The following is a 115,108-nucleotide window of genomic DNA, read 5'->3' as shown; positions in this document are numbered from 1 at the left end:
TTGTGGAGGAAACAGATCGAAGGCGTCGCAGTTGGTGAACACGAGGCGGCTCACGAACCGCGGGTCCTCGTCGAGCGCGAACTGGGTGACCGCGCCACCGGTGTCATTGGCCACCAGCGTCGCCGACGACAGGTCGAAATGTCCGACGAACTCACGTGGCAGCCGGCCCGCCCCGCGCGGCGAACGATCGGCGTCCGGGCCCCACGGGATTCGATGTGAACCGAGAGGCATCAGCGGTACATGGCAACGGTGGCCGCGTTCGGCGAGGAGCTCGGCCACCGGCTCCCAGAGGCGGTGATCGACGACGGCCCCGTGCATGAAGACGATCGGCGGCAGGGCGGAGTCCTCGGGTCCGTACGTGGCGTACTCGATGACACCGGAGGGGAGTTCGACTGTCGGCAGCGTATTTGCCATGGCGAGGTCCGCTTCTCGTAGACTCGGATAACTTACGAACACTGAGTATGAAAGTTACGTGCAGACTGTATGAAAGTCAACCGTCGGACCCAGGCCGAACGCACCGCAGCGACCCGCGCGGCGCTCGTCGCCGCAGGTCGCAAGCTATTCGGGGAACGCGGCTTCGCCGAAGTCGGAACCCAGGAGATCGTCGACGAGGCGGGCGTGACCCGGGGCGCGCTCTACCACCAGTTCGACGACAAGAAGGGCCTGTTCACGGCCGTCTACGACGCGGTCGAACAGGACGTGGTCGCCCAGATCGCCGAGGCGGCCGGCGCGCTCGCCGCCGAGGACCCGATCGCCGCCCTGAAGTCGGGCATGCGACTGTTCCTCGAACTCTGCACCGAGCCCTCGGTGCATCGGATCACCCTCGTCGAAGCGCCGTCCGTCCTCGGCTGGGCGCAATGGCGTGCCCGCGGTGAGGAGTTCGGTTTCGCCCTGGTCGAAGGACTGATCCGGGCGGCGATCGCCGCCGGCCAGGCCGTCGACCAACCGACCCGGCCCCTCGCCCACGTCGCGATCGGCGCGCTCGACGAGGCGGCGCTGTACGTCGCCGCGGCAGAGGACCGAGAAGCGGCGACCGCGGAGGTCGCCGCGGTTCTCGACCGCATCGTCGACGCCTTCCGGACCTAGCGGCCGACCGCCCGCGGTGTCACCTGTCCGCGGTGTCAACTGTCGGCGGCGACCATCTCCGCGCACCGTTCCCCGACGAGCATCACGGTGATGTTCGGGTTCACCGTGGTGTGTTCGGGGAAGACCGACGCATCGGCGACGCGTAGTCCGGCGACACCCTTGACCCGCAGTTCGGGGTCGAGCGGCGACATCTCGTCGTCGGGCGGTCCCATCCGTACCGTGCCCACCGGGTGGTAGACGGTGTTGTGGGTGCGTCGGATGTAATCGGCGAGCTCGTCGTCGCTGGTGGTGTCCGGTCCCGGATAGAGTTCGCGCGCAACCCATTCCTGCAGCGGTGCGGCGGACGCGATCTCCCGTGCCTTGCGCAGGCCCGCCATCATGATCCGCATGTCGTAACCCTCGTCATCGGTGAAATACCGTGGGTCGACACGCGGCTTGTCGCGGAAGTCGCGGGAGCGCAGCTTCACCGTGCCGCGCGACCGTGCGTGGGTGACGTTGGGGGTGAGGCAGAACGTATTGTCACTCGTCGGGTATCCCTGGCGCAGCGTGTGCATGTCGAAAGGCACGCTGCCGTAATGCATCATCAGGTCCGGCCGGTCGAGTCCGTCATCGACGGTGGTGAAGATCCCGGCCTCCCACCATTGCGTCGACTCCTGCGTCATCGGCTTCTTCGTCTCGAACCCGATGACACCCTCCGGGTGATCCTGGAGGTGTTCGCCGACGCCGGGGGAGTCGACGAGGAGGTCGAGTTCGTGCTCACGCAGATCATCGGCAGGCCCGATCCCGGAGAGCATCAACAGCTTCGGGGTGTCGATGGCGCCCGCGGACACGATCACCTCGCGTCCGGCGCCGATCCTGGTGGTGCGACCGAAGGCGTTGTCGGTGATGTCGACGCCGACGGCCCGCAGCTCGCCGTCGACCTTCTCGATGACGATGCGCTTGGCCCAGGAGCCGGTGCGGATCGTGAGGTTCGGGCGCTCGAGGTGCGGGTGCAGGTAACTCACCGACGACGACGCGCGGACCCCGTCGGGGCGGCGGTTGATCTGGAAGAAGTTGGCGCCGTTGACGACCGTCTTGCCGCTGTTGAACTCCGTTCGCGGGATGCCGACCGCCTCGCAGGCGTCGAGTACGGCGACACCGCACGGGTCGTTCGGCGGCACCGTCATGATGTGGACGGGTCCGCTGCGGCCGTGATGATCGCCGGGGGCGTCGTTGGTCTCGATCTGCGGGTAGAGGCGGTACAACTCCTCCGAACCCCAGCCCGCGCAACCGAAATCGCGCTCCCAGGAATCGAGGTCCTCCCGCGGCGCCCAGAAGGCGATGCAGCTGTTGTGGGAGCTGCAGCCGCCCAGCACTTTCGCACGCGCGTGCCGCATGAAGTCGTTGCCGTTCGCCTGCGGCTCGATGGGATAGTCCCAGTCGTAACCGGATTCGAGCAGCTCCATCCAGCGGTCGAGCCGCAGGATCGCGTCGTCCCCGACGTCGGAGGGGCCGGCTTCCAGCAGGCACACCGTGACCGACGGGTCCTCGGACAACCGGGACGCCACGGCCGCGCCCGCCGAACCGCCTCCGACCACCACATAGTCGTAGGTCTCGGTACCGGTCTCGCTCACTGCTGCCCCTTCCGATCTTCGAACCAGCCGGTCACGCCCGGCCGGAGATTTTCGTAGACGTGTTTGGCCTCGCGGTATTCGGCCAGGCCCGACGGCCCGAGCTCGCGACCGAAGCCGGACTGGCCGTAGCCGCCCCACTCGGCCTCGGGCAGGTAGGGCCCGAAGTCGTTGACCCACACCGTGCCTGCGCGGATGCGGCCGGCGATGCGACGTGCGCGGGCGGCGTCGGCCGACCACACCGCTCCGGCGAGCCCGTAGACGGTGTCGTTGGCCAGGGTCACCGCCTCGTCCTCGGTGGTGAAGGTCTCGACCGTGACGGTGGGACCGAAGGCCTCGTCGTGCACGCAGGCCATCGAACGGTCGGCGCGGTCGATGACGGTGGGCAGATAGAACCAGCCGTCGTCGAGCTTCCCCGATCCCCGGTCGCCGGTGGCGAAGGCTCCTCCGGTGCGGATCACGGCGCCGTCGGCACGCGCCTGTTCGACGTAGGCGTGCACCTTGTCGCGGTGGGCTTCGGAGATCAGCGGTCCGGTCTCGGTGCCCTCGGAGTACGGCAGTCCGAGCCGGATCTCCTCGGCGCGTCGGACCAGTTCGTCGACGAACCGGTCGTGTGCCGACTCCTCGACGATGAGCCGTGCGCCGGCCGAACAGACCTGGCCCGAATGCAGGAACGCCGCGTTGAGTGCGTTGTCCACCGCGGCCGCGAGCAGATCCTCGGTGGCGCAGGCGTCGGCGAACACCACGTTGGGGTTCTTGCCGCCGAGTTCGAGGGCCACCTTCTTCACCGTCGCCGCGGCCTCGCGGGCGATGACGCGTCCGGTCACCAGTCCGCCGGTGAACGACACCAGGTCGACGTCGGGATGCGACGACAGCGGCGCCCCGGCGTCTGCTCCGGCGCCGAGCACGAGGTTCGCGACCCCTGCCGGGAGGTCCAGTCCGTCAAGGACTTCCAGGAGAAGGATCGAGGTGTGCGGCGTCAGTTCGGCCGGTTTGAGGACGAAGGTGTTGCCGGCGGCGAGGGCGGGCGCCACCTTCCACGCCGCCTGCAGCAGCGGGTAGTTCCACGGCGTGATGAGGCCGCAGACGCCGACCGGTTCGTAGACGATGCGCGAGTCGGCATCGGGCGATCCGGTGTCGACGACCCGGCCCGCATCCTGCGCGGCGAGTTTGCCGAAATAGCGGAAGCAGTTGGCGATGTCGGTCATGTCGATGTCGGACTCGTAGGGCCGCTTGCCGGTGTCGAGGGTCTCGGCGCGGACGAATTCGTCTCGGCGGGCATCGATGTCGTCGGCGACGCGCAGGAGCAGATCTCCGCGCTCGGCGGCGGGTGTCGCACTCCAGCGGCCGTCGTCGAACGCCCGGCGCGCCGCGGCGATGGCCGCCTCGGTGTCCTCCGCGGAGGCCTCGGCTACCACGCCCACCACCGAATTGTCTGCGGGGCAGCGTATCTCGCGGGTCTTTCCGGAACCCGCGGCACACCACTTGCCGTCGATGTACAGAGTATTGCTCATGGAGCAGGCGCCCCTTCCGGGTCGGTGTCGGGTATGTCCGCCTCTGCGACAGTACCGACGTCGTCGGACACGGAGGTGGTGTCGCCGGTGAAGTCGCTGCTGTCGGTGTGGTCGTGGTGATCGGCGGCCGAGTCACGCAGATGGAGGTAGCCCAGATGCCGTTCGTACTGGTCGAGGATGTCGCCGATGATCTGTTCGCGGTTGTACCCCGACAGCGAATATCCCTGCGAGCCCTCGGTCAGGTACACCTCGCACCGGAAGTACCGGTCGTCGGAGCGCTGCGAGCGGACCGCGTAGGTGGGCGTCGGCGCGGAGACCGGCCACACGCAGTACTCGAAGGCCGGGACGTCGGCCAGTTGGACGATGAGGCGCGGTGACGGCAGACCCTCGTTGGCGGCCGACTCGTCGACCGTCGCCGAGATGCCTTCCCGGCCGAACTGCTCGGCGACCTCGTGCATCGCCGGGAGAACCGTCGCGGTGATGTACCTGCGGGTCGCGACACGACCGGGGAAGCGGAGGGTTCCCACCAGGCGTTGTCGCCAGCTGGCCTGCTCGGTGGGACCGCGGCCGACCGCGATGACCTTCGGCAGGGTGTGGCGGAAGCTGTCGAGCTTGTACGACTCGTTGCGCACCGCGCGCAGCAGCGACACCCCGATCAGGCCGAGGACGAACGAGAACGGCAGGCCCATGATGACGGTCGCCGCCTGCAGGGTCAGGATCGACCCGTCGCCGCCGCCGGCGAACAACATCGACAGTGTCAGGAGGCCGATGGCCACCGACCAGAAGATACGAAGGGAGCGTTGGCAATCGGCCATCGGATCGGCGAGGCGGCTGGTGAAGTTGCCCATCACCAGCGAACCCGAGTCGGCGCTCGTCACGTAGAACAGCAGGCCGGTGATGGTCGCGATCCCGATCAGCAGCGTCGCGCCCGGATACTGCTCGAGCAACGAGTAGAAGCCGGCTTCCGGTGTGGACGCGGTGGTCTCGGCGAATTCCTGGTCACCGCGGGCGACGGCCAGGGCGCTGTTCCCGAAGATCGAGATCCACACCAGGATGAAGCTGAACGGGACCACGAGGACGCCGAAGACGAACTGCCGCAACGTCCGTCCGCGAGAGATGCGGGCCAGGAACAGGCCGACGAACGGTGCCCAGGCGACCCACCACGCCCAGAAGAACAGCGTCCAGCCGTCGACGAAGGCGCGGGCGTCGTTGCCGGGCGGCGGATTCACCTGATCCCACGCGAAGGTGTCGAGGGTGCGGTCGGCGAACGTGGACACGTAGTCGCCCGCATTCTGGACCAGGCCGTTGAGCAGGAAGTCGGCGTCCTTGGCGACCGTGATGTAGATGAGCATCGCGATCGCGAGGATCACGTTGATCTCCGAGAGCCGGCGAATTCCCTTGTCCACACCGGATGTCGCCGACGCGGTGGCGATGACCACCGACAGTGCGATCAGACCGATCTGGGCCGCCTTGCCCTGTTCGATGCCGAAGATCTCGTTGAGCCCGAAGTTCAACTGCACCACGCCGATTCCCAGCGATGTCGCGATGCCGAAGATCGTGCCGAGCACGGCGGCGACGTCGATCGCGTCGCCCCACCGTCCCTCGACCCGCTTGCCGAAGATCGGGTACAGCGCCGCGCGGATGGTCAGCGGCAGATTGTGCCGGAACGCGAAATAGGCCAGGGCACCGCCCATCAGGGCGTACATCGCCCAGCCGGTGATGCCGTAGTGGAAGACGGTCCAGGTCACGGCCTCACGTGCGGCGGCGTTGGTCTCCGCCGCACCAGTCGGCGGGTTGAGGAAGTGGGTGACCGGTTCGGCGACCGAGAAGAACATCAGGTCGATGCCGATGCCGGCCGCGAACAACATCGACGTCCACGTGAACAGGCTGTACTCGGGACGGGACTCCTCCGGACCCAGCCGGTAGCGGCCGTACTTGCTCACCCCGAGGAAGACGACGAGGCCGACGATCGCGGTGGCGAGGATGAAGTACCACCAGCCGAACCAGCGGGTGATGAAGTCGCGGACCTCGCTGATCACCGTCTCCGCCGCTTCCGGCGCGGCGAGCGCCCAGATCGCGAAGGCGAGCACGATGGCGGCCGACGCGACGAAGACGGTCAGGTTGACCGAACTCGTGCGTCGTGGCGGCTCCCCGGTGCCCGCGGTCGCTGGAGTGGACGGGCCTTGTGGACTTTCGTCGGCACTCATGACGTTCGACGCTAGCCTTTCCACTTCGAGTGATCGGGTGAATTGCCCGACTCGGGTGCTGACCGATGAATTCGTCGTCCCCACCCGGTCTGGATTGGTATGGCTACTGCAACGATCGGCTCACTGCTCTTGTCCAGCGACGACCCCGCACGCCTCGCGCACTGGTACGCGTCGGCGTTCGAGGCGAAGGTCGAGACCACCGGCGACGACGGAACCGGCTATCAGGTCGTCAACCTCGACGGCTTCTATCTCATGTTCGACAAACGCGACGATGTGTCCGGCCCCAACGGCGACGGCGCTCGCACGATCCCGAACATCGAGGTCGATGACCCGCGGGCGACGGCGGCGCGGCTCGACACCCTCGGCGCCGAGTGGATCAGCCCTCTCGAGGAGCGGGACGGCAACTTCTTCGGGACGGCAACCGACCCCGACGGCAACTGGTTCCAGATCATCTGGATCTCCGACGCCGAGGAGATCCGGATGGGGCCGCCGGCGTCGACGTGCAGCGGCTTCGCGGTCCGCGACCTCGACGAGGCCGAGCGCTTCTACCGCGATGTCCTCGGGATGCGGGTCCTGCGCTATCCGATGGGCATCGCCGGCGTCCGCGTCACCCGTCAGACGACGGTGATGGTGTACCCGAAGGACGATCATCGGCCGGCGACGTTCACCGTGCTCAACATCGCCGTGGACGACCTCGGGAAAACGGTCGTCGACCTCGTCGGCAAGGGCGTCGAGATCCTGCGCTACGACGCCTTCACCCACGACGAGCGGGGCATCGTCCGCGGTGGCGAGGGGGAGCCGGACATCGCATGGTTCACCGACCCGTCGGGCAACATCTTGTCGATACTGTCCGCCTGAGCCCGGTTCCTTCCGCATTTCCGGTGGTCGGACGGCCCGTTCGCTCTCGGCGTAGCGGGCCGGGAACACCGCCCCGGCCTGCGCAGTTGTACTGTGCACATCCCCGCCGTCGCGGTCGATCCGTGCACTCTGCACGGGCGTTAACTGCAGGTGCACCCAGGGCGACCTCTAGAGTAGAAGCAGGCTGGTCGTCGCCCATCCGCCCCGAGTGTCTCCCCAGGGCACACGAGGTGGTTCTCGCGGCGGCCGGGGCGCTAGCAATGTGAGGGAGAACAATGTTCGAACGGTTCACCGACCGCGCGCGACGGGTTGTGGTTCTGGCCCAAGAAGAAGCGCGGATGCTCAACCACAACTACATCGGAACCGAGCACATCCTCCTCGGCCTCATCCACGAGGGCGAGGGCGTGGCCGCCAAGGCGCTCGAGTCGCTCGGGATCTCCCTGGAAGGGGTGCGCAGCCAGGTCGAGGAAATCATCGGCCAGGGCCAGCAGGCGCCGTCGGGACACATCCCGTTCACCCCGCGCGCCAAGAAGGTGCTGGAGCTCTCGCTGCGCGAGGCCCTGCAGCTCGGCCACAACTACATCGGCACCGAGCACATCCTGCTCGGCCTCATCCGCGAGGGTGAAGGCGTTGCCGCGCAGGTCCTGGTCAAGCTCGGCGCCGACCTCAACCGGGTCCGCCAGCAGGTCATCCAGCTTTTGAGCGGTTACCAGGGCAAGGAGCCGCAGGAGGCGGGCACCGGCGGTCGCAGCAGCGAGACCGGCACCCCGTCGACCTCGCTGGTCCTCGACCAGTTCGGTCGTAACCTGACCGCCGCGGCCGCCGAGGGCAAACTCGACCCGGTCATCGGCCGGGAGAAGGAAATCGAGCGGGTCATGCAGGTCCTGAGCCGCCGCACCAAGAACAACCCGGTGCTGATCGGCGAGCCGGGCGTCGGCAAGACCGCCGTCGTCGAGGGTCTGGCGCAGGCCATCGTCAACGGCCAGGTCCCCGAGACGCTCAAGGACAAGCAGCTCTACACCCTCGACCTCGGTTCGCTGGTCGCGGGCAGCCGCTACCGCGGTGACTTCGAGGAACGCCTGAAGAAGGTCCTCAAGGAGATCAACACCCGCGGCGACATCATCCTGTTCATCGACGAGCTGCACACGCTCGTCGGCGCAGGTGCCGCCGAGGGTGCGATCGACGCCGCCAGCATCCTCAAGCCGAAGCTGGCCCGTGGCGAGCTGCAGACCATCGGTGCGACGACCCTCGACGAGTACCGCAAGTACATCGAGAAGGACGCCGCTCTCGAGCGTCGTTTCCAGCCGGTCCAGGTCGGCGAGCCGTCGGTCGAGCACACCATCGAGATCCTCAAGGGTCTGCGTGATCGCTACGAGTCGCACCACCGCGTCTCGATCACCGACGGTGCACTCGTCGCTGCCGCGACGCTGGCCGATCGCTACATCAACGACCGGTTCCTGCCGGACAAGGCGATCGACCTCATCGACGAGGCCGGTGCGCGCATGCGCATCCGCCGGATGACCGCGCCGCCAGACCTGCGCGAGTTCGACGACCGCATCGCCGACGCGCGCAAGGAGAAGGAAAGCGCCATCGACGCGCAGGACTTCGAGAAGGCCGCCAGCCTCCGCGACAAGGAGAAGCAGCTGGTCGCCGAGCGGGCCGAGCGCGAAAAGCAGTGGCGCAGTGGTGACATGGACGTCGTGGCCGAGGTCGACGACGAGCAGATCGCCGAGGTCCTGGGCAACTGGACCGGCATCCCGGTGTTCAAGCTCACCGAGGAGGAGACCACCCGTCTGCTCCGGATGGAGGAGGAGCTGCACAAGCGGATCATCGGCCAGGAGGACGCCGTCAAGGCCGTCTCGAAGGCGATCCGCCGTACCCGTGCCGGCCTGAAGGATCCGAAGCGTCCGTCGGGCTCGTTCATCTTCGCCGGCCCGTCCGGTGTCGGAAAGACCGAGCTCTCCAAGGCGCTCGCCAACTTCCTGTTCGGCGAGGACGACGCGCTCATCCAGATCGACATGGGCGAGTTCCACGACCGCTTCACCGCGTCGCGTCTGTTCGGTGCCCCTCCCGGTTACGTCGGCTACGAAGAGGGCGGCCAGCTCACCGAGAAGGTGCGCCGCAAGCCGTTCTCGGTGGTGCTGTTCGACGAGATCGAGAAGGCTCACTCGGAGATCTACAACACCCTGCTGCAGGTCCTCGAGGACGGTCGTCTCACCGACGGTCAGGGTCGTACGGTCGACTTCAAGAACACCGTGCTGATCTTCACCTCGAACCTCGGAACGAGCGACATCTCCAAGGCCGTGGGCATGGGCTTCTCGTCGAGCGATGACTCCAAGTCCGGCTACGAGCGGATGAAGCAGAAGGTCAACGACGAGCTGAAGAAGCACTTCCGGCCGGAGTTCCTCAACCGCATCGACGACATCGTCGTGTTCCACCAGCTCACCAAGGACGAGATCATCCAGATGGTCGATCTCATGCTGACCCGCGTGGAGAGTGCGCTGAAGAACAAGGACATGTCGCTCGAGGTCACCGACCGCGCGAAGGCGCTGCTGGCGAAGCGCGGATTCGATCCGGTGCTGGGTGCGCGTCCGTTGCGTCGCACCATCCAGCGCGAGATCGAGGATCAGCTCTCGGAGAAGATCCTGTTCGGCGACATCGCTCCCGGACAGATCGTCCTCGTCGACGTCGAGGGCTGGGACGGTGAAGACAACGGCGAGGACGCCAAGTTCACCTTCGTCGGTTCGGAGAAGCCGCGCATGGTTCCGGACGCACCGGTCGAGCTGTCCAAGGCAGGCGACGGCAGTTCGGGCGTGAGCTGACCTGAGTCTGATCTGACACACAAAGCGGCGGCGTCACCCGAGAGGGTGGCGCCGCCGCTTTTGTGTGGGCCCGACCAGGGTGGTGCGCTGACAGAGCGTTCGCTCGGGAGATTCGCCTCCTGCCCGTACGGGCTGTGATGGCGATCGATAACATCGATCCTTGTGACGAGTGAAACATCAGAGGTTGGCCGTAAGGCCAAGCAGGCCGAGCCCACCATCACCGTCGAGCGGGACGGCGAGATCGCCATCTTCCGGCTGAATCGCCCCGACCGTCTCAATGCATTCACCGTGCAGATGGGTGACGAGCTGCGGGCGGCATTCGACGAGACCGACGCCGACGACTCGGTGCGCGCCGTGGTGCTCACCGGTACCGGCCGGGCGTTCTGCGCCGGCGCCGACCTCGAAGCCGGCGGGTCGACGTTCGACGCATCGTCGGTGGCCGCGGGCGACGAGGTCCCGGCGGACGAGGGCGGCAAGCTGACACTGCGCATGTTCGCCTCGCTCAAGCCGATCATCGCCGCGATCAACGGTCCGTCGGCCGGCGTCGGCGTCACGATGACCCTTCCGGCCGACGTCAGGATCGCCTCCGAGGATGCGAAGTTCGGCTTCGTGTTCGCAGCCCGCGGCCTCGTTCCCGAGGCGGCGTCGAGCTGGTTCCTCCCACGGCTCGTCGGCCTGCCGACCGCGCTGCAGTGGACGATCGGCGCCAAGATGGTGCAGGTCGACGAGGCTCACGAGCGCGGACTGATCCAGCAGGTCGTGCCGAAGGACAAGGTCCTCGAGACCGCGATCGCCGTGGCCCGCGAGATGACCGCGAACAGCGCACCGGTCTCGGCGGCGTTGACCCGCCAACTGTTGTGGCGGATGGCCGGGGCACCCAGCCCGCTCGACGCCCATCACGCCGATTCGAAGGCGATCTTCTACCGCGGCCAGTCCGGCGACGTCTACGAGGGCGTCATGTCGTTCCTGGAGAAGCGGCCGGCGACGTACCCGAACACGGTGTCGGAGGATCTTCCCGAGATCTTCTGAGTTCGATCCGACCGCCCGGCCCCGTCAGCTGACAGCTGACGGGGCCGGGCGCGTTTCGGCCGCGAACACTCTGTGTTCGGCACGTGAACATCGGCGAACACGCGGCTTAAACGGTGGCAGGGTCCGCTGACCGCGGTTATCGTGGCGAACAGCAGACCAGAGAGAGCTGAAAGGAGGTGGCGCAGATGTCGATCGGTATGGCGGTGTTCGTTCGCGAGTGGTGGAAGACCGACCCCGGCAGCCGGTGCGGGCTACCAGCCCGAACCCGGTCCGGACCAATCACATCCAGCGTCACCAGTTCCTGAGGTCGTGAACCTCGATGGTCGGCGCGCTCACTCGCCCACGCATCGAGGAGTATCCATGACCATCTTCGTCACGAATGCGGGATTGCAGATCCTCGCGCGCGTCACCTGGCGTCGTGCGGCCGTCCTGCTGACCACCGAGGTCGCACGCAACGTCGAGGGCACGCCTTTGGTGCGCGTCGTCCATTCGCCGACGGTGTCCCTGCCCATCCACAAGGTGGTGGCGATCAAACGGGACGCCTACCGTCCGTACGCGGGCAAGACGATGGATTCCTACGCCTCCAATGCGATGATCCTCCGTCGAGACCAATGGATCTGCGCCTACTGCGACGGTCCCGCCGACACCGTGGACCACATCCTGCCGGTATCACAGGGCGGCCCCAGCACATTCGGCAATCAGGTCGCGGCGTGCAAGTCCTGCAATGGTTTCAAGGCCAACCGGACCCCGCGTAAAGCAGGTATGGCGTTGCGGCATGCGCCGTTCGTCTACGACCCGTGGGCCGCGGACCAGAAAGAGGTCTGGGAGATGTTCATGCTGCATCCCAAGACCGCCTGAGGTCAGGTCGGCAGGGGCTCGGCGCCACGTTCTTTCAGGAGCATCGACATCTGACCGATCTCGTTGCCCTGGTCTCCGAGCATGTTCAGTGCGAGTTGCTTTGTCACCGAGCCGGAGCGGTCGTCGTTGTATGCCGCCTGTGCCATCTCGAGGCCGCCGCGATGGTGCCGGATCATCAACTGCAGGAACAGTTTCTCGGCCTCGTCGCCGCGAAGTGTGGCGAGCAGGCCGAGTTCGTCGGTGCTCGCCATGCCCGGCATGAGTGGGGTGTCGGGCATGGCCCCCGACGAATGGCCGTGCGCATGCGGATCATCGTCGGACATCCAGGACATCGGTGAGTCCGAGGTCAGCGGCAGCTCGAAGAACTGCAGCCAGCCGCGCATGGTCGCGCTCTCCGCGGACTGGGCGACGACGAGCTGGTCGGCCAGTCCGCGGATCGTCGGGTCCACGTCGGGGGCGGCCAGGATCGTCCGAGCCATCAGGAGTGCCTGATCGTGGTGTGTCGACATGTCCTGCGCGAAGCCGATATCGGTGGCGCTCATCGCCTTGACGTCGTCCCGTGATCCCGGTGACCACGCCGAACCCGCGACGACGCCGATCGCCACGAGCAGGACGGCCAGCGAGGCCAGTCCGGCGATCGGCAGCCAGGCCGGCCGTTGTCCTGCGTCGTGCCGGTCGGTCATCCGAGGATGGAATCCTGGTCCGGCGGCGGGGTGTAGACCCGGCTGCTCAACTCGAGTGCGTAGAAGCCGCCGTCGGAGCAGGTGGTGAAGATCTTGTTGCCGTGGAACTCCGGTGGCGAGAAGCACCAGTCGGTCGCCATGTCGCCGCCCACGACCATGCCGATACGCGGACCGGCCATCTCGTTCAGCTTGGCTCGTCCGTTGACGAGAGACATTCCGAGACTGAGGAACTCGATCCCCGGTGCGCCGATGATAGACCCCAGCACATGAGGGGAGTTGGGCCGGGTCAGTGCGGTGGCCCCCTTCTGTGCCGGCGGGTTGTAGTAGGCGATCTCGGAGATGCCGGACAGATCCCGGATGTCGAAGACACGGATGCCGGAGGACTCCCAGGCGCAGGCCAGGGCCGTCGGGTCGTTCTGCCGGTCGACCGCGCAGTAGTGCGGGTTGCTGCCGAACAACGAACCGCCCATGGACGAGCGGAACTGGGTGTCCAGGTGCTCGGGCAGATTGATCTCGAGCTTGAGCTGCGCGGCGTACCGCGGTTTGTCGACCCGGGAGACGTCGAAGATCTTGACGCCTCCGGAGCCGCCCTCGTCGGCGGTGATGATGTGGGGGGTGCCGCGATAGGTGATCGGGATCGAGTGCTGGTTGAGCTGTCCGTCGGGCCACAGGTAGGCGGCCAGATGGGGGACCTGCGGATACGGCGCACGACGCTGTACCGCGCTGATGTCGAGGACGGTGACACCGGCCATGTTCGACAGATACATGCGGTTGCCGTCGGGGGTGATGCCGAATCCGTGACCGAGGAAGCTGTGCAGTCCTTGCCAGATCACCCGCGGGTTGCGGGGATCGGCGACGTCGATCGCGCTGAGATGTCCCGGCGAGAGACCCGACGCCCAGTAAGTGCGTCCGTCGGGCGACCAGCCGCCCTCGTGTGAGGTGAACGGGACGGGGTAGGCGATCCCGCCGCCGTGCCGGTTGAGCAGCTTGGGGCGGGTGCAGTCGGAGATGTCGTACACCGCGAAGAAGCCCGCACCCCACAGGAGTGGAACCCCGGTCGCGGCGAGCAGCTTTCGCTTCTTGTTGACCTTCAACGTCTCCCAGGTGCCGCCGCGCATCGCGGTGTCGGTGAGTGAGCCGACCACCCGCGGCTTCCGGGGATCGGAGGCGTCGATGACCTGGACGCCCGGCTGGGACAGGAAGTTGTTGCCGGGGAACAGGCTTCCGGTGTAGCTGCAGTGTTCGAAGGACGCCGAGACGATCCCGCCGCCCGCACCCGTCACGTTGCCGAGTTTCGTCAGGTTGCAGTGGTAGCCCCGCATACTGCGGCCGGACAATCGGTCCTCGGCGCTGACGTCACCCTGCAGGCCCGGCTCGGGTCGCGAACCCGGTCCGCAGTCGGCCTTGGGCACGGAGGTCTCGGAGATGTCGGGGAACCAGTGGTTCGCGGCGTTCGTCGGCGCGGACACCAGCATCGTCGACGTCAGGACGGCCCCGGCGACGAGGCAGGTGATGGCGCGTAGCCGCCGCCGCAGTGCGGACAAATCCCATCGATCTGGCGTCATCGCCCCTCCGATCGTGACCTGAGTCACGCTAACCCGGCGCGATGAGACGACGGGCCGGATTCGTCGAAAGACGCACGTCGGTCCCACGCGGTGGGGAGGCGTCGACCGACCGACTCCGGGGCGGCCGGGAACATTCCCGGTCGGCGACCGCTCCAAGTATTCGAACGCAGCGAACAGCCCCGCACCGGCGGGCACCACGAAAGGAACATCCCATGAGCACCCAGATCACCGCGGACGCAGTCCTGGTCGACACCGACGGCGACGGCTACGTCGACGCCGCGCTCGCCGACATCGACGGCGACGGCACCACCGACGCCGTCCTCGACACCGACGGCGACGGCTCGGCCGATTCGATCGCCTACGACACCAACGCCGACGGCGCGATCGACCTGATCGAGGCCGACAGCGACGGCGACGGCTACACCGACATCGCGGTCGCCGACACCGACTGCGACGGCACCTTCGACACCGCCGTCGACGACCAGGGCAACGTCTCGGTCGGCGACTTCGGCGGTGTCGACGGAAGCGGCGCGGTCTGAGCCACCTCCCCCCTGAACCCCCGCACGCAGCCGGTCGGCACAGCCGGCCGGTTACGAGGCGTTTCGGACTCAGTCGGTGGCGGTTCCGTCGACGGCCGGTTCGGGCGCCAGGCGCGAGCGGCTCCGACGGTCCGCGATGAAGGCGAGGAGTGCGGCTGCCAGACACGCCGCCGCGCCGACGCCCAGGCCGACACGTGCATCGGTGGCCTCGATGATCGCGCCGATGAGCGGACCGCCGATCGGCGTCGATCCCATGAACGCAACCGACCACAGCGCCATGACGCGTCCCCGCATCTGGGGTTCGGCGTTGAGTTGCAGGGTGGCGTTGCCGGTCGACATGAACGTCACGCTGAGCCAACCCACGAGGAACAGCGCGCAGATGACGGTGATCAGATCCGGTGCCAGTGCCGCTGCGGCGATCGTGATGCCGAAACCGAACGCAGCCAGCGTGAGCGGTCGCAGGCCGATGGTGCCGCGCGCCGCGACGACGAGACCGCCGACCACCGCCCCGACCCCCATCGCCGACGTCATGAAGCCGAGAGCCTGCGGCCCGCCGTCGAAGACGAAGTCGGCGGCGGCTGTGAGGGTGACCGGGAAGTTGTAGGCCAGGGTGCCGACCAGGGCCATGGTGGCGAGCGGAATCCACAGCGACGGGATTCCGCGCACGTAGCGAATACCCTCGCGTAGCTGCCCTTTGGCGCGTGGGACCGGGGTTTCGCGGGTGATCTTCGTGCCGTCGAGTGCGATCAGTGAGGCGACCACCGCGATGAAACTGACCGCGTTGATCGCGAAACACCACCCCGCGCCGACGAGTGTGAGGATCACGCCGGCGACGGCCGGGCCGACTGCGCGCGCGGCGTTGACCATCACCGAGTTCAGCGTGACGGCGTTGCGGATCAGCGACTTCCCGACGATCTGATGGATGAACGCCTGCCGCGCGGGTTGTTCGAAGGCGTGTCCGAGTCCGAGTAGCACCGCGAGGATCGCCACATGCCACACCGCCACGACCCCGGCGAGGGTGAGTGCGGCCAGCACTGCCGCGAGCAGGCCCATCATCGCCTGGAGGATCGTCAGCAGTCGGCGGCGGTCGACGCGGTCGGCGATGACGCCCGCGTATGGCCCGATCAGGAGAACGGGCAGCGCCTGCAGCGCCACGATCAGGCCGAGGACCGACGCCGACCCGCTCAACGTCAACACCAGCCAGGCCTGGGCGGTCGCCTGCATCCAGGAACCGGTCATCGACACGGACATGCCGGCGAAGAAGATCCGGTAATTGGAGATGTGCAGCGAGGCGAAAACGCTGTCGCGTGAATCAGATGAGTCCGACGAGCCGCGGTCGCTGATCTCGGGAGCGCGGTCGTCGGTCATCGAGATCCATGCTAGGCCCGAAGGAAGTCGTCGATGGCATCCATCAGTGCGAGGGGCTGTTCGAGTGGGATGTGATGGCCGGCCCCGGCGAGTTCGACGACGCGCGCCGGTTCGTCGAGGCCGGCGGTGACGATGTCGATCATCGCGGGGGTCACGACCCCGTGCTCCCCGTAGACGACGCCGAGTCGGCAGTCGCTCGGCGGGTGCGGCGGGAGATCGGTCAGTTCGTCGGCGAAAGCGCGATCGAACTTCCATCGCCATCCGTCGTCGTCGCGGACCGCCGACTGCCGGGCGACGTGGTCCCTGGCGTAGTCGAGGCTCGCGTGATCGGGCACGAGACGGAACCGTTCGAGTGCCGCCTCGAGTGACGGATAGTGCTTGCTGCGTCGCGGGATGCCCTCCTCGGGCTGGTTGCGCTGGATCTCGTCGAGCATCTCGGCGTCGAGGATGCGGGAATCGACCAGCATGAGGTCGGTGACGAGGTCGGGGTGGGCGATCGCCGTCCGGATGCCGACGGGCCCGCCGAGGCTGTGCCCCACGAGGACCGCGTGGTCGTCGGCCTGTGCGGCCGCGGCGACCGCGGTGATCTCGTCGGCCCAGGTGGCCAGGCTGTAGGTGTCGCGCCAGTCGCTGTCGCCGTGGCCGGACAGATCCAGGGCGACGACTCGACGATCCCGCGCGTAGCGCGGCGCGATGTGGTCCCACCATCCGGCGTGGGCCGCACCGCCGTGGACCAGCAGCAGCCCGGGCGAGCCGGGTTCACCCCAGCAGCGATAGGTGATCCGTGCGCCGTGGACCGTGATCGACGAGTGCTAGGGCTCCGTCCCGACGGCCGTGCGGAACCACTCCGGAGCGTCGGCAGTGACGTTCGTGCTCATGGGCACAGCCTTTCACGCCTCGACCCGACCGGGCGGAAACCCCATAGGGTGAGATGAATGCACACATTCAGACAACACAGTAGTGTCGCCGGTGTTGGATTCAGACAACACAGTAGTGTCGCCGGTGTTGGATTGTGTGCGAGAGAACGGACGGATTCTGCGATGGCGCAAACGGTGATCGTGTCGGGCGGTACGGGCGGATTGGGTTCCGCGGTCACGAAGAAACTGCTCGACGACGGTTGGCGTGTGGTGGTGCCCTGGGTCGTCGAGTCCGAGCTGTCGCGTCTTCCCGAATCCGATCGGCTCGTCACTCTTGCGGCCGATCTGTTCGACGAGGCGTCGGTGGCCGAGGTCGTCGGCGCCGCGGCGAGTGATTCGTCGGCCCCGGTGAAAGCAGTGGTCAACCTGGTGGGCGGGTTCGCGATGGGGGAACGCGTGGACGCGACCCCCGTCGACGAGTTCGAGCGGCTCCTCCGGCTCAACCTGCGACCGCTGTATCTGCTGTCCGCGGCGGCGATCCCGAAGCTGATCGAGGCGGGCGGTGGGTCGATCGTGGGGGTGTCGGCGAAGGCCGCGTTCGCACCGTTCTCCGGTGCCGCCGGCTACATCACGTCCAAGGCCGCGGTGTGGGCGTTCATCAGCGCTCTGGCCACCGAGTACAAGGACGACGCCATCCGGGCCAATGCGATCCTGCCGTCGGTGATCGACACCCCGGGTAACCGTGAGAGCCAACCGGATTCCGCCCGAAAGGGCTGGGTGTCACCGGAGATGATCGCCGAAACCGTCGCCTTTCTGGTCTCCGACGCCTCCGCCGCGGTCACCGGAGCGCAGGTCCCCGTGCCGGGCGTCGGCTGACGGCCTGACCGCTACTCGCGTCGGTACGCGATGTGTCCTCGGATCATCGTGTGGCGCACGGCTTCCGACCCATTCTGCAGTGCTGAGTCGAGAGTGCCGTCGAGGAGCACGAGGTCGGCGGGTTCGCCGGGGCGGACGGTTCGTGCGGCTGCTCCGGGAGTGCTCAATGGTGCGAGGTAATGCTCCAGAGCCGTTCTGCGGCTGACCCTCTCGTCGATGCCCACGATGCGGCCATCGGGTGCGAGACGGGTTGCGGCAGCGGCGATCGCCGTCCAGGGATCGACGGGTCCGTATGGTGCGTCGCTGGACAGCGCGACCGGCACATCAGCTTCGACGAGACTCGCGCACCGGTACAGGTCGGCGACCTCCGAGGCGTCGAGACGATCCAGGTAGTCGTCGCCACGTGCGGCGATGAAACCGGGCTGCGTGACGACGGCAATACGCCTGCGGCCCAGCTCCTTGACGGTATCGGCGGCGATGATCGCGCCGTGCTCGATCCGGTCGTCCGGATGCGGGCCGGCCTCGTCGAAGGCGGCGAGGAGCAACAACAGGGCCTCTCGCGTGACGCAGTGCGCAGCGACGCCGCGTCCCCGCGAATGCGCGCTGTGGATCCGCTCGCACAGGGCGGGGAAGTCGGGCAGGTCGGAGTCGGCGAGGACGATCTTGTACGGGCCGGCGGTCACCGTCGGCGGGAGGTCGGGCGTCGCGTCGAGCGGGACCCCCAGCAGGTGGAGGCGTTGTGGCACTGCGCCGTTCGCATGCGACGAGACGAGCGCGTCGAGCGACTCCTCGGACAGGTCGGGCGTCGCGTCGGTGATGCCGGTGATGCCGAGCCGGGTCAGTTCGACGCCGACGCTTGTCAGATCCGGTGGCCGGGAAGACCCGATCCGCTCGCGAAGCCAGTCGTCGGCACGCCAGACCCGTCCGGTCGGTGCGCCGGAGTCGTCGCGCTCGACGCCGGGGTGGTCGGCGGTCGGCAACCCGACGGCTTCGGCGGCCGCCGTGTTGAGGAACCACACCGCACCGCTGCGGTGCTGAATGCGGACCGGTCGGCGGGCATGCAGCGTGTCGAGGTCGGCGGAATCCAGAAGTCCGGCAACGGTCTCCACGTACCCGACGCCGCGGATCCAGCCGGAGCTGTCGAGGTCGGGGGCGCGGTCCAGGGCGGCGGCGAGATCGTCGGGGGTCGTCACCACGGGCGGGCCGCACTGCACCGAAGCCGAGGCCGCCGCCAGCGCGTGGAGGTGGATGTGGTGGTCGTGGAGCCCCGGGATGAGTGCCCCGCCGTGGCCGTCGATGATCTCGAATCCCGTTACCTCGCGGCTTTCGAGATCCGCGCCGACCGCCGTGATCACGCCGTCGTCGACGACCACATCGCGGATTCCCTCGGGTAGGGACACACCGCGGAACAGTGTTCCGCTCACCGGGTTGTCCCCGAATCGGATTCGTCCGGCCGTATACGGGGCGGATCGAGCGGCACGGTGCCGGAACCGGTGTCCACCACCCACCGATCACCGTCGCGACGTGGGAGCGGCGGGGGTGGCCCGCCGAGGGTCGAGGCGATCGTGGCGCGCATCGAGATGTCCCACAGGACGCCGTGGCGGGGGTCGGGGACTGGGCCCGGATCGGGTTCGGACATCGCGAGTGCGGCGGCGGTGAGGCCGGACAGCGGGTCGGCGATGGCGTCGCCCACGAACATCAGGCCGGCGTCGTCGGAGGTGACCAATCCCGCCGACGCGGCGATGTCGTCGCCGAAGCCGATCCGGTCGGAGTCGCGCCCGGCGGCGGTGATGGAGATCCAGGTGGTTCCCGACGCGACGAAATCCTCGGCGCGCAGCCCGAATCCGCGCAGGGCCCGGGGCCGGGACGCCTCGATCACGATGTCGGCGTCGGCGACGAGTCGTTCCAGCGCGGTCCGTTCGGTCGGGATCGTCGGGTCGAGGACGACCGACTCGTGCCCTGCGTGGAGCAGTCGGTAGAAGTCGGGGTTTCCGCGTCGTGCGCCGTCCGGACGTTGCGGCGTCTCGACTTTCACCACGCGCGCTCCGGCGAGACCCAGTAGGTGCGCGCACAGCGGTCCGGCCCACAGGGCGCTGAAGTCGACGACGAGCAGGCCGTCGACCGAACGCGGAATCCCGCTCGGGCGCAAAGCGTCACGTGCAGCGTCGGCGATCTCGCCGTCGCGTGCGACACCTCCGCCGGCGATGCCCAACAGTGCGGCGCGCTCGTCGAACTCGGCTCTCGTGTGCTGGGCCAGCCAGTCGGCGACCTGCGGCCAGAGATGGTCCTCGGCCACCTCGCGTTCGATGAGCGCACCGAGCAGCATCGGGTCGTCGGGACGCGCGCAACTCACCGCGACCCAGCCGTCGGAGGCGGGAAGGAGACGCCCCGATCCACCGGGTGTGAGGTCGCCTCGGCGGCGGTGTCCGGTCAGCGCGGCCCGCTCGGCCAGCACGGCGGAACCGTCGATGTCGACCGTGCCGTTGCTCGCCCGTCCGATCCAGTCACCGAGCTGACGCGCAAGGGTTGCGGCGTGTCCCGGCGGGATGAGGGGCGGACCGTCGGATCTGCCGGTGAGATGCGGGATACCGCTGGCGGCCCAGTCGCGCACCGGATCATGGGACGCATGGCTGGACACGGGCAGAATGCTACCGTCCGCACGTAAACCTCAGGAGGTTCACCGCCATGCAGACCCGACGTCTCTCGATCGCCGATCTGGCCGCCGCCCCGGTCATCGGGGGTGGAGACCTGCTCGGGGACGGTGCCGCCATCGCGTCGCCGGTCGTGCTGGTGGATCTCGACACGGCGTCGGACGTGCCGGCCGACGGCCTGGCGCTGGCGGCCGTCCGTGCCTCTGCGTCGGACGTCATCCTGGTGGGGACGTCGACGGGCCCGATCGGCGACGCGCTCGGCCCGCTGCTGGAGGCCGTGGACCTCACGTATGCCCCGTCCGGGGCCGGCCATCGTGCGGTGGTGGGCGCCGACGAGGTGGATGTGGCGGTGGCGGCTTTCATCGATGCCGTGTCGCGCTGCCCGCAGGCGTCACTCGTCGCCGCGCAGGTGGTGCGCGCCGCCGAGCCGCTCGACCCCGTCCCGGCCATCGACGTCGAATCCCTGGGGTACTCGACGCTGCAGGGCGGCGACGAGTTCGGCCGATGGTTGGAGGAGCGTCGTGCGAAGGGCCGCCCGCTGCCGCCGCCCGCGGTCGACCCGGTGCTGCTCGACCGTCAGGGCGACACTCTGCGGATCACCCTCAATCGTCCGGAACGCCGCAACGCCTACGGGACCGCACTGCGCGACGCATTCGTCGACGCGTTGCGCCTGGCAGTACTCGACGACTCGATCGACCACGTCGTGGTCGACGGGGCGGGCAGCGCGTTCTGCGCCGGCGGCGACCTCGACGAGTTCGGGCACATGCCCGACGCATCCACGGCCCACCTGATCCGAACCCGCGGGGGAGCCGGGCGGCTCGTGGCCGTGCTCGCCGACCGCGTCGAGGTCCGTCTGCACGGTCCCTGCGTTGGTGCCGGAATCGAGATCCCCGCCTTTGCCAGGCGAGTCGTCGCCGCCCCGGACACCCGGATACGGCTGCCCGAAGTGTCGATGGGCCTCATCCCGGGAGCCGGCGGCACCGTCAGCGTGCCCCGGCGCATCGGACGATGGCGGGCATTGCACCTGTTCGTGACCGGCGTCGAGATCGACGCCGCACAGGCCCTCGACTGGGGGTTGGTCGACGAGATCGGTTCCTGAGGTCCCGCGCAAATCCACCACTTATCGGCATTTCCACCACCCCTCGAGGTGGTGGAAATGCCGAAAAAGGGTGGATTTGCGGCTGAGTTCGATCGACCTGCGTCAGGCCACCTCGGGCGACACTTGTCTAACTCAGTTCGTTCATTTTGCCCATTGGTCGGCTCTTTCTGATTACGATCACTCGTGAGCTGCGGCCGACGTCGCCCGATGTCGCGTGAGTGCGTCCGCAGCGATCGTCGAATTCGGTGAGGGGTCGCACGACACATGTCCGACGCAGTTCTCGTGGAGCGCCGGGGGCGCATCCTCGTCATCACGATCAATCGGCCGCAGGCACGCAACGCGATCAATCATGAGGTGAGTCAGTCGCTCGCCGACGCGATGGACGAGCTCGACGACAGTCCGGAACTGTCGGTCGCCATCCTGACCGGAGCGGGCGGCAACTTCTGTGCCGGAATGGATCTGAAGGCCTTCGCCGCGGGAGAGTCGGTGGCCATCGCGGGTCGCGGTCTGGGCTTCACGCAGAAGCCGCCGGCCAAGCCGGTCATCGCGGCCGTCGAAGGGTTCGCCCTCGCGGGCGGAACCGAACTGGTTCTCGCCACCGACCTCGTCGTCGCGTCGAAGTCGGCGAAGTTCGGCATCCCCGAGGTCAAGCGCGGCCTCGTCGCCGGGGCCGGCGGGCTCCTGCGCCTGCCCAAGAAGATTCCGTACCAGAAGGCGCTTGAACTGGCGCTGACCGGCGACAACTTCACCGCCGAGCAGGCCGCGGACTGGGGCTTCGTCAACATCCTCACCGACGAGGGCGGCGCGCTCGACGGTGCTCTCGCACTTGCCGAGCGCATCACCGAGAACGGCCCGCTGGCCGTTGCCGTCACCAAGCGGATCATCGCCGAGTCGGAATCGTGGGGCGACGACGAGAAATGGGACCGCCAGGGCGAATTGCTCGCGCCGGTCTTCACCTCGAAGGACGCGATCGAGGGTGCCCGCGCATTCGCGGAGAAGCGCAAGCCGGAGTGGACCGGCGCCTGAGCCCCGTCTGACTACCAAGCTGTACATGAATTCGATTCGAGGAGAACAGATGTCGTTTGAGGGTGAAGTCGCGCTCGTCACCGGCGGCGCGGGCGGACTCGGCGCGGCGACCGTGCGTCGTCTGCATGCGGCGGGTGCGTCGGTCGTGATCGCCGACCTGGCCGACCAGCCGGCGAAGGAGCTCGCGGAAGAGTTGGGGGAGCGGGCGATCTACGCGCGTACCGACGTCCTCGACGACGACTCGGTGAACGCCGCACTCGAGCAGGCGAGTGAGCTCGGTGATCTGCGCTACGCGGTCATCGCGCACGGCGGATTCGGTGTGGCACAGAAGATCGTCGGCCGCGACGGCTCGCCCGCGGACATGAAGGGTTTCGTCAAGACCCTCAATCTCTATCTCACGGGCACCTACAACGTCCTGCGCCTCACCGCGGCCAAGCTCGCGGCCGGCGAGCCCAAGGAGTCCGGGGAGCGCGGTGCGATCGTGATGACCAGTTCGATCGCCGGCTACGAGGGGCAGATCGGGCAGACCGCCTACGCCGCCGCCAAGGCCGGCGTCATGGGTCTCACCCTGTCGGGAGCTCGGGATCAGGGCTCGGTTGCGGTGCGCCTGAACACCATCGCTCCCGGCACCATGCGGACGCCGATCATGGAATCGATGGGGGAGGAAGCGCTCACCAAGTTCGCCGCCGGCGTGCCCTATCCCAAGCGGCTCGGTCTTCCCGACGAGTTCGCGGCGCTGGCGCAGCATCTGCTGGAGAACAGCTACATCAACGGTGAGATCGTCCGCCTCGACGGCGCGCAGCGGTTCCAGCCGCGCTGATCACAAACGCACAACGACGACCGTCTCGGCTTGGGACGTCCCGCCAATCTCGGTTACCTTTGTTACGTCTGAGAACAATGTTAACCAAAGGGGCTATTGGTGCGTTTCTCCTGGAAGAGGCGGCTGAGTGTTGTCGCGTGTGCCGTCGCAGTGGCGGCGACCGGATGGGCACCGGCGGCTCTCGCTGCACCGGCCCCCGACCCGAATCGCGCCCGGATCGACACCGTCATCCACGATTCGGCTCAGCAGACGACGTTGATCGTCTACTCCGCTGCCATGCGTCGGCTGGTTCCGGTCAACGTCCTGCGCCCCAAGAACCTGACCAAGCCGCGTCCCACGCTCTATCTCCTCAACGGTGCGGGTGGCGGCGAGGATTCGGCGACCTGGGCGGCGAAGACGCAGTACGTGAACTTCTTCCGCGACAAGCAGGTCAACGTGGTGACGCCCATCGGCGGCGCGTTCTCCTATTACACCGATTGGCAGCGTGACGACCCGGTGCTCGGCCGCAACAAGTGGACGACGTTCCTCACCAAGGAACTCCCGCCGTTGGTGGACGAGGAGTTCAACACCACCCGGAAGAACGCGATCGCCGGCATCTCGATGGCCGGCACCTCGGTGCTGAATCTCGCCATCGCAGCACCGAAGCTCTACAAGTCGGTCGCCGCGTACAGCGGTTGCGCCCGCACCAGTGATGCGCTGGGCCAGGCGTACATTCGGATGGTCGTCGCCGACCGGGGCATGGGCAACGTCGACAACATGTGGGGCCCGGTCAACTCGTCGGGCTGGCGCAAGAACGATCCGTACGTCAACGCCGCGAAGCTGCGCGGCACCAAGGTCTACATGACGAGCGGCACCGGCCTGCCCGGCTGGTACGACCGTCTCGAGGCGCCGCTGGTCGCCGGTGATCCCTTCACGCTTGCCAACCAGGTGGTCGTCGGTGGGGTCATCGAAGCCGCGGTCAACGAGTGCACCAAGCAGATGGCGCAGCGCATGCGTGCGTTGAAGGTTCCGCACAAGGTCCTCCTCCGGCCCGACGGCACACATTCCTGGAGCTACTGGGAGCGCGATCTCAAGACCACCTGGCCGATGATCGCCAAAGACCTCAAGTGAGCGAAGCCGACCGACTGTGGGCAGATGATCTCGAGGCCGGGCAGGTCTACCGGTTCGGCACGCACCACGTGACCGAAGAGGAACTGCTCGACTTCGCGCGAACCTGGGACCCGCAGGACTTCCACACGGACAAGGCAGCCGCCGAGGCCGGTGCCTACGGCGGGCTCATCGCCAGCGGCCTGCACACGATGTCGATCTACCAAAAACTGGCCGTCACCGGTGTCCTGTACCGCTGGAAGGTCATCGCGGGCAAGCGACTTGCCGATGTTGTGTTCCTCCGACCGGTTCGTCCCGGCGACACGTTGACCGGATCGTTGACGATCGACGCCGTCGACTTCGACGACCGCAACCGGGCGCTTGTCACGTCCACGTCCGAGGTGGTCAACGACGCCGGAAAACCGGTGATGCGGACCGTCGTCGAGGCCTATGTGCACGCTCGACCAAAGGGCGAGGACTGACCTCGATACGGTCCTCGGCCAGCGCCTCGGACCTACTCGGCCGGCAGATATCGCCGGCCGGCACCCCTCCGCCGACCGACCGTGGCGAGTGCTCGGCTCAGTTGGCGCGGTCCTTGAGCAGCAGTTTGACCGTCAGTTCGAGGCGGTTGGTGACGTCGGTGGCCGACGCGCGTCGGGTCAGCCACTGCACGAGGTTCGACATCCACACGTCGGAGAGCACGCGAGCGATCGCGAGGTCCTCTTCGGTCGGCTCACCCTCTTCGACGATGGCGCCGGCGAGGAGTCGATCGATGATGCCGGCGACCTGATCGACCTCGGCGGTCGCCGACGCGTCGGCGAACATGAATGCGCGGGTCATCGCCTCGGTGAGCAGCGGGTCGCGCTGCATTGCGAACGTGATCATGTCCAGGACATGGCGCAGACGGTCGATTGCGGTGTCGCCCCGCAATTGTGAGCGGTCGACCTTCGATTCGACGCGCTCGAACTCACGCGCCAGCGCGGTCACCAGCAGGTGGACCTTGGACGGGAAGTAGCGGTAGAGCGTGCCGACCGCGACGTCGGCCTTGTCGGCGACGGTGCGCATCTGGACGGCGTCGTAACCGCCTTTGGAGGCGAGGGCCAGCGTCGCGTCGAGGATGCGGCGGCGGCGTTCGCGCTGCGCGGTGGAACCGGCTTCGGGCGCCGCGGCGGGAGTCGAGGTCCCGGCCGGGGTGTCGACCGCGGCGTTGCCTGGTGCAGAGCGGGCCATGTGCTTTCGAACATCCTCACGTGATCAGTGATCGGGTGGCGGGGGATCTCGGGTGGCTACCCGATCAGGAACCACCCATGGCATATTAGAACAGGTTCTAATTATTCCTCACAACTCGACATACAGAGGATCACTCGTGACAATCGCCACGTCTTCCGAGCAAATTGCGGTGTGCCACAGCATCGAGTCCTGGGCCCGCGCCGCGAAGGTGACCGAACTGGTCCGCTCCGACATCGACAAACCGCGTGATCAGTGGACGCAGCTGTTCGGCCGGCTGGCGGAGTTCGGGGTGTTCGCGGCCGCGGTGCCGGAGGCTTCCGGCGGACTCGGTGCGGGCTTCGTCGACGTGGCGGCAATGGTCGAGCAGTGCGGAATCGAACTGGTCCCGGGGCCCGTCGCGCCGACGGTGACCACGGCGATCACGCTCTCCACTAGCACGGATGCGCGGGCGCAGGAACTCCTCGACCATGTTCTCGAAGGTGCGGTTCCGGTGGTGACGCCGGTCGTCAGCCACGCCGGCGGCCCGGCCGTGCCGCTGTCCGACACCCTCGACCTCGGGCTCGTCGGCGGCTACGTCGAGGGCGCCGCGGTCCTGGCGGCGCTCGACGTCGCGGGTCGGGACGGGCGCTGGTGGGTGATCCCGCCGAATGTCGGCAGCGCCGACATCGCCCCGGAGGCACCGCTCGACGGCACCACCTCGGTGTCCCGCGTGCAACTGTCCGGCGTCACGGTCGACGACCTCGTCGAACTTCCCGACGCGCCGCTCGTCGAGGGGCTGCTGTCGGCGACGCTCGCGGCCTATCAGAGTGGGGTCACCCGCTGGGCCCTCGACACCGCCGTCGACTACGCCAAGGTCCGTACGCAGTTCGGTGTGCCGATCGGCTCGTTCCAGGCGATCAAGCACATCTGCGCCGAGATGCTCTGCCGCAGTGAAGAGGTCACCGCGGTCGCCTGGGACGTGGCCAGCGCCGTCGACGACGTACTCGGCGCCTCCTCGGATGAGCTCGATTCTGCGCGTGAGCAACTCGAGATCAGCCGGCTCGCGGCCGACGTCGTCGTGGCCGAGGCCCCCGTCGCCACTGCCAAGGACTGCATCCAGATACTCGGCGGCATCGGCTTCACCTTCGAACACGACGCGCACCTCTACCTCCGGTCCGCACTCGCCGCACAAGCCGCGCTGGATCACGCGCACACTGCTGCCACGACACTCGCCGATCGGGGTCTCGCGGGCACGCGCCGACGATTCGCCCTCGACCTCTCGGAGGTCGAGGACCGCCGCGACGAGGTCCGTGCCACCGTGGCCCGCATCGCCGACGCCGACCCCGACGACAAACGGGGCGTCCTCGCGGAGACGGGATACCTCACCCCGCACTGGCCGGCGCCGTACGGACTAGGCGCCGACGCCGCTCTGCAGCTGCTCATCGACACCGAACTCGACGCCGCCGGCATCGTCCGGCCCGATCTCGTCATCGGCGCCTGGGCGATCCCGACGATCCTGTCCCACGGCACCGACGCGCAGCGTGAGCGCTTCGTCGCGCCGACCCTCGCCGGCGAGATCGTCTGGTGTCAGCTGTTCAGCGAGCCCGAGGCGGGTTCTGACCTCGCGGCGCTGCGCACGCGAGCGGAACGCATCGACGGCGGCTGGAAGCTGTCCGGTCAGAAGATCTGGACCTCGCAGGCGCACAATGCGCAGTGGGCCATCTGCCTGGCCCGCACCGACGCCGAGGCGCCCAAGAACAAGGGGATCACCTACTTCCTCGTCGACATGTCCTCGCCGGGCATCGACATCCGTCCGCTGCGCGAGCTGACCGGACGCGCCAACTTCAACGAGGTCTTCCTCGACGACGTCGTCGTGCCCGACGACTGCGTGGTCGGCGAGGTGAACAACGGCTGGCGGCTGGCCCGTACCACCCTCGCGAACGAGCGCGTGGCGATGGGCGGGTCGGGTCTCGGCAAGGAGATGGAGTCGCTGCTCCGGCAGGTGCAGTCGATGACGCGTGAGCTCTCCGAAGGGGAGCGCGCCGCACTCGGCAGACAGTTCGCCGACGCACACGTCGGCCGGGTCCTCGACGCCCGTGCCGCGACGCAGCAACTCGCCGGTCTCGACCCGGGTGCGCTGTCCAGCGTCCGCAAACTCATCGGTGTGGAGCACCGGCAGTCGGTGCCCGATCTCGCCCTGCGGCTCGTCGGCGTGCAGGGTCTGGCGGCCACCGAGGCGTCCGACGCCGTGCTCCAGAATCGCTGCCTGTCGATCGCCGGTGGAACCACCCAGATCCTCAAGACCGCGGCTGCGGAACGCATTCTCGGTTTGCCTCGCGGCTGACCGGCCTCTTCCGCGCGAAACCGCAGATTAAACCCGATCTCTACCCCGGATGCACCGACTCTGATACAACTAGAACAAGTTCTAGTTCTGTAGTTCGCGCATGGTGAGGAGACGCGGGTGGACTTTGCCCTGGACGGCACGGCGGTCGCGGTTCGCGACGTCGCGGAGGACGTGTTCGCACGACGGCAACCCGACTGGGAGTCGACCTTCGGGAGGCGGGATTCCGGTGACTCGGGTGCAGGCGATCAGGTCGGCGGCTTCGACGCCGAGACCTGGCAGGCACTCGTCGACGCCGGGCTCCTCGCGCTGCCGTTGCCGGCCGACCACGACGGTGACGAGATCGACGAGGCGGGACTCCTCCCGCTGTTCCGTCGTATGGGGCGCGCCGCCGCGGTGACCCCTGCACTGGGAACCCTCACCGCAGCGCTCGTCTTCGCCGAGGTCTCCGGGTCGGATGCGGACGTGTGGTCCCGGTGGGGTGAGGCCCTGACGGGTGGCCGCTGGGCCGCCATCGCGATCGGCGAACACGGCGACAACCTGACGCCGACCCCGCAGACCGGTGTCCGCGGCGGACGCCTCAACGGCACGAAGGTCGGGGTCCTGCACGCCGAGGGTGCCTCGGTCCTGCTCGTCACATCCGATGCCGGCGTCGTGGCCGTCTCGCCGACGGCCGACGGCGTCACGCTCACACGTACCCCGGCGTCGAGTGGCTGGGGCGAGTACACCGTGACCTTCGACGACGTCCCCGTCGACGACGCCGACGTCATCAGCCGCGAGCTCTCCGTCCTGCGTGACCGGTACCGGCTGGCACTGTGCGCCTACGCCGACGGACTCGTCGCCGGCGCGACCCGGCTCACCGCCGACCACGTCTCGACCCGCGAGCAGTTCGGCAAGCCCATCGCGCTGTTCCAGGCCGTCGGTCAGCAGCTCGCCGACATCTACGTGGTCGGACGGTCGATGGACCTGTCGACCACCGCCGCGGCCTGGCGGCTCTCCGAAGGCCTCGACGCGGCGACCGATCTCGGCGTCGCCGCCTACTGGCTGGCGGAGGAGATCCCGCCGACCCTGCGGACGATGACGCACCTGCACGGCGGCATCGGCGTGGACATCACCTATCCGTTGCACCGGTACTTCTCCATCGCCAAGGATCTCGCCCGCCTCGTGGGTGGTGCCGCCGTGCGACTGGACGAACTCGCCGACATCACCGAGGGCGCAGCCCCGGCCGACCGAGCACAGGGGTGAGCACGATGTTCATCGATCTGACGCCCGAACAGCGCGCGCTGCGCGAAGAACTCCGGGCATACTTCGCCGACCTCGTGACTCCGGAAGAAGCGGAGATCATGCTGACCGAGCGGCACGGACCGACGTACCGCAAGGTCATCAAGCGCATGGGCGACGACGGCCGCCTCGGTGTGGGCTGGCCGAAGGAGTTCGGCGGCAAGGGATTTGGTGAGATCGAACAGCAGATCTTCACCAACGAGGCCGTCCGCGCCGATGTCCCGCTGCCGTCGGTCACGCTCCAGACGGTCGGTCCGACCCTCCAGGTCCACGGCACCGAGGAGCAGAAGCGCAAGTTCCTGCCCGCGATCCTCGCCGGCGACGTGCATTTCGCCATCGGTTACACCGAACCCGAGGCCGGTACCGACCTGGCGTCGCTGTCCACGACGGCCGTGCTCGACGGCGACCACTATGTCGTCAACGGCCAGAAGATCTTCACCACCGGTGGCCACGACGCCGACTACATCTGGCTGGCCGTGCGGACCGACAAGGATGCGCCGAAGCACAAGGGCATCTCGATTCTCATCGTGGACACCAAGGATCCCGGATTCAGCTGGACGCCGATCATCACCGCCGACGGTGCCCATCACGTGAACGCCACCTACTACCAGGACGTGAAGGTCCCGGTCTCGATGCGCGTGGGTGAGGAGGGCGGCGGTTGGAAGCTGATCACCACCCAGCTCAACCACGAGCGGGTCATGCTCGGACCGGCCGGACGCATCGACGGCCTGGCGGCGCGGCTGTGCGCCTGGGCGCAGCGTCCGGGACCCGACGGCACCGTCATCGCCAAGCATCCCGACGTGCGTCGGGCACTGGCGACCATCGACGCCTACGGCCGGATCAACGAACTGCTCAACTGGCAGGTGGCCTCCACCGGTGAGGCGATCTCGATGGCCGATGCCGCGGCGACCAAGGTGTTCTCCACCGAGCGCATCCAGGCGGTGTGCCGCATGGCCAACGAGATCATCGGACGCTACGGCGATTTCACCGACCCCGAGACCGCTGCCCTCGTCGACTGGCTCGACGTGCAGCAGAAGCGTCATGTGGTCATCACCTTCGGCGGCGGTGTCAACGAGGTCATGCGCGACATGATCGCCACGGCCGGGCTCGGACTCCCGCGGGCCAAGCGATGAGCGCACCGGAGCTGACCCCCGAAGGGTTGGATGCAGACGAGGCCATTCGCGCTGCGGCGCAGGCGATCATGGACGACGGAGCGAGTGCCCCGGTGCGCGGGCGCGATCCCATCAACCAGCCGATGATCAACAACTGGGTCGAGGCGATGGGCGATGAGAACCCCATCTACGTCGACGACGCCGCGGCGCGTGCCGCCGGGCATCCGGGCGTCGTGGCGCCGCCGGCCATGGCCCAGGTGTGGACGATGCGCGGGCTCAACGGAACCCGCACGGCCGACGACCCGCTCGGGCGCGCGACGCAACTCTTCGACGACGCGGGCTTCACCTCGGTCGTCGCGACCAACTGCGACACCGTGTACCACCGCTACACCCGACCGGGGGAAGAGGTGTCGCTGTCGGCCGAACTCGTCGAGGTCGTCGGACCCAAGAACACCGCACTCGGCGAGGGCTGGTTCTTCACCACCCGCAATGTGTGGTCGGTGCCCGACGAGAACGGTGCAGCCGAGGTCGTCGCCGAGATGCGTTTCCGCATCCTGAAGTTCCGTCCGGCCGCAAAGAACTCTGCACCCGAACCGGTTTCGTCGGCACCTGATGATCTCGACCCGGCGAAGCTGCTCAAGCCGAGCGTCTCGCGTGACACGGCCTTCTTCTGGGAGGGTGTGGCCGCACATGAACTGCGCATCCAGCGAGACGGTGAGGGCGCTCTGCGCCATCCGCCGGTGCCGGCGACCTGGAAGCCGCGTGAGGCCGACGGGTCGGTGCCGGTCACCGATTACATCGTGGCGTCGGGCGCCGGGACCGTCTACAGCTATGTGGTCCACCGGGCGCCGAAGGTCCCCGGGCGGCAACTGCCGTTCGTCGTCGCGCTCGTGGAGCTCGACGAAGGCGTGCGGATGCTGGGTGAACTGCGGGGCGTCGCACCGGAGGAGGTCGAGATCGGGATGCCCGTGCGGGTGACCTTCCTGGACTTTCCCGCGCGTGACGAGGCGGGGACGCCGGCGTGGACCCTGTACGCGTGGGAACCGGCGAATCGAGAAGGAGAATCGTGACCAGCGTTGCCTCTCCGGCGATCAGCGTCGGAACCACATTGCCGCCCTTGGTCATCGACGCGACCCCGACCTTCGTCGTCGCGACGGCGGTCGCCACCCGCGACTTCCAGGACGTGCACCACGACCGCGACCTGGCGCAGGCAAAGGGGTCGAAGGACATCTTCGTCAACATCCTGACCGACACCGGTCTGGTGGAACGGTTCGTCACCGACTGGGCCGGTCCCACCGCCCGAATCCGGTCGATCGCACTGAAACTCGGTGTGCCGTGGTACGCCTACGATTCGGTCACCTTCACCGGTGAGGTCACCGAGGTGGCCGACGACGGCGTGCTGACGGTCGCTGTCACGGGAACCAATTCACTGGGCAAACATGTCATCTCGACCGTGACCCTCACCGTCGGTGAGGGTGCCTCGGATGCGACGCAGGGAGAGGGACGCTGATGGGCGGGCTGTCCGGACAGGCGGCGATCGCCGGGATCGGGGCCACCGAGTTCTCCAAGGATTCCGGTCGCAGCGAGCTGAGGCTCGCGGCCGAGGCGGTGTCGGCGGCGATCGCCGACGCGGGTCTCACCCCGTCCGACGTCGACGGCCTCGTCACGTTCACCATGGACACCAACAGCGAGATCTCGGTGGCCCGGGCCGTCGGAATCCCTGAGCTGACCTACTTCTCGCGGATCCACTACGGAGGCGGTGCCGCGTGTGCGACCGTGCAGCAGGCCGCGATGGCGGTGGCGACCGGGGTCGCCGACGTCGTCGTCGCCTACCGCGCGTTCAACGAACGATCGGGACTGCGCTTCGGACAGGTGAATTCGGCGGTCGCGAACCAGGAGAACTCCTCGGGCACCGAGAACGCGTTCAGCTACCCGCACGGCTTGTCGACGCCGGCCGCGTTCGTCGCGATGATCGCCCAGCGATACATGCACGACTACGGCGCCACCAGTGCGGATTTCGGCCGGATCGCGGTCGTCGACCGCAAACACGCCGCGGTCAATCCCGACGCCTTCTTCTACGAGAAGCCGATCACTCTCGAGGATCATCAGAACTCGCGGTACATCGCCGAGCCGTTGCATCTGCTCGACTGCTGCCAGGAGTCCGATGGCGGTGTCGCACTGGTGATCGTGTCGGCCGAGCGTGCCAAGGATCTGCCGAACCGGCCCGCCGTGATCTCCGCGGCGGCGGCCGGCTCCGCGGCGGACCAATACATCATGACCAGTTACTACCGCGACGAGCTGGCGTCGTTGCCCGAGATGGGTCTCGTCGGACGCCAGCTCTGGTCGCAGTCCGGCCTCCGTCCCGAGGACATGGACATGGCCGTCCTCTACGACCACTTCACGCCGTACACGCTGCTCCAGCTCGAAGAGCTGGGCTTCTGCGGACGCGGTGAGGCCAAGGACCTCGTTCGGGAGCCCGGGGCCCTGGAGGTGGGTGGCCGGCTGCCGCTCAACACCCACGGCGGCCAGCTCGGCGAGGCCTACATCCACGGCATGAACGGCATCGCCGAAGCCGTCCGCCAGCTCCGGGGCACCTCGGTCAATCAGGTCCACGGTGCCGAGAAGGTCGTCGTCACCGCCGGAACCGGAGTCCCCACAAGTGGATTGGTGCTGACCGCATGAGCGCCGATCCGAGCACCGAATCACGACTACTTCCGCAACAAGGAGCGCGCACGATGAAGTTCAACCTCGCCGATGTCTTCGAGACGGTCGCCGATTCGGTGCCCGAGCGGATCGCGCTCAGCTACCAGGGTCGCCAGATCAGCTACGGCGAACTCGACCGGCTCTCCAACCAGGTGGCACACCTGTTCGCGGGCGCCGGGATCGGCGCCTTCGACAATGTGGCCCTGTTCCTCAAGAACAGCGTCGAGCACGTCACCAGCCTGCTCGGTCTGCTGAAGGTCCGCGCCGTGCCGGTCAACATCAACTACCGGTACACCAACGCCGAACTCCAGTACATCTTCGACAACTCCGATTCGCGTGCGATCGTCGTCGAACTCCCCGAACATCAGCGCAGCGTCGCCGCGCTGCTCGCGGAGACCCCGACTGTCCGAACGGTGTTCGTGATCGGTGACGTTCTCGACGAACTGACCGCGGCCGCCGCCGACCTGCCCGACGGCCGCACGGTGGAGATCGTGTCCTTCGCCGACGCGGAGTCCAAGCCGGACAACCGTGACTTCGAACCGCGCAACGGCGAAGAGCTGTACCTGCTCTACACCGGTGGCACCACGGGCTACCCCAAGGGGGTCATGTGGCAGCACGACGACTTCTTCCGCAAGCCGCTCTCCGGTGGCAATCCCTACGGTGATCCCCGCAAGGACCTGGAGGAGATCGGCACGGCGGTCAAGGATTTCCCGTCCATCGCCTTCCTGCTGGCGGCCCCGCTCATGCACGGTGCGGCGTCGTACTCGCTGTTCACGTTCTTCACCCTCGGCGGTCGCCTGGTCATCCAGCGCGACTTCGACCCGGCGGCCATCGTCACCGAGGTCGAGAAGGAGAAGGTCAACATCGTCCTCATCGTGGGTGACGCCATGGGCATGCCGCTCGTGGAAGAACTGGAGAAGCGCAAGGACGACGTGGACCTGTCGTCGATGTTCTCCATCACCTCCGGTGGCGCCATCTGGTCGCAGCACGTGCGCGACCGCATGCTCGCCGTGAAGCCGGATCTGGTGCTGCGCGACAACTTCGGTGCGTCGGAGTCGGGCAACGACGGCGAGATCATGATGGACGACAACGGCAACCTGAAGGTGCCGCCGACCGATCGCATGATGGTCGTCGACGAGCGGCTCAACAAGATCGAGCCGGGGTCGGGCGACGTCGGGTACATCGCGCGCATCGGCAACGTGCCCCTCGGCTACTACAAGGACGACGAGAAGACCGCGAAGACCTTCCCGACACTGCCGGATGGCACCCGGATCTCGATCCTGGGGGACATGGGAACCGTCGAGGCCGACGGCTCGATCGTCTTCCTCGGCCGCGGCTCGCAGTGCATCAACACCGGTGGCGAGAAGGTCTACGCCGAAGAGGTCGAGGCCACGCTGCACGCGCATCCGGCGATCGCCGACGCGCTCGTGGTCCCGGTTCCCGACGAGAAGTACGGCCAGCGGGTCGCCGCGGTGATCGCGCTCGCGGAGGGTGCCGAAGAACCGTCGCTCGAGGCGATCCAGGATCACTGCCGCGAAACCCTCGCCCGCTACAAGGTCCCGCGCACCGTGGTCTTCGTCGACGAGGTCAAGCGCACGCCGGCCGGCAAGGCCGACTACCGCTGGGCCAAGGCGGAGGCGGCCAAGGAGAGCACCCCGGTCTGACCCGCTCCGCAAACCCACCCTTTTTCGGCAAACGCACCCCCTGATCAGGGGGTGCGTTTGCCGAAAAAGGGTGGGTTTGCGTGAGTTCATGTCATTTCACTTCAATCCCGCCTGGTCGAACTCGGCCTGCAGTCGCGGACGGTTACGGTTCTCCGTGCGTAGACGGTCGATCAGTTCGCTCACGGTGTTCGCAGCTGTGGTGCCTGCGGCGATGCGCCGCATGCGGGTGAGTACCCGGGTGGCCTGGCGGTAGTTGTGCGGGTGGGCGGTCGCCAGTCGTTTCTCGACGATGCTCTGCAGCGGACCGAGCACGGCGACCGGATCGATCGTCTCGTACGCGTTGACCAGCTCCAGCCAGACCTCCTCGTCGCCAAGCTTCGATGAATGGGCTTGCTGCCAAGCGGATTCCACGTTGCCGAGCGTTCGCAGGAGGAACAGGATCAGCTCGCGCGGTCGGTCGGCGAGTTTGGTGAGGACGTCGTCGGCGAGGTCGGGCCACTCGTCGCCGGCTGCCTCGTGCAGGTCTGTCGCAGTTGCGAAGGATGGCCAGCGGGCGAAGGTGTCGAGTCGGGTGGACAGCAATTCGGTGGGTCGGTGTTCGGATATCAGCTCCGACAGGTACCCCGCGGCGGCCTGGGATTGGAATCCAGAACCCAGATCGCTTGTTTTGCGCGCGTATTCGATGGCCAGGTCGATCTCGCCGATCTCGGCCAGCGCGATGGCCGTGTCCTGCAGGAATGCGGCGTTCGGTTGGTGGCGCGCGTGGGTGTCGATGATCTTGTCGACGTCACGATCGAGTACGGCCAGTCGCCTGTCGTTATGTGCGAGCGCGAACCTCGAGCGCCCGAATTCAGCCGCCCAGGGTCGCTCGGGATCGATCACCGGCGGCCCGAGCTCCTCGCGAATTTCCTCGAGCTCGGCCCGGTAGGCGGCGATCCCGCGCTCGCCCAATGCCGGCGCGTAGGCGACCGGGTCGATGGTGAAGAAGTCGCATTCGTTGTGGAACTGGAAGTCGACCATCCATTTGACCAGTTTCGACGGCGTGGGCCTCGCGTCGACGGCGACCTGCGGATGCAGCGCCAGCAGCCCCCGGATGGCGTCTCCCATGTAGCCGCTCGAATCGTCGGCGCGCATAATCAGCGTCGTTGCCGACGCGATCGCCTTCTGCGTCACCAACAGCACGTCCCGCGGGTCGGTGCCGGAGGCGGCGGCGGCCGCCAGTCGGTCGACAGCGACGGACATCTGCTTGCCGTGCGCGGTCGAGCCGCGTCGGTGAAGATCAGCCCGCGTGCGGATGAGCGGGAGGACATTGTCGGCGAGCTCGGACATACCCCATTGTGGCACCGCGGCCAGACGGGGTCGGAGCCGTCGTCTCCCCCCCCGGGTCCCAGCAGCGATGCTGTCATCGACTCTCTTCGCTGTCAGCGGTCGGTCGGTTTGGGGTAGGCGGTGCTGGCTCTGATCCACGGCGTGTGCCGGGCCTCGCGGCCGGCGGTGCGACACGATCACCCCGCTTGGTCGGGCTCACAGGCTCGGCGCGGGTGCCGCCTTGGTCTGGCCCGCTCTGCAAACCCACCCTTTTTCGGCAAACGCACCCCCTGATCAGGGGGTGGGTCTGCCGAAAAAGGGTGGGTTTGCAGGACTTCAGGTGAGTTGCAGGCTGACCCACAGCGCGAGCACCGCGACACCGAGTGTCGCCGGGACAGTGAGCGCGCCGAGCCGCAGGTACTCCCGCGAGGTCGGCGCCGCGACGTCGCGGTGCATGATGTCGCGCCACAGCAGGTTGGCCAGTGACCCGAAGTAGGCGAGGTTCGGGCCGATGTTAACGCCGAGCAGCATCGCCAGGACCAGGCCGGGATCGTGGGCGACCAGTGGGATCAGCAGCAGCGTCGCCGGGAGATTGTTGACCAGGTTCGCCAGCACCGCGGCGAGCACGGCCACAATCAGGATGCCGAGCAGTGTCGACGACGACGGGATGAGTCCGCCGATCCAGTCGCCGAGTGGACCGTTGCGGACCGGCAGGATGACGACGCCGAGCGTGGCGACGAAGCCCAGGAACGGGATGTTCACCGCGGTGATCGTGTTGCGCAGGGTGGGGACCGGGGAACGGAACAGTTCGGGCAGCGTGAACAGGACCGCCCCGACACCGGCGACCGCGGCGAGCGGCACACCGAACGGTTCGGCGACGACGAAGGCGACGAGCAGCACGGCCAGCGCGACCAGCAACAGTGTCGGTCGGTGAGCGTCCGGCCGGGGCTCGGCGTCCGCCTCCACCGGTGCGGACGTTCGCAGCTCATCGGCGAAATACCACCGGAAGATCAGGTATTCGACGACGATCGCGGCGACCCACGGCGCGAGCATCACGCCGGCGAATTGGATGAACCCGAGGCCGGCGGCGGAGAAGGCCAGCAGGTTCGTCAGGTTGGAGACCGGCAGCAGCGTCGACGCGGTGTTGGCCAGATGCGCATTGGCGAAGGCGATCGGCGTCACCCGCGCGCCGATGTGCCTCGCGGTGGCGACGGCGACGGGCGTCAGCAGGACGATCGTGGTGTCGAGGCTGAGGACGGCCGTGGTCACCGCCGCGGCGACGAACACGATGCGCAGCAGGCGATGCGGTGAGGATCGGCTCCAGTCGGCGAGCACCGTCCCGATCCAGGTGAACACGCCTTCGCGGGCGCACACGTCGGCGACGACCAGCATCGCGGCGAGGAAACCGATGGTCGGGGCCATGGTGGCGACCTCGTCGGCGGCCGCGTCGAAGTCGGTGAGTCCCAGCAGGATCAGGAGTCCGGCGACGGGTGCCGCCACCGCGACCGCCGGGACACGCTGCGCGCCAAGCGTTGCGATGATCACCACGACGAGGGCAGCAACGCTGACGATGCAGCCGGTGATGCTGTCCACGGTGAGCACCGCAAAAAGGGTACGCGCAGACAGGTTACGCGTCAGTCGCGGGCGAAGGTGTCGTCGCGGTCCGGATCGGGATCGTGGTCGCCGGTGCGGCTGGTGATGACGGGACCTTCGACGACGCGTCGCGGTGTGAGCCAGAGCAGCACCGCGGCGCTCACGAGCATGATGCCGCCGAGGATCAGTGACGCCTGTTCGAACGGGGCATCGAAGGCTGACTTGCTGCCCTCGGCGATCTTCTCGGCGAGCTCCGCGGACTGAGTGGAGAGTCTGTCGACGACGACGGTCGCCTCGGCGAGAGAACGCTCGATCAGCGTCCCGGCCTGTTCGGCCTGGGCGATGGTGGCCTGACCGCCCGTCGGGTCGCCCGCGGCGATCTGCTGTTGGCCGGCCGCGGTGAGCTGCTCGCGGGCGAGCTGTGCGGTGGGGCCGATCCGCGAGTTGTATCCGGCGGCGACGAGACTGCCGGCGATCGCGATGCCGATCGCGGCACCGATCTCGCGGGCGGTGTCGTTGATCGCCGATCCGACTCCCTGATTGTCCAGCGGGGTGTTGGACATGATCGCGGTGGTGGCCGGGGCCGAGGCCAGGCCGATGCCGATCGCGATGATCGCGAGCACGGCCGCCAGCGTCCAGTAGGTGTCCACATTGATCGAACCGAGCAGGACCAGTCCGACACCCGAGAGGAGTGCGCCACCGGCGATCACGAATTTCAGTGAATCGAGACGCACCGCCAGCCAGTTCGACACCAGCGAGAACACGCCGACGCCGGCGACGAAAGGCATGAGGGCCACCGCCGACTGCAGTGGCGAGTACCCGAAGACCAGCTGGAGGAGCTGAAGCACCAGATAGAACATGCCGAACGAGGCGAGGAACTGCACCGCGACCGACAGCGAACCCGACCCGAATGCCCGGTTGCCGAGTAGTCGCACATCGAAGAGCGGTGAGGCCGAACGCAGTTCGACGACCACGAACAGGGCGGCGAGGAGGATGCCGCCCACCAGGCAGGCGAGGACGAGAGGATCGGCCCATCCGCGGTGCGGAGCCTCCAGGAGGCCGAACACGACACCGGCGATCGCCAGCACCGAGCACGCCGTGCCGGGGAAGTCGAAGCGTCCGGGGTCGGTGTCCTTCGACGTCCCGATCGTGAAGCAGAGCGCCGCGGCGACCGCTGACGAGGCCGCGAACGTGATGAAGATCGAATGCCAGGAGAAGAACTCGAGGAGCAGTCCGGTCACGAGGAAACCGGCGATCGCGCCGCCGCCGGCGATGGCCGACCAGATGCTGATCCCGATGGCCCGTTGCCCGTCGGGCATGCCGGAGGTGATGAGCGACAACGTCGTCGGCATGATCAGCGCGGCCGCCGCACCGGCGAGACAGCGGGTGATGATCAGCTGCGTCGGCCCGTCGACCCAGATCGCGGCGAGGGAGGCGAGACCGAAGAGGATGAGCCCCACGATGAGGACCTCACGCCGGCCGAACCGGTCACCGATCGCTCCGGCGGGCAACAACAGCGCGGCGAGCGCGAGCGTGTAGCCGTCGACGATCCAGGTCATCTCGCCCGAGTCGGCGCCGGTGTCGATCGCGATGTCGGGCAGCGCGGTGTTCAGGGCCGCCATGGCGGCGACGACCATGCTCACCGACAGACAGGCGACGAGTACGAGCCAGGCGGAGCGGGCATCCATCCGGATGCCGTTCAGCAGTTTCATGTTTCGCCCCCGATTTCGTTGTCTGGCTCGTAGGATCGCAGGGTTGCCGACCGCCGTGTTGCGGTTTCGTTATCGCGACACGCGTGGGGGGAACCACCGCAACGTGGGTAACTTATGACACATTTATCACTGCAGTACCAGAACCGGACGACTCTCTTCCGGTCGGTGAACCGCAGACCGTACTGGTCGATGTTGGCCCCGGATAATCGAAAGTGGTGACAGGTCATGGCCTCACCCCACATCGCGTCGAACCCCGTCGCGTCCGCCACTGCAGTACCCAGTACCGGCGCGACCCCGATCGCTTCCACGAACAGCGCCGATGTCCCGCCTGCGCGCCTGCACATCTGGCGTGTGCTGTCGATGCTGGCGGCGCTCATCGGCGTCATCGTGACGCTCGTCGTCATCGCGTCGTCGGCGGTGTGACCGCCGACGACGCGAGACCGGCTGACTACCGGACGTGCTTCTCGATGGCAGCGCCGAGTCGCGGCAGAGCCGCGACCACATAGTTCTTGGCCTTCCCGCGCAGCGAGTTGTAAGCCTTCGCGAGCGCGGGCCTGGCCGAATCGGCCTGCCCGTCGGTGACTGCCAGCAGTGCCTCGGCAGCGGCGTCGCCGTTGGCCGAGAGATGATCGCCGAAAGCGACTCCGGCGGGCTTCGAATCCCAGAACGGCGCGAGGGCCGTCAGGAAGTCCTCGGCCAGCTGGTCCGTGGCGCTGCGGACAACACCCGGCTTCACCTTCTGCACCGCCGAGTAGGCGGCCTTCACAGCGGCGCCGCTCAGACCCGACTGGTCGGCCACCTCGGCATCGATGACACCGACCAGGTCGGTCACCAGTGCGCTGCGGTTGTCGGCGAGTAGGGGCGTCAGCGAATCGCTCATGCGGTCTCCTTGGGGATATGCGACGTAGTACACGCGGACCGGCTCCCGGTCCGAGTTCGTAGCGTACTGGCCCCCGGTGACCGCCGGGTGAGTCAGTTACGGGTGCACACCACATTGGCGAGGGCCTTCGCGCCCTCTCGCTCGACGACGGAGGCGGTGGCCAGCAGGCGGGCGCCGTCGTCCCACACGGCGACCTCGAGGGTCTCGCCGGGGAAGACGACGCCGGCGAACGACGCGGAGAACTCCGCGACGGCGGCGACGTCACCACCGAGCAGTTCGTCGGCGATCGCCCGGGCGACCGTGCCGTAGGTGCACAGGCCGTGCAGGATCGGACGCGGGAAACCTGCGCGCGAGGCGAATTCGGGATCCGAGTGCAAGGGATTGCGGTCGCCGCACAGACGGTAGATCAGCGCCTGGTTGGGTAGCGTCGGGATGCGCAGGCGGTGGTCGGGTTCTCGGTCGGGGTACTCGACCTTCTCGGACTGCCCGCGCTCACCGCCGAAGCCGCCCTCATCCTTGGCGAAGATCGACGACCGTGCGGTCCACAGCGTCTGCCCGGCGTCGTCGGTGGTCACCGACTCCTGGATGATGACGGCGGCCGAACCCTTGTCCTGGACCTCGGCGATGCGGGTACGGGTGGTCGCCTTGCCGCTCGGAGGAAGCGGACGGTGCGCGGTGACCTTCTGACTTCCGTGGACGACCTTCGCGAGGTCGATGTCGACGCCCGGGAAGGAGACCTTCGGCGGTTCGGTGGTGTGGAAACCGGCGGCGACGGTCGCGAAGGTCGGCAGGACCTTGGGCGCCGAATCATGGACATAGGCCAGCGATTCGGTGTTCATCGGGTCGGTCGCGGCCCCCACGGCGAGGTGGTAGAGCGCGATATCCGATGCCGACCACTCGAACGAGACCTCGGGCAGTTCCGCTCCGACGGCGACGGCGGGATCGATCGGCATGGTTCAGGCTCCTGTCTGGGACGTCGGGGTGGTGGCCGAGGCCTTGGCGGCGATGTCGCTGGCGGCGAGGTAGCCGAAGACGATCGCGGGGCCGATGGTGGCGCCGGGACCGGCGTAGGTGTGGCCCATCACCGGGGCGCTGGTGTTGCCGGCGGCGTACAGGCCCTCGATGACCGACCCGTCGGCGCGGAGTGCGCGACCCGCGGCGTCGGCGTTGATGCCGCCCTTGGTGCCGAGGTCACCGGGAACCATCTTGACCGCGTAGAACGGGCCCTTGCTGACCTCGCCGAGGCTCGGGTTGGGCTTGTTGGTGATGTCTCCGTAGTAGTGGTCGTAACCGCTTGCGCCACGGCCGAAGTCCTCGTCGACGCCGTTGCGGGCGAAGCCGTTGAAGCGTTCGGTGGTCTCGACGAGCGACTCGGCGGGGACACCGATCTTCTCGGCGAGCGCGGAGATGCTGTCCGCCTTCACGACGACGCCCGACTCGTACCACTTCTTCGGAAGCGGCTGGCGCGCAGTGATACCGGCGAAGAGGTAGCGGTTGCGGCACCGCTGGTCGAAGATCAGCCACGACGGCACGTTCTCGCCCGGGCCCTCGCCGTGACCGAACTCGCCGCCGTACATCTGGTGCACCGCTTCGACATACGGCAGCGACTCGTTCATGTAGCGCTTGCCGCGGGTGTTGACGATGAAGGTGCCGGGCACCGACCGTTCCGACAGCGCGAACCACGGTCCGCGCGGCAGCGGGATCGTAGGGCCCCACCAGGCGTCGTCCATCAGCGAGACGGCGGCACCGATCTTGAGCCCGGCGTTGATGCCGTCGCCGGTGTTGCTCGGTGCGCCGGTGGTCCAGTCGGCACCGATCGGCTCGCGCTGGTACTTCTTGCGCATCTCCTCGTTGTGCTCGAAACCGCCGCAGGCGAGGATCACGCCGTGGCACGCGCGGATCTCGAATCGCTTGCCCTCGGACTCCGCGATCACGCCGACGACCCGGCCGTCCTCGGTGATGAGGTCGGCGAGGCCCGTGTTGAGGCGCAGCGGGACCCCGGCCTCGCGCACGCCGATGAGGAGTTCGGCGGCCAGCGCCGCACCCATCGCGATGAGCTTCTTGCCACGGCTGCGAGCCCAGAAGAACCGGCTGCCGACCTTGGCCATGCGCAACGGTCCCCGCCAGTGCCGCAGGCCGGTGTTGAGCCAGCGGTAGTCGGACTGCAGCACGACCATGTTCAGCGGCGCCTTGGTGTACTGCGGGTGCAGCGTCTTCAGGTCGTCGCCGAGGCGGCGCGCGTCGAACGGCCGCGGCTCGATCGACCGGCCGCCGAGGCGTCCGCCGGGGGCCTCGGGGTAGTAGTCCGAGTAGTTCTTCACCCACTCGAGGTCGAGGGGTGCGTGCTCGAGGAGGAAGTCGAGGGCCTCGGGTCCGCGATCGATGTAGGCGTCGATGCGGTCGGCCGGTGCGTGCTCGCCGATGATCGCGTGCACGTACTCGCGCGCCTTCTCGGGCGTATCGCTGACGCCGTCGCGTTTGAGCACGGAGTTGTTGGGGATCCAGACGCCGCCGCCGGACCGGGAGGTCGAACCGCCCCAGTAGGGCGACTTCTCGATCAGGACCGTGTTCAGGCCCTTGCGGGCCGCGGTGATCGCGGCGCTCAGGCCCGCACCACCTGCGCCGACGACGACCACGTCGTAGGTCTCGGGTTCGGTGCTGGTCTGTTGTGGATCGGACGAGCCGGCCATGGGGTCCCCTTCGTGCGCGCAGCTGGAACGTGTTCTACCTGAATTAGAACACGTTACAGAAATGGGGCGCCAGGGGTGGGCGGGTGCAACCGGCGGTCACCATGCGTAAACGGTGCGGAAACGAGTAGTCCGGTACTCGTGTCGACGTGGTGGGGGAGGCGGACCCTGGGATTCACAGACCACTTCCTCCAGGAGAGGCGAGGCTGCCGTGACCATCGACGACAGGACCACCCCCGCGCGCACGCGTGCCGCGGTACAGAGCCCACCGGTCCCGACAACCACCCGCAAGGTGCTGCGCGTCGCCCTGGCGATGCGTGGCGGGGTCAGCATGGCTGTCTGGATCGGAGGGGCGGTCGCCGAACTCGATCTCCTACGGCGCGTGAGCCTGGGCAAGGAACGATGTGCCTGCGACCGCTGGCCGCCGCGGTCGTCGGAGTGCGATCGCTCGGCGACACCTCGGCAGAAGCGGGCGCACCTGTACCGGCGGAGGCTCACGGCCGCGGGATACACCGAGGTGGAGTTCGACATCCTCGCCGGAGCCAGCGCTGGCGGCCTCAACGCGGTGCTGTTCGCACTCACGCAGAGCTTCGGTTACTCCACTGATCACATCGTCAGCAAGACCTGGCGCACCGACGGTGATCTGTGGGACCTCGTCCGTGAGCCGGGTCGGGGCGCGGTCCCGTCGATCCTGATGGGTGACGGCCGGCTTCTCCAGGTGGCGGAGAAGGCGGCGACCGAGATCGCCCATGGGCCGACCGACAAGACCAGGGGTGCTGCCGGGGAGTGGGCCGCGGCCGAGTCGGTGACAGTCGAACTCGCCGCGACCCTGCTCACCGAAGAGGAGCAGCCGGAGATCGGAAACCGCGCGTCCTTCACCTTCGCGCGACGCCCCGGCGGCCTGGCCTCGCGATACTCGACGATTCCCGGCAACCGGGACGGCGAGGCAGCGCCGAGTCCCGGACTCGAGCTCGGCCGGATGGCGCTGGCGGCCCGCGCGACCTCGTCCTTCCCCGGTGCCTTCGAGCCCGCGGCCATCCACTCGGTGACCGGCGCGCCGGAATCGATTCCGGAGGAGCCGGACCGGGTGAGCGCATCGGCGAAGACCGCCCCGACGAAGACGGCATGGTGGGCGAGGATCTGGGAGAAGCTGACGCGGAAAACGTCGACAGCCGTTGAATCGGAGCCGCCGCCGGTCCTCAACATGGCCGACGTCTTTCCGTTCGCCCGCGGGCCCGGGACGCCGGACCGTCTCGGCCAACCCGATGCGGCGTTCCGTGTGATCGACGGCGGCGTCTTCGACAACATCCCGATCGATCGGGCCCTTCGTGCGGTCCAACGCGCGTCCGCCGCCAGTTCTTCACGCCGCGTCCTGCTCTATCTCGATCCGCAACCTCCGCGGAAATCGCTGTCGCGCATGGAAGCTCACATGAAGTCGGACGGCAAGAAAGGCGGCGGCAAGCCGGGCTCGTCGAACTCCTCTGACACCTCCGACGCCGGTACGGGCTGGCTTGCGGTCATCCGCAGCGCCGGCGCCCTGCAGAAGCGTGTGGAGAGTGCCGACGACGAGATCGACGAGATCCGCTGTCACAACGAAGGTGTGCTCGGATCGACGTCGCGACAGCGCGAACTCGCCGCAACACTGAAAGCGGTCCTCGAAGCCGGGCGGGAGGTGAGGGATGTACCGGTGAAGGACTACTTCCTGGCCCGCGCGGGTGCGGACGTCGACCGGCTCAGCGAACTGATCGTCGACCCGGCCCGATCGATGAGCCAGCCTCCGCACACTTCGCGGCCGTACCCGCACGTCGACCGGGTTACCGCGCTCGAGCTCGGACAGACGGTCAGGACCGCGTACGAGCAGATCGCGACGAGCGCCGATTCCGCTACCGCGCTGGTGCTTTCGCAGGGTGACGTCGGTGCGGCCATCGGGGGAGTCCGTCTCCTCATCGCCTGGGTCCAGAATCTGCAGGCACTCGAAGTCTGTGCCCGGAAGCCGGAAGCAATTCCTCTCCGGACTCTCAAGCGGGGCCTCTACAGATGTCTGACCGTCCTGATCGAGGCGCGTCGAATCACCGTCGACGACCTACTCGTCTCCGGTGCGCCCGGTGACAGGGTTGATTGCCGAGGTATTTTGGAGCGAATCGTCGGTGGCATCGTGAACCAGTCGACATTGGCGTTGAGTCCGGACGTGGACCGCGCGATCACTCCGGACGGCTCGGCAGCGGTGAAGGAAGAGGACTTCTACGCGTATCTCGCGCCGGCGAACACCGGCGACGACGGGCGGGGTGTGCGGCTGGACGCGAGCAATCGCGGACTCGCGAAGATCTGGGACGCACTCAACGGGTACCGAGATCGAATCCTCGAGTGGTCGGTTCCGGAACCGCAGCCCGGTCCGGACGCGGAACGCTGGTCCGGCTCGATCTATCCGCTGCTACACACCGGACTGGTGGTCGACGAGGGCAATCCGGTCTACGGATTGGTCCGACGAGTCGGTACCGCGGCGATCCCGGGCACGACCTCGACCATCGGCTTCCTCCGGATCACCGGGGACACCCGGTCAGGCATCCTCGACGAAACGCTCAAGCGGGAAGGGCGCGAGGTCGAGTACGAGCAGCTGGCCGAAATCCGTTCCACCGCAAACGCTGCCCAGCTGCAGCAATGGATCCGCGGCGACACCGACCCGGCCGACCTCCCGGAGGACGGACTGCGTGACGTGGTCGAGGAGACGTCGACGCTCGCTCGCGCCGACACCCGGCTCCAGGGGACAGGACTTGCCCGCTTCGCCGGCTTCCTGAGTGGCAACTGGCGTGAAAACGACTGGCATTGGGGAAGGCTCGACGCATCCGCCGGCATCGTGAACATGCTCGCCGAGATTCCCGAGGCAACCGACATGCCACTGGATCACACCGACCCGGATCTCGTCGCCACGCTGCAAAGCGAGGTCATGCGCGAACCGGCGGGGGACAAGTCGCAGACGAGTGTGGGTGAGCGCCTGCGTGAGACGGGTGGCCAGACGCTGGCGAACCTGCCGATCCTCTACCGGTTCGGGCTCGTGTCGCGGGTGCTTCCGATGGTCCTGCGTGCCCTCTGGCCGTCGGGGACATCGAGCGCATCCGTCACGGGTGTCCTCACCAGGATCGGTCTGGTCGCGGTCCGGCCGATGCTACCGATCGCGGCGCTCGCGGTGGACGCCGTGCGTCTGGTGACCGCCCTGGTCCTCGTGGTTCTGGCATCGGCGCTGTTGGGTACGGGGCGCACCGTGGTCGGTGTGCAGATCGCCGTCATCGCCGTCATCGCGGGACTCGGTGCTTTCCTGATCTACCGTGCGAGCACCGCGCTACGGAGGTGGCGTCAGGTTGACGACTTCTTCCGCGACAGGGGTAACCCACGTGGCACCGAGGATGACGAGGCCGGGCGGACAACGGACGCGAAAGCCGTTGGGAAAGAGACAGAGAAGGCCGGGGTCGGGTTTGCCGACGAGCGATGCAAGCTCTGGTCGGACACCCTGGCGGCCAGCCGGAAACCCGCCCGCCGGTTCATCCACCTCGCGATGTTCGCCGGGGTCCTGGCGCTGAGCGTGGCGGTGGTGTGGGCCGTGTGGTCGATCGTCGACGGGGTACCTGCCCTCGGTGTGGAATCGCTCGTGCTGTCGGTGGCGCTTTTCGCGGGCCTGGTGTGGTGGTGCAATCGCGGGGCGCAGACGGTCCGAACGAAGCCGCTGCGGCCCAACGGGGTGCGAGGCACTCTGATCTGCGCGTCGGTGGCCGGCTATGCCGCGGTTTTTGTCCTGACCTGGTTCTCGGTCCGTGACGACGGTAGTTCGATGATGACGGATTCGGCGGCTTCGGAATGGTTGCGACGGCCGGGCGTCGCCGGGATCGTCGCTGCCGCCACGGTGCTCCTGCTGACGTTGCTGTCCCTGTGGGGCTGGGCAAGGTGGCCACACATCATCGGCTGGGCAGCGGTGTGGGCGGTCGTGGCCGGGGTTGCGCAGGCGGGACTCGAGTCCAGGTGGCAGTCGCCCCTGCTCGATCTCCTACCCGTGGTGGTGTGGGCCGTCGGCGTGGGTGCGGTCCTGCAGTGGGTGGAACCCGAGGAGCTCGAGGAGGTCCTCGAGCGGTCCAGATTCCAGCAGGTTCGGTCATGAGTCCTGTGCGACGATCACGTCCCACGGGTCGGCGCCGCCGTCGAGGATCTCTCCGGCCAACGATGCAGCCCAATCCTGTTCGGTGCCATACCTATCCGTCCAGGTCCACAGCGCCGAGGTGAACCGTCCCAGGCTGTGCTCCGAGGTGAAGCCGATCGCGCCGTGGATCTGGTGTCCTGCGGATGCGACCTCGGTGGCGTAGCGCGAGGTCACGATCTTGGCTGCGGCAATCGCGGTGCGGGCTGCGGCCGGGTCACCCGACGCCGCTTCGGTGGCGGCTCGTGCGGCCGTCTCCATGAGCGTGGTCTGGGCGGCCATCTCGGCCAGCCGCTGCTGGATGGCCTGGAACTTCGCCAGGGGCCGCCCGAACTGCGTGCGTTCGGAGGCGTAGCGGACCGTGCGCTCGCGGACCTCGCGAGCGGCCGCGGCGAGGGCGACGGCATAGGCGAGTGCACCGCGTCGACGCAGGTCCTCGATCCCGACCGGGGATGGCGCGGAGAACGACGCCTCGGCATCACGAAAGACGATGTCGCCGTATGAGACTCCTTGCATGTCTGTCGCGACCTCGACCTCGACGCCTGGTGCCTCGAGTGTGACGACTGCGACCAGCGGACCGTCAGGGGTCGTCGTCAGGGCCACGACGATGTCCGCCCCGTCGATGTGTGGAATTCCGGTGGCGTTGCCCGACAGCAGGATTCGATCTCCGTCGGTGCGGATGGTCCCATCGTCGATCAGGGCAACCGTCGCCGTGGTGCCTTCGAGTGAATGTCCGACGCTGCCCGCCAGCCACGACGCGAGCAGTGCGTGTTCGAGGTACGGGGTGACGGCCCCGGCCTCGGTGAGGGAATCCAGAACGGCGAGTGCATCGCCGAGTTCGCCACCGTGTCCGCCGGCCTCCTCGGGAACGTCGACGCCGGTGAACCCGGCGTCGACGACGGCGTCCCACACGGCGGCGTCGGGTGCGGTGATCGGTGTCTGCGTGTCGACCGGGATGCGGGCGAGCATCGCGGTGACGGTCGCTCGGAGTTCGGCGGCGATGTCGGTCATCGTATCCCCAGTCCGCGCGCGACGATACCGCGCAGGATCTCGTTGGTTCCGCCGCGAAGCGTGAACGCCGGTGTGTGCAGAACGGATTGGGCCAGGAGGCGTTCGAGATGTGTGCCGCCTTCGCGGCGCGGCACGATGCCGGAGGCGTCGCGGACGGCCGTCACCAGGTCTCCCTCGAATGTCGAACCGAGATCCTTGACCATCGCGGCGAGCACATCGGGTTGTCCTCCGGCCGAGAGCTCACGCGCCACCTGCAGCGACATCTGACGCAAGGCCCACGCCTGCGCCGTCAACCGACCCAGGGTCACCCGCTGGTTCGCAGTGGCTCCCTGCTCGCGGAGATGCCCGGTCCAGGCGCGCAGGAGCGGCAGCGTGGTGAGATAGCGCTCCGGTCCCGAACGTTCGAAGGCCAACTCGCTCATCACCTGCTGCCACCCGTGGCCGCGGCGACCGAGCAGCGCCGACGAGTCGACGACCGCGTCGTGGAAGACGACCTCGTTGAAGTGGGCCTGCCCGTCGATGCTCCGGATCGGCCGGATCTCGATGTCGGGATGGGGGAGGTCGACGACGAACTGCGAAAGTCCCTGCTGCCGATCGTCGGCGGTGCCGTCGGTGCGGGCGAGCAGCACCATCGCGTGGGCGATGTGGGCACCGGTCGTCCACACTTTGGTGCCGCTGATCGTCCACGAGTCGCCGTTGTCGGTGGCCCGGGTCCGGACCCCGGCCAGGTCGGAGCCCGCGTCGGGTTCGCTCATGCCGATCGCGAAGTAGACCGTGCCCGCGGAGACCCGGGGATGTAGCGGCGTCGCTGCTCCTCGGTCCCGTTGGCCAGGATGCCCGGTGCCATCTGCCGGTCGGCGATCCAGTGCGCGGCGACCGGCGCACCGTGCGCGAGCATCTCCTCGGTGATTACGAACCGCTCGACCGGGGTTCGTCCTCGTCCGCCGTATTCGGTCGGCATCGTCATGCCGAGCCAGCCGCGTTCGCCGAGCCGACGGCTGAACGCGGGGTTGAAACCCGTCATCCAGCTGTCGACGTCGGGAGTGAAGGCACCCGAATCGATTTCGGCGCGGAGGAACTCGCGGACCTCGGCGCGCAGCGTCGCGAGCTGATCGTCGGTCACGAGCGGCCGGGTCCCCGCGACGACCAGTTCTGGCCCTTGCGGGCCATCGACCACATCTGGGTACCGCGTTCGATCTCGATCGCCGAATCCCAGGTCACCGCGGGCGGACCGAGCTCGAGGCGCACGCTCGACATGACCTTGCGGGTCAGCTCGGGGTCGCGGGCGGCGGGACCGGTGAGGCCGTCGACGATCGCGGGGATCTCCTCGGCCGGGGCCGCGGTGTACGCGAGTCCCCGGACGACCGCTTCGTCGCCGGTGAGCGACTGTCCGCAGGCGGCGAGCGCGATCGTGTTGGCGCGCCCGACAACGCGGTTCAGCAGCGTCAGGTGACCGCCGCCGGGATGGATGCCACGGGCGAGGAAGCCGCTGTCCAGAACCGCGTCCGGGGTGGTGACGAGCAGGTCGACGGCCAGGGCGAGGTTGAGACCGGCGCCGACGGCCCCGCCCACCACGACGCCGATGGTGGGAACCGGGAGGGAACCGACACGGACGAACGCCGCGTACACGGCCGACAGTTGCTTCACCGACTCCGGCGCCGCGGGATCCGCTGACGCACCGGCGAGGATGCGGGTGTCGGCACCGCTGCAGAAGTAGGAACCGGCGGCGTCGACGACCACCGCGCCGATGGTCTCGTCCGCGTCCACCTCGTCGCAGAACCGTTCGATCGCGGCGGCCATCTCGAGTGTGATCGCGTTCTTGCGGCGCGGATTGTTGAGCGTCAGCCTGCCGACGCCGCCGTCGAACGAGGTGAGGACGGCATCGCCGGCGTCGGAGACTTCGTGGTTGGGGGCGTCGGTGCTCATGAAGAGAACGGTAGTCGCCCGCAGGTTGCTCACGGCGGTGCCACGCGAATTGCGCACGGGGCTCCTCCGAGACTGGAACATGTTCTAAACTAGAACAGGTTCACTTTCGGAAGGTGAGGACGAGATGGCGGTTGACCAGCAGGTTCGCGAGCAGATCGCGGCGCAGCTGTGGACGGCGGAAACGTCGGCGACGGCCATCGACCGTCCCACGGACTCACATCCCGACCTCGACGTGGTCGACGCCTACGAGATCCAGCTGATCAACATCCGCAAGCGGCTCGATGCCGGGGCGAAGGTCGCCGGGCACAAGGTCGGCCTGGCATCCGAGGCGATGCAGAAGATGATGGGCGTCGACGAGCCCGATTACGGCCACCTCCTCGACGAGATGCAGTACTTCGAGGAGACCCCCATCGACGCGAAGAAGCTGTGCTTCCCGCGTGTCGAGGTGGAGGTCGGGTTCATCCTGGGCGAGGACCTGCCCGGCGAGGGATGTACCAACGAGGACGTGATCGCGGCGGTCGAGTGGGTGGTCCCTCGATCGAACTCATCGACTCGCGGATCAAGGACTGGAAGATCACGCTGTGCGACACCATCGCCGACAACGCCTCGTCGTGCGGCTGGATTCTCGGGCAGCAGCGAGTGCCGATCAGCGAGATCGACACCGGGGACATCGACGCGGTGCTGCATCGTAATGGGGAGATCGTGGCGAAGGGCAATTCGTCTGCGGTGCTTGGACATCCGCTGAACGCGGTGTCGTGGCTGGCGCGCAAGGTCGACAGCTTCGGCGTCCGGCTCCGCAAGGGCGACATCATCCTGCCCGGCACGGCGACACGAGCCATCGACATCTCATCAGGTGATCACTTCGTGGCCGAGTTCGCCGGTCTCGGCTCGGTCACCCTGGATTTCACCTGACCGGTCTTCACCTGACAACCAACAGACTTCACGAGCATGAGGAGGTTCACGTGGCGGCAAAGCTGACCGCGGCGATCATCGGATCGGGCAACATCGGCACCGATCTGATGTACAAGCTGGAGCGTTCGGAGGTCATCGAACCTCGGTGGATGGTCGGCATCGACGCCGACTCCGAGGGTATGAAACGTGCCGCCGATCATGGGTTGATCACGATGAGCGGCGGGGCCGACGAGTTGCTGTCCTCGCAGGAGAAACCGGACTTCGTCTTCGAGGCGACATCGGCGTACGTGCACCGCGAGTACGCACCGAAGTACGAGGCCGCCGGTATCACCGCGGTGGACCTCACCCCGGCGGCCGTCGGACCCGCTGTGGTCCCGCCGGCCAACCTGCGCGAACACCTCGACGCCCCGAACACCAACATGATCACCTGCGGTGGGCAGGCGACGATCCCAATGGTGCATGCGGTTTCATCGGTCGTCCCGGTCCCGTACGCGGAGATCGTCGCATCGGTCGCCTCGGTGTCGGCCGGCCCGGGCACCCGCGCCAACATCGACGAGTTCACCCGGACCACCTCGGCCGGCGTGGAGACGATCGGCGGTGCGCAGCGCGGCAAGGCGATCATCATCCTCAACCCGGCCGACCCGCCGATGATCATGCGCGACACCATCTTCTGTGCGATCCCGGAGGATGCCGACACCGACGCCATCGCGGAATCGATCCACCGGCGCGAGAAGGAGATCCAGCAGTACGTTCCGGGTTACCGCCTGCTGCAGGATCCGCAGTTCGACCCGCCGAGCGTCCTGAACGGCGGCTTCGCGCGGGTGTCGATCTTCGTGGAGGTCGAGGGCGCGGGCGACTACCTGCCGCCGTACGCCGGAAACCTGGACATCATGACCGCCGCCGCGACCAAGGTCGGCGAGGAAATCGCAAAGCAGAAGTTGGGAGTTCCCGCATGAGCACCAATGTGGTCACCACACCGCGCGACCCGAAGCTGATGGCGAACGCGCGCAAGTTCTCCGACACCCTCGACATCCGCATCACCGATTCCTCGCTCCGTGACGGCAGCCACCACAAGCGGCACCAGTTCACCGAGGAGGAGGTGCGCGCGATCGTCGGCGGCCTCGACGACGCGGGCGTGCCGGTCATCGAGGTGACCCACGGCGACGGCCTCGGTGGCTCGTCGTTCAACTACGGGTTCTCCAAAACCCCTGAGCAACAGCTCATCAAGGCAGCGGCCGAGACCGCCAAGCGCGCCAAGATCGCCTTTCTGATGCTGCCCGGTCTGGGCACCAAGGACGACATCCGCGCCGCGCAGGACAACGGCGGCCAGATCTGCCGCATCGCCACCCACTGCACCGAGGCCGACGTCTCCATTCAGCACTTCGGTCTCGCCCGCGATCTCGGACTCGAGACCGTCGGCTTCCTGATGATGAGCCACAGCCAGCCGCCGGAGGTCATCGCCAAGCAGGCCCGCATCATGGCCGACGCCGGCTGCCAGTGCGTCTACGTCGTCGACTCCGCGGGTGCGCTCGTCCTCGAGGACGTCACCGTCCGCGTCGAGGCTCTGGTTGCCGAACTCGGCAACGACGCGCAGGTCGGGTTCCACGGCCACGAGAACCTCGACATCGCGGTTGCCAACTCGGTCAACGCGATTCGTGCGGGTGCCCAGCAGATCGACGGTTCCATCCGACGCTTCGGCGCCGGTGCGGGCAACACACCCACCGAGGCGTTCGTCGGTGTGTGCGACAAGCTCGGGATCACCACCGGCGTCGACTTCATGAAGATCGCCGACGTCGCACAAGACGTCGTGCGGCCGGCGATGCCGTCGGAATGCCTGGTCGACCGCTCGGCGATGATGATGGGCTACGCCGGTTGCTACAGCTCGTTCCTCAAGCACGCCGAAGGGCATGCCGAACGGTACGGCGTCTCGGCTGCCGAGATCCTGCTCGAGGCCGGCAGCCGCAAGTTGGTCGGCGGACAAGAGGACCAGCTGATCGACATCGCGCTGGAGCTGAAGAAGAAGCAGGACGCGAACGCCGGTGTCTGAGCATCCGGAGGGTTCCGGTTCCGGTTTCGACGCAACGAGATACGGGCCGTGGGCGGTGATCGCCGGCGGTTCGGAGGGTGTGGGTGCCTCGTTCGCCCACCAGCTCGCCGACGCCGGGATCAACGTCGTCCTGATCGCACGTAAGTCCGGACCGTTGGAGGAGACGGCCGACCAGGTCAGGGCTCGCGGCGCGCAGGCGCGGACCGTGTCGGTCGATCTCACCGATCCCTCGGCCATCGACGAGATCATCTCCGTCACCGAAGATCTCGATGTCGGCCTGCTCGTCTACAACGCCGGCGCCAACACCTACGGCAGCGCATTCGTGGAAGGCGACCTCGAGAAGTTCCAGGGCGTCATCGATCTCAACATCACCGCGCAGCTCGCGCTCGTGCATCACTTCGGTGCTCGGCTGAGCTCGCGGGGGAGCGGCGGTCTGCTGCTCGTCGGTTCGATGAGCGGTTACCTGGGCGGCAAACATCTCTCGATCTACGGTGCGGTGAAGGCCTTCGGCCGCGTGTTCGCCGAATCCCTCTGGCTCGAGCTGCGCGACCACGGCGTCGATGTCCTCGAACTCGTTCTGGGAGTGACCCGTACGCCCGCGATGGAACGGGCCGGGATGAATCTCGGTGGGCCGCTGAACGCGAGCGAACCCGACGACGTCGCCCGCGAGGGTCTCGAGCACCTCGCCGACGGTCCGATCTGGGTGGCCGGCGGCAATGCCCGTCGGGCAGAGAAGATCAACGGTCCCGACCGGCGCAAGCTCATCCTCGCCCAACACGAGGCGATGCTGAAACTGTTCCCCCAGAGGGCGTCTTCTGCTCGCTGAGGTGCGAGGAGCGCAAGCGACCGGCTCCCCGCTCCCTGAGGTGTGAGGAGCGCATGCGACCGGCTCCCCGCTCCCTGAGGTGTGAGGAGCGCATGCGACCGGCTCCCCGCTCCCTGAGGTGTGAGGAGCGCATGCGGCCGGCTCCCTGCTCCCTGAGGTGTGAGGAGCGCATGCGACGGCTCCCTGCTCCCTGAGGTGTGAGGAGCGCATGCGGCCGGCTCCCCGCTCCCTGAGGTGCGAGGAGCGCATGCGGCCGGCTCCCGGCTCCCTGAGGTGCGAGGAGCGCAAGCGACGAGCCTCGAAGGGCTGGTGAGATGACCACATGACGGATCACTATCGCCTCGGCGTCACCAGCCCCATCGTCACGCGCCTGCCCGGCGTCGCGGCCGAGTGGGAGGCGACCGCGGGCATCGCCGAACTCGCCGACATCGCCTCCGCGGCGGACGAACTGGGCTTCGAGTACCTCACCTGCAGCGAGCACGTCGCCGTGCCCACCGAGATCGCGGCACAGCGTGGCGGCACCTACTGGGACCCGCTGCCCACCTTCGGATTCCTCGCCGCGCGCACACGAGCGATTCGATTCCTCACGCAGGTACTCGTCCTCGGCTATCACCACCCCCTCGCCATCGCCAAACGCTACGGGACCCTCGACGCCATCAGCGCGGGACGCGTCACGCTCGGCGTCGGAGTCGGTTCCCTACGTGAGGAATTCGACCTCCTGGGCGTCGAGTTCGAAGGGCGGGGCGATCGCGCCGACGACGCCCTGCGCGCTCTTCGGGCGTCGCTGTCGGAATCCGAGCCGGAGTACGAAGGCGCCCACTATCGGTTCGCCGGATCGATCGTCGAACCGTGCGCGGTGCAGGAACGGCTCCCCATCTGGGTCGGCGGCCGGACTCCGCGCTCCCTCCGTCGCGCGGTGGAACTCGGCGACGGATGGGTTCCGTTCGGGCTGAGCCGCGCCCGACTCCGGGACATGCTCGATTCGGTCGAGGTCCCGGACGGCTTCGAGATCGTGCTCGGCGCCGGACCGCTCGATCCCGAGGATGCCGACCGCACGGCCGCCGAACTGGAGCGGACCCGGGCCGCCGGAGCGACGATCATCGGCGTGACGATTCGCGCGTCGTCGGCCGACCACTACATGAGCCAGCTGCGAGGACTCGCCGAAACAGCCGGTCTGAAAGGGCGAACACGATGACGATCGAACAGCGACTGGCGCAGCTCGAGGACACCGTCCGGCTCCTCGCCGACGAACGGGAGATCACCCGCCTCGTCACCGCCTACGGGCCGCTCGTGGACAGCGGCGACGCCGAAGCGGTCGCGGCGCTGTGGACACCTGACGGCACCTACGACGTCGACGGCCTCTTCATGCACGGCCGCGACGACATCGTCGCGATGGTCCGCTCCGACGCCCACCAGGGACTCATCGCCCGTGGATGCACGCACCTCCAGGGCGCGGTGCATGCGAATGTCCACGGCGACGAGGCCATCGCCGCGAGCCACTCACTCCTGGTGGTTGCCGGTGACAAGGGGTTCCGCGTGATCCGCGCGACCGCCCACCACTGGCGGTTCGTCCGGACCGATGCCGGCTGGAAGGTCGCCCGGCGCACCAGTCGCGCCCTCGACGGGAATCCCGACGCGCACCACTTGCTCAACGCCGGCGCGCACGGGACCGACATCGGCGACCGACGTCTACCCTGAGGCGTTCAGGACCGGCCGATGTGTGCCAGGAAGTCCCGCGCCGCACCGGCATTGGGCTGCGGACCCGACAGCCACACCGCGCGCAACGGGCGTTCGAGGTCGAGGTCGTCGATCGGGATACGAATCAGGCGCCGGTCGAGATCGTCGGCGACCGAAAGGTTGCTGAGCACCGCGGGACCTGCACCCGCGATGACCGCGGCGCGGACCGACGCCGTCGTCGACAGTTCCAGCACAGCTGCGGTGACCTCGCGGGACGGGCCCAGCGTCCGCGTCAGTGCGCGTTCGAAGAACTCGCGTGTGCCCGAACCCTCTTCGCGGGTCACCAATGCGGTGCCGGCGAGATCGGCGGCCACGATGCGGCGGCGGCTGCGCGTCCACGGATGATCGGGCGGCACGACGACGACCAGCTCGTCACGCGCGATCGTCCGGCTTCGAAGTCCGGGTGCCACCCGAGATCCCTCGACGAACCCTAGTTCGACCTCGCCGTCGCGCACGAGCGTGCAGACCTGATCGGAATTGGCGGCGGTGAACGACACCTTCGGGGCGGGGTCGTGTCGGACTGCGAACGACACGAGCCAGCGGGGGAGGAGATGCTCGGCGACGGTGAGACTCGCGGCCAGCCGCAGCTGATCCCGTCGTTCCAGGCGCAGCGCGGACAGCCCGGCATCGAATTCGCCCGCCAACGTGAGCAATCGGTCCGCCCACTCGGCGACGAGCCGGCCGGACTGAGTCGGAACCGATCCGCGCGGCGTTCGTGTCAGAAGTCCGACGCCGAGCTGGGTCTCCATCGCGCGGATACGCGCCGATACCGCCTGCTGGGTGACACCGAGCTCCGCCGCAGCAGCATTGAGACTGCCCGTGTCGACGACCGCCTGCAGGGTCTCCAACGACGCGAGGTCGGGCATTCGTGGACTGAGGACCATCGCCCGAGGGTACAACCGTCGTTGGTACCCCGGCTACAAATGATATTTGTACCCATCCAACGATTCGGCTCCTACCGGCCGCCGGGGATCCACGCGATCGTGGTGGACATGACCACGATGACCGTTCGTCCGACCGGAGTGCGCGTCCGTCCCGCCTACTTCCCGCCCAACTGGTTCGCGGCGGTGATGGGCACGGGGATCATCGCGATCGCCGCACACGGTCTGCCGTGGCAGCCGGCCGGTATGAGCGTTGTGGCCGTCGGGTTCTGGCTGCTGGCCTGCATCGTCTTCGTGAGCGTGGTCGCGGCCACGGCCGTCCACTGGATGGCCGACCCGGAAACTGCCCGCGGCCACCACGCCCACCACGTCGTCGCGCACTTCTACGGTGCGGTTCCGATGGCGATCATGACGGTGGGGACCAGCACTCTCGTGGTCGGCGCCGGGATCGTCGGCCGGGACCTGGCACTCGGCGTCGACGTCGTGTGCTGGATCGTCGGCACACTCGGTGGTGTGGTCACCGCGCTGGTCATCCCGTATCAGCACCTGATCGTCGGGCGCGCCCGCGTCGACGACGCGTTCGGTGGCTGGTTGATGCCGGTCGTACCGCCGATGGTGTCGGCGTCGGCCGCGGCGATCCTCTCGGGTCAGCTCGGTGCCGGATGGGCGCGCGACCTGGTTCTCGGCGTCGGGTGCGTGATGTTCGGTCTGGCGGTGCTCGCCGCGGCACCCATCCTGGTCGCGCTCGCGCGGCGATTCCGGACCGGGGAACACGGCGCCGCCCACATGATGCCCACCTGGTGGATCGTGCTGGGCCCTCTCGGCCAGTCGGTCACGGCGGCCTGCCTGCTCGCGCACGTGGTGCCGCACGCGGCGTCAGCGCCGGTCGCAGGTGCTGTGTACGAGTTCGCGGTCGCCTACGGGCTCGTCGTGTGGGCGGTCGCCACACTCTGGATCGGCGTCGCCGCCCGGATCACTCTCCGCACGGCGCGCGCGGGGATGCCGTTCGCGATGACCTGGTGGTCGTTCACCTTCCCGGTCGGTACCTACGTGACCGGCTCTTCCGCCCTGATGCTCACCCTGAGCTGGCCGGTGTTCGAGGTCGCGGCGATCGCCGGGTTCTCGGTGCTGGTGGCCGCCTGGCTCGTCGTCGCCGTCCGGACCGCCCGAGGCGTCGTCTCCGGCGAACTCCTCCGCCTGCCGGCATAGTCCCGCGATCCGGGCGCTGTGTTGGGAGGGCGGTTGACGGCTGCCGGGTACGACAGGATCATCGGAGACGCACCACCGGAAGGTCGCGCCCGGACACACCTGTGCCGAGCACCCAGCTACCGGAAGGAGTCCCCATGGCAGCCGCACAACCGTGGACCGAAGGAGAAGCGAACGACGCCGACGTCGTCGAGCAGACGATGCCGGCCGAGCCCGTCGACGAGGAGGCTCCCGCCGACTTCGAGTCCGAGTCCCGGTCCGAAGGGCCGGACATCGCCCTGGAAGCCAACGCCGCGGACGTCGTGGAACAAGCCACCGACATCGGCCCCGACGACTCCGACGAGTACCCGCCGGGCGATCGGTAGAGAACACACGCCCATGGCGCGCATGACTTCTACCGATCGCGGGGGTGTCACATCCCGGCCGGCGGGTGTCCCAAGCAGATCAGCGCGCCCATCGGGTCCTTGATCGCCGCGAGCGTCCCGTACGGGGTGTCCTCACCGGGCATCAGGATCTCACCGCCGAGGGATTCGACCTGCTTGACCGTCGCCGCCACGTCGTCGACGGTGATGTAGACCTGCCAGAACGACGGCACCTCCTCGGGAAACAGCTTGGCGGCGTCCATGATCCCGGCGTACGAGAGGTCGCCGTAGAAGATCTGCCCGTAGTGGTCGGGACCCACAGCGTCGGGGTCACCGCCGGTACCGACCTCTTCGATCCGCGCACCGAGCACGGTCCGGTAGAAGTCGAGCGACTTGGCGTAGTCCTTGGACTGGCACTCGAACCAGTACGGGGTTCCGTGGTCGCCGTACTCGGAGTAACCCTTGTGCTGGTTCGGCTGCCAGAAACCGATGACCGCGCCGGCGGGGTCGACCGCGACCATCATCGTGCCTTCCTCGCCGACCGCCATCGGCGGCACCATGATGCTGCCGCCGGCCGATTCGACCGCGTTGACGGTGGCGTTCGCGTCCTCGGCGTGCAGGTAGACCGACCAGATGTTCGGCGGTCCGGCCTCCTCCATCGCGGGGCTCAGGCCGGCGACCCGTTTCCCGTTCTTGGTGAAGTTCCGGTACCCGCCGAACTCCTCGTTGGGCTCCTCGACCTCCCACCCGAAGATCTCCCCGTAGAACTGCTCGGCCTTCCCCGTGTCGCTGCTCATGAGGTCGAACCAGATCGGAGCCCCCGACGGGGCTGCGTACTCGGCCATGTTCTCGTGTCCCTTCGTTGCCATGCGGAGTGTTGCTGAACGACTGAGGTGGAGACTCTCAGCGTCGCGCAAACTCATCGCTGCGACAGCGGGTTCGGTCGCCGACGGGAGATCGATACCGGGGCGTGATTTCGACACGGCTCCTCGCTGCGCTCGGTGCCGGCTCAATCACCGGGGGAACGGCTCCTCGCTGCGCTCGGTGCCGGCTCAATCAGCGGGGGAACGGCTCCTCTGCCGGCTCCTCGCCTACCCGATCAGCGGGTGGACACGGCTTTTCTGCCGGCCGAGTAGCGTCGACCGAGCGGAGCGAGGACGCCGCGTATCGAGGTCCGCTCGGTGCCGGCTCAATCAGCGGGTGGGGCACGGCTCTTCTGCCGGCCGAGTAGCGTCGACCGAGCGGAGCGAGGACGCCGCGTATCGAGGTCCGCTCGTCGCAGGCTCCTCGTCTACCCGATCAGCGGGGCGGGGGAGATGGCAACCTGGTGGCATGACGACAGAACCGGGCATCGTCGACAGACTTCGTGCACTGGTGTGGCCTGCCGCCCTCGTCGGTGGACTCCTCCTGGTGCTGTTGGCACAGGTGGAGTGGGGAAGCACCGACGAGGGCGTGCAACCGTCCATCACCGGCCTCGGACGGGTGACCGTCCCGGGGGCGAGCGATGAGGACGTGGCCTTCTTCTTCGAGGACAACACCGACCGGCCCGGTCTGAGCGTCGTGGTCCTCGGCGCGGTCATCGCGGTGGTCGCCGCGTTGGCGTGGTGGCGCATGCGTCTCCGTCCGGCGGCGATCGGGCTGATCGGCCTGGCCTCGATCATCGCCTTGGCCATCGGGATCCGGACGTTGAGCGATCCGGCCGCGCACCTGTTCTCGGACCGGGTCAGCGAGGCCCTCGACCTCGAACTCCCGACGATGCAACCCGGTTACGGGCTGATCGGCACGGTTGTCGTCGCGGTGCTGTTGCTCGTCGTCGTGGGGTTCGCGGTCGTGACCTCGGTGTGGCCCGGGCGGTCGGTAGACCCTGCCGAGGTCAGCCGAACCGACGAATCGTCTTAATCGGACCCATGTCCTTGACCTTCGTGAAGCCGATGGGTTTGCCGGTCGTGTAGGCGTTGAACAGGCGGCCGCCGCCGGCATAGATGCCGACGTGACCGGCGTCGCGGCCGAAGATGATGATGTCGCCGGGGGCCAGCGCGCTGAGCGGGATCGCATTGCCGACCCTCGCCTGCTGCTGGCTGGTCCGGGGCAGTTTGACGCCTGCGGTGTAGAAAGCCCACTGCATCAGACCGGAGCAGTCCCAGGAGTGCGGTCCGGTGCCACCCCACCGGTACGGCTTGCCGATCTGGGTCATTGCCGCGGCGAGGGCGGACAGACCGGTCGGGGTGGGTATGGGGAGGTAGATCGGCACCGAGCCCGTCGAGTCGCTGGAACCGGAGCTCGAACCGGCCGCGGCGGCGCGGCCGGCATCGGCAAAAGGAGAACCCACAAACGGCGCCGCGACGGACAAAGCGGCGGAAATGGCAACAGCGCGAGTGACCCGCGTACAGCGGGTTCGCAAATCGGACATGACGATCAGATTGGCCGACCGAATGGCCGCGTGTCGCCATTAGTTCTCGACGTGTGATGAAGGTGTGACCGTTGTGATGCGTGAGGCTAATGTCAATTAACGTTGCTGATAATGCTCAAATCGACACTCACCAATAACCGTCGGGATCGGTGGCCGGCGATTCCGCGGGAATGATTCCCTCGGCGACGCCGTGGTCGATGCTCGCCGACAATCGGACGCAGGTCGGCATCATCGCGCCCGGAAGCAGGGGTCCGTTTCCGTCCTCGCCGCCGGCACGCATCTGCTCGAGACCATGGCATCGGCGCCGGGCGTCGGCGTTCCACTGCACGCTCGTGTGGAACGAACTGGTCTTCTTGACCAGCACGCACGCGTGGCACGCGCGGCATTCGATCTCTCGCATGCCGCCCTGTAGGTAGTGCTCGCGGTCGCGCTGGGTCGACGCGTGGACCCGGGCCGCCCGGTCGGGATCGTCACCGAAGTCGGGCGCCTTGGCCCAGTGTGCGCGTGCGGCGGCCCGGGTCATCGTCAGACCTGCGCCTTCTCCGTCGAGTCCGCTGTGCCGTCGGCCGGTGCCTTCTCGGCCTCCTGGCGGCGGAGGTTCTCCTGGATCTCGGCGTTCCAGCTCTCCAGCGCCTTGGAGGTGTCGATCTCGTACTCGAAGCGGCCGGTCATCTCGTCGGTGACCTCGGCCTTGTCGACGTAGAACTGCTCGTACCAGCGTCGGAGCTGATACACCGGTCCGTCCTCTTCGACGAGGAGCGGATTGTCGATGCGGGTCTTGTTCTTCCAGATCTCGACGTCCTGCAGGAATCCGACCTCGACGCCCGAACTGATCTTGGTGGCCATCTTCGACGCCTGCTCGGCGGTGAGGCCGTCGGGAACCTTCGCCATCACGCCGTACATCAGGACGAACGAGTTCTCGTCGATCGGATAGTGGCAGTTGGTCAGAATGGTCTCGACCGCGAAACCGCCGTAATACTGGACCATCGGGTTCAGCATGTAGGACGGGCCGTAATAGGCGGCGATCGATTCGAGGCGACTGTCGCCGTAGTTGGTGCCCAGCGTGACGTCAGGGCGCCCATGCGAATTCATGTACTGCGCCGCGATCTCGCCTTCGAAGACATTCTTGAAGTAGTCGGGCAGGGCGAAATGCACATAGTAGAAATGCGCCATGTCGACGACGTTGTCGATGATCTCGCGGCAGTTGGAACCCTCGATGACGATGCGATTCCACGTCCAGGGCGTCCACTCCTCGGAGCCGACCTCGGCCAGTTCCGGGATGACACAGTCCTCCGGCGGCGGATTGCCCTCGGGGTCGTTGTAGACGAAGACCTGGCCGTTGCGGACCATCGACGGCCACGACCGGGTCTTGGCCAGCTTGGGGTTGCGCTTGGCGTACGGCACGCCTCCGCAGCGTCCGTTGCCCTTCCACAGCCAGCCGTGGAACGGGCAGGCGACGTTGTCGCCGGAGAGCTTGCCCTGGGAGAGGTCGCCGCCCATGTGGCGGCAGTAGGCGTCGAGGACGTTCAGTTCGCCCTTGGTGTCGATCCACACGACGAGCTTGGTGCCGAAGATCTGCACGGAGTGCGGTTTGCCGTCGTCGAACTCGCTTCGAAGTCCGAGGCAATGCCACCCGCGGGCGAACCGGGTGGGCGGCGCGCCGGTGTCGATCTCCCGGATGCCGACCTCGGCGTCGTCGGCCGAGCCGTGGCTGTTCGGGGTCATCGTGTCGGGTGCGGGTGACATATGCCCTCTCCTGTCTGTGACTGGTGTCGCATCGGAACTCTGCTCCCAATACTAGAACACGTTGCAAATCTTATGGGTGGATCGTCCTCTGGACAGGCGATCGGTGCTGTACATGGGCATAAAGTCCCGGTGCTCGACAGAAATGAGAACGTGTTCTAATCTCGAACTCGAAGAGTAAGCGGTCGGTGTGTCCGGCCGAGGGAGAGACAGGTAGGAGCAGGCGAGATGCCAGCACAACGGAGCGAAGCCGCCGAGCAGGTCCTGGAGAAGATCAACGCGCTGCTCCCAGAGATCGAACAGCGTGCGCAGGCCACCGAAGATCTGCGTCGAATCCCCGAGGAGACCGTGTCCAGCCTCGAGACGGCGGGCTTCTTCAGGCTGATGCAGCCGGAGCAGTGGGGTGGATACCAGGTCGATCCGGTCACCTTCTACGAGGCCGTACGACGCATCGCCTCGGCATGCGGGTCCACGGGTTGGGTGTCGGGCATCATCGGCATCCACAACTGGCATCTGGCTCTCTTCGACCAGCAGGCGCAGGAAGATGTCTGGGGCAAGGACACCAACGTGCGCATCTCGTCGTCGTACGCACCGATGGGCATGGGTGAGGTCGTCGACGGCGGCTACAAGGTCAACGGTTCGTGGGCCTGGTCGTCGGGCTGTGACACCGCCGACTGGGTGTTCGTCGGCGGTCCGGTCATCAAGAACGGCAAGCCGGTCGACTTCGTCAGCTTCCTGATCCCGCGCGAGGACTACACGATCAAGGACGTGTGGAACGTCGTCGGCCTGCGCGGCACCGGCTCCAACACCATCGAGGTCAAGGACGTCTTCGTGCCCCGCCACCGCATGCTGAGCATGCGCACCATGTCGATGGGACAGAGCCCGGGCCTCGAGCAGAACACCGCTCCGGTCTACAAGATGCCCTGGGGCACAATTCATCCCAGCACCATCGCGACGCCGATCGTCGGCATGGCCTACGGCGCCTACCATGCTCACGTCGAGCACCAGGGCAAGCGCGTCCGCGCCGCCTACGCGGGTGAGAAGGCCAAGGACGATCCGTTCGCCAAGGTCCGGATCGCCGAGGCCGCCAGCGACATCGACGCCGCCTGGCGTCAGCTGTCGGGCAACCTGCAGGCCGAGTACGACCTGATCCTCGCCGGCGAGGAGATCCCCATGGAACTGCGTCTGTCGGCCCGTCGCGACCAGGTGCGCGCCACCGGTCGTGCGATCTCCGCCATCGACCGTCTCTTCGAGAACTCGGGCGCCCATGCGCTGGAGAACGGGACCCCGATCCAGCGGTTCTGGCGCGACGCCCACGCCGGCCGCGTCCACGCCGCCAACGATCCGGAACGTGCCTACGTCGCGTACGGCAACGGCGAGTTCGGGATTCCCATCGGCGACACGATGGTGTGAGCGCCCCCAACCGCTCCCTGAGGAGCCCGGAGCTTGCGGAGGGCGTCACGAAGGGCGCTCGATGCACAACGACAAGGAGTCGAGGAAATGAGTGACAGTCCGATCCGCTCATTGGGATACATGAGGATCGAGGCCACCGACATCGAGGCGTGGCGCACCTACGGTCTCAAGGTCCTCGGCATGATCGAGGGCTCCGGACTCACCGAGGGTGCGCTCTACCTGCGGATGGACGATTTCCCCGCCCGCCTGGTCATCGTGCCGTCGGAGCACGACCGATTGGCCTGTGCGGGCTGGGAGGTAGCGAATGCCGCTGCCCTGCAGGAGGTTCGTGACAGCCTGGCGGCCGCGCACGTGGTCTTCCGCGAGGGCAAGGACGAAGAGCTCGCCGACCGTCGCGTCGCCGAGATGATCGTCTTCGACGATCCCGCGGGCAACACTCTCGAGGTGTTCCACGGGGCCGCGCTCGAGCATCGTCGCATCGTCAGCCCGTACGGCCACCGCTTCGTCACCGAGGAGCAGGGGCTCGGACACGTCGTGCTCACCTGCTCCGACGACAAGGCCGCGCTCGAATTCTACCGGGATGTCCTCGGATTCAAACTCCGCGACTCGATGCGCCTGCCCCCGCAGGTCGTCGGACGCGAAGAGGGCGACGAGGTCCCGTGGCTGCGATTCCTCGGCTGCAACCCGCGTCACCATTCGCTGGCGTTCCTGCCGATCCCCAACAGCACGGGCATCGTCCACTTGATGGTGGAGGTCGAGAACTCCGACGACGTCGGGCTGTGTCTCGACCGTGCGTTGCGCAAGAAGGTGCCGATGTCGGCGACCCTCGGCCGGCACGTCAACGACCTGATGCTCTCCTTCTACATGAAGACGCCCGGCGGCTTCGACGTCGAGTTCGGTTGTGAGGGACGAACGGTCAAGGACGACGAGTGGATCGCCCGTGAGAGCACCGCGGTCAGTCTGTGGGGGCATGACTTCAGCGTCGGGTTCAAGAACTGACATGGCCCAGACGCCATACGGGTCGGCGGAGTTCGACTCCCGGCAGTTCCGTACCGCGATGGGGCAGTTCTGCACGGGCGTCACGGTCATCACGACCCTCGACGACGACGGGAAACCCGTCGGGTTCGCGTGCCAGTCCTTCGCCGCGCTCTCCCTCGACCCGCCACTCGTCCTGTTCTGCCCGATGAAGACCTCCCGGAGCTGGAAGGTCATCGAACGGACCGGCAAGTTCTGCGTCAACGTCCTGTCCAACCGGCAGCAGGACGTGAGCGCGGCCTTCGGTGCGCCCGGTGACGACAAGTTCGCCAACATCACCTGGGACCCGTCGCCGGCCGGTCTGCCGGTCATCCGCCACGGGCTGACCTGGGTCGAATGCGACGTCGAGCGGGTGACCGACGGCGGCGACCACCACATCGTCATCGGTCGGGCACTCACACTCGGAGAGGTGTTGCAGGACAAGCCGTTGCTCTTCTACCGCGGCGGCTATCTGTCGACGGAGCACCCGCGGGTGACGCCGGCGCAGGCCGAACTCGAGAACTTCCTCACCTGGACGGGCGGAGACACCTGGCTATGAGCTCGCAAGAGATCGCGGTACCGAAGGACATCACCAAGCCCCTCACCGATGCGATCGCCGAGGCCGAGAGACTGGTCGCCTCAGCCGAGTTCGCGGAGACCGAGCAGGATCTCGCCGAGGGTTACGACTATCTCGCGGGCAGCATCGCCGCGATCATCCAGCTGGTCCGCGGCCGGTCGCTGTCGCATCCGAATTTCGTGACCTCGACCGGGCCGTCGACCAAGATGGGCCTGGACAACCCGGACACGCTCTACTATCACGCGGACGTCGAACCGACCGGAACCTATGTGGTCCGCGGACGGCGCGGCACCACAACGGATCTCAGCTTCCAGGTGCTGCGGGGCGACTACACGCCGTCCGCCGTGCCCGGCGGCGAGGACGCCTTCGACGACCGTCGCCTCACCATCGCCGACGACGGGACGTTCGAGCTGACCTTCGGCCCGGCGATCCCGGACCCGCCCGAGAACTACTTCGCCCTCGGTGAAGGGGCGTCGATGCTGGCGGTCCGGGAGGTGTACTCGGACTGGACCGAACGCAAGGGCTCGATCACGATCGAACGCGTCGACACCGTCGGGACCGCACCGGAGGAAGCCGACCTCGCCCGTGTCGCACGCCGATACGCGACCGCGGGCAAGATGCTGACCGCACGCATCAACACCTGGTTCAACTTTCCCAAGTGGTTCTACCTCGACGAACCGGTCAACACCTTCACCCCGCCCCGCCAGACCCCGGGCGGGTTGAGCACCCAGTTCTCCTCGGTGGGCCACTACCGGTTGGGTCCCGACGAGGCGATGGTCATCACCATCCCGAAATCCGATGCGCCCTATCAGGGATTCCAGCTCGGGAGTATGTGGTACATCTCGCTCGACTACGTGAACCACCAGACCAGCCTGAATTCGGCCCAGGCGCAGGTGGACCCGGACGGCATGATCCGGATGGTCGTGTCCCACCGCGATCCCGGGGTCGCCAACTGGATCGAGACGACCGGCCGGCAGCAGGGCATCCTCCAGTTCCGCTGGCAGCGAAGCGATTCGCCGATCGGTCCGGAACTCGGTCCGACGGCGACGGTCGTCGGCATCGACGACGTGGCCGCGCACCTCCCGCACCTCGCACACAACAAGATCGACGACGCCGGCTGGTCCGAACGGATCGCAGCGCGGCAGCGCGCCTTCGCCGAGAGGATGCTGGGATGACAGTGGGATCAGGACTCCTCGACGACAAGGTGGTCGTCGTCTCGGGTGTGGGTCCCGGGTTGGGGCGCTCGATCTGCCTTCGCGCGGCCGCCGAGGGCGCTCGGGTGGTCCTCGCCGCCCGAACCGAGTCACGGCTGAAAGAGGTTGCCGCGGAGATCGATGCCGCCGGTGGGACGAGCCTCGTCGTACCGACCGACATCACCGACGACGCCGCCGTCGACAACCTGGTGTCCACCACGCTCGCCGAGTTCGGGCGGGCCGACGTCCTGGTCAACAACGCTTTCGCGCTGCCGTCGATGAAGCCGCTGGGCCGCACCGATTTCGACCAGATCACGAACAGCATCGAGGTCACCGTGGTCGGGACGCTGCGGGTCATCAAGTCGTTCACCGATGCGCTCGCCGACGCTGACGGCTCCGTCGTCAACATCAACTCGATGGTCATCCGGCACTCCGAGCCGCGGTACGGCAGCTACAAGATCGCCAAGTCGGCGCTGCTCGCGATGTCGCAGACCCTGGCGTCGGAGCTGGGGGAGCGGGGCATCCGCATCAATTCCGTGGCACCGGGCCACATCTGGGACGACCAGCTGAAGTGGTACTTCGGCGAGGTCGCCAAGAAGTACGGGATCACGCCGGAGCAGGTGTACGAGCAGACCGCGTCGAAGTCCGATCTCAAACGCCTACCGGAGCCGGACGAGATCGCCGACGCGGTGGTCTTTCTCGCCTCGCCGATGGCCCGGGCGATCACCGGGCACACCCTGGACGTGAATTGCGGTGAATACCATGACTAGTGCGGCGCGGACCGACGTCGGGACGATCGAGGACCTGCATGCCTCGGCCACTCGTGCGACAGGTTTCGACGACTTCGGCGACACCGAGTACCTCGAGCCGCTGGGAATCTTGCTCGACTCCTACCGTTCCGAAGCCGGGCTGACCGAGCTGGGCAGCAAGATGTTCCGGTTCTTCCTCAAGGGAGCGCTGGTCGCACGACTGCTGAGCGAGGCGTCGTGGAAGGCGAACCCGGGACACGCCGACGTCGAGATCACCAGGCCGATCTTCGTGACCGGCCTGCCCCGCACGGGAACGACCGCGCTGCATCGGCTTCTGGCCGCCGATCCGGCTCATCAGGGTCTCGAGATGTGGCTGGCGGAGTTCCCGCAGCCGCGACCACCCCGCGACACCTGGGCCGACAACCCGGTGTACCAGCAGATCCAGGCCGGCTTCGAGCAGCACCACGTCGAGAACCCGGAGTTCATGGGTCTGCACTACATGGACGCCGGCGAGGTCGAGGAATGCTGGCAGCTGTTGCGGCAGAGCGTTACGTCGATCTCCTACGAATCGCTCGCCCACATCCCGACCTACTCGCGGTGGCTCGCCCAGCAGGACTGGACGCCCGCGTACCTGCGGCACCGCAAGAACCTGCAGCTGATCGGCCTCAACGATCCGGGCAAGCGGTGGGTGCTCAAGAACCCGAGCCACCTGTTCGCGCTCGATGCCCTGATGGCCGCCTATCCGGATGCGCTGGTGATCCAGACGCATCGCGCGCCGTCGACGATCATCGCGTCGATGTGCAGCCTCGCCGAGCACGCCACCCCTGGCTGGTCGACGACCTTCACCGGCGACCAGATCGGACAGGACCAGCTGGAGCTGTGGTCCCGCGGGCTTCGTGAGTTCTCGCGCGCCCGCGAGAAGTACGACCCCGCACAGTTCCTCGACATCGACTTCGCCGACCTCCGCTCGGACCCGATGGGCACCGTCGAGCGCGTCTACACGGCCCTCGACACCCCCATGTCCGACGCGGCGCGCGCTGCGGTGACGGTACTCGACGAGGAGAGCCGGTCCGGCGCGCGGAAACCGCAGCACCGCTACCAGCTCGCCGACTACGGGCTCGACGAGGCGATGGTGGAGGCGGCGTTCGGCGAGTAGCTCGCCTTCCCGCGGGCGTGTTTCCTTCCCGCCCGCGTGTCTCCCTGCCGCTGGTCAGATCCAATAAGCGGAAAGGAAGTCGCCACGCGGGAACGTCGCCCGACACGGTGCCGTCGTCCACGATTGGCACGCGCGGGTGACGGACCCGTTCTACCATGCGATTCATGGCAGAACCCGCGAATCGGCGCTCGGAGGAGGGGCTGAGCCGGTTGATCGCGTTCGCGGACGCGGTCGTGGCAATCGCGCTGACGCTGCTGGTGCTTCCTCTGGTCGACATCGCGAACGATCTCCGTGAGGAGTCCTCGGTCGCCGAGGTGGTGTCCGACCACTCGCTCGAGCTGACCAGCTTCGTCGTGAGTTTCGTGGTCATCTGGGTTCTCTGGCGGCAACACCACCAGACGATGGAGTACTTCCGTTCGTACGACTCGGTTCTGATCAACCTCAACTTCGTCTGGTTGCTGACCATCGTGGTGCTGCCGTTCGCCACGGCGATGGTCGACGACAGCCGGGTGAAGTGGGCCAACGTCCTCTACATCGGTGTGCTCGCGTTGTCGGTGGCCTCGCTCGTCGGGATCGCGCAGTGGGGACAGCGGCATCGGGACCTGCTGGTCGACGACGACGCCACCGATCGCTGGACGAAGTCGTCGGGTGGCTGGGGAACCCTGCTGGCCCTGGCGGTCGCCCTGATCATCGCGTTGATCTACCCGAAGAGCGGGAACTGGCCGCTCCTGTTGCTGCTCTTCACCGACCCCATCGAGCGGCTCATCACGCGCCTGCGCAACCCCGGGTGAGCTCTGTCATCGCAGGCGCGCTGCGGCCTCGGCGACCGCGAGATGCGGGGCGCCCAGCAACTGCGACGAGGCCTGTGCGCGTTTGAAGTAGAGCTGGATGTCGTGCTCCCACGTGATGCCGATACCGCCGTGCAGCTGGATGGCCTCGCCGGCGATGGAACGGTAGGCATCAGAGCAGTACACGTGGGCGGCGAGTGCGAGCTCGGCCGCCTCGGGATCGTCGACGGCGACCGCGGCGACGGCCGCACGCGAGATCGAACGTGCGGTCTCGACGAGCACGTACATGTCGGCCATACGGTGCTTGAGTGCCTGGAACGAACCGATCGTGCGCCCGAACTGCTTGCGGGACTTGGTGTACTCGACGGTGAGGTCGAGTGCGCGCTGTGCGCCGCCCACCTGCTCGGCGGAGAGCAGGGCCCAGCCGAGGGTCCGCAGGCGTGCGGCCAGGTCGGCCGGCGCGGGGATCGCGGTCGAGGCGACCTCGTCGAACCGCACCGAGGCCAACGCGCGCGTCGGATCGAGGAGTGGCAACGGCGACACCGTGACACCGGCCGCATCGGCCGCCACGGAATGCAGCGTGACGTGTTCGCCCGGCCCCGACGCCAGCACGAGGAGAGTGTCGGCGGATTCGGCGTCGATGACGAAGTGTGCGGTGCCCGACAACAATCCGGCGTCGGCCTGTACGCCCGGGGTGTCCCATCCGCGTTCGCCGGCCCAGCACAGGGCGGCCGTCTGCTCACCGGATGCGAGGGCGGGAAGAAGTTGCGAGGCGACCTCGTCGTCCTGCGCGAACAGGATCGCCCCGGTTGCCAGCACCGACGACCCGAAGGCGGGTACCGGAATCAGAGCCGCGCCGAGTTCCTCGAGCACGGCCGCGAGTTCGGCCCACGACGCCCCGGCGCCGCCGTCGTCCTCCGGGATGGGAAGTGCAGCCACCCCGATCTCGGTGCACAGTGTCTGCCACAGACCCTCGTCGATGCGTCCGGTCGAGGACATCGCGGTCCGGACCGAGGCCGAGTCGCCGCGGCGCCGGAGCAGGTCCCGCACGGCCTCGGCGAGGGCTTCGCGCTCCTCGGTGGAGATGGTGAACGCATCGGACGAGAGCGTCGCGGTTCCGGTGTCGTTCACAGGGTCTCCAGGATGCGTCGACGATGGACTGCGGGCGAACCCCAGGCGGACAGGAGCGCGCGCGTCTTGGTGATGTACAGCGAGATGTCGTGTTCGGCGGTGTATCCGATCGCGCCGAGCACCTGCAGGGAGCGTCGCGCCGACAGATGGGCGGCATCGGCAGCCGCGACCTTGGCCGCCGACACATCCCGCGACACATTCGTGTTCTCGGGTACCTGACCGTCGATGCCCAGTGCTGCGCCGTGAACCAGGGGACGGGCCATCTCGAGGGCGATGGCCACATCGGCCAGATGGTGCTTGACCGCCTGGAAGGAGCCGATGGGCCGGCCGAACTGCTTGCGGGACTGCGCGTATTCGCTGGCGAGCGTGAGCATCGCCTGGCCGAGTCCGAGGAGTTCGGCGGCGGTGGCCAGTGCTCCCGCGTCGACCGCGTCGGACGGGTCGATCCCGGACGCCAGGGTCTTGTCCGGTGCCACCCGCGACAGGGTGCGGGTGGTGTCCACGGACGGATCGGTACTCAGCACGGTGGCCGTCGACAGGACACCGTCTTCGACGATGTAGACGTCGGCGGACTCGGCGTCGGGCGCGAGTGGCTGCAACGGGGCGATGGCGCAGGTCGCCAGCCGTCCCTCGGCGAGATCCTGGAGGGGGCCGGTCACGTCCGCGTCGCGCAGCAGGATCGGCAGGACGGCAACGCTTTCCACGATCGGTCCGGGAGCGCAGTGGCGTCCGAGCTGCTCCACCGCGACGACCATCTCGACGGCGCCGGCACTGCTGCCGCCGTGCGATTCGTCGATGAGCAGGCCGCTGATCCCGGCGTCGGCGAGCTGTGAGTAGACCTTGGTGACCGCCCTGCGGTCACCGGCCGCCCAGGCGCGCGCAGCGGCGGGCATGTCGGCCTTGCCGAGCATGGCGTCGACGGTGGCGGCCAGGTCGGTGTGGATGTCGGAGAGTTGGAAGTCCATGAGGTATCAGCGATCTCCGCGAGGAAGGCCGAGGAGTCGCTCGGCGATGACATTGCGTTGGATCTCGTTGGTGCCGGCATAGATCGGGCCGGACAGGGAGAACAGATAACCGTCCATCCAGGCGTCGTCGAGTTCGGCGTCCGGTCCCTGCAGATCGAGTGCGGTCTCGTGGGCGGCGATGTCCCACTGCGACCAGAACACCTTGTTGATCGAGGACTCCATGCCGAGTTGTCCGCCGGCGGCGAGGCGACTCACGGTCTGCCAGGTGGACAACTCGTAGGCCCGGGAGCCGATCCAGGCGTCGGCGACGCGAGCGTCGGTGTTGGCCGTCGAGGGCACCTCGTCGCGATTCGACCGCCACAGTTCGACGAGCCGGTCGGTGGTGGCGAGGAAGCGGCCCGGCGCGCGGAGGGAGAGTCCACGCTCGTTGGCCGCGGTGCTCATCGCCACCCGCCAGCCGTTGTCGACCTCGCCGATGACCCCGGAATCTCTGGGATTCGCCGGGTCGTCGGGGACGAAGACGTTCTCCAGGAACAGTTCTGCGAAACCGGCTTCTCCGTCGAGCTGTGCGATCGGGCGGACGGTGACGCCCTCGGCGCGCAGATCGAACATGAAGTAGGTGAGGCCCTTGTGCCGCTGGGCCTCCTTGTCGGTGCGGAACAGGCCGAAGGCGCGGTCGGCGAAACTCGACCGTGAACTCCAGGTCTTCTGTCCGTTGAGCAGCCAGCCGCCGTCGGTGCGCACGGCCGTCGAACGGAGCGAGGCGAGGTCGCTGCCCGCCTCCGGTTCGCTCCACGCCTGGCCCCAGATGTCGTCGGCGCGGGCCATCCTCGGCATTATGCGTTCCAGCTGAGCGGGACTCGCGTGCTCGAAGAGTGTCGGGGCGAGCAGGAAGATGCCGTTCTGGCTGACCCGTCCCGGCGCACCCGACCGGTAGTACTCCTCCTCGAAGATCACCCAGTGGAGGAGGGGCGCGTCTCGGCCGCCGTGTTCCTCGGGCCAGCTGACGACCGACATGCGATCGGCGGCCATCGTGCGTTCCCATTCGCGGTGGGCCTCGAACCCCTCCGCGGTGTCCATGGACGGAAGCGGCTCGCGCGGTACGTGTTCGGCCAGCCAGTCGCGGATCTCGGCCCGGAACCGCTGTGCCGCATCGTCGAAGAGGAGGTCCATGTCAGCTACCCGATCCCGAACCGGTGTTGACCGTCGATCCCGCGGCCTTCATCGACTTGGCGTCCATCCCGCCGAGCGAATCGCCGCCGGACGCCTCGGCATTGGCCGAGTGGGCGAAGTGGTGCCATCCGAAGACCGAGTCCATCGAATTGCGCAGTCCCATCTGGTCCTCGCAGATGTTGACGGCCTTCTTGCTGAGGAACAGCCCCTGCATGGGCATCGCGACCGCCTTCTCGGCGATCTCGTTCACCTTGGTCTCGAGCTGCTCTCGCGGCACGACGTGGTTGACCATGCCCCAGTCGGCGGCCTGCGTGGCGGTGAAACGCTCACCGGTGAACAGGATCTCCTTGGCGCGGCGGGTGCCGAGGGCGTATGCGTGCGCGAAGTACTCGACGCCGGGGATGCCCATGCGTGCCACCGGGTCGGAGAAGAACGCGTCGTCGGAGGCGATGATGAAGTCGCAGATCCAGGCCAGCATCAGACCGCCGGCGATGCACGCACCGTGGACCTGGGCGATGAGCGGCTTGGGGATGTCGCGCCAGCGGCGGCACATCCCCATGTACACCTCCATCTCGCGGGCGAGACGCTGATCGGCGCCGGTCTTGTCGGTGTGATCCCAGTGCAGGACGGCGGCGTTCTCGTAGTAGGTGTCGAAGTCGCGCTCCGGGGTGCCGATGTCGTGTCCGGCGGAGAAGTGCTTGCCGTTGGCGCGCAGGACGATGACCTTCACGGAGGCGTCCTCGACGGCCTTCCGGAAGGCGGCGTCGAGCGAGTAGGTCATCACCGAGTTCTGGGCATTCCGGAACTCGGGGCGGTTCAGCGTCACGTACGCGACAGCACCATCGGGCCCGCCGACCTCATAGGCGACCGGAGTGGTGTCCGGGCCGAGATCGTCGGGTCCGAGTACGGGCGGGATGGCGGCATCACTCATGCCAACGAGCGTAACCTAGCAAGTGCTTGGTTGGTAGTCGTGCCTCCGGTGAGCGGCGTCAGGGAATGACGATCGTTCCGCTGCAACTCGTCGACGGCACGCTCCACAGCGCATTGCGGTTCACGGCGCCGAAGGTGACGTTGACCCGGCCCTTGCCGATCTGGTTGACCGGGATGACGAAGTTGTGGACGCCCTGGTAGGGCGGGCGCACCTGGGTGTTGCTGATCTTCGAGCCCCGCTTCCCGGTGGACGGGTTGTGCCAGTCCATCCGCAACGACGACTGGTAGCCGCCGGGGAAGTAGCTCGGGAAGTCCGCGGCGATGTAGGCGTTGCCGGCATAGGTGCCGACGATGGCTCGCCGGACCATGAACGGGAGGTCGACGATGTTCGGGCTCGGGCCGATGCAGTTGGAAACCGGGAACTCGCGTGACGCCTCGGCCTGTCCGGTGCCGGCGAGGCCGAGCCCCGCGGCGGCGGCAATCGACAGCGCGGCGGCGGCCGATCTGGTGAACGTCTTCGTCCTGGCCATGTTCGATCTCCTCACGTCGTGATGGCGGTCGGTGGTCGGTCCGACTCCCGGCGATTGTCGCGTCTGCCGACCGGTTTCGTCACCGACTACGCCGAATCCGTGTCGGTCAAACGGTGGAGTTCCGGCCGGTAAGGAGGTAGACCCTCCGTGGCAGCCGAACTCATCGCAGATGCGACGAGATCTCGTCGGCGGCGGTACGGGTGGCGTCGGCGATCGAGTGCAGGTCGGCGACGTCCAGCGTCGTGTTCGGGCACGCGACCATCGCGGCGATGACGCGCCCCGCGTCGTCGAAGATCGGCGCACCGATGGTCACGACCGGGACCCCTTCGCCGGCCTCCTCGTCGAGCTCATCCGGCAGGTAGTCGATCACCGACAGCTCGGTCAGCAGGTCGCCGACCCTGGTCCGCAGCGTCTCCGGCATCGCGTCGAGGGAGTTCAGCGCTTCGATGATCGCCGCATGGTCGTCGGTCATCCGCTCGATCGAGTACCCGCGGTCGGCGATCACGTCGAGGACGATGCGCAACCGGGTCCGGGTGGGTTCGGCGGCCTGGGAGATCCAGGCGTCGCGGGCGTCCGACGGGTCCCAGGCGATGAACTCGCGGCAGATCGGTGGACGGATCCGGATGCGGTTGCCGTTGCGAAACCACGGATGCGGTTCGGAGTCGGCGGCGAGATGAGGGGGAAAGGCGTGCGCGGCGAGCGTGACGAAGTCCGTCGAGGATCGACGCGCGACGAAGAACGGGATCGCGAAGCGGTCGCAGAGCGTGTGGGCCGCGGCGCCGGCCCATCGGTCCAGGTGATCGGCGTCGCCCGCGGTCCGTGCGAGGGCGAGGAATCCGGGGCCGATTCCGTATCGTCCGGTGGCGGGATCGCGGCTCAGCCAGCCGTGCTCGGTCAGTTCCGCGACGATCGCGTGTGCGGTGGCGCGCGAGAGCGCGGTCTGGCGGACAATTTCGGCAAGGGTCAGCGCCGGCTGATCCGCACCGGCCAGCAGTTCGACGATGTGGACGACCCGCGAGGTGGGTGGCGACGCGGCGCGCGCCGGTTGACGCGCATCGGAAGAGTCGCCTACGGTCGGTGTCACATTGTCAACACTTAGTGTCGAATATTCGACATGTCAAGGGGGTTGCGCACGGTGACGAGCACGACCGATGCGGATGGCCGGGGCACCGGCGACCGGCACGCACACCTGTCCGGCAGGCGCGGATACGAGTTGTCGCACCTAGCGGCCCTCGAGGCCGAGTCGGTGCACATCTTCCGCGAGGTCGCGGCGACCTTCGAACGACCGGGGCTGCTGTTCTCGGGCGGCAAGGACTCGGTGGTCATGTTCCACCTCGCGCGCAAGGCGTTCTGGCCCGCGCCGATCCCGTTCCCGCTGATGCACGTCGACACCGGGCACAACTTCGACGAGGTGATCGAATATCGCGACCGGGTGGTCGCCGAGACCGGCGTCCGCCTGATCGTGAGCTCCGTGCAGGACGACATCGACGCCGGACGGGTCGTCGAGCAGACCGGGCCCGGTGCGAGCCGCAACCGTCTCCAGACCACGGCGCTGCTACGCGGGATCACCGAGAACCGCTTCGACGCGGTGTTCGGCGGTGCGCGGCGCGACGAGGAGAAGGCGCGCGCGAAGGAGCGGGTCTTCAGCTTCCGGGACGAGTTCGGCGCGTGGAACCCGCGCGACCAGCGCCCCGAACTGTGGCGGTTGTACAACGGGCGCCATTCCAAGGGGGAGCACATCCGGGTGTTCCCGCTGTCGAACTGGACCGAACTCGACATCTGGCAGTACATCGCGGAGGAGAGCATCGACCTGCCGTCGATCTACTACGCCCATCAGCGCCAGGTGATCCCCCGCGACGGCATGTTGCTCGCGAAAACGCGTTTCCTGCAAGAACTCCCGGGTGAGGAAGTGCGAACCGAGACGGTGCGCTTCCGTACCGTCGGCGACGCCACCTGCACCGGGTGTGTGCTGTCGGCGGCCGATGATGTCCGCAAGGTGATCGAGGAGATCGAGGTGACCCGGGTGACCGAACGCGGGGCCACGCGCGCCGACGACCGGATCTCGGAGTCGGGCATGGAAGATCGCAAGAAGGAGGGGTACTTCTGATGAGCGGGTCCAGCGCCGTCGGGGGCGCCACCGAGATGTTGCGCCTCGCCACCGCGGGGTCCGTCGACGACGGAAAGTCGACGCTGATCGGCCGGTTGCTGTACGACTCCAAGGCGATCTTTACCGACCAGCTCGAGTCGATCGAGCGGACCAGTGCGGAGCGGGGCGACGAGTACGCCAACCTCGCGCTCCTGACCGACGGTTTGCGGGCCGAACGCGAGCAGGGCATCACGATCGACGTCGCGTACCGTTACTTCGCCACTCCCAGGCGGAAATTCATCATCGCCGACACCCCCGGGCATGTGCAGTACACCCGCAACATGGTGACCGGCGCGTCGACCGCAGACCTGGCCATGATCCTCGTCGACGCCCGCAAGGGTGTGCTGGAACAGACCCGGCGACACGCGTTCCTCTCGTCGTTGCTCGGGATCCCGCACCTGACGGTGTGCGTCAACAAGATGGATCTCGTCGACTGGTCGCAGGAGCGCTTCGACGAGATCTGCGCCGAGTTCATCGATTTCGCGACCAAACTGAACGTCGTCGACCTGACTTTCATACCGGTGTCGGCGCTGCGTGGCGACAACGTCGTCGAGCAGTCCGCCGCGATGCCGTGGTACGAGGGCCGTCCGCTCCTCAACCACCTCGAGCACGTCTACATCGCGTCGGATCGCAACCTCATCGATGCCCGCCTGCCGGTGCAGTACGTGATCCGTCCACAGCGCAGCGACGGTGCGGACCATCGCGCGTACGCCGGCACGGTGGCGGGTGGTGTTTTCGCCAAGGGCGACGAGGTCGTCGTGTTGCCAAGCGGTTTCAGCACCACGATCACCGAGATCTGGGCTCCCGGCGGAGTCGGCGTCGACGAGGCGTTCGCATCGATGGCGGTGTCGGTGGAACTCGCCGACGAGATCGACATCGTGCGCGGCGACGTGCTCGCGCGGCCCAACAACCGGCCGTACGTCGGACGCGACATCGACGCGATGGTGTGCTGGTTCGCCGAGGACGCGGAACTGCGCTCGCACAACCGATATCAACTCCTGTGCGGCACCCGGTTGACCCGTGCGCAGATCACCGGCCTCAACTACCGGCTGGACGTCAACTCGTTGCACCGCGACGAGAACGCCGAGGCGTTGTCGCTCAACGAGATCGGCCGGGTGACCGTGCACACCCAGGAGCCGGTCATGTTCGACTCGTACCGGCGCAACCGCGACACCGGGAGCTTCATCCTCATCGACGAGGCCACCAACCGCACCGTGGGCGCGGGCATGATCACCGCGCCGGTCAGCCACGACAGTCACATCGTCTGGCAGGCCAGCAAGGTCTCCCGCGAACATCGCGCACATCGAGGTGCCACCATCTGGCTGACCGGTCTCTCGGGTTCGGGGAAGTCGTCCCTGGCCGTCGAACTCGAGCGGCGTTTCGTGGCCGAGGGGAGGCCCGCCTATCTGATGGACGGTGACAACCTGCGACACGGCCTGAACTCCGATCTGGGCTTCTCTGACGACGACCGGCGCGAGAACATCCGCCGGACCAGCGAGGTCGCGGCGCTGTTCGCCGACTCGGGTGCGGTCGCGATCGTGTCGCTGATCAGCCCGTTCGCCGAGGAGCGGCAACGCGCCCGCGAGATCCACGCCCAGCGGGGTCTCGCGTTCTATGAGATCTTCGTCGACACGCCGATCGAGGAGTGCGAGCGTCGGGACCCGAAGGGCCTGTACGGCAAGGCCCGCAGGGGAGAGATCAGTCAGTTCACCGGCATCGACTCGCCGTATGAACGGCCGGCCGATGCAGAACTCGTCATCACCCCCGCCGATGGAGCGCCCGCCGACGTCGCCGACATGGTTCTCCGTAACCTGGGACTGTGACCGGCAGACCGCCAGAAAGGGGACACCCGTGACCGACGATCGAGCACTCGCAGGCGAACTGGCCACCGCGGCAGGAGAGCTCCTCCTGGACATCCGCCGGACCAGCGGCCTGACCGGCAAGGAACTGGGCAACGCCGGCGACCGGCAGTCCGACGACTTCCTCCTACGGCGCCTCGCCGAGGAGCGACCCGACGACGCGGTGCTGTCGGAGGAGTCGGCCGACGACAAGTCGAGGCTGCAGGCCGAGCGTGTGTGGATCGTCGATCCCGTCGACGGCACGCGCGAGTACGGGACATACGAGCCCGGCGCAGGCCGCGCCGACTGGGCCGTCCACGTGGCGTTGTGGTCGGCGACCGGCGGCTTGATCGCCGGTGCGGTGGCGCTTCCGGCGCTCGGCGTGACCTACCTCGACGACGAGACGGTCGTCGAACCCACGGAGGGACTGGCGTCGCGGCCGCGCACCGGCGTGCCCCGTGTCGTCGTCAGCTCCTCGCGGCCACCGGCTTTCGCCGACGAGGTCGCGGCCGCCGTCGGCGGTGAACTGCTGCCGATGGGTTCGGCGGGGGCCAAGGCGATGGCGGTGGTCCGGGGTGAGGCGGATGCCTATGTACACGCCGGGGGCCAGTACGAATGGGATTCGGCCGCCCCGGTGGCCGTCGCACAGGCAAAAGGCCTGTGGTGCGGGCGGATCGACGGTTCGCCGCTGGTCTACAACAACGACGACACCTACCTGCCCGACCTCGTCATCTGCCGACCCGAGTACGTCGAGGCGATCCTCACCGTGACGACCGAGGGTGCCGGCGCCTGACGCACGCCGAGGCCACGTCCGAGGACTTCGCGGGGCGGCTCAGCGCGGCGGATTGTGTATCAGGTCGTAGATGGTCGCGTCCGGTGTGGCGCGACAGGTGATGCTGAACAAGGTGGCGACCACTTCGAAGTTCCGGGTCGCACCGACGCCCTTGAGCACCGCGATCTGGTGGGACTTGTCCATCGTCAGGAACTCCCGACAGGTGATGCTTGTGGAGTCGGGTGGCGGCGGAACGTCCGAGATCGGCGGTTCGGTCGAGGTCGTGCGCGGAACCGTCGTCGACGTCGGGCTGCGGTAGTCGTAGTCGTCGTCGTTCGACGCGGTGCTCGTCGGCGGGGCGCTCAGATCCGATGGTGAGGCGAGCGGAGTGCCGTCCGTGGTACAGGCGCTGAAACCAACAGCCGCCGCGGTGACGAGTAGCGTCGCCGCGAGCGTGCGAATGTGCAATCTGGTCACCAGGTCCCCCGAGTCGTCAGGTGAAATCGCATAATCCGTTCGCGGGCGATGATATCCGACCAGTCTGCTCATCAAGGATCGGCGATTCACAGCGAATGCCGTGCACTGGGTCAGTGCGTCAGCACGACCTTGATCACGACGATGACGGTCGCCACCACGGTGACCGCCGTCGCACCGATCAACGTTGCGCGATTTGGTCTTTCGTTGTTCAGTCGATCGATGACGAAGACCGTTCCGCCGATACGCAGCAGGATCACGATCTCGGCGGCCAACTGGGCGGTGCGGGGTTCGATCCAGCCGACCCACGCCATCGCCAGGATGAGACACGGCACCGATGCCGAGGACAGGATCGGCACCGAGTCCCGAAGATGGTGCAGCACTGTCGTCTTCGTCGGATGGATCGCGCCCTCGTGCACGCGTCGTCCCACCGCCTCGGCGAAGACATGCGCGACGAAGGTCGACGCCGCCGTGCCCAGCAGGATCAGGATGCCCACGAAGTCGTCGGTGAGGTGCAACGGGATCAGCGCGGCGAGGATCAGGATGTTGCCGTAGATGTAGGCGCTGATGCGCGGTGCTGCGTGTTCGCGGTCAAGCGGATTGCTGCGCGAGAACAAGGGGCCGTGCAGCACTGTCCACGGGCGGGCGTTCATGGATAACGAAAGTATCAGCGAGTGGGCACGAGTTCACCGACAACGTCGGCGACCTTGTCGTCGAGACGACCGAGGCAGGCCGTCGCCGCCACGGTGGCGACCTGATCGGCGTTCGACTTGACCCCGAGCGCCGCCACGGCAGCCGCACGGCCCTCGTCCTCGAGCGCCCGGAAGTCGCGGCAGCTCAGGGCCTTGGGGTCGCCGGCATCCGCGGAGCTCCCCGCCGTCTGCCGGGCGCTCGTCTGGGGCCGGGCCGTGGAGTTCGGCGCCGCCGACGTGCTCTGCTCCGCGGGGGTCTGCGGCGCGGTGGTCTGTTCGGTGACGGTCGCGGACGGTGCCGGTTCGGAGTCGTCGGACGAGCAGCCGGCGAGCGACAGCGACAGCACCACTGCGCCGGCGAGCAGGCCGGAACCGAGCAGACGGGTGCGGGGCAGACGGGTGCGGGGCATACGGGTGCGAGGGACGGGCATGGGGAACCTCTCTGGGAATGCGAGAACGGTGATGCTGTGGTGGAAGACCGTCAGCGTCTCAAACCCGACAGCACACCGGAGATGGCGGACCGGACATCGGCGAGTTCGATGCGCATCAGATCGTCGGCGGACAACGAGGCGAGGTCGCCGGCCGAGCTGAGCCGGAACTCGCGTTCCTCCTCGGCGGCCTCGACGATGTTGCGGATGAAGCGACCGTTGCCGGCCAGATCGGTGGCACGACGCGTACCGCCGTCGTGTTCACGGACGTCGTGGTAGAGCGGCGCGCACGCCTGCTCGAGTTCGGCGGCCGCCTCCGGGGTGAGGACCGAATCGCGTTTGCGTGCGATGAACTCGCCGATCTGCGCGAGTTCCTGCGGTGTGTACGACTCGAATCGGACGCGTCGTGCGAAACGCGACGCGAGGCCGTCGTTGGCGGACAGGAACCGGTCGATCTCCGAGTCGTAGCCGGCGATGATCACGACGAGACGATCGCGGTCGTCTTCCATCCGGGCCAGCAGGGTGTCGACGGCCTCGCGGCCGAACGCGTCGCCTCCCGACAGGCCCTTCTGGATCAGGGTGTACGCCTCGTCGATGAACAGCACACCGTCCATGGCCGAGTCGATGAGCGCCGACGTCTTGATGGCGGTGGAACCGAGATGCTCTCCGACCAGGTCGCGGCGGGTCGCCTCCACGACCTTGTCGGACTTGATGAAGCCGAGCCCGCAGTAGATCTTGGCGACGATCCGGGCGACCGTCGTCTTACCGGTTCCGGGCGGCCCGGTGAAGGCCAGGTGCAGGCTGCGCGCCGACGTCGAGAGTCCGCGGTCGGCCCGAACCCGGGCGAGGGTGGCCGCCGACTGCAACTTGGCGACCTGCTGTTTGACCGACTCCAGTCCGATCTGTTCGTCCAGCTCGCGCTGGGCCGCGGTCACCAGCTCGTTCTCGGGGGCGCCGTCGGCTCCGTCCGGCGACACCAGGGTCTGATTCCGGTCCGGCACCGAGGCCGGGTCCCAGGGGTTGCTGCGTTCGGCGATCTGCTCGGGCGTCGTGAGGGCGAGGCGGAAGGACGGGGACTGTATGGCCTGCGCCGCGGCGGTGTATTCCGGATTGCGTGCGTAGACCTGCTCGAGCATGGCCTTCGCCTTCTCCTCATGCCCCTGTTCGCGGAGTGCGAGGGCATAGGCGAACATCGCCGCCGTCGAGCATGCGGCGATCGGGCCGTCGATGGCGTTCTGCAGGCGACGCATGCCCTCGCCGAGCATCCCCAGGCTCACGCAGGCTGTTCCGGCCATGTAGTCGGCCACGGCCTGCATGACCGTGTCCCCCCACCGGTCCGAGCGGGTCAGCGCGGCCAGCACGTCGGGCCACCGTTTGGTCGCGAAGTGCAGGTGGGCGCGGATGAACTCGACGATCGGCAGGCGGTGTGCGGGCGGGATCTCGTCGAGCACCTCCTCGGCACCGGCGTAGTCGGCGCCACGGATGAGGCTGGAGGCATAGGCGGCCGTCGCGTCGATCGCGGTCATCGCCGGATAGTCGATGTGCATCCCGGTGTACCAGCGACCGGCGATCGTCCCCGGGGGAAGCCCGAGGCGCCGCTGTTCCGCACCGATGGACGCGCGAGCCCGGTACAGCCCCAGCAGGACCTCGTCGCTCTTGTCGCCGCAGGCCAGGCGCCCGATCCAGGCGTCGCCGAGCGAGGGGTCCCACTCGGTCGCGCGGGTGAACGCCTTGGTGGCCTGCGCGGGATTGTTGATCGGTTCCTGGCCGTCGACCGGGATGTTCAAGGACAGGACGCCCAGCTCGAAGAGTGCCCTCGCCTTCCGGACATCGGCCATCTCATCCCCCTGTGTCAACGTCGTGCCCGACGCGGCGTCGGCGTGTGGCACCCCCGCGCACGTCCCGCGCACTGCGCGGCTCGAGTGAACAGACTATCCCGAGATCGGGCCCGTCCCGGGAACAGATGTCCCAGGGGAGGGCCGCCGAAGGCCTGATGGTCCGCCCCGCCGCCTCCGACGGGCCGGGCCCGCCTAGACTTGTCAGCGTGAGTGCCCAGGTGGATACCGTCTCAGCTGCTTCCTCGACCCCGGATCATCCGCAACCGTTCCGCGAACTCGGTCTCAAGGACGACGAGTACGCCCGGATCCGCGAGATACTGGGCCGTCGACCCACCGACGCCGAGCTCGCCATGTACTCGGTGATGTGGTCCGAGCACTGCAGCTACAAGTCGTCGAAGGTCCATCTCCGCTACTTCGGAGAGACCACCACCGAGGAGATGCGGGCCGGCATGCTCGCCGGTATCGGCGAGAACGCCGGCGTCGTCGACATCGGCGACGGCTGGGCGGTGACCTTCAAGGTCGAGTCGCACAACCATCCCAGCTACGTGGAGCCCTACCAGGGTGCCGCGACCGGTGTCGGTGGCATCGTCCGCGACATCATGGCGATGGGCGCGCGGCCGATCGCGGTCATGGATCAGCTGCGCTTCGGCCCGGCCGACGCTCCCGACACCCGACGCGTCGTCGACGGTGTGGTGCGCGGTGTGGGCGGCTATGGCAACTCGCTCGGACTGCCCAACATCGGCGGCGAGACCGTCTTCGACGCCAGCTACGCGGGCAACCCGTTGGTCAACGCCCTGTGCGCGGGGGTGCTGCGGACCGAGGACCTGCACCTGGCGTTCGCGTCGGGCACCGGCAACAAGATCATCCTGTTCGGCGCGCGCACCGGCCTCGACGGCATCGGTGGCGTGTCCGTGCTGGCGTCGGAGACCTTCGACGACGACGGTGAGAGCTCCGGCCCGAGCCGTAAGAAGCTCCCGAGTGTTCAGGTCGGCGACCCGTTCACCGAGAAGGTGCTCATCGAGTGCTGTCTCGAGCTGTACCACGCTGGACTCGTGGTGGGTATCCAGGATCTCGGCGGTGCCGGATTGTCCTGCGCCACCAGCGAACTCGCGGCGGCCGGGGACGGCGGCATGCACATCGACCTGGAGAAGGTGCCGATGCGCGCCGAGGGCATGACCCCGGCCGAGGTGCTCTCCAGCGAGTCGCAGGAACGCATGTGCGCCGTCGTCGCGCCGGAGAACGTCGACGCCTTCCTCGAGGTCTGCAAGAAGTGGGACGTGCTCGCCACGGTGATCGGCGAGGTCACCGACGGCGACCACCTGGTCATCACCTGGAACGGCGAGACCGTCGTCGACGTGCCGCCGCGCACCGTCGCCCATGACGGCCCGGTCTACGAGCGCCCGGTGGCGCGTCCGGACTGGCAGGACACCGTGATCGCCTCGACCACCGAACCGCTGAAGCGTCCGAGCACGCCGGATCAGCTGCGTGAGACGCTGCTGGCGATGCTCGCCAGCCCGGCGCTGTGCAGCCGCAAGTTCATCACCGACCAGTACGACCGCTACGTCCGCGGCAACACCGTCCTGGCCGAGCACGCCGACTCCGGCATGATCCGCATCGACGAGAAGACCGGACGCGGAATCGCGCTGGCGACCGACGCGTCGGGCCGCTACACCTTCCTCGACCCGTACCGCGGCGCGCAGCTGGCGCTGGCCGAGGCCTACCGCAACGTCGCCGTCTCGGGCGCGACGCCCAAGGCCGTCACCAACTGCCTCAACTTCGGTTCGCCCGAGGACCCGGCGGTGATGTGGCAGTTCCAGCAGGCGGTCCGCGGCCTCGCCGACGGCTGTGCGCAGCTGGGCATCCCGGTCACCGGCGGCAACGTGAGCTTCTACAACCAGACCGGTGCGACGGCGATCCTCCCGACCCCGGTGATCGGTGTTCTCGGAGTGATCGATGACGTCCATCGCCGCATCCCGACGGGCTTCGGCACCGAACCGGGCGAGACGCTGATCCTCCTCGGCGAGACGCGCGACGAGTTCGACGGCTCGATCTGGGCGCAGGTCGCCTACGACCACCTCGGTGGTGTGCCCCCGCAGGTCGACCTCGAACGCGAGCGCCTGCTGTCGGAGATCCTGACCGCGTCGTCGCGCGACGGATTGATCTCGGCCGCACACGATCTCAGTGAGGGCGGACTCGTCCAGACCGTCGTCGAGGCGGCGCTGGCCGGCGAGACCGGCTGCCGGATCCTGCTGCCCGAGGACGCCGACCCCTTCGTCTGGCTGTTCTCCGAATCGGCCGGACGCGTGCTGGTCGCCGTGCCGCGCACCGAGGAGTCGCGCTTCACCGCGATGCTCGACGCCCGCGAGATGCCGTGGACCCGCATCGGCGTGGTGGATCAGGGCAGCGACGAGGTCGAGATCCAGGACTACTTCTCCGTGCCGCTCACCGAGCTGCGCGAGGTGCGCGAGGCGACGCTGCCGCGTCTCTTCGGCGACACCGCGTAGATCCGTCTCGTTGTAGCGCGCAACGTTCTCGCCTGCGGGAACGTTGCGCGTATACCGTTGGAAGCAATCTGATTTCCCGATCCGCCGAACACGGTGCGGGTCGGTTACGCTCCTGGAGTTCTCAGCGAGAATCGAAAGGGCGCAGATGAGCTATCCCTATGATCCGAACCAGCAGCCGAACTACGGTGCGCCTGGATACGGACAGCAACCGTATGGTTCATATCCGGGTGGCGTGGCGCCCGGTCCGGAGCCGGACAACAACCTCGTGTGGGCGATCCTGACGACCGTCCTGTGCTGCCTGCCTCTGGGGATCGTCGCGATCGTCAAGTCCACCTCGGTCAGCAAGCTGTGGGCCGCCGGAGATTTCGCAGGAGCCCAGAAAGCGGCCGACGACGCCAAGAAGTGGGCGATGTGGGGCGCGATCATCGGTGTCGTCGGATCGATCCTCATCGTCGTCGCCTACTTCGTCATCGCGGTCTTGATCATCGGTGCAAGCGCCACCACGTCCACGTACTGAGCGGTTCGAGAAGGCCGTCCTCGGACGGGCGTCGGCCCTCTCCGGCCATCGGATCCTGGGTCCGGCGACAGTGGTCGTCGGAGCCGGGATCTGCTGTGCCGCAGTGCTGCTGGGTGACCCCACCACCCCGGGTGGTGTTCTCCCGGTATGTCCCACCAAACTTCTCCTCGACGTGACCTGTCCCGGCTGCGGATCGCAGCGTGCGCTCTACTCGCTCCTGCACGGCGACCTCCCGGCGGCCCTCCATTACAACGCGGTCGGTGTGCTGGCGATCGGGTTGCTGCTCTTCGCATTCGGCGCCTATTGCCTGCGGCTGTGGACCGGCCGGCGGATTCGCGGCTGGCAGAACATGCGCTGGTCGGCGGTCGTCGTACTCGTCGTCGTGCTGGGCTGGTTCGTCGTCCGGAACGTCCCGGTGGAACCGTTCTGGTCGCTACACGTCTGACCGGCCGGCACCCGCGGTGCGCCGGACCCAGCGGACCAGTCGTTCCCCTCTGCTCGACGGGGTGCGCTCGAGATCGAGTGCGGCGAGCCCCTCCGGATCGTCGGTGGTGATCTGATCCACCCGCAATTGCAGGAGCCGCTTGATCTCCGGGACCGCGTCCGGTCCGATGCGGGTGACGGTGTAGCCGTCGACGAGCCGGTCGTGCCGGTGGAACGCGCCGACCAGGTCGTACCCACGGCGGTCCGCGGCGAGGATCAACCGGTTCTCGAGGTAGATCATCTCGGCATCCGGTGACGCGGCGAGGGCCCGCGCGACGAAACCGTCGAAATCCCCGGATCGGATCGCGGCGTCGGCGGCGCCACGATGGCAGGGGTCGTAGCCGACGCGGATTCCGGGGGCGGCCGCCGTCAGGCGCGCCACGGCCGCCGCGTCGCCGCACGACAGGATGTAGTGCGAGGCCAACGGCTCGACGCTCCGCGCGAATATGTCCACTGCCCGTGGATCGAGTGCGGCGTCGTCCTCCTTGAAATCGAGTTGGAGGATCGAGGTGGGCGCGATATCGATGTCGGAGAACAGTTCGGTGAGGTCTTCGAGCAGCAGTACGCGTTCGTCGATCGGATTCCCGTGGTTGTCACGCAGGGCCAGGCCGCGGAGGTAGGCGGCCGGCAGTGACGCGATCGCGCCCGTGCCGGTGGTCGCGTGGTCGACGGTGCGGTCGTGGAGAATCGCGAAACCTCGGTCGGCGTGGATGACCAGATCCACTTCGATACTGGCGCCGAGCCGCATGCCCTCGACGATGCGGGTGGCGGTGAACGCCGGATCGGCGGCGCGGCGTCGGCCCCGGTGCCACTTGAGCATGGTCCGGTGGCCGTCGAAGTCGATGTACAGCGGGGTCGACGACGGACCGGAGGGCGACGGTGAGCTGATCTCGGACATCGTCCTCCGAGCCTAGTCTCGGTAGGGTCTGGCAGATGGCGACGTTCTCGATGCTCCGATGGGTCGGTGTTGTCACGGCGGCCGAGTCGGCCGGATTCCTCATCCCGGTGGCCGGGTTCGCGATCTCGGGTATCGCCGGGTTCCCGCCCGGATGGACGTGGTTGTTCATGGTCGCCTGCGGGGCGGGCGAGGGCGCGCTTCTGGGCTTCGGTCAGGCGATGGCCCTTCGCGGGACGCTGTGGCAGGTACCGACGTCGAAATGGGTCCCGGCCACCGCGGTCGGCGCCATGCTGGCGTGGTCGCTGGGGATGGCCCCGTCGAGTCTCATCGATCTCGGTGTGGACATCGACTTCGGAAATCCACTCACCTGGATGGTCACCGGGGCGGGCGCTGTGGTTCTGCTGGTCAGCATCCCGTCGGCCCAGTACGTCGTTCTCCGGGGCCGGCTTCCCGGTGCGTGGCAGTGGATACCGGTGAATGTGGCGGCCTGGGCGGCAGGGTTGGTCTTCACCTTCCTGCCGGGCCCGTTCGTCGACGAGTCCACGCCCGGCGCCGTGATGGCGGGGGCGTTCGTCCTGGCCGGGATCTGCATGGCCGCCACCGTCGCCGTGGTCACCGGCCTCTGGTGGCGGTCGCGCCCCGTTCTCGCCGAACCCGCCCTGCAGACCTGAAACGTGTTCTAGTTTGAGGGCATGGCACTGCGCGTGGTCGAGTGGTCGACCGGAACCGTCGGAAGACATGCGATCGCCGGGATCGACGCCCATCCCGACCTCGAACTGGTGGGGGTCTGGGTGTCGAGTCCGGGCAAGGTCGGGAAGGACGCCGGCGAACTGGCGGGTCTCGGCCGCGACCTCGGTGTCACGGCCACCGACGACCGCGACGCGCTGATCGCCCTGAGACCCGACTGCATCGTGCACACCGCGATGACCGACGACCGCGTCATGGAGTCGATCGAGGACCTGATCTCCTTCGTGGAGAGCGGGATCAACGTGGTGTCGAGCGGACCGGTGGTGTTGCAGTTCCCGCAGGGCATCCTGCCCGACCGGCTGCTGGAACGGATCTCCGCGGCCGGTGAGTCGGGCGGCGCCAGCCTGCACGTCAACGGCATCGACCCCGGCTTCGCCAATGACGTCCTGCCGCTGTCGATGACGAGTCTCTCGCAGCGGATCGACGAGGTCCGGTGCCAGGAGATAGCCGACTATTCGACGTATTACCAGCCGGTCGTCATGCGCGATTTGTTCGGCTTCGGGCAACCCATGGACACCACACCGTTGTTGCTGTCGCCGGGAATCCTGTCGATGGGCTGGGGCAGCGTGGTGCGCCAGATCGCCGCCGGACTCGACCTCACACTCGACGAGCCACTCGTCGAACGGGTCGAGCGGGTCGCGGCGGACCGCGACTATTCGACCGTGTCGGTGGAGATCCCGAAGGGCACGATGGCGGCGTTGCGGTTCGAGGTCGCCGGGCAGGTGAATGGTGTGGATCGTGTTGTGCTGGAGCACTACACGCGCACGCACGCGGACCAGTGCCCCGAGTGGCCGACCCCGCACGAGGGCGACGGTTGCTATCGGATCGCCATCTCCGGCGAGCCGGAGATGACCGTCGAGTTCGGCCACCACGGTGAGAGCGGCGACCACAACGTGTCCGGGATGATCGTCACGGCCATGCGCCTGGTCAATTCGGTTGCCGCGGTGGTCGATGCGAAACCGGGTCTGGTGACCGCCCTGGACCTGCCGCTCATCACCGGGCGGGGTCTGGTCGCCGGATAGGTTGCGCGATCACACCTCCCAGGTGTGGACGGGTTCGCCCTCGTGCATGTGCGTCACGTAGTCGGCGAGCATGCCGCTCAGGGCGGCCGACCGGCTCTCGCCGGCCTTCTCGCGGGCGGCGACGGCCTCGCGCTGCCACACCGACCCGGTCCGCCGGGTGACGCAGCGTCCCTCGATCACCGACAGGTATCTCTTGCGGGCCTTGTCCGAGACGCCGTACGCGCGGAGCCCCTTCTCGGCGAGGGTCAGCAGGCGACGGAGGACGAGTTCGTCCGGCCGCACCCAACCCACATCGGGCCAATAGAGTTGTGACTCCATCCCGAAATGGGCGCCGGACTGGAGGTTCTCGGCTGCCGCGTTGAACGACATCTGCGACCACAGCGGACGGTCGGATTCGACGAGCCCCCGGACCACCCCGTAGTAGAAGGCGGCGTTGGCCATCGTGTCGACGACCGTCGGCCCGGCGGGCAGCACCCGGTTCTCGACGCGAAGATGTGCCTGCCCCTCGTGGATGTCGTAGACCGGCCGGTTCCAGCGGTACACGGTGCCGTTGTGCAGTCGCAGTTCGTCGAGCGTCGGGATGCGCCCGGCGTCGAGTTCGGCCAGGGGGTCGACGTCGGTGGAGACGGGCAGCAGCGCAGGGAAATAGCGGGTGTTCTCCTCGAAGAGATCGAAGATGGTGTTTATCCAGCGCTCGCCGAACCACACGCGTGGCCGGACGCCCTGGTTCTTCAGCTCCAGCGGCCGGGTGTCGGTGGCCTGCTCGAAGACCGGGATGCGGCTCTCGTGCCACAGTGCGGTCTCGGCCAGGAACGGGGAGTTGCCGGCCAGTGCCACCTGGATGCCGGCGATCGCCTGGGCGGCATTCCAGTGCGCCGCAAAGTCTTCCGGGGCCACCCTCAGGTGCAGCTGCAGCGAGGTGCAGGCGGCTTCGGGGAGGATCGAATCGGTGGACGTGTGCAGGCGTTCGGTGTGATGGCCGTCGGCCAGCGGTACACCGCTGATGTCGATCTCGAGGTCCTCGCCGCGCGCGTTGAAGATCTGCTCGTTCAGCAGGTCGTAGCGGGGGTTGGCCGAGATCCAGTGATGGGCGAAGTGTTCGGCCTTCAGGGTCGGGAGCATCCCGATCATGACCAGGTGGTTGTTCGTGCGGGCGGCGCGTTCCTCCGCGCGGTTCAGCGACGTCCGCAACGCCTGCTCGAGGGAGATCGTGTCGTCGGTGGTGAAGGGTCGCGGCGAGACGTTGATCTCGATGTTGAACTGCCCGAGTTCGGTCTGATAGTCGGGGTCGGCGATCGCTTCGAGGACGGTCGCGTTGGCCATGGCCGGACGCATCTGCTCGTCGACGAGGTTGAGTTCGACCTCCATGCCGAGGAGGGGTTTGGGTGGGCGTCCCTGATCGGTGAACAACCCGTCGGACAGCATCCGCGCGATCGCGTCGGTGCCACGACTGACCTGACGGCGGAACCTCACGCGATCCTCGCCGGTGAACTCCTGTTTGGTCACTTCCGCGCCCATGCGTCACATACTGCCCGAATTCGGGCTGCGCCAACCGGCGTTGCAAGATGACTGACGTGCCCCCGCGTAAGAGACCCGACCCGGCCGAGGTCCGCGCCGCCGTCCTCGCGGTCGCGGACTGGCTCACCGATTCCTCGGCCCCCGCGCCGGCGCGGCCCGCGCTCGCGGCCGCTGTCCGCCTGACCGCGCGAACCCTCGAGCACCTCGCCCCGGGCAACTCGGTCGAGGTTCGCGTGCCGCCCTTCGTGGCGGTCCAGTGCATCGAGGGACCGCGCCACACCAGAGGGACGCCGCCCAACGTCGTCGAGACCTCGCCGCGGACGTGGCTGCTGATGGTGACCGGACTGCAGACCTACGACGCGGCGCTGGGCGCCGGAGCGGTCGACGCGTCGGGACACCGCGCGGAGCTGGTGGCGGAGCTGATGCCACTCGTCCCGCTGGGGCCTGCCGCCCCGTGAAACGGGGATTCGGAGAGTGTGATCGGTCACTGGAGTGCCCTCACGTGGAATTACGGCGCTTCGGACACCGCTGGAAGATTCGCTCTGTGAGGCAACCGGCACGTAAACTCCGAATTGTCTCCCGCACATTGACGTGTTATCCGATTCGCAGCCCAGGGGAGCTAGTCGATGACTGATCATCCGATCGCCAACGTGAACCTGCTCGCTCCCACGGCGGGCGGATGCTCCGCAGCCGGTGGATGCGCGCCCGACCCGGCGCCGGTGGACCAGCCCGAGAACGAACCGCGCGAGGAATGCGGCGTCTTCGGGGTCTGGGCACCCGGCGAGGACGTCGCCAAACTCACCTATTACGGCCTCTACGCACTGCAGCATCGCGGGCAGGAGGCGGCGGGCATCGCGGTCGGCGACGGCAGCCAGGTCGTCGTCTTCAAGGACCTGGGCCTGGTCAGCCAGGTGTTTGACGAGCAGACACTGGGCGCGATGAGCGGCCACGTCGCCATCGGGCACTGCCGCTACTCCACCACCGGTTCGACCACCTGGGAGAACTCCCAACCGATCTTCCGCACGACCGACGCCGGCACCGGCGTCGCGCTCGGGCACAACGGCAACCTCGTCAACACCGCCGACCTGGCGGCCCGCGCTCGTGAGAAGGGCATCAAGAGCTCGGCGGCGACGTCGGACTCCGACGTCGTGGGCGCACTCCTGGCGCACGGCGCCGCCGACAGCTCGATCGAGCAGGCGGCGATGGAACTGCTGCCGACCCTCAAGGGCGCCTTCTGCCTCACCTTCATGGACGAGCACACCCTGTACGCGGCGCGCGACCCGCACGGCGTCCGCCCGCTCTCGCTCGGACGCCTCGACCGCGGCTGGGTCGTCGCGTCGGAGACCGCCGCGCTCGATATCGTCGGCGCCTCCTTCGTCCGCGACATCGAGCCCGGTGAGCTGCTGGCCATCGACGCCGACGGCGTGCGGACCAAGCGTTTCGCCGAGCCGACGCCGAAGGGCTGCGTCTTCGAGTACGTCTACCTGGCGCGTCCGGACTCCAACATCCACGGCCGGTCGGTCCACTCCACCCGCGTGGAGATCGGCCGCCGCCTCGCCAAGGAACATCCCGCCGAGGGCGACCTGGTGATCCCGGTGCCGGAGTCGGGGGTGCCCGCCGCCGTCGGCTTCGCCCAGGGATCGGGCATCCCCTACGGGCAGGGCCTGATGAAGAACGCCTACGTGGGCCGTACCTTCATCCAGCCGTCGCAGACCATCCGACAGCTCGGCATCCGCCTCAAGCTCAACCCGCTGCGCGAGGTCATCCGCGGTAAACGGCTCGTCGTCGTCGACGACTCGATCGTGCGCGGCAACACCCAGCGCGCCCTGATCCGGATGCTGCGCGAGGCCGGCGCCGCCGAGGTCCACGTGCGGATCGCCTCCAGCCCCGTGCGCTGGCCGTGCTTCTACGGAATCGACTTCGCCTCTCCGGCGGAACTCATCGCCAACGGCATGGAGTCCGAGGAGGGCATGGTCGAGGGCGTGCGTCAGGCCATCGGCGCCGACTCGCTCGGCTACATCAGCATCGACGAGATGATCGGTGCCACCGAGCAGCCCGCCTCGGCACTGTGTGCGGCCTGCTTCGACGGCAACTACCCGATCGAACTGCCCGAGGAGACCTCCATGGGCAAGGCGGTGCTCGAGCAGATGCTGGCGTCCGCCGCGCACGACGGAACGGTCGACCCGCTGACCAAGCCCAACGACAACGCCAGCGCAGTGATGCGTCCCTGAATTCGGGGGCAAGGCACTCCGGTACCGTGTGATCGTCGGCGAACACGCCGAGAACAACTTTTCGACAAGGGGTGCTTGCGGAGATGACGGAGCGGGATGCGGCTGCCGACGAGACGACGGGCGCCACGCCGGCGGCCTCGTACGCGGCGGCCGGAGTCGACATCGACGCCGGTGAGCGGGCGGTGGAGCTCATCACTCCGCACGCCAAGAGGGCCTCGCGTCCGGAGGTCCTCGGCGGCATCGGTGGCTTCTCGGGCCTCTTCGCACTGAAGGGCAACTACCGCGAGCCGGTCCTCGCCGCCGCCAGCGACGGCGTCGGCACCAAGCTCGCCATCGCGCAGGCGATCGACAAGCACGACACCGTCGGACGCGACCTCGTCGCCATGTGCGTCGACGACCTCGTCGTCTGCGGAGCCGAGCCGCTCTTCCTCCAGGACTACATCGCCGTGGGCAAGGTGGTCCCCGAGACCGTCGCGCAGATCGTCGCCGGCATCGCCGACGGCTGCGTCGAGGCCGGATGCGCGCTGCTCGGTGGCGAGACCGCCGAACACCCCGGACTCATGCAGGACAACCACTACGACCTGTCGGCCACCGCCGTCGGCGTCGTGGAGTCCGACAAGGTCCTCACCCCCGACCGTGTCCGTGCCGGTGACGTCGTCATCGCCATGGGGGCGTCGGGCCTGCACTCCAACGGCTACTCGCTCGCCCGCAAGGTGCTGCTCGAGTGGGGTCACATGGACCTCTTCGGCCACGTGGAGGAGTTCGGTCGCTCGCTCGGCGAGGAACTGCTCGAGCCGACCCGCATCTACGCACGCGACTGCCTGGCGCTGATCGCCGAGGCCGACGTGCGGACCTTCGCGCACATCACCGGCGGCGGACTCGCGGAGAACCTGGCCCGCGTCATCCCGCAGGGGCTCGTGGCCGAGCTGGAGCGCAACACGTGGACCCCGGCGCCGATCTTCGCTCTCATCGCGCAGCGCGGACGCGTCGAACAGCTCGAGATGGAGCGCACCTTCAACATGGGTGTCGGCATGGTCGCTGTCGTCGCCCCGGAGGACACCGATCGCGCACAGGCGGTTCTGACCGCGCGCCACGTGGACAACTGGGTGCTCGGCACCATCAAGCGATCCAACGACCCCAAGAGCACCGAGTCGGGTGCGCGCGCCTCACTGGTGGGCGAGCACCCGCGCTTCTGAGCGGTGCTGCTGCGAGCCCGAGGCTCGCAACGCCTCTCGCACGACGAACGCCGAAAGCGGCGGGGACCATTCGGTTCCCGCCGCTTTCGGCGTTGTTCGCTCGTCGGCACGATCGCCGCTCGTCACCCACGACACTCGTCGCCCGGAAACAGACAGCACTGAGCGGCGATACCCGTCGGTGGTTGACACCGCGGCGAGCATCGCCGTCTGTCATGAGAACGACCCCGTACGCACCAGACGGCCGCAATCACTTGCGGCCGCCTGGTACGTACGAAAAGATCAGCCCGCGTTACCGCGGTTCCGCTGAGCGGAGAGGTCGTGGGTTGAGATCGGGTGCCTGAAGATGAGGTCGGCACCCGCGAGTGGCGCGCCTCAGGCGCGTCGCCACTCGTCCTCGTCAACCCATTCATCCACCGGATCCGGACGATCTACCGAGCTGGTCTGCCCGGACAGCTCACGCTGCAGGCTTTCGAGATCGGTGTTCGGAGTGGAGTACTTCAGCTGACGAGCAACCTTCGTCTGCTTTGCCTTTGCCCGGCCGCGGCCCATACGGGACCCCCTCGCAAAATGACGGGGCGGCCAACAATTTGGCGGCCCCGTTCTCTTGAAGTAATTCTGTCGTGCTGACCAGTCTAGCGCGCCTCTAGGATTTGTGTGCCACGCCCTGCCTCGCCACGCCGCGGCTCCTATCTGTCCTGGTCACGACGCGCTGTGCCTCACGTCGCACCTTGGCGGGCAGATCGTCGTGCTCGAGGAGCGCCCGGATCGCCTCGGGATCGCCGTGGGCGAGGAGATGCCGTACCCGTACGCCGTGGTCCGGACGGTGGACAACCGTCACGGAATCGCCGGCGGCCACCGTACCCGGCTGGAGAACGCGCAGGTAGGCGCCGAAATCCGCCTGATCCATGAACCGCTTGACCCATCGGGGCTCGCCCGCCCACACCGCGAAGGTGCGGCACGGGACCCGCGGGATGGTGGTCTCCAGGACGAGACCGTCGTCACCGACCTGCCACCGCTCACCCACGAGCGCGTCCGTGACGTCGATCCCATCGATACGGAGGTTCTCACCGAACCAGCCGTAAGGAAGCTCACGTCCGAGTTCGCCGGCCCAGCGTCGTGCGTCGGGTTCGGCATACGCGTAGACCGCCTGATCGACACCGCCGTGGTGCTTCTTGTCGCGCACGTGGTCGGCGGCCAGACCCAGCTCGTGCACCTCGGCACGACCGGTCAGCGGGCGCTTGTCGATCGCGGACGGGCCGATGCCGTCGAGAACGACGTCCTGGCCGGCCGCGCAGACGGCCAGCACGGTACCGGTGCCCACGCGTCAGGCGCCCGGGCCGCTGCGCAACCGCTCGACGGCGGCGCGGCCGGCCTGGACGTGATCGTCCTCGCGGATGGAGTCGGGGTCGATACGCGCACTGATCGGTTCGTGCGTGTCCGGTTCCGCCGATCCGATCAGCAGCTCCGCGTCGGCGCCGACGTTGCGCTTGACCAGAGCGAGGGCGATCGGGCCCCACTCGTAGTGGTCGATGACCGTGCCCAGCCGTCCGACGGTCCGGCCGCCGGCGGTGACCGGGTCGCCGATCGCCGGGCGCCGATCCGAACTCCCGTCGAGGTGCAGCAGCACCAGACGTCGTGGGGACTTGCCGAGATTGTGGACGCGCGCGACCGTCTCCTGGCCGCGGTAGCACCCCTTGTCCAGGTGGACGGCACCCTGCTCGGCCGGGCCGCCGATCCAGTCGACCTCGTGCGGGATCGTCCGTTCGTCGGTGTCGGCGCCGAGGCGGGGGCGGCGGGCCGCGACCCGCAGGGCGTCGTGGGCCCAGCTGCCGGCCATCCGGGCGCCCGCCTCGACCACGGCGTCCCACCAGCGGAGCAGCACGTACTCGGGTATGACGAGGTCGACGACGGGCAGATCGCGGTGTTCGCCGATCGGCGGCATGCGTCGCCAGAAGCCCAGTGGCTCGTCCTCGTGATGCGTCTCGGGCAGACTGCCGGCCTGGTAGATCTCCGCATCGGCGTCGATCTCGAGGAGCTCTGCCACCGGCCCGGACACCGCGCCGGGACCGATGAGGGTGATGACCTTCATGTCCGGGCGCGCGGCCGGCTCGGCCTTGGCCCAGAACACCATCCGGGTGAGGAACCCGAGCAGGGCCTCGCCGCGGGCACCCTCGGTGTCGATCCAGGTGACGCCGTCGATGTCGGTCAGGACGAAGTGCTCTTCGACGCGGCCGTTGGCGTCGAGGGAGAGATCCTCCGCGCTACGGCGGTCGGGGAGCGCGGCGACGTGCTGGCTGGAGATGGTGTGCAGCCAGCTCAGGCGTTCGGCGCCCGGGATCTCGATGACCGAGCGGTCGGACCGGTCGACGACGATGACGCCGGTGGCGGCGGCCCGCTGCTCGGAGAGTGGATCACCGAAGTGCCACGGGGTCTCCGATGAGTGGAACTCGCCGGGGCCGGGTACCGCCCCGCCCTCGGAATGCCTGGTCAGGATGGGTGAACGGCTCACGGGTCGATTCTACGGGTCGGTTCGGCAGCAGGGGTGCGGAGCGGGGTCGGCGACCCCGTGGGATCCTCATGCCATGTCGGATTCGATCCTGCTCACCCTCGACGGCACCCAACACGATGCCGATGCACCTTTCCTCCACGCCGATGACCTCGCGGCGGTCCGCGGCGACGGGGTCTTCGAGACCCTGCTCATCCGCGCGGGCCGGGCGCGCGGTGTGCGACTGCACCTCGAACGCCTCGCACGCAGCGCGACCGCGATGGAGCTCCCGGCGCCGGATCCCGGCGAGTGGCGCGACGCCATCGACACCGCGGTCAAGCTGTGGAGCGAGGATCACGGGACGTCGGACGAGGCCCTGCTGCGGCTGGTCTACACCCGCGGGCGCGAACACGGATACGCGCCGACGGCCTATCTGACCGTGGAACGGGTGCCCGAGCGGGTCGCCTCCGCGCGGGCCGACGGTGTCTCGGTGGTCACCCTGGATCGCGGTTTCTCCATCGACCTGGCCCCGAAGGCGCCGTGGCAGCTGCTCGGCGCCAAGACGCTGAGCTACGCCACCAACATGGCCGCACTGCGTCATGCGGCCTCCGAGGGCTACGACGACGTCATCTTCGTCAGCAGCGAGGGAGCAGTGCTCGAGGGCCCCCGGTCGACAGTGGTCGCGGTGTACGGCGACACGCTGGTCACCCCGCCGACGGAGATCGGCATCCTCGCCTCGACGACCGCCCGCGCCGTCTTCGACCTCGCCGACGCCGAGGGCTGGAAGACGAAGGTCGAGATCCTGCGCCCGGAGGACCTCGTCGCGGCCGACTCGGTCTGGCTCGTCAGCAGTGTCACCCTCGCCGCCCGGGTCACGCATCTCAACCGGTACGTGATGCCGGTGCCGGCCGATACCGACCGATTTTCCGGTTTGGTGGACCGCGCCATCGCGGTGGGAGACGATTGATCCCGGTCACTCCCATCGGATTCCGGGTCCGCGTCACTCGTGATCACGGGTGAGAGGGAATGCACCACCGGTGACGGCTCGACGGGACCTTTGGCGCTTGAAGGAGGTCGGTGACCAGGCGTAACGTCGCGCTCAGCGCCTACTACCCGAAGTAGTAGGCGACTTCGGCACTTGCCGGCTGAGCCGGTGACCTGATTCGAGGCAGATATGGACGCACTGGACGTCTCCAGATGGCAATTCGGTATCACGACGGTCTATCACTTCATCCTGGTTCCGCTGACCATCGGTCTCGCGCCGATGATCGCGGTGATGCAGACGGTCTGGCATGTGACCGGCAACGAGCAGTGGCTTCGCGCGACGAAGTTCTTCGGCAAACTCTTCCTGATCAACTTCGCCCTGGGTGTCGCGACCGGCATCGTCCAGGAATTCCAGTTCGGTATGAACTGGAGCGAGTACAGCCGGTTCGTCGCGGACGTGTTCGGCGCCCCGCTCGCGATGGAAGGGCTCGTCGCGTTCTTCCTCGAGTCCACCTTCATCGGACTGTGGATCTTCGGCTGGGATCGGCTGCCGCGCAGAGTTCACCTGGCGTGCATCTGGCTCGCCTCGGCGGGAGTCATCGCCTCGGCGTACTTCATCATCGCGGCGAACTCGTGGATGCAGCACCCGGTGGGTGTGGTGTGGGACGACACGCGAGACCGCCCGAGGATGAACGACTTCTGGGCCGTGATCACGAACAGCACGACACTGGCGGCGTTCCCGCACGTGATCGCCGGCGCATTCCTCACCGCGGGCACCTTCGTCGCCGCCATCGGTTGTTGGTGGATGGCCCGGAACATGTGGCGCGCAAAGAAACTCCGTGAGGCCATCGAGACCGGTGACACCTCGGAAATGCCCAGGACGACCTCGCCCAGCCACATCGACGCCACCCCCGAGGATCTGGAACTCGACGCCCGGCGCTTCTGGCGGCCGGTCACCCGGTTGGCTCTCTGGGTCGTGATCGCCTCCGGGGTGGGGTTGTTCATCACCGGCGACATCCAGTCGCAGATCATGTTCAACCAGCAGCCGATGAAAATGGCTGCGGCGGAATCACTGTGCGAGACCCAGACCGGCGCCGGATTCTCCGTGCTGGCGATCGGGCGACAGAACAACTGCGACAACATCGAGCACGTCATCGAGATCCCGAAGATGCTGTCGTTCCTGGCCGATCACAGTTTCGACAGCACCCTGCAGGGCGTCGAGGAACTGCAGCAGCAGTACACCGAGGCGCTCGCGGGACAGCCGGGTGTGCCCGCAGGACAGAACTTCGCCCCGAACCTCTTCGTCACCTACTGGAGTTTCCGGGCGATGATCACCTGGGCTCTCGGGTCGGTCGTGGTGGCGCTCGGTGGACTCTGGCTCACGCGTCGCAAGCGAGTCGTCGAGTCCCGCAGGTTCGGCACTCTCGCGCTGTGGATGATCCCGACTCCGTTCCTTGCCAACAGTTCTGGCTGGATCTTCACCGAGATGGGCCGTCAGCCGTGGGTCGTCGCGCCCAACTGGGAGAACGACCTGGACCCGATGCGGATCAACATGCTCGTCCAGAACGGCGTCTCGAACCATACGGCGCCGACGGTGTGGGTGACGCTGATCGGCTTCACCCTGCTCTACGGCGCGCTCGGTGTCGTGTGGTTCATGCTCCAGCGGCGATATGTCATCGAGGGGCCGGCCACCTACGACTCCAGACCGCCGGGATACTCCGACCCCGACGCGGACAGCGATGAGCCCAAACAGCTCTCGTTCGCGTACTGACGGCCGACCCAACCATAGGAGAGACCAGTGGGACTTCCGGAAGTCTGGTTCCTGATCATCGCGGTGCTGTTCGTCGGCTACTTCGTCCTCGAGGGGTTCGACTACGGCGTCGGGATGCTGATGCCCTTCCTCGGCCGCAGCCACACCGGCGGCGATGCGCGGGTGGCGCCCGATGAGCCGGCCGCCGACCCCGACACCCGTCGGCGGGTGCTGCTCAACACGATCGGACCGGTCTGGGACGGCAACGAGGTGTGGTTGATCACCGCGGGTGGAGCGTTGTTCGCCGCCTTCGGCGGCTGGTACGCGACCATGTTCTCCGCCTTCTACTTCGCGTTGTTCCTGATCCTGATCGGCCTCATCACGCGGGTCTGCGCCATCGAGTGGCGCGGCAAGATCGACAACCCGAGATGGCGGATGTGGTGCGACGTCGGGATCGGACTCGGCTCCTGGATTCCGGCCATCGTGTGGGGTATCGCCTTCGCCAACGTGGTCCGCGGTCTGCCGATCGACGCCGACGCACAGTACACGGGCGGATTCCTCGACCTGTTCAACCCGTACGCCCTGCTGGGCGGTCTGACCACGCTGCTGGCGTTCCTGACCCACGGTGCCGTCTTCCTGTCGTTGAAGACCGACGGCGCGCTTCGCGAGGACTCGATGCGCTACGCATCGCGGCTGGCGATCCCGACGCTGGTCGTCGCCGGCGCGTTCCTGCTGTGGACGCAGTTGGCCTACGGCAGTGCGTGGACCTGGATTCCGGTGCTGATCGCCGCGGCTGCCGCCCTGGTGATGGTGGGTGCCACGCAGGTGCGCAAGGAGGGTCTGGCGTTCGCCGCCACCTCGATCGCCATCGTGGGCACCGTGGCGACCCTGTTCGGGTCGCTGTATCCCGACGTGCTGCCGTCGACCATCAACCCGGCGTACGACCTCACCATCGACAACACCTCGTCGAGTCACTACACCCTCGTCGTCATGACCTGGGCCGCCGTTCTGGTCACACCCGTCGTGATCGCGTACCAGGCCTGGACCTACTGGGTGTTCCGCAAGCGCCTGTCCGTGGAGATCATGCCCAAGCCTGCGGGGTTGCGATCCTTGCGCGCCTTCGGCGAGTGACGCCGCAGGAACCGTCGGCGGCCGCGCGGCGGGGTGCCGCCCGGCCGCCGGTCGATCCGCGCCTGCTTCGGTACTCGCCGACAACCCGCCGATACGTTCTGGTCACGGCGGCGTTCGCCGTCGCACAGGTGATCGCGATCATCGTCGCGGCGGCGATGGCGGCTTCGATCCTCTCGGAGCTGATCGTCTTCCCGGATCTCCGATCGTTCGATGCGCAATGGGTGCACCTGGTCGTCCTCGCCGGCGCGATGGCGGCCCGCGCCGCGATGGCCTACGGGCACGACCGGTACGCCCACCGTGCGGCGGAACTGGCGATCGCGGAACTGCGGGCCGAGGCACTCGACGTGCTCACCGATCCGCGCCGGACCTCGCCGCGAGCACTGCTGACCCTGCGCGAGCATGCCGCCACGGTGCTGTTGCGGGGTCTCGACGCGCTCGGACCGTATCTCTCCGGCTACCTGCCCGCACTCGTGACCGCGGCGATCCTGACGCCGACGGTGACCATCGTGATCGCCTTCGCCGACTGGCCGTCGGCGCTGATCATCCTGATCACGTTGCCGCTCATCCCGATCTTCATGATCCTCGTCGGCCTCATGACCCGCGACCGCACCAGCCGCAAACTGGCGACGATGAGCAGGCTGACGGCGCAACTGCTGGATCTGATCGCGGGCCTGCCGACGCTGCGGGCGCTGAACCGGGCCGAGACCCCGGCCGCCCAGGTCGCCGAACTCGGTGAGGCGCACCGGCGTTCCACGATGAGCTCGCTGCGGGTCGCGTTCCTGTCGGGAGCGGTTCTCGAACTGCTCGCGACGCTGTGCGTCGCCTTGGTCGCCGTCGGTATCGGACTGCGCCTGGTCTTCGGCGAGATGTCGCTCTACGCCGGTGTCTTCGCGCTGATCCTGGCACCGGAGGCGTACCTGCCGCTGCGGCGCGTCGGCGCCCAGTTCCACAACTCCGCCGACGGTCTCACCGCCGCCGAGCAGGTGTTCGAGCTGATCGATTCGCCCGACGAGCCGGCGCCCATGCCGGTCACCGGTGGCCGTGGGATCACCGTCGCGGGCGCACCGATCACGATCCTCGACCTCGGCGTCCACGGCCGCGACGGCTGGGCGCCGGAATCGCTGCGCGCGACCATTCCGCCCGGCTCGGTCACGCTCTTCACCGGGCCCAACGGCTCGGGCAAATCGACCACGCTCGCCGCGATCATGGGGTTGCTGACCCCCGACGACGGGTCGGTGCTCATCGGGTCCATCCCGGTGGCACACGCCGATCCCGGGATCCTGCACGAACAGATCGCCTGGCTACCGCAACAGCCCGTCATCGTGCCGGGCACCGTCGGGGAGAATGTCGAACTCTTCGGTGCGCTGGGCCGGGACGCCGCCGAATCCGCGGCTGCGGCCAGCGGATTCGACACCGTGGTGCTCGAACTGCCGGAGCGACTCGACACCCCGCTCGGTGCGGGCGGCGTCGGGCTCTCCGCCGGCCAGCGGCAGCGCCTCGCGCTCACCCGGGTGCTGGCGTCACCGGCCCCGCTGCTGTTGCTCGACGAGCCGACCGCCCACCTCGACGAGGACTCCGAACGTGCGGTGCTGACGGCACTGCGTGAGCGTGCGCGCGCCGGTGACACCGTCATCGTGGTGGCCCACCGTGGTATCGCGCGTGAATTCGCCGATCAGGTGGTCGAATTCGACGGAGGTGTGGCATGCGCGACGACCCACTGATCCGGGCTCTGGGGTTCCTCGGGCTGCGCCGGGGCGCCGTCGCCAAGGCGTTGCTGCTCGGTGTCGGCGGTTCGCTGTCGGCGCTCGGCCTCGCGGCCCTGTCGGCGTGGTTGATCACCCGCGCGTGGCAGATGCCGCCGGTGCTGTACCTCTCGGTCGCCATCACCGCCGTTCGGGCGCTGGGCATCTCGCGCGGACTGTTCCGTTACCTCGAACGGCTCGCCACCCACGACCTCGCCCTGCGCGCGATGACCACCGCTCGCGAGCGGGTGTACACGGCCCTCGCGACCGGATCGCCCGCGTACTCGGTGACCCTCCGGCGGGGAGACCTGTTGACCCGCACCGGTGATGACATCGACGAGATCGGCAACGCCCTCATCCGCGGACTGATCCCCATCGGTGTCGGGGTGACGACGGCGGTGGCCGCGGTCGTCGTGATGGCGTTGGTGTCGTTGCCCGCCGCCGGGGTACTGGCTCTCGCTCTCGTCGTCAGCGGTGGCGTGGCGCCGTGGCTCGCGGCCCGCGGTGGCGCCCGCACCATCCGGGACGGATCGCAGGCGGCGACAGAGTCCGCGGAGGCCACGACGACGGCGCTGTGGCATGCGTCCGAACTCGTCGTCGCACGTCGGCGCGGAGCACTGCTCGGGTCTGCCGCGGACGCTGATCGTCGGCACCTCGCGGCCACCGACCGGGGCCGGAGACTGGAGGCGGCCGCGGCCGCGGCCACCCCGCTCGCGATGGGCGCGTCGCTGGTGGCGGCCTGCGTGATCGCCATCCAGTTGGCATCGCAGACAACCGGTTCGATTGCCGGGGTCGCCTCCGGGGAGGGGCTCACCCCGATGATCCTGGGTGTCCTGGTCCTCCTGCCGTTGTCGGCGTTCGAGTCGACCGCGCCCCTGACCGAGGCCGGACTGCAGATCGAACGCAGCCGGCAGAGCGCGGCCCGGGTCATGACCCTGGTCGACGGCGCCCACGCCGATCCGGCCGAACCATCCGGGGCTGATGTGGCGATACACCGCGGGATGGTCGAGGTCTCGGCCGACGGACTGCGCTGGGGTCGTCCGCAGCGCGACGTCCTCGGACCCGAGGGCGGCCTCGACCTCGACCTGCGGCCGGGAGCGCGACTGGCGGTGGTCGGACCCAGCGGCGTCGGGAAGTCGACGCTTCTGCTCACCCTCGCCGGACTGCTCAACCCGGTGGACGGGGACATCGCCTGCGTCGACGTGGTGAATCGAGCTGCCGTCGGACTCCGCTCGGCCGGTTGTTACTTCGCCGAGGAGGCGCATCTCTTCTCGACGTCGGTCCGCGAGAACATGCGCGTCGCACGCGGTGACGCCACCGATGAGGAGATCCGCGCGGCGCTGACGACGGTGGGCCTCGACGGTTGGGTCTCGCGGCTCACCGACGGTCTGGACACCACGCTGTCCGGCGGGGCCGAGGCGGTCAGCGGCGGCGAGCGACGGCGCCTGCTGCTGGCCCGGGCGCTGCTCCACCCGGCGCCGATGGTCCTCCTCGATGAACCGACCGAGCACCTCTCCGCGGACGACGCCGACGACCTGCTCCGCCGCCTCCTCGGCGTCGAGGACGATCTCTTCGGACCCGAGCGGATCGTCGTGGTCGTGACGCATCAGCTCCCTGCTGACGTGGGCGAGGCGCAGGTGGTGGAGCTGGCGTCTGCCGCCGCACGGGACTTCTGACCGCCGAACCTCAACTCGACTGGCATACTTCGATCGAAGTCTGGAAGTCGGGTTGACGTCGACCGGTCGTGGGAGGCGGGCGTCGGGGTGAGGTCGCGCGCGACATCAATCGGGCCTGGCGACGTCGGTGGGTGTCGCGGCCCCGGAGCGATGTCGCGCGCGACATCAATCGGGTGGGTGTCGTTCCTCGCGGGGCCTTCGTGGCTCGTCGCTTTCGCTCCTCGCGCCTCAGGCGGCGGTGGGGTGGAGCGCTGTCGACAGAGTGCGTGCTGAGTGTCGGAAACCGGCACTCCTTCCGCACTTTGGTGGGACTTCTGACCGCCGAAGTCGACCGGTCGTAGTGGGGAGCCTTGTATCACAACGGAATCGGGGCCGGACGCATGGCGTCCGGCCCCAGATCTTCCCCCGTGAGAGGTGAGGGTCTAGCTGCTCGAGACCTCGTAACCCATCGGCAGCATCGTCGACTTGTGCTCGAGGAAGGACTCCAGGCCTTCGCGGCCGTTCTCGCGGCCGATGCCGGAGTTCTTGTAGCCGCCGAAGGGCGACTCGGGATCGATTGCATACCAGTTGATCCCGAAGGTGCCCGTCCGGATCCTCGTGGAGATCTCGATGCCGCGCTCGACGTCGGCGGTCCACACGGTGCCGGCGAGTCCGTAACTGGAGTCGTTGGCGATGGCGACGGCCTCGTCGACGTCGTCGTAGGCGATCACCGACAGGACCGGACCGAAGATCTCCTCCTGGGCGATGGCCATGTCGTTGGTGACGCCGGTGAAGATCGTGGGCGTGAGGAAGTAACCCGAGTCGAGCCCCTCGGGTCGCTCGCTCTCGAGAGCCGGTGTGGCACCGGCCTTCTTGCCGATCTCGATGTACTCCTCGACCTTCTGACGCTGCTTCTCGGTGATCAGCGGGCCGAGCTGGGCTTCCGGATCGGAGGGCAGGCCGACCTTCATGGCCTTCGCCGCCTCGACCATCGCCCCGACGATCTCGTCCTGACGGCTGCGCGGCACCAGGATTCGGGTCTGCGCGACACAGGCCTGACCGGTGTTGAACAGGCCGAGGAACGTCAGCATGAAGGCGTTCGCAGCGATGTCGACGTCGTCGAGCACGATGGCCGCGGACTTGCCGCCCAGCTCCAGCGAGCAGCGCTTGAGGGTCTCGGCGCAGGCCGCGCCGATGGCCTTGCCCGCGGCGGTCGACCCGGTGAAGGTGATCTTGTCGACGTCGGGGTGTGCGACGAGCGCCTGGCCGGTCTCGGTGCCGCCGGTGACCACCGAGATGGCCTCGGCGGGCACGCCGGCCTCGATGAACAGCTGGGCCACGTAGTTGCCGGTGAGCGGGGTCTCCGGGGCGGGCTTGAGCACCACCGAACATCCGGCGGCGAGCGCCCCGCCCATCTTGTTGCAGGTGATGAACAGCGGGACGTTCCAGGCGCAGATGGCGCCGACGACGCCCACCGGCTCACGTGTGATGCGGGTGGTGCCGAACAGGCCGGTGCGGTACTCCTCCCACTGGTAGTCGCGGGCGGCGTTCGCGTAGGCGCGCAGGACGCCGGTGCCGGGCAACTGCTGCAGGGTGGCGATCGCGCTCGGCGGGGCGCCCATCTCGGCCGAGACCAGTGCGGTGATCTCGTCTCCGCGCTCGTCGATCAGGTCGGCGACCTTGGCGATGATGTCGGCGCGCCGGGCCGGGGGCGTCGAACTCCAGACGCCCGAGTCGAAGGCCGCGCGGGCCGCCCGGACGGCGGCGTCGACGTCGGTGGCGTCGGCGTGCGGCACCGATCCGACACGTTCCCCGGTGGCGGGGGAGAAGACCTCGAGGATCTCACTGGAATACGGGTCGACCCATCGGCCGCCGATGAGCAACTGGGGTTGATCCCCGCCGCCGGTGACTGGTGCGGTGTGGGACTCCACGGTCTCGGTCATTACGCGTGTGCTCCTCAGGAGGACGGGTCCTTGCGCCGGTCAGCAGCGGATTTCTCTCCGCACGCGGGCAAGTGTGAACTACGGCACACGCAATACTAGAACACGTTCTAACTTTGGCGCCAGGGGCGGCGGGGAATCAGTCCCTGCCGAAGGCGGCGCGGGCCTCGAGGCCCTCCATGACGTCGTCGAGGACGTCCAGCTGGCCGGCCGCGTCGGCGGCCTCGAGGAGGCGTTGCTGATCGTGCGGCTCGACCTGGAGCCGGTTGGCCCAGCGGTAGATGGGCGAGAGGTCTGCGGTCAGGGGGTCGGCGTCGATGATGTCGAGTGCGGCGAAGATCGTGTCGGCGTCCTTGCCCGCGGCCTCGAGCGTCTCACGCATCACCGCGCGGAGGCGTTGGTCGATCGAGTGCAGGCGCTCGAGGTCGGCCTCGGACGGAGCCGGTTCGGGTAGTGCTTCGACGCGTGCCAGCGGATACGGATCATCGGGGAGCCACCCGACGATCCGGAACCGATGAGTTCCGGTGCCGGACAACAGGGCCCGGCCGTCCGGGAGTCGATCGGTGACGTCGGCGCGTGCCATCGTGCCCACCTCGCAACGCACCTCGCCGCCCCCGACCTCGGAGCCGCGGGCGATCAACACGACGCCGAAACGTACGGTCGATCGCCCGTCGGACTCCTCGATGTGGTCGGTCAGCATCTGCCGGTAGCGCGGTTCGAAGACGCGCAGCGGCAGCTCGCCACCCGGCAGCAGGGCGGTGCCGAGCGGGAACATCGGCGAGACGAACTGCTCGCCGGCCGGGACGGACGGGCTCAGGGGTACTCCGTCAGGCCTTGGGACGCGCGTCGAGGACGACCTCGAACTCGAGGAGGTCGGCACCCGAGGCGACGGGCTTGGCGCGCTCACCCGCATGGGCCTCACGCGCGGGGCCGGATGCCCACGCCTGGAAGTCCTCCTCGGACTCCCACTGCGTCACCACGAAGTAGCGGTCGTCGCCCTTGACCGGACGCAGCAACTGGAAGCCGAGGAAGCCCTTGGAGCCGTCGACGGAGTGTGCACGGTTGGCGAACCGCTTCTCCAGCTCGGGTCCGGCGCCCTCGGGAACGGAGATTGCATTGATCTTCACAACAGACATGCGTCCACCATAGGCGTTCCGGGTGCGTAGGTGACCGACTTGTCCCGCCTCCGGAGCGCGGTGCGGACGGCTACAGTTTCGGCCATGTTCGACACCCAGGCGATCGGCGAGATCGGGCTCCGCGACCACGGGGGCCCGACGACCGTCGACGAGGCGCGCGGCCCGCTCGGCGACGGTTCGACCGCGCGGCCGATCGTCCTGCTGCACGGCCTGATGGGGCGTGGACGCACATGGCGGCGGCAGATCCCCTGGTTGCGCCGATACGGCCGGGTGTTCACCTACGACGCCGCCTTCCACACCGGGGCGGACGTCGGGGAGCCCGGCAGCGCAACGGAACTCGCGACCGAACGGTTCGTCGCCGATCTCGCCGAGATCCTCATCTGGATCGACCGGGGTCCGGCGGTCCTCATCGGACATTCGATGGGGGCGCTCCACGCCTGGTGTGCGGCAGCCGCGTATCCGGAGCTCGTCGAGGCGCTGGTCCTCGAGGACATGGCCCCCGACTTCCGCGGCCGGACGACCACCAACTGGACACCGTGGTTCGAGTCGTGGCCGGAGCGTTTCGATTCCGTGGACGAGGCGATCGCGATGTTCGGTCCGGTTGCCGGCCGGTATTTCTACGAGGCGTTCGACGACGGACGGCTGCACGGACGAATCCCGGTGTGGGGCGCCATCGCCGACGAGTGGGGTGTCCGCGACTTCTGGGCGCAGTGGCGCGAGGTCGCCGTGCCGTCGTTGGTGATCGAGGCCGAACACACCGTGACGCCGCCGGGTCAGATGCGTCGTATGTGCGAGGTCAACGAGCATGCGCGGTATCTGCGGGTCTCCGGTGCCGGGCATCTCGTCCACGACGACGCACCGCACGTGTATCGCGGTGCGGTGGAGGCATTTCTGTCCGGGCTCGACAACTGACGGCCGAAATGACTCGGGGCGCACACGATGTCTCGTGCGCGCCCCGAACGGGTGGATGAGGGTCAGGCGGGATCTGCGGGTGCGATCGGCGCGCCGTTGAGTCGACGCCAGCAGTGCACCAGGAACAGCTGTGCGACCGGGGCGGCGACGATCAGTCCGACGTAGCAGACCAGGACACCGACCAGGTTGATGGCGTAGGTGACCAGCAACGTGATGATCGAGTCACCGACCTTCGACTTCGTCAGCTCGAAGGAGTTCTTCATCGCGTTGATCGGGGACAGGCTCTTGTCGATGGTCGCGACCACCGAGAACATCAGGAAGAACATTGCGATGATCCCGGGGATGATGCACAGCACGTAGCCGATTCCGGTGATGATGCCGACCAGGATCGCCGTGCCGACGACCGGCCCGAAGCGAATCGGGGTCAGGAACGACTTCGCGGTGACCGGCTCACCGTTCGCGACCCGCACCGCGCCCGAGATGATGCTCGCCTGGATGTACAGCAGGCCCACGATGAAAACGAGGTACACCAGGCCGAAGAGGACCGACCCGCCGAAGCCGAGTGTCGTCTCCTCGTAGTAGAAGCCGTTGCCGTAGTCGACCCGCTCGGTGGTACCGAACAGTGCCACCGCCGAGAAGCCCACCGCGATCAGCGCGGCCCCGAGCAGGAACACCACGAGGCCCGGCAGGATCATGGCGCCGACGTTGTTCTTGAACTTGTTGAAAGCCCAGGAGAACGCTTCGCCCACATCGACCTTGGTGCCGGGAGCGCCGGGAGGCACGGGGGCACCGGGGTAGGCGCCCGGGGGCGGCGGAGGCGGCGCCTGGCCGTACTGCGGCTGCCCGAACTCGGGCTGCTGGCCGTACTGCGGCGGTTGTTGCCCGTACTGGGGCGGGGGCTGCTGCCCGTACTGCGGCGGCTGGCCCGGCTGGCCACCCGGCTGCTGCGGGTCCGACGGCGGGACAGGGGGATACGGCGGCTGACTCATGGATCGGGACATTAGCAACGATCCGGGCGTAGCGGGAGACTATCCCCGAACGATCAAATGACTGGTCATCGACGTTGGCACGAATTATGGGTGCTCCTGGGCGAGTTGTCCTCTCGAATCGGCGCCCATCGTCCGGCCTGCGGATATGTGGCGGTGCCGGGCGTGTCAGCCCTCGCCCGCCAGGCAGAAACGCCCGTCGGTGGTGATCTCGACGAGACCGTCGACGAGCAGGGAGTCGAGGGCGCGGTCGCGTTGTGCGGTGTCCGTCGTCCACACCATGTCGAGCCTCGCCCGCTCCACCGCACCGGTGGTGCCGCGCAGTACATCCAGCAGCAGGCCGCGGACCTGGCGGTCGGTGCCGGCGAACTTCTGGGTCTTCCGCGGCGGGCCGGTGTGGGCGGGGCGCCCGAGCCGGACCCAGGCGCAGTCGACGAGAGGGCAGTTGTCGCACTTGGGGTTTCGTGCGGTGCACACCAGCGCACCCAATTCCATGAGCGCCGCGGAGAACCGCGGCGCGCTCGGGGCGTAGCCGGTGTCGGCGGACCTGGGGAGGAGCGCCTCGGCGTCGTCGAGGTCGCGACGCGACGGGTTGCCCGGCTGTTCACGACCGTGCACCGCCCGCGCGACGACGCGGCGGACGTTGGTGTCGACGACGGGGACCGCCTGGCCGTAGGCGAAGCAGGCGACCGCCCGTGCGGTGTAGTCGCCGATGCCGGGCAGGGTCAGCATCGTCTCGACGTCTTCGGGCACCCGATCGTCGTGGTCGCGTGCGAGGACCTTGGAACACTCGTGGAGGCGGAGGGCGCGTCGTGGGTAGCCGAGTTTGCCCCAGGCGCGCAGGACCTCGCCGGCGGACTCGGCGGCCATCGCCGACGGCACCGGCCAGCGCTCGACCCATTCCCGCCACGGTTCGAGGACCCGGGACACCGGGGTCTGCTGCAGCATGATCTCGCTGATGAGGATCTGCCAGCCGGTGCACGACGGATCCCGCCACGGGAGGTCGCGTTCGTGGGTATCGAACCAACCGATCAATCGCTCCGGTGGCACACTATTGAGCATGATCGGAAAGACACCACGTGAAGCCTGGCGCATTCTGCGCGATGGAAACGACCGTTTTGTGGCCGGAGAATCTCAACATCCGAGCCAGGGTATCGAGGACCGTGCTCGACTCGCCGACGGGCAGCACCCGCACGTGGTCCTGTTCGGCTGTGCGGACTCCCGTCTGGCCGCGGAGATCATCTTCGACCAGGGCCTCGGCGACATGTTCGTCGTCCGCACCGCAGGCCACGTCATCGATTCCGCCGTCCTCGGCTCGCTCGAGTACGCCGTGGAGGTCCTCGGGGTCCCGCTGATCGTCCTCCTGGGCCACGACAGCTGCGGCGCGGTGAAGGCGACGCTGGACGCCCTCGACGACCTGCAGATCCCCGGTGGTTACATCCGCGACGTCGTCGAGCGCGTCACGCCGAGCATCCTGGCCGGACGCAGCGAGGGCCTCACCCGGGTCGACGAGTTCGAGGCCCGTCACGTCGTCGAGACCGGACGCCTGCTCATGCAGCGCAGCCGGATCATCGCCGACCGCATCAGCACCGGGAAGCTGGCGATCGTCGGTCTGACCTACAAGCTGAGCGACGGCCAGGTCAACCTCGAGTCCGTCTACGGCGACATCGGCGAGAAGCCGCGCGCCGACGTGGTGGCCGAGAGCGCCTGAGTCTCCGGGCGGCCCCGAGCCTGAAGGCGAACTCTAGACTTTGCCTGCTCGGGGTCGCTTTTCGGTGGCGACACGCCGCACGTGATCAGCCGGAAGTCAAGTTCCGGCCGTTAGCGTTGTGGGCGTGATCGAACCCCAGGGCCCGCTGCCACCCGAGATCTACTGGCGACGACGCGTCGTCGCCGGGGGTGGCGCGCTGGTCGTCGTGGGGTTGGTCGTCGCACTGATCGTGTGGATGACGTCCGGGGGTGACGCTCCGCAGAACGCCGCGGCAACGTCGTCCGTCCCGAGCAGCGCGGCCCCGTCCTCGGAGTCGGCACCGCCGTCGTCCGAGCCGCCGGCCGCAGGTGCAGGCGGAGCCGGTGGTGCTCCGGGCGACAATGCGCCCCCAGGCGGTGGGGCGCCGGGCGGCGCGCCCGCGTCGGCATCCTCACCTCCGGAATCGGCGAGCCCCGCCGGTGTCCCCGGCGCGCCCGGGGGTCCCAACCTCTGCCCGGATCAGGCGATCTCGGTGGTCCTCTACACAGACAAGCCGACGTACACGATCGGCCAGCAGCCCGTCTTCACGATCGTCACCACGAACGCCGGACTGTCCGAATGCACGCGCGATGTTGGCAAGTCGGTACAGAACGTCGTCGTCCGAACCCTCGACGGTTCGCGCACGCTGTGGACGGCGCGAGACTGTTCGCCGCTGGACACGGTGAACAACGTGGTCCTCAAGCCCGCTCAGCAGGTCAAGGACACCATCACCTGGTCGGGTACCACCAGCAGCCCCGGCTGTGAGCGTCCGCGGAACCAGGTGCCCGCCGGTTCCTACTCGGCGATCGGCAAGATCGGTGAGCGCGAATCGTTCCCGATCACCTTCAACATGGTCGCCCCGGCGCAGGAGCCCTGATCGACCCACAGCAGTGATCGACCAACAGCACTGATCGCCTGGAGCCCCGAATTCTTCGGGGCTCTAGTCGTATCGCTCGATGCTCGTCTCCGCGAGGCGGGACAGGCCCTCGCGGATGTGCCGCGCCCAGATGCTCCCGATGCCCTCGACGGCCTGCAGGTCGGCCGAGGTGCTGGCGAGCAGCGCCTGCAGGGTGCCGAAGCTGCGGACGAGCCGGTCGACGTGTGCGAACTGCAGGCGGGAGATCCGGGCGAGCAACCGGTAGCCGCGCGGACTCATGGCGTTGTCCTGGGCCTCGATGGTCGTCGGGTAGCCGAAGGCGCCGGCGAGCTGGGTGAGGTCGAGGAGGTCGGCGTCGCTGAGTCCCTCGATGACCTCGAGTGCCTGGCGTACGTCCTCGGCGGTGGCCGGTTCGGGGCTGGCGAAGTAGTCGCGGACGAGGAGTTCGCGCATCGTGTCGTTGTCGCTGATGAGCTCCTCGAGCTGCAGGCTCACCTGCCGGCCGTTGGTGCCGAGCTCCAGGACGTACTCCTCGATCTCGACCGACACGCGCCGCACCATCTCCATCCGCTGTGCGGTCGACATGGCGTCGCGGAGCAGGACGTAGTCCTCGATCTCGGCTCGCGACAGCGCGGCGATGACCTCGTCGAGGCGTGCCTTGTACCGCTCCAGGGTCGCCAGGGCGACGTTCGCGCGCGACAGGATGGGGTCGGGGCTCTCCACGACGCGGCGGGCGCCGTCGACGTAGACGCTGACGATCGACATCGACGCGCTGACCGAGATGACCGGATGACCGGTCTGGATCGCGGTGCGTTCGGCGTTGCGGTGCCGGGTACCCGACTCCTCGGTGGGGATCGAGGGATCCGGCACGAGCTGAACGTTGGCGCGCACGATGCGCTTGCCGTCGGTGGAGAGGACCACCGCCCCGTCCATCTTGGCGAGCTCGCGCAGGCGCGTCGGGGCGAATTCGACGTCGAGGTGGAAGCCGCCGTCGCAGATCTTCTCCACGTCGGAGTCGTGCCCGAGCACGATCAGGGCGCCGGTGCCGCCGCGCAGGATTCGTTCCAGGCCGTCGCGCAGCGGGGTGCCCGGCGCGACGCGCGCCAAGGTCTCACGCGTGAGCTCGGACTTCACCACTTCGGCAACCATGTCTCCCCTTCGCAACCGGGTACTCCCCGGCAGTCGACGCCCGTCGAAGCAGGTCGTCGCAACGGTGACTAGGGTACCGGGATGTGAAGAGCAGCAGTTTTGTGGTGCCCGACGAGCTCGACGTGCTCGAGCGCCACCCGAAGACCTCCAAGCCGGGCGAGCTCATGCGCCCCCACAACATGACCTGCTTCGGTTGCGGTGCGGAATCGCCGCACGGCCTGCACCTCGAGATGTACGCCGGCGAGGGCTTCACCGTGGAGGCGAAGATGCCCGTCGAGCAGTGGATGGAGGGCGGCCCGGGCGTGATCCACGGCGGCATCCTCTCCAGTGCGTTCGACGACGTCATGGGTATGACGCCGCGACTTCTCGGCCCGGCCGGGGTGACCGTCCACCTCCAGGTCGATTTCATGAAGCCGATCCCGGTGGGCAAGACCCTGCATCTGCGGGCCGAGATCCTGGGTAAGCAGCGTCGCAAGATCTACACCGAAGGTGTTGCGCACCTCGGTGATCCGGAGCGTCCGGTCGCACGTGCGAACGGCGTGTTCGTGACCGTCGACGTCCGCGAGCACTTCGCCGAGCACGTCGAGAACAGCGCGAAGGCCGCCGAGTACCTGGGCGGCAAGCCGCAGCTCTGAGACCGCGTCAGAACGGCGCGTCCACCGGGTCGGAGTCGCGTAGGTGGACGGCGTCGCCGAGGTTGGCGACCCGGAGGATGCGAATGCCCTTCGGGAGTTCCTCGTCGGTGGCCGCGGGGATGATCGCCTCGCGGAAGCCGAGTCGCTTGGCCTCCGCGAGACGGCGCGCAACCGCCGAGACCCGACGGATCTCGCCGCCGAGACCAACCTCGCCGATGACGACGGTCGACTGGGGGACGGGGCGTTGGGTCAGGGTCGAGTAGACCGAGAGCGCGATGGCGAGGTCGGCGGCCGGTTCGGTGACGCGCATACCGCCGACCGTCGACAGGTAGACCTCCGACTTCGCGAGCTCCTTCCGGCCGGCGCGTGCCTGCAGGACGGCGAGGACCATCGCCACCCGGTTGAAGTCGAGCCCCGACACCGCACGACGGGGGTTGGACATCTCGGTGCCGTTGGCGAGTGCCTGGACCTCGCCGACGAGCGCACGCTTGCCGTCCATCGTCACCATCGTGACGCTGCCGCTGACGTCCGAATCTCGTTGGTGCAGAAAGATTCCGGACGGATCGGGCACCTGATGGATGCCGTCGTCGCGCTGTTCGAAGCAGCCGACCTCATCGGCGGCGCCGAAGCGGTTCTTCACGCCGCGGACCATCCGCAGCGTCGAGTGCTTGTCGCCCTCGAAGGCGAGCACGACGTCCACGAGGTGCTCGAGCGAGCGAGGGCCGGCGACCGCGCCCTCCTTGGTCACGTGGCCGACCAGGATCACCGCGATGCCCCGGTTCTTGGCCAGTGAGACCAGCGCGGTGGTGACGGCGCGGATCTGGGTCACGCCTCCGGTCACGCCGTCGGCGCCGGATGCGACGACGGTCTGCACCGAGTCGACGATCATGAGCGACGGGCGCACGGTGTCGACGTGGCCGAGGATGGTCGCGAGATCGGTCTCGGCGGCCAGATAGACGTTGGGGTGGACCGCGTCGGTGCGCTCGGCCCGCATGCGGACCTGCCCGGCCGATTCCTCTCCGGTGATGTACAGCGCGACGCGATCCTGGGCCGCCCAGTGTTTGACGGTCTCGAGCAGGAGGGTCGATTTGCCGACCCCGGGTTCTCCGGCGAGCAGGATGACCGACCCCGGGACGACGCCACGCCCGAGGACGCGGTCGAGTTCTCCGATTCCGGTGGGCACGGCCGCCGTGGACTGGGCGTCGACCTCGGTGATGCGCAGAGCCGGGCTGGATGGCGCCACCGCGGCGGTCGTCCGCGCGGATGTGGGTGCGCCGGCGACCTCGTCGATCGATCCCCACTCGTTGCATTCAGGGCAGCGCCCGACCCACTTGGCGACCTGATGACCGCAGCCGGAACAGCGATACGAGGATTTGGGTTTTGCCACCCGATTAGCCTAGGCGGGGGGACCGACAAAACAGACGAGGCCCGGCGCATGCCGGGCCTCGTCGTGCGTATTCAGGGGAAGGGGGTCAGTGCCCGCCGCCCTCTTCGTGTCCGCCCTCGGGAGCGCCGCCCTCGGCGTCCCCGGGGCCGACCTCGCCGTGATGCTGGTTGTAGAACGTCGGCTCCGCGTTGCGGGCGACGTCCTGGCGCTCGAGCTCCGCGCCGGCGTCGACCGGGGTCTGCACGGTGGTCTCACCGGCGGGGACCCACGAGCCGTTGCTCTCGCGCTTCTCGAAGACGAAGGTCAGGTCGGTGGTCAGACCGGCGGCGACGGTGTCGCCCGTGTCGGAGAGTTCCGCGGTGACCCGCTTCTCGCTGTCACGGACGGAGCCGACTGGCGTACCGCTGCTGAGAGCCTGCCCCGGCGGGATGACGCGCGCAGCGGAATCACTGCCCTCGACGAACTCGACCGAACCCTTCTCGGGCTTGATCTCCTTCAGGCGGTAGTAGGCGGTCTGGTCGGAGTTCGCGACGACGAACGCGAGCTCGAACGGTCCGCCGTTGCCGAAGACGGTCGGTGCGTCCTTCTCCGGGTAGAGGATCTGCACGTCCCGCAACTGCAGGGCGTCGATGTTGACGTTCGCGCCGTTCACTGCGGGCAGCTGGTTGGCGGTCTGCGAGATCTGTCCCGCACCGCAACCGGTGGTGCCCAGGGCAACGGCGATGCCGATCGTGGCTACTGCGGCGGCCAGACGAGTAGGCCGAAACGCCGATCGCCGTGCGGATAGTGAAAGCACTGACACCCGATCCTCCCAGGTCAAACGAAGTCGAATTGCAGCGCGCGAAACCCTGCACTACGCAGCGTAGTGGGCGCCGTGGGGAAAAGTCCCCCCGGGTGCCCGATTCGTGTCTGCGAGGGCGTGTCTCGGGGGCCGGCGAGGGGGCCTCGACGGCCGTCGTGTGCATGGTGCTGCGTGATGCCGAACACGCTGCTACGACACCCCTCGCCACCTCGCAAGAGCCTGCAGTGAGACCGGTTCACCGCGTTGACCTGCACCGTTGGGTGGGGCCCTCGGAACGCCCGTGCTAGACTGGGTTCACTCGAAAGGGGCAAGGAACATTGAATTTCAAAGTTGGCGACACCGTCGTTTACCCCCATCACGGTGCTGCTCGGGTCGAAGACATCGTGACCCGGACCATCAAGGGTGAGCAGATCGAATACCTTGTTCTCAAGGTTGCCGACGGTGACATGACCGTTCAGATTCCCTCGACGAAGTTGGAATACGTGGGCGTCCGCGACGTGGTCGGGCAAGAGGGTCTTGATCAGGTCTTCCAGGTGCTGCGGGCACCGCACACCGAGGAGCCGACCAACTGGGCACGCCGATTCAAGGCGAACCAGG

The 115,108-nt window shown here is 67.8% G+C and carries 104 protein-coding genes and 2 pseudogenes (2 of these 106 running past the window's edge); 58 read left to right on the top strand and 48 right to left on the bottom strand.

Annotated features, from left to right (window positions below; all coding sequences use genetic code 11):
• Positions 1-414 carry the beginning of an alpha/beta fold hydrolase gene (locus tag BLU62_RS19235; RefSeq protein WP_074851421.1) on the bottom strand. It extends 465 nt beyond the left edge of the window, so 414 of the gene's 879 nt are visible here — the first part of the coding sequence; its start codon is at positions 412-414; its stop codon lies off the left edge, out of view.
• Between the two features lie 69 nt (positions 415-483).
• Between BLU62_RS19235 and BLU62_RS19230 the strand changes: the two genes are divergently transcribed.
• The gene (locus BLU62_RS19230) at positions 484-1,086 is read left to right on the top strand and encodes a TetR/AcrR family transcriptional regulator (RefSeq protein WP_074851419.1); all 603 of its coding nucleotides are present in this window, start codon (positions 484-486) and stop codon (positions 1,084-1,086) included.
• Between the two features lie 35 nt (positions 1,087-1,121).
• Here BLU62_RS19230 and BLU62_RS19225 read toward each other — a convergent pair whose 3' ends face one another.
• Genes BLU62_RS19225 through betT form a run of 3 tightly spaced genes read right to left on the bottom strand, consistent with a single transcriptional unit; the run spans position 1,122 to position 6,417 of the window.
• Positions 1,122-2,699, bottom strand: a complete 1,578-nt coding sequence (locus tag BLU62_RS19225; protein WP_074851417.1) for a GMC family oxidoreductase — start codon at positions 2,697-2,699, stop codon at positions 1,122-1,124.
• Entirely contained in the window at positions 2,696-4,210 is a 1,515-nt protein-coding gene (locus BLU62_RS19220) for an aldehyde dehydrogenase family protein (RefSeq protein WP_074851416.1), read from the bottom strand. The genes BLU62_RS19225 and BLU62_RS19220 overlap by 4 nt, the downstream gene beginning before the upstream one ends.
• The gene (gene betT / locus BLU62_RS19215) at positions 4,207-6,417 is read right to left on the bottom strand and encodes a choline BCCT transporter BetT (RefSeq protein ID WP_074851414.1); all 2,211 of its coding nucleotides are present in this window, start codon (positions 6,415-6,417) and stop codon (positions 4,207-4,209) included. The genes BLU62_RS19220 and betT overlap by 4 nt, the downstream gene beginning before the upstream one ends.
• A 99-nt stretch (positions 6,418-6,516) precedes the next feature.
• Here betT and BLU62_RS19210 point away from each other — a divergent pair, with 99 nt between their 5' ends.
• The 4 genes from BLU62_RS19210 (at position 6,517) to BLU62_RS19195 (ending at position 11,984) form a co-directional block, all read left to right on the top strand.
• The gene (locus tag BLU62_RS19210; protein ID WP_074851412.1) at positions 6,517-7,275 is read left to right on the top strand and encodes a VOC family protein; all 759 of its coding nucleotides are present in this window, start codon (positions 6,517-6,519) and stop codon (positions 7,273-7,275) included.
• Positions 7,276-7,550: 275 nt separating this feature from the next.
• Positions 7,551-10,097 carry an ATP-dependent Clp protease ATP-binding subunit gene (locus BLU62_RS19205; RefSeq protein WP_074851411.1) on the top strand — a complete coding sequence of 849 codons (2,547 nt, stop codon included), beginning with the start codon at positions 7,551-7,553 and terminating at the stop codon, positions 10,095-10,097.
• Positions 10,098-10,259: 162 nt separating this feature from the next.
• Positions 10,260-11,126: an enoyl-CoA hydratase-related protein gene (locus tag BLU62_RS19200; protein WP_074851409.1), complete on the top strand. Its 867-nt coding sequence runs from the start codon at positions 10,260-10,262 to the stop codon at positions 11,124-11,126.
• 360 nt (positions 11,127-11,486) lie between these two features.
• Entirely contained in the window at positions 11,487-11,984 is a 498-nt protein-coding gene (locus BLU62_RS19195; RefSeq protein ID WP_074851407.1) for an HNH endonuclease, read from the top strand.
• Between the two features lie 2 nt (positions 11,985-11,986).
• On the opposite strand, the gene BLU62_RS19190 is transcribed toward BLU62_RS19195, so the two are convergent.
• Positions 11,987-12,667, bottom strand: a complete 681-nt coding sequence (locus tag BLU62_RS19190; RefSeq protein ID WP_074851405.1) for a DUF305 domain-containing protein — start codon at positions 12,665-12,667, stop codon at positions 11,987-11,989.
• Positions 12,664-14,142: an LVIVD repeat-containing protein gene (locus tag BLU62_RS19185; protein ID WP_074853024.1), complete on the bottom strand. Its 1,479-nt coding sequence runs from the start codon at positions 14,140-14,142 to the stop codon at positions 12,664-12,666. The genes BLU62_RS19190 and BLU62_RS19185 overlap by 4 nt, the downstream gene beginning before the upstream one ends.
• Positions 14,143-14,444: 302 nt before the next feature.
• On the opposite strand from BLU62_RS19185, the gene BLU62_RS19180 reads away from it, so the two are divergent.
• Positions 14,445-14,771, top strand: a complete 327-nt coding sequence (locus tag BLU62_RS19180; RefSeq protein ID WP_074851404.1) for a hypothetical protein — start codon at positions 14,445-14,447, stop codon at positions 14,769-14,771.
• A gap of 69 nt (positions 14,772-14,840) precedes the next feature.
• Here the strand turns inward: BLU62_RS19180 and BLU62_RS19175 are convergent, their stop codons facing one another.
• Positions 14,841-16,139: an MFS transporter gene (locus tag BLU62_RS19175; protein ID WP_074851402.1), complete on the bottom strand. Its 1,299-nt coding sequence runs from the start codon at positions 16,137-16,139 to the stop codon at positions 14,841-14,843.
• A gap of 11 nt (positions 16,140-16,150) precedes the next feature.
• Positions 16,151-16,876, bottom strand: a complete 726-nt coding sequence (locus BLU62_RS19170; protein WP_280141562.1) for an alpha/beta fold hydrolase — start codon at positions 16,874-16,876, stop codon at positions 16,151-16,153.
• Positions 16,877-17,179: 303 nt separating this feature from the next.
• Here BLU62_RS19170 and BLU62_RS19165 point away from each other — a divergent pair, with 303 nt between their 5' ends.
• A complete protein-coding gene (locus BLU62_RS19165; RefSeq protein ID WP_074851400.1) occupies positions 17,180-17,872 on the top strand; it encodes an SDR family NAD(P)-dependent oxidoreductase in 693 nt (230 codons plus the stop codon).
• A gap of 11 nt (positions 17,873-17,883) precedes the next feature.
• Here BLU62_RS19165 and BLU62_RS19160 read toward each other — a convergent pair whose 3' ends face one another.
• Together BLU62_RS19160 and BLU62_RS19155 are read right to left on the bottom strand one after the other, a co-directional pair.
• Positions 17,884-19,296 carry an amidohydrolase family protein gene (locus BLU62_RS19160; protein WP_074851398.1) on the bottom strand — a complete coding sequence of 471 codons (1,413 nt, stop codon included), beginning with the start codon at positions 19,294-19,296 and terminating at the stop codon, positions 17,884-17,886.
• The gene (locus BLU62_RS19155; RefSeq protein WP_074851396.1) at positions 19,293-20,510 is read right to left on the bottom strand and encodes a CoA transferase; all 1,218 of its coding nucleotides are present in this window, start codon (positions 20,508-20,510) and stop codon (positions 19,293-19,295) included. Before BLU62_RS19155 ends, BLU62_RS19160 begins: the two co-directional genes overlap by 4 nt.
• 47 nt (positions 20,511-20,557) lie before the next feature.
• Between BLU62_RS19155 and BLU62_RS19150 the strand changes: the two genes are divergently transcribed.
• The 5 genes from BLU62_RS19150 (at position 20,558) to BLU62_RS19130 (ending at position 25,036) form a co-directional block, all read left to right on the top strand.
• Entirely contained in the window at positions 20,558-21,622 is a 1,065-nt protein-coding gene (locus BLU62_RS19150) for an enoyl-CoA hydratase/isomerase family protein (protein ID WP_074851394.1), read from the top strand.
• A 264-nt stretch (positions 21,623-21,886) separates the two neighbouring features.
• A complete protein-coding gene (locus tag BLU62_RS19145; RefSeq protein WP_074851392.1) occupies positions 21,887-22,648 on the top strand; it encodes a crotonase/enoyl-CoA hydratase family protein in 762 nt (253 codons plus the stop codon).
• Between the two features lie 49 nt (positions 22,649-22,697).
• Complete coding sequence (locus tag BLU62_RS19140) at positions 22,698-23,468, top strand: SDR family NAD(P)-dependent oxidoreductase (protein ID WP_074851390.1); 771 nt, start codon at positions 22,698-22,700, stop codon at positions 23,466-23,468.
• 99 nt (positions 23,469-23,567) lie between these two features.
• Positions 23,568-24,578, top strand: a complete 1,011-nt coding sequence (locus tag BLU62_RS19135) for an alpha/beta hydrolase (RefSeq protein WP_074851387.1) — start codon at positions 23,568-23,570, stop codon at positions 24,576-24,578.
• On the top strand, positions 24,575-25,036 hold the full coding sequence (locus BLU62_RS19130) for a MaoC/PaaZ C-terminal domain-containing protein (RefSeq protein ID WP_074851386.1): 462 nt from the start codon (positions 24,575-24,577) through the stop codon (positions 25,034-25,036). The genes BLU62_RS19135 and BLU62_RS19130 overlap by 4 nt, the downstream gene beginning before the upstream one ends.
• Before the next feature lie 97 nt (positions 25,037-25,133).
• On the opposite strand, the gene kstR is transcribed toward BLU62_RS19130, so the two are convergent.
• Positions 25,134-25,784, bottom strand: a complete 651-nt coding sequence (kstR, locus tag BLU62_RS19125; RefSeq protein ID WP_074851384.1) for a cholesterol catabolism transcriptional regulator KstR — start codon at positions 25,782-25,784, stop codon at positions 25,134-25,136.
• Between the two features lie 136 nt (positions 25,785-25,920).
• Between kstR and BLU62_RS19120 the strand changes: the two genes are divergently transcribed.
• The 7 genes from BLU62_RS19120 to BLU62_RS19090 all read left to right on the top strand — a co-directional run bounded on the left by BLU62_RS19120 (position 25,921) and on the right by BLU62_RS19090 (position 34,864).
• A complete protein-coding gene (locus BLU62_RS19120; RefSeq protein ID WP_074851382.1) occupies positions 25,921-28,107 on the top strand; it encodes an acyl-CoA dehydrogenase family protein in 2,187 nt (728 codons plus the stop codon).
• A 117-nt stretch (positions 28,108-28,224) separates the two neighbouring features.
• The gene (locus tag BLU62_RS19115; RefSeq protein ID WP_074851380.1) at positions 28,225-29,349 is read left to right on the top strand and encodes an acyl-CoA dehydrogenase family protein; all 1,125 of its coding nucleotides are present in this window, start codon (positions 28,225-28,227) and stop codon (positions 29,347-29,349) included.
• Positions 29,350-29,354: 5 nt separating this feature from the next.
• Positions 29,355-30,518 carry an acyl-CoA dehydrogenase family protein gene (locus BLU62_RS19110; protein WP_074853023.1) on the top strand — a complete coding sequence of 388 codons (1,164 nt, stop codon included), beginning with the start codon at positions 29,355-29,357 and terminating at the stop codon, positions 30,516-30,518.
• Positions 30,515-31,567 (top strand): bifunctional MaoC family dehydratase N-terminal/OB-fold nucleic acid binding domain-containing protein, encoded by a 1,053-nt coding sequence (locus tag BLU62_RS19105; protein ID WP_074851378.1) that lies wholly within the window; start codon positions 30,515-30,517, stop codon positions 31,565-31,567. Before BLU62_RS19110 ends, BLU62_RS19105 begins: the two co-directional genes overlap by 4 nt.
• Positions 31,564-32,007, top strand: coding sequence for a MaoC family dehydratase (locus BLU62_RS19100; protein WP_074851377.1), 444 nt, complete (start codon positions 31,564-31,566; stop codon positions 32,005-32,007). Before BLU62_RS19105 ends, BLU62_RS19100 begins: the two co-directional genes overlap by 4 nt.
• Positions 32,007-33,179: a lipid-transfer protein gene (locus tag BLU62_RS19095; RefSeq protein ID WP_074851376.1), complete on the top strand. Its 1,173-nt coding sequence runs from the start codon at positions 32,007-32,009 to the stop codon at positions 33,177-33,179. The genes BLU62_RS19100 and BLU62_RS19095 overlap by 1 nt, the downstream gene beginning before the upstream one ends.
• Positions 33,180-33,232: 53 nt before the next feature.
• On the top strand, positions 33,233-34,864 hold the full coding sequence (locus tag BLU62_RS19090) for an acyl-CoA synthetase (RefSeq protein ID WP_074851374.1): 1,632 nt from the start codon (positions 33,233-33,235) through the stop codon (positions 34,862-34,864).
• Positions 34,865-34,960: 96 nt separating this feature from the next.
• Here the strand turns inward: BLU62_RS19090 and BLU62_RS19085 are convergent, their stop codons facing one another.
• From BLU62_RS19085 to BLU62_RS19075, 3 genes are all read right to left on the bottom strand, one after another.
• Entirely contained in the window at positions 34,961-36,331 is a 1,371-nt protein-coding gene (locus BLU62_RS19085) for a DUF6880 family protein (protein WP_342028645.1), read from the bottom strand.
• Between the two features lie 177 nt (positions 36,332-36,508).
• Positions 36,509-37,774 carry an SLC13 family permease gene (locus tag BLU62_RS19080; RefSeq protein ID WP_074851372.1) on the bottom strand — a complete coding sequence of 422 codons (1,266 nt, stop codon included), beginning with the start codon at positions 37,772-37,774 and terminating at the stop codon, positions 36,509-36,511.
• Between the two features lie 32 nt (positions 37,775-37,806).
• Positions 37,807-39,477 carry an MFS transporter gene (locus BLU62_RS19075; RefSeq protein WP_074851370.1) on the bottom strand — a complete coding sequence of 557 codons (1,671 nt, stop codon included), beginning with the start codon at positions 39,475-39,477 and terminating at the stop codon, positions 37,807-37,809.
• A 225-nt stretch (positions 39,478-39,702) separates the two neighbouring features.
• On the opposite strand from BLU62_RS19075, the gene BLU62_RS19070 reads away from it, so the two are divergent.
• Entirely contained in the window at positions 39,703-39,900 is a 198-nt protein-coding gene (locus BLU62_RS19070; RefSeq protein ID WP_074851368.1) for a hypothetical protein, read from the top strand.
• Between the two features lie 25 nt (positions 39,901-39,925).
• Here the strand turns inward: BLU62_RS19070 and BLU62_RS19065 are convergent, their stop codons facing one another.
• The 3 genes from BLU62_RS19065 to kstD all read right to left on the bottom strand — a co-directional run bounded on the left by BLU62_RS19065 (position 39,926) and on the right by kstD (position 43,047).
• Positions 39,926-40,357: a DUF6918 family protein gene (locus tag BLU62_RS19065; RefSeq protein ID WP_074851366.1), complete on the bottom strand. Its 432-nt coding sequence runs from the start codon at positions 40,355-40,357 to the stop codon at positions 39,926-39,928.
• 92 nt (positions 40,358-40,449) lie between these two features.
• Positions 40,450-41,310: a MaoC/PaaZ C-terminal domain-containing protein gene (locus tag BLU62_RS19060; protein WP_074851364.1), complete on the bottom strand. Its 861-nt coding sequence runs from the start codon at positions 41,308-41,310 to the stop codon at positions 40,450-40,452.
• 3 nt (positions 41,311-41,313) lie between these two features.
• Positions 41,314-43,047 (bottom strand): 3-oxosteroid 1-dehydrogenase, encoded by a 1,734-nt coding sequence (gene kstD / locus BLU62_RS19055; protein WP_074851361.1) that lies wholly within the window; start codon positions 43,045-43,047, stop codon positions 41,314-41,316.
• A gap of 208 nt (positions 43,048-43,255) precedes the next feature.
• Here kstD and BLU62_RS19050 point away from each other — a divergent pair, with 208 nt between their 5' ends.
• Positions 43,256-47,191: a DUF3376 domain-containing protein gene (locus BLU62_RS19050; protein WP_074851359.1), complete on the top strand. Its 3,936-nt coding sequence runs from the start codon at positions 43,256-43,258 to the stop codon at positions 47,189-47,191.
• Here BLU62_RS19050 and BLU62_RS19045 read toward each other — a convergent pair.
• The 3 genes and pseudogenes from BLU62_RS19045 to BLU62_RS19035 form a co-directional block, all read right to left on the bottom strand.
• Positions 47,186-48,238 (bottom strand): acyl-CoA dehydrogenase family protein, encoded by a 1,053-nt coding sequence (locus BLU62_RS19045; protein WP_074851357.1) that lies wholly within the window; start codon positions 48,236-48,238, stop codon positions 47,186-47,188. The two genes, BLU62_RS19050 and BLU62_RS19045, sit on opposite strands and share 6 nt — an antisense overlap.
• A pseudogene (locus BLU62_RS19040) lies at positions 48,235-49,361 on the bottom strand (acyl-CoA dehydrogenase family protein). The gene BLU62_RS19045 and the pseudogene BLU62_RS19040 overlap by 4 nt, the downstream one beginning before the upstream one ends.
• Positions 49,358-50,164 carry an enoyl-CoA hydratase-related protein gene (locus BLU62_RS19035; protein WP_074853021.1) on the bottom strand — a complete coding sequence of 269 codons (807 nt, stop codon included), beginning with the start codon at positions 50,162-50,164 and terminating at the stop codon, positions 49,358-49,360. The pseudogene BLU62_RS19040 and the gene BLU62_RS19035 overlap by 4 nt, the downstream one beginning before the upstream one ends.
• 124 nt (positions 50,165-50,288) lie before the next feature.
• Here BLU62_RS19035 and BLU62_RS19030 point away from each other — a divergent pair.
• The 6 genes and pseudogenes from BLU62_RS19030 to BLU62_RS19005 all read left to right on the top strand — a co-directional run bounded on the left by BLU62_RS19030 (position 50,289) and on the right by BLU62_RS19005 (position 55,647).
• Positions 50,289-51,076 (top strand): annotated as a pseudogene (locus tag BLU62_RS19030) (2-keto-4-pentenoate hydratase).
• 50 nt (positions 51,077-51,126) lie between these two features.
• On the top strand, positions 51,127-52,032 hold the full coding sequence (locus BLU62_RS19025; protein WP_074851355.1) for an acetaldehyde dehydrogenase (acetylating): 906 nt from the start codon (positions 51,127-51,129) through the stop codon (positions 52,030-52,032).
• Positions 52,029-53,123, top strand: a complete 1,095-nt coding sequence (gene dmpG / locus BLU62_RS19020; RefSeq protein ID WP_074851354.1) for a 4-hydroxy-2-oxovalerate aldolase — start codon at positions 52,029-52,031, stop codon at positions 53,121-53,123. The genes BLU62_RS19025 and dmpG overlap by 4 nt, the downstream gene beginning before the upstream one ends.
• Positions 53,116-53,949, top strand: coding sequence for an SDR family NAD(P)-dependent oxidoreductase (locus BLU62_RS19015; protein ID WP_074851351.1), 834 nt, complete (start codon positions 53,116-53,118; stop codon positions 53,947-53,949). Before dmpG ends, BLU62_RS19015 begins: the two co-directional genes overlap by 8 nt.
• 322 nt (positions 53,950-54,271) lie before the next feature.
• Positions 54,272-55,144 carry an LLM class F420-dependent oxidoreductase gene (locus tag BLU62_RS19010; protein ID WP_074851349.1) on the top strand — a complete coding sequence of 291 codons (873 nt, stop codon included), beginning with the start codon at positions 54,272-54,274 and terminating at the stop codon, positions 55,142-55,144.
• Complete coding sequence (locus BLU62_RS19005; RefSeq protein WP_074851347.1) at positions 55,141-55,647, top strand: nuclear transport factor 2 family protein; 507 nt, start codon at positions 55,141-55,143, stop codon at positions 55,645-55,647. The genes BLU62_RS19010 and BLU62_RS19005 overlap by 4 nt, the downstream gene beginning before the upstream one ends.
• Positions 55,648-55,652: 5 nt before the next feature.
• Here the strand turns inward: BLU62_RS19005 and BLU62_RS19000 are convergent, their stop codons facing one another.
• Complete coding sequence (locus BLU62_RS19000; protein ID WP_084811836.1) at positions 55,653-56,570, bottom strand: LysR family transcriptional regulator; 918 nt, start codon at positions 56,568-56,570, stop codon at positions 55,653-55,655.
• 117 nt (positions 56,571-56,687) lie between these two features.
• On the opposite strand from BLU62_RS19000, the gene BLU62_RS18995 reads away from it, so the two are divergent.
• Both BLU62_RS18995 and BLU62_RS18990 read left to right on the top strand, forming a co-directional pair.
• Positions 56,688-57,776, top strand: coding sequence for a TDT family transporter (locus tag BLU62_RS18995; RefSeq protein WP_074853020.1), 1,089 nt, complete (start codon positions 56,688-56,690; stop codon positions 57,774-57,776).
• Between the two features lie 134 nt (positions 57,777-57,910).
• Positions 57,911-58,138, top strand: coding sequence for a hypothetical protein (locus tag BLU62_RS18990; RefSeq protein ID WP_074851344.1), 228 nt, complete (start codon positions 57,911-57,913; stop codon positions 58,136-58,138).
• 47 nt (positions 58,139-58,185) lie between these two features.
• Here BLU62_RS18990 and BLU62_RS18985 read toward each other — a convergent pair whose 3' ends face one another.
• A complete protein-coding gene (locus BLU62_RS18985; protein WP_074853019.1) occupies positions 58,186-58,980 on the bottom strand; it encodes a VOC family protein in 795 nt (264 codons plus the stop codon).
• Positions 58,981-59,467: 487 nt separating this feature from the next.
• On the opposite strand from BLU62_RS18985, the gene BLU62_RS18980 reads away from it, so the two are divergent.
• Entirely contained in the window at positions 59,468-60,034 is a 567-nt protein-coding gene (locus BLU62_RS18980) for a hypothetical protein (RefSeq protein WP_074851342.1), read from the top strand.
• On the opposite strand, the gene BLU62_RS18975 is transcribed toward BLU62_RS18980, so the two are convergent.
• The 3 genes from BLU62_RS18975 to BLU62_RS18965 all read right to left on the bottom strand — a co-directional run bounded on the left by BLU62_RS18975 (position 60,009) and on the right by BLU62_RS18965 (position 62,291).
• Complete coding sequence (locus tag BLU62_RS18975) at positions 60,009-60,545, bottom strand: C40 family peptidase (RefSeq protein WP_074851340.1); 537 nt, start codon at positions 60,543-60,545, stop codon at positions 60,009-60,011. The two genes, BLU62_RS18980 and BLU62_RS18975, sit on opposite strands and share 26 nt — an antisense overlap.
• A gap of 127 nt (positions 60,546-60,672) precedes the next feature.
• Complete coding sequence (locus BLU62_RS18970) at positions 60,673-61,068, bottom strand: hypothetical protein (protein ID WP_074851338.1); 396 nt, start codon at positions 61,066-61,068, stop codon at positions 60,673-60,675.
• A 2-nt stretch (positions 61,069-61,070) separates the two neighbouring features.
• The gene (locus BLU62_RS18965; protein WP_074851336.1) at positions 61,071-62,291 is read right to left on the bottom strand and encodes a 3-ketosteroid-9-alpha-monooxygenase, oxygenase component; all 1,221 of its coding nucleotides are present in this window, start codon (positions 62,289-62,291) and stop codon (positions 61,071-61,073) included.
• Positions 62,292-62,516: 225 nt separating this feature from the next.
• Here BLU62_RS18965 and hsaA point away from each other — a divergent pair, with 225 nt between their 5' ends.
• The 7 genes from hsaA (at position 62,517) to BLU62_RS18930 (ending at position 69,181) form a co-directional block, all read left to right on the top strand.
• A complete protein-coding gene (hsaA, locus tag BLU62_RS18960) occupies positions 62,517-63,701 on the top strand; it encodes a 3-hydroxy-9,10-secoandrosta-1,3,5(10)-triene-9,17-dione monooxygenase oxygenase subunit (RefSeq protein WP_074851334.1) in 1,185 nt (394 codons plus the stop codon).
• Between the two features lie 87 nt (positions 63,702-63,788).
• On the top strand, positions 63,789-64,700 hold the full coding sequence (gene hsaC / locus BLU62_RS18955; RefSeq protein WP_074851333.1) for an iron-dependent extradiol dioxygenase HsaC: 912 nt from the start codon (positions 63,789-63,791) through the stop codon (positions 64,698-64,700).
• 1 nt (position 64,701) lies between these two features.
• Positions 64,702-65,274: a 3-hydroxy-9,10-secoandrosta-1,3,5(10)-triene-9,17-dione monooxygenase reductase subunit gene (hsaB, locus tag BLU62_RS18950; protein ID WP_074851331.1), complete on the top strand. Its 573-nt coding sequence runs from the start codon at positions 64,702-64,704 to the stop codon at positions 65,272-65,274.
• The gene (locus tag BLU62_RS18945; protein WP_074851329.1) at positions 65,271-66,467 is read left to right on the top strand and encodes a hypothetical protein; all 1,197 of its coding nucleotides are present in this window, start codon (positions 65,271-65,273) and stop codon (positions 66,465-66,467) included. The genes hsaB and BLU62_RS18945 overlap by 4 nt, the downstream gene beginning before the upstream one ends.
• Positions 66,464-67,255: an SDR family oxidoreductase gene (locus BLU62_RS18940; RefSeq protein ID WP_074851325.1), complete on the top strand. Its 792-nt coding sequence runs from the start codon at positions 66,464-66,466 to the stop codon at positions 67,253-67,255. The genes BLU62_RS18945 and BLU62_RS18940 overlap by 4 nt, the downstream gene beginning before the upstream one ends.
• A complete protein-coding gene (locus tag BLU62_RS18935) occupies positions 67,248-68,390 on the top strand; it encodes a sulfotransferase family protein (RefSeq protein ID WP_074851323.1) in 1,143 nt (380 codons plus the stop codon). The genes BLU62_RS18940 and BLU62_RS18935 overlap by 8 nt, the downstream gene beginning before the upstream one ends.
• A gap of 164 nt (positions 68,391-68,554) precedes the next feature.
• Positions 68,555-69,181 carry a TMEM175 family protein gene (locus tag BLU62_RS18930; protein ID WP_074853018.1) on the top strand — a complete coding sequence of 209 codons (627 nt, stop codon included), beginning with the start codon at positions 68,555-68,557 and terminating at the stop codon, positions 69,179-69,181.
• Between the two features lie 6 nt (positions 69,182-69,187).
• On the opposite strand, the gene BLU62_RS18925 is transcribed toward BLU62_RS18930, so the two are convergent.
• The 6 genes from BLU62_RS18925 to BLU62_RS18900 all read right to left on the bottom strand — a co-directional run bounded on the left by BLU62_RS18925 (position 69,188) and on the right by BLU62_RS18900 (position 74,991).
• Positions 69,188-70,309 (bottom strand): acyl-CoA dehydrogenase family protein, encoded by a 1,122-nt coding sequence (locus tag BLU62_RS18925; protein ID WP_074851321.1) that lies wholly within the window; start codon positions 70,307-70,309, stop codon positions 69,188-69,190.
• On the bottom strand, positions 70,306-71,274 hold the full coding sequence (locus tag BLU62_RS18920; protein ID WP_074851320.1) for an acyl-CoA dehydrogenase family protein: 969 nt from the start codon (positions 71,272-71,274) through the stop codon (positions 70,306-70,308). The genes BLU62_RS18925 and BLU62_RS18920 overlap by 4 nt, the downstream gene beginning before the upstream one ends.
• Positions 71,275-71,280: 6 nt before the next feature.
• Complete coding sequence (locus tag BLU62_RS18915) at positions 71,281-72,447, bottom strand: acyl-CoA dehydrogenase family protein (protein ID WP_074851318.1); 1,167 nt, start codon at positions 72,445-72,447, stop codon at positions 71,281-71,283.
• 1 nt (position 72,448) lies between these two features.
• Positions 72,449-73,378 (bottom strand): enoyl-CoA hydratase, encoded by a 930-nt coding sequence (locus tag BLU62_RS18910; RefSeq protein WP_074851316.1) that lies wholly within the window; start codon positions 73,376-73,378, stop codon positions 72,449-72,451.
• A 58-nt stretch (positions 73,379-73,436) separates the two neighbouring features.
• Positions 73,437-73,907, bottom strand: a complete 471-nt coding sequence (locus BLU62_RS18905; RefSeq protein ID WP_074851314.1) for a hypothetical protein — start codon at positions 73,905-73,907, stop codon at positions 73,437-73,439.
• 160 nt (positions 73,908-74,067) lie between these two features.
• On the bottom strand, positions 74,068-74,991 hold the full coding sequence (locus BLU62_RS18900; protein ID WP_074851311.1) for an IclR family transcriptional regulator: 924 nt from the start codon (positions 74,989-74,991) through the stop codon (positions 74,068-74,070).
• A 51-nt stretch (positions 74,992-75,042) separates the two neighbouring features.
• Here BLU62_RS18900 and cysD point away from each other — a divergent pair, with 51 nt between their 5' ends.
• Genes cysD through BLU62_RS18885 form a run of 3 tightly spaced genes read left to right on the top strand, consistent with a single transcriptional unit; the run spans position 75,043 to position 78,684 of the window.
• Positions 75,043-76,014 carry a sulfate adenylyltransferase subunit CysD gene (gene cysD, locus BLU62_RS18895; protein ID WP_425284569.1) on the top strand — a complete coding sequence of 324 codons (972 nt, stop codon included), beginning with the start codon at positions 75,043-75,045 and terminating at the stop codon, positions 76,012-76,014.
• Positions 76,014-77,876: an adenylyl-sulfate kinase gene (gene cysC, locus BLU62_RS18890; protein WP_074851307.1), complete on the top strand. Its 1,863-nt coding sequence runs from the start codon at positions 76,014-76,016 to the stop codon at positions 77,874-77,876. The genes cysD and cysC overlap by 1 nt, the downstream gene beginning before the upstream one ends.
• A 28-nt stretch (positions 77,877-77,904) precedes the next feature.
• A complete protein-coding gene (locus BLU62_RS18885) occupies positions 77,905-78,684 on the top strand; it encodes a 3'(2'),5'-bisphosphate nucleotidase CysQ (RefSeq protein ID WP_074851305.1) in 780 nt (259 codons plus the stop codon).
• Positions 78,685-78,723: 39 nt separating this feature from the next.
• Here BLU62_RS18885 and BLU62_RS18880 read toward each other — a convergent pair whose 3' ends face one another.
• The 4 genes from BLU62_RS18880 to eccA form a co-directional block, all read right to left on the bottom strand.
• A complete protein-coding gene (locus tag BLU62_RS18880) occupies positions 78,724-79,140 on the bottom strand; it encodes a hypothetical protein (RefSeq protein ID WP_074851303.1) in 417 nt (138 codons plus the stop codon).
• Positions 79,141-79,250: 110 nt separating this feature from the next.
• Positions 79,251-79,790, bottom strand: a complete 540-nt coding sequence (locus BLU62_RS18875; RefSeq protein ID WP_074851301.1) for a hypothetical protein — start codon at positions 79,788-79,790, stop codon at positions 79,251-79,253.
• A gap of 14 nt (positions 79,791-79,804) precedes the next feature.
• On the bottom strand, positions 79,805-80,260 hold the full coding sequence (locus tag BLU62_RS18870; protein WP_244278254.1) for a hypothetical protein: 456 nt from the start codon (positions 80,258-80,260) through the stop codon (positions 79,805-79,807).
• 50 nt (positions 80,261-80,310) lie between these two features.
• The gene (gene eccA, locus BLU62_RS18865) at positions 80,311-82,095 is read right to left on the bottom strand and encodes a type VII secretion AAA-ATPase EccA (protein WP_074851298.1); all 1,785 of its coding nucleotides are present in this window, start codon (positions 82,093-82,095) and stop codon (positions 80,311-80,313) included.
• A 155-nt stretch (positions 82,096-82,250) separates the two neighbouring features.
• Here eccA and purL point away from each other — a divergent pair, with 155 nt between their 5' ends.
• The 3 genes from purL to BLU62_RS18850 all read left to right on the top strand — a co-directional run bounded on the left by purL (position 82,251) and on the right by BLU62_RS18850 (position 85,561).
• Positions 82,251-84,599, top strand: a complete 2,349-nt coding sequence (gene purL, locus BLU62_RS18860; RefSeq protein WP_244278372.1) for a phosphoribosylformylglycinamidine synthase subunit PurL — start codon at positions 82,251-82,253, stop codon at positions 84,597-84,599.
• Positions 84,600-84,744: 145 nt separating this feature from the next.
• Positions 84,745-85,116 carry a CD225/dispanin family protein gene (locus tag BLU62_RS18855; protein ID WP_074851295.1) on the top strand — a complete coding sequence of 124 codons (372 nt, stop codon included), beginning with the start codon at positions 84,745-84,747 and terminating at the stop codon, positions 85,114-85,116.
• An 88-nt stretch (positions 85,117-85,204) separates the two neighbouring features.
• Entirely contained in the window at positions 85,205-85,561 is a 357-nt protein-coding gene (locus BLU62_RS18850; protein ID WP_074853016.1) for a DUF2752 domain-containing protein, read from the top strand.
• On the opposite strand, the gene BLU62_RS18845 is transcribed toward BLU62_RS18850, so the two are convergent.
• Positions 85,550-86,497, bottom strand: a complete 948-nt coding sequence (locus BLU62_RS18845) for a glycerophosphodiester phosphodiesterase (RefSeq protein ID WP_074851292.1) — start codon at positions 86,495-86,497, stop codon at positions 85,550-85,552. The genes BLU62_RS18850 and BLU62_RS18845 overlap by 12 nt on opposite strands.
• A gap of 35 nt (positions 86,498-86,532) precedes the next feature.
• Here BLU62_RS18845 and BLU62_RS18840 point away from each other — a divergent pair, with 35 nt between their 5' ends.
• Both BLU62_RS18840 and BLU62_RS18835 read left to right on the top strand, forming a co-directional pair.
• Positions 86,533-87,168, top strand: coding sequence for a hypothetical protein (locus tag BLU62_RS18840; protein ID WP_074851291.1), 636 nt, complete (start codon positions 86,533-86,535; stop codon positions 87,166-87,168).
• A gap of 21 nt (positions 87,169-87,189) precedes the next feature.
• The gene (locus BLU62_RS18835; RefSeq protein WP_074851289.1) at positions 87,190-88,266 is read left to right on the top strand and encodes an NAD(P)H-dependent amine dehydrogenase family protein; all 1,077 of its coding nucleotides are present in this window, start codon (positions 87,190-87,192) and stop codon (positions 88,264-88,266) included.
• Positions 88,267-88,275: 9 nt separating this feature from the next.
• Here the strand turns inward: BLU62_RS18835 and BLU62_RS18830 are convergent, their stop codons facing one another.
• Positions 88,276-89,784: a glutamate-cysteine ligase family protein gene (locus BLU62_RS18830; RefSeq protein ID WP_074851287.1), complete on the bottom strand. Its 1,509-nt coding sequence runs from the start codon at positions 89,782-89,784 to the stop codon at positions 88,276-88,278.
• Between the two features lie 47 nt (positions 89,785-89,831).
• Between BLU62_RS18830 and BLU62_RS18825 the strand changes: the two genes are divergently transcribed.
• The 3 genes from BLU62_RS18825 (at position 89,832) to purM (ending at position 93,211) form a co-directional block, all read left to right on the top strand.
• A complete protein-coding gene (locus BLU62_RS18825) occupies positions 89,832-90,242 on the top strand; it encodes a sterol carrier family protein (protein WP_074851285.1) in 411 nt (136 codons plus the stop codon).
• A gap of 168 nt (positions 90,243-90,410) precedes the next feature.
• Positions 90,411-92,015, top strand: coding sequence for an amidophosphoribosyltransferase (gene purF / locus BLU62_RS18820; protein ID WP_074851283.1), 1,605 nt, complete (start codon positions 90,411-90,413; stop codon positions 92,013-92,015).
• 83 nt (positions 92,016-92,098) lie between these two features.
• On the top strand, positions 92,099-93,211 hold the full coding sequence (gene purM / locus BLU62_RS18815; protein WP_074851281.1) for a phosphoribosylformylglycinamidine cyclo-ligase: 1,113 nt from the start codon (positions 92,099-92,101) through the stop codon (positions 93,209-93,211).
• 372 nt (positions 93,212-93,583) lie between these two features.
• Here the strand turns inward: purM and BLU62_RS18810 are convergent, their stop codons facing one another.
• From BLU62_RS18810 to ygfZ, 3 genes are all read right to left on the bottom strand, one after another.
• Entirely contained in the window at positions 93,584-93,760 is a 177-nt protein-coding gene (locus tag BLU62_RS18810) for a DUF3073 domain-containing protein (protein ID WP_006435696.1), read from the bottom strand.
• A gap of 94 nt (positions 93,761-93,854) precedes the next feature.
• Positions 93,855-94,532 (bottom strand): MOSC domain-containing protein, encoded by a 678-nt coding sequence (locus BLU62_RS18805; protein ID WP_074851280.1) that lies wholly within the window; start codon positions 94,530-94,532, stop codon positions 93,855-93,857.
• Positions 94,533-94,535: 3 nt separating this feature from the next.
• The gene (gene ygfZ / locus BLU62_RS18800) at positions 94,536-95,720 is read right to left on the bottom strand and encodes a CAF17-like 4Fe-4S cluster assembly/insertion protein YgfZ (protein WP_074851277.1); all 1,185 of its coding nucleotides are present in this window, start codon (positions 95,718-95,720) and stop codon (positions 94,536-94,538) included.
• Between the two features lie 73 nt (positions 95,721-95,793).
• Between ygfZ and BLU62_RS18795 the strand changes: the two genes are divergently transcribed.
• From BLU62_RS18795 to cydC, 5 genes are all read left to right on the top strand, one after another.
• Positions 95,794-96,663: an aminodeoxychorismate lyase gene (locus BLU62_RS18795; protein WP_074851276.1), complete on the top strand. Its 870-nt coding sequence runs from the start codon at positions 95,794-95,796 to the stop codon at positions 96,661-96,663.
• A gap of 207 nt (positions 96,664-96,870) precedes the next feature.
• Positions 96,871-98,451 (top strand): cytochrome ubiquinol oxidase subunit I, encoded by a 1,581-nt coding sequence (locus tag BLU62_RS18790; protein WP_074851274.1) that lies wholly within the window; start codon positions 96,871-96,873, stop codon positions 98,449-98,451.
• Positions 98,452-98,478: 27 nt separating this feature from the next.
• Positions 98,479-99,561, top strand: coding sequence for a cytochrome d ubiquinol oxidase subunit II (cydB, locus tag BLU62_RS18785; RefSeq protein ID WP_074851273.1), 1,083 nt, complete (start codon positions 98,479-98,481; stop codon positions 99,559-99,561).
• Positions 99,558-101,282: a thiol reductant ABC exporter subunit CydD gene (gene cydD / locus BLU62_RS18780; protein WP_074851271.1), complete on the top strand. Its 1,725-nt coding sequence runs from the start codon at positions 99,558-99,560 to the stop codon at positions 101,280-101,282. The genes cydB and cydD overlap by 4 nt, the downstream gene beginning before the upstream one ends.
• A complete protein-coding gene (gene cydC, locus BLU62_RS18775; protein ID WP_074851270.1) occupies positions 101,264-102,979 on the top strand; it encodes a thiol reductant ABC exporter subunit CydC in 1,716 nt (571 codons plus the stop codon). Before cydD ends, cydC begins: the two co-directional genes overlap by 19 nt.
• A gap of 422 nt (positions 102,980-103,401) precedes the next feature.
• On the opposite strand, the gene BLU62_RS18770 is transcribed toward cydC, so the two are convergent.
• The 3 genes from BLU62_RS18770 to BLU62_RS18760 all read right to left on the bottom strand — a co-directional run bounded on the left by BLU62_RS18770 (position 103,402) and on the right by BLU62_RS18760 (position 106,034).
• Positions 103,402-104,901, bottom strand: coding sequence for an aldehyde dehydrogenase (locus BLU62_RS18770; RefSeq protein ID WP_074851269.1), 1,500 nt, complete (start codon positions 104,899-104,901; stop codon positions 103,402-103,404).
• 136 nt (positions 104,902-105,037) lie between these two features.
• On the bottom strand, positions 105,038-105,673 hold the full coding sequence (locus BLU62_RS18765) for an LON peptidase substrate-binding domain-containing protein (RefSeq protein WP_074851268.1): 636 nt from the start codon (positions 105,671-105,673) through the stop codon (positions 105,038-105,040).
• 52 nt (positions 105,674-105,725) lie between these two features.
• Positions 105,726-106,034 carry an antibiotic biosynthesis monooxygenase family protein gene (locus BLU62_RS18760; protein WP_074851267.1) on the bottom strand — a complete coding sequence of 103 codons (309 nt, stop codon included), beginning with the start codon at positions 106,032-106,034 and terminating at the stop codon, positions 105,726-105,728.
• An 84-nt stretch (positions 106,035-106,118) separates the two neighbouring features.
• Here BLU62_RS18760 and BLU62_RS18755 point away from each other — a divergent pair, with 84 nt between their 5' ends.
• A complete protein-coding gene (locus BLU62_RS18755; RefSeq protein WP_074851266.1) occupies positions 106,119-106,946 on the top strand; it encodes an alpha/beta fold hydrolase in 828 nt (275 codons plus the stop codon).
• Between the two features lie 62 nt (positions 106,947-107,008).
• On the opposite strand, the gene BLU62_RS18750 is transcribed toward BLU62_RS18755, so the two are convergent.
• Both BLU62_RS18750 and BLU62_RS18745 read right to left on the bottom strand, forming a co-directional pair.
• The gene (locus BLU62_RS18750) at positions 107,009-107,935 is read right to left on the bottom strand and encodes a hypothetical protein (RefSeq protein WP_074851265.1); all 927 of its coding nucleotides are present in this window, start codon (positions 107,933-107,935) and stop codon (positions 107,009-107,011) included.
• Between the two features lie 165 nt (positions 107,936-108,100).
• Positions 108,101-108,994 carry an HhH-GPD family protein gene (locus BLU62_RS18745; RefSeq protein WP_074851264.1) on the bottom strand — a complete coding sequence of 298 codons (894 nt, stop codon included), beginning with the start codon at positions 108,992-108,994 and terminating at the stop codon, positions 108,101-108,103.
• Between BLU62_RS18745 and BLU62_RS18740 the strand changes: the two genes are divergently transcribed.
• Positions 108,993-109,643, top strand: coding sequence for a carbonic anhydrase (locus BLU62_RS18740; RefSeq protein ID WP_074851263.1), 651 nt, complete (start codon positions 108,993-108,995; stop codon positions 109,641-109,643). The two genes, BLU62_RS18745 and BLU62_RS18740, sit on opposite strands and share 2 nt — an antisense overlap.
• A gap of 124 nt (positions 109,644-109,767) precedes the next feature.
• On the top strand, positions 109,768-110,538 hold the full coding sequence (locus tag BLU62_RS18735) for a lipase chaperone (RefSeq protein ID WP_074853015.1): 771 nt from the start codon (positions 109,768-109,770) through the stop codon (positions 110,536-110,538).
• Positions 110,539-110,601: 63 nt separating this feature from the next.
• Here the strand turns inward: BLU62_RS18735 and disA are convergent, their stop codons facing one another.
• On the bottom strand, positions 110,602-111,687 hold the full coding sequence (gene disA, locus BLU62_RS18730) for a DNA integrity scanning diadenylate cyclase DisA (RefSeq protein ID WP_074851262.1): 1,086 nt from the start codon (positions 111,685-111,687) through the stop codon (positions 110,602-110,604).
• Between the two features lie 104 nt (positions 111,688-111,791).
• Here disA and BLU62_RS18725 point away from each other — a divergent pair, with 104 nt between their 5' ends.
• Complete coding sequence (locus tag BLU62_RS18725) at positions 111,792-112,322, top strand: PaaI family thioesterase (RefSeq protein ID WP_074853014.1); 531 nt, start codon at positions 111,792-111,794, stop codon at positions 112,320-112,322.
• 7 nt (positions 112,323-112,329) lie between these two features.
• Here BLU62_RS18725 and radA read toward each other — a convergent pair whose 3' ends face one another.
• Both radA and BLU62_RS18715 read right to left on the bottom strand, forming a co-directional pair.
• Positions 112,330-113,709, bottom strand: coding sequence for a DNA repair protein RadA (gene radA, locus BLU62_RS18720; RefSeq protein ID WP_074851261.1), 1,380 nt, complete (start codon positions 113,707-113,709; stop codon positions 112,330-112,332).
• Between the two features lie 85 nt (positions 113,710-113,794).
• The gene (locus BLU62_RS18715; protein WP_074851260.1) at positions 113,795-114,505 is read right to left on the bottom strand and encodes a copper chaperone PCu(A)C domain-containing protein; all 711 of its coding nucleotides are present in this window, start codon (positions 114,503-114,505) and stop codon (positions 113,795-113,797) included.
• Between the two features lie 323 nt (positions 114,506-114,828).
• On the opposite strand from BLU62_RS18715, the gene BLU62_RS18710 reads away from it, so the two are divergent.
• On the top strand, positions 114,829-115,108 hold the 5' portion of the coding sequence (locus BLU62_RS18710; RefSeq protein WP_074851259.1) for a CarD family transcriptional regulator. It continues 209 nt past the right edge of the window; 280 of the gene's 489 nt are visible here — the first part of the coding sequence; its start codon is at positions 114,829-114,831; its stop codon lies off the right edge, out of view.

The organism is Gordonia westfalica (assembly GCF_900105725.1).
Lineage (GTDB): Bacteria > Actinomycetota > Actinomycetes > Mycobacteriales > Mycobacteriaceae > Gordonia > Gordonia westfalica.
The sequence above is the reverse complement of the archived record's forward strand: the minus strand, read 5'-3'. Positions and strand labels throughout refer to the sequence as shown.

Coding starts and splice junctions, on each gene's coding strand:
- BLU62_RS19230 (WP_074851419.1), top strand. CDS start 484: ATGAAAGTCAACCGTCGGACCCAGGCCGAACGCACCGCAGCGACCCGC.
- BLU62_RS19220 (WP_074851416.1), bottom strand. CDS start 4,210: ATGAGCAATACTCTGTACATCGACGGCAAGTGGTGTGCCGCGGGTTCC.
- betT (WP_074851414.1), bottom strand. CDS start 6,417: ATGAGTGCCGACGAAAGTCCACAAGGCCCGTCCACTCCAGCGACCGCG.
- BLU62_RS19210 (WP_074851412.1), top strand. CDS start 6,517: ATGGCTACTGCAACGATCGGCTCACTGCTCTTGTCCAGCGACGACCCC.
- BLU62_RS19205 (WP_074851411.1), top strand. CDS start 7,551: ATGTTCGAACGGTTCACCGACCGCGCGCGACGGGTTGTGGTTCTGGCC.
- BLU62_RS19195 (WP_074851407.1), top strand. CDS start 11,487: ATGACCATCTTCGTCACGAATGCGGGATTGCAGATCCTCGCGCGCGTC.
- BLU62_RS19190 (WP_074851405.1), bottom strand. CDS start 12,667: ATGACCGACCGGCACGACGCAGGACAACGGCCGGCCTGGCTGCCGATC.
- BLU62_RS19185 (WP_074853024.1), bottom strand. CDS start 14,142: ATGCTGGTGTCCGCGCCGACGAACGCCGCGAACCACTGGTTCCCCGAC.
- BLU62_RS19180 (WP_074851404.1), top strand. CDS start 14,445: ATGAGCACCCAGATCACCGCGGACGCAGTCCTGGTCGACACCGACGGC.
- BLU62_RS19175 (WP_074851402.1), bottom strand. CDS start 16,139: ATGACCGACGACCGCGCTCCCGAGATCAGCGACCGCGGCTCGTCGGAC.
- BLU62_RS19165 (WP_074851400.1), top strand. CDS start 17,180: ATGGCGCAAACGGTGATCGTGTCGGGCGGTACGGGCGGATTGGGTTCC.
- BLU62_RS19150 (WP_074851394.1), top strand. CDS start 20,558: ATGCAGACCCGACGTCTCTCGATCGCCGATCTGGCCGCCGCCCCGGTC.
- BLU62_RS19145 (WP_074851392.1), top strand. CDS start 21,887: ATGTCCGACGCAGTTCTCGTGGAGCGCCGGGGGCGCATCCTCGTCATC.
- BLU62_RS19140 (WP_074851390.1), top strand. CDS start 22,698: ATGTCGTTTGAGGGTGAAGTCGCGCTCGTCACCGGCGGCGCGGGCGGA.
- kstR (WP_074851384.1), bottom strand. CDS start 25,784: ATGGCCCGCTCTGCACCAGGCAACGCCGCGGTCGACACCCCGGCCGGG.
- BLU62_RS19110 (WP_074853023.1), top strand. CDS start 29,355: ATGTTCATCGATCTGACGCCCGAACAGCGCGCGCTGCGCGAAGAACTC.
- BLU62_RS19105 (WP_074851378.1), top strand. CDS start 30,515: ATGAGCGCACCGGAGCTGACCCCCGAAGGGTTGGATGCAGACGAGGCC.
- BLU62_RS19095 (WP_074851376.1), top strand. CDS start 32,007: ATGGGCGGGCTGTCCGGACAGGCGGCGATCGCCGGGATCGGGGCCACC.
- BLU62_RS19090 (WP_074851374.1), top strand. CDS start 33,233: ATGAAGTTCAACCTCGCCGATGTCTTCGAGACGGTCGCCGATTCGGTG.
- BLU62_RS19075 (WP_074851370.1), bottom strand. CDS start 39,477: ATGAAACTGCTGAACGGCATCCGGATGGATGCCCGCTCCGCCTGGCTC.
- BLU62_RS19070 (WP_074851368.1), top strand. CDS start 39,703: ATGGCCTCACCCCACATCGCGTCGAACCCCGTCGCGTCCGCCACTGCA.
- BLU62_RS19065 (WP_074851366.1), bottom strand. CDS start 40,357: ATGAGCGATTCGCTGACGCCCCTACTCGCCGACAACCGCAGCGCACTG.
- BLU62_RS19060 (WP_074851364.1), bottom strand. CDS start 41,310: ATGCCGATCGATCCCGCCGTCGCCGTCGGAGCGGAACTGCCCGAGGTC.
- kstD (WP_074851361.1), bottom strand. CDS start 43,047: ATGGCCGGCTCGTCCGATCCACAACAGACCAGCACCGAACCCGAGACC.
- BLU62_RS19045 (WP_074851357.1), bottom strand. CDS start 48,238: ATGACCGACATCGCCGCCGAACTCCGAGCGACCGTCACCGCGATGCTC.
- BLU62_RS19035 (WP_074853021.1), bottom strand. CDS start 50,164: ATGAGCACCGACGCCCCCAACCACGAAGTCTCCGACGCCGGCGATGCC.
- dmpG (WP_074851354.1), top strand. CDS start 52,029: ATGAGCACCAATGTGGTCACCACACCGCGCGACCCGAAGCTGATGGCG.
- BLU62_RS19010 (WP_074851349.1), top strand. CDS start 54,272: ATGACGGATCACTATCGCCTCGGCGTCACCAGCCCCATCGTCACGCGC.
- BLU62_RS19005 (WP_074851347.1), top strand. CDS start 55,141: ATGACGATCGAACAGCGACTGGCGCAGCTCGAGGACACCGTCCGGCTC.
- BLU62_RS19000 (WP_084811836.1), bottom strand. CDS start 56,570: ATGGTCCTCAGTCCACGAATGCCCGACCTCGCGTCGTTGGAGACCCTG.
- BLU62_RS18995 (WP_074853020.1), top strand. CDS start 56,688: ATGACCGTTCGTCCGACCGGAGTGCGCGTCCGTCCCGCCTACTTCCCG.
- BLU62_RS18990 (WP_074851344.1), top strand. CDS start 57,911: ATGGCAGCCGCACAACCGTGGACCGAAGGAGAAGCGAACGACGCCGAC.
- BLU62_RS18985 (WP_074853019.1), bottom strand. CDS start 58,980: ATGGCCGAGTACGCAGCCCCGTCGGGGGCTCCGATCTGGTTCGACCTC.
- BLU62_RS18980 (WP_074851342.1), top strand. CDS start 59,468: ATGACGACAGAACCGGGCATCGTCGACAGACTTCGTGCACTGGTGTGG.
- BLU62_RS18975 (WP_074851340.1), bottom strand. CDS start 60,545: ATGTCCGATTTGCGAACCCGCTGTACGCGGGTCACTCGCGCTGTTGCC.
- BLU62_RS18970 (WP_074851338.1), bottom strand. CDS start 61,068: ATGACCCGGGCCGCCGCACGCGCACACTGGGCCAAGGCGCCCGACTTC.
- BLU62_RS18965 (WP_074851336.1), bottom strand. CDS start 62,291: ATGTCACCCGCACCCGACACGATGACCCCGAACAGCCACGGCTCGGCC.
- hsaA (WP_074851334.1), top strand. CDS start 62,517: ATGCCAGCACAACGGAGCGAAGCCGCCGAGCAGGTCCTGGAGAAGATC.
- hsaC (WP_074851333.1), top strand. CDS start 63,789: ATGAGTGACAGTCCGATCCGCTCATTGGGATACATGAGGATCGAGGCC.
- hsaB (WP_074851331.1), top strand. CDS start 64,702: ATGGCCCAGACGCCATACGGGTCGGCGGAGTTCGACTCCCGGCAGTTC.
- BLU62_RS18945 (WP_074851329.1), top strand. CDS start 65,271: ATGAGCTCGCAAGAGATCGCGGTACCGAAGGACATCACCAAGCCCCTC.
- BLU62_RS18940 (WP_074851325.1), top strand. CDS start 66,464: ATGACAGTGGGATCAGGACTCCTCGACGACAAGGTGGTCGTCGTCTCG.
- BLU62_RS18935 (WP_074851323.1), top strand. CDS start 67,248: ATGACTAGTGCGGCGCGGACCGACGTCGGGACGATCGAGGACCTGCAT.
- BLU62_RS18930 (WP_074853018.1), top strand. CDS start 68,555: ATGGCAGAACCCGCGAATCGGCGCTCGGAGGAGGGGCTGAGCCGGTTG.
- BLU62_RS18920 (WP_074851320.1), bottom strand. CDS start 71,274: ATGGACTTCCAACTCTCCGACATCCACACCGACCTGGCCGCCACCGTC.
- BLU62_RS18915 (WP_074851318.1), bottom strand. CDS start 72,447: ATGGACCTCCTCTTCGACGATGCGGCACAGCGGTTCCGGGCCGAGATC.
- BLU62_RS18910 (WP_074851316.1), bottom strand. CDS start 73,378: ATGAGTGATGCCGCCATCCCGCCCGTACTCGGACCCGACGATCTCGGC.
- BLU62_RS18905 (WP_074851314.1), bottom strand. CDS start 73,907: ATGGCCAGGACGAAGACGTTCACCAGATCGGCCGCCGCCGCGCTGTCG.
- cysC (WP_074851307.1), top strand. CDS start 76,014: ATGAGCGGGTCCAGCGCCGTCGGGGGCGCCACCGAGATGTTGCGCCTC.
- BLU62_RS18875 (WP_074851301.1), bottom strand. CDS start 79,790: ATGAACGCCCGCCCGTGGACAGTGCTGCACGGCCCCTTGTTCTCGCGC.
- BLU62_RS18870 (WP_244278254.1), bottom strand. CDS start 80,260: ATGCCCGTCCCTCGCACCCGTATGCCCCGCACCCGTCTGCCCCGCACC.
- eccA (WP_074851298.1), bottom strand. CDS start 82,095: ATGGCCGATGTCCGGAAGGCGAGGGCACTCTTCGAGCTGGGCGTCCTG.
- purL (WP_244278372.1), top strand. CDS start 82,251: ATGGTCCGCCCCGCCGCCTCCGACGGGCCGGGCCCGCCTAGACTTGTC.
- BLU62_RS18855 (WP_074851295.1), top strand. CDS start 84,745: ATGAGCTATCCCTATGATCCGAACCAGCAGCCGAACTACGGTGCGCCT.
- BLU62_RS18845 (WP_074851292.1), bottom strand. CDS start 86,497: ATGTCCGAGATCAGCTCACCGTCGCCCTCCGGTCCGTCGTCGACCCCG.
- BLU62_RS18840 (WP_074851291.1), top strand. CDS start 86,533: ATGGCGACGTTCTCGATGCTCCGATGGGTCGGTGTTGTCACGGCGGCC.
- BLU62_RS18835 (WP_074851289.1), top strand. CDS start 87,190: ATGGCACTGCGCGTGGTCGAGTGGTCGACCGGAACCGTCGGAAGACAT.
- BLU62_RS18830 (WP_074851287.1), bottom strand. CDS start 89,784: ATGGGCGCGGAAGTGACCAAACAGGAGTTCACCGGCGAGGATCGCGTG.
- BLU62_RS18825 (WP_074851285.1), top strand. CDS start 89,832: ATGACTGACGTGCCCCCGCGTAAGAGACCCGACCCGGCCGAGGTCCGC.
- purF (WP_074851283.1), top strand. CDS start 90,411: ATGACTGATCATCCGATCGCCAACGTGAACCTGCTCGCTCCCACGGCG.
- purM (WP_074851281.1), top strand. CDS start 92,099: ATGACGGAGCGGGATGCGGCTGCCGACGAGACGACGGGCGCCACGCCG.
- BLU62_RS18810 (WP_006435696.1), bottom strand. CDS start 93,760: ATGGGCCGCGGCCGGGCAAAGGCAAAGCAGACGAAGGTTGCTCGTCAG.
- BLU62_RS18795 (WP_074851276.1), top strand. CDS start 95,794: ATGTCGGATTCGATCCTGCTCACCCTCGACGGCACCCAACACGATGCC.
- BLU62_RS18790 (WP_074851274.1), top strand. CDS start 96,871: ATGGACGCACTGGACGTCTCCAGATGGCAATTCGGTATCACGACGGTC.
- cydC (WP_074851270.1), top strand. CDS start 101,264: ATGCGCGACGACCCACTGATCCGGGCTCTGGGGTTCCTCGGGCTGCGC.
- BLU62_RS18770 (WP_074851269.1), bottom strand. CDS start 104,901: ATGACCGAGACCGTGGAGTCCCACACCGCACCAGTCACCGGCGGCGGG.
- BLU62_RS18765 (WP_074851268.1), bottom strand. CDS start 105,673: ATGTTCCCGCTCGGCACCGCCCTGCTGCCGGGTGGCGAGCTGCCGCTG.
- BLU62_RS18760 (WP_074851267.1), bottom strand. CDS start 106,034: ATGTCTGTTGTGAAGATCAATGCAATCTCCGTTCCCGAGGGCGCCGGA.
- BLU62_RS18755 (WP_074851266.1), top strand. CDS start 106,119: ATGTTCGACACCCAGGCGATCGGCGAGATCGGGCTCCGCGACCACGGG.
- BLU62_RS18750 (WP_074851265.1), bottom strand. CDS start 107,935: ATGAGTCAGCCGCCGTATCCCCCTGTCCCGCCGTCGGACCCGCAGCAG.
- BLU62_RS18740 (WP_074851263.1), top strand. CDS start 108,993: ATGATCGGAAAGACACCACGTGAAGCCTGGCGCATTCTGCGCGATGGA.
- BLU62_RS18745 (WP_074851264.1), bottom strand. CDS start 108,994: ATGCTCAATAGTGTGCCACCGGAGCGATTGATCGGTTGGTTCGATACC.
- disA (WP_074851262.1), bottom strand. CDS start 111,687: ATGGTTGCCGAAGTGGTGAAGTCCGAGCTCACGCGTGAGACCTTGGCG.